We start from the raw sequence: 112,735 nt of genomic DNA, 5'->3' as shown, positions 1-112,735 counted from the left end.
GTGCAACATAGGGGATTGGTTTTCCATCGATCAGGATTTTGATTTTGCCAAAAGGTGTTAGAAGCGTTTTCGTTTTCTTTTCATCATCAGCCGTCATTAAATTCACCGTCCTCTCCTGTAAATACTTCGGTATCAGGAGACACTTATCCCCATGAGATCGATCCCCACATTGCTGGCATTCTATGGTGAGGCAGGATTCCGATTTTTCAAATCTTACTGTTAAGAAGCTACCGCACTCGGGACATTTTTAATTTTCAACATCTTGGGCAGACCCATAAAAAATCGTATTTTCCAATTCGTCCCATGGATTCAATGGAGCACCTTTTCCCTGTTCAATAGAGTAGATTTGATGATCCGTCAGACTCTTAACCTGCTGTGAAGGTCCAACATATCTTACCTTCATTTTTCTCTCCCTCTGGTTCTTTTTACCCACAGCCGAATTTATCTTCCTGCTTTATATTCATTATAGCAAATGTCCTGTCCAAAAATACCGACAGAAACAGGCCCGCAATCACTACGACTGCGGGCCTGTTTTTTTGCCCTCTGGGCGGCCGGGATGGGCTCCCCTGCGGGTAGCCCCTACCACGTTGGGGTCGGGCACTCTCGTTTGATCTGTTGGACGGTGACAATATGGGCATCGGGGGTACGATAAAAAACGAAACTCCCTGCCCTCCCTGGTTCCCCGACCCTGACGGAGATTATGATTATGTGGCGCTTATAGGGTTGATAGCCGGGATTTACCGGATGGTCTCGATGATTTCTCCGATATACATCGTGTGCGGCACACGGCCTTTGGTATAGAATCCCTCGATGACATCCGCTGGCATTTGCCCCAGCTGAAGCTCATGGCGGTAGATTTTCCGGACGACAAAAGTAATCTCTGCTTCTTCGTAGGTCACGCCATGCTCCAGATATTTTGGGGTGAGACCGCTGGCCTTTGCTTTATCCATATCCCGGCCGGATTTGCTTCCCATGATGCCGAGAGCTTTCTGATACTTCTTGTTGTCAAAGAACGAGACAGTGTAGTAGTCGCTCTTTTCCATGAAACCATACGTATAACGCGCCGGATTGACAAATACTGCGCAGACATTCTTCCCCTTGTGAGGCATACACCAGAGTGTTCCCAGCATACCCCAGCTAATCGTCATCGAATTGAAGGAGTCTTTATCGCCGGCGGTCAGGATGCCCCACTGGTCATCAAAGAGTTTGAAAATCTCTGGCTGAAAATCTTTCGTATTCATAAAAGTTTATCCTTTCACAACAAAACAGTTACTGCTGGCTGGCCAGTCTCTTTCCAAGATCAAAGGCCGCCTGCAGGTCTTTCGGGAATTGCTCGGCGTGATGCGCTTTCTTTTTCGTTTCATCCCACGATGCCATACGGTATCGGCTGTAATCCGGTACCTGCAGCGTATCGCAAGAAGCCAGTATTTCCGTTTTCCCGTTCAGGAAATGGAACGGCCAGAAGTATTCTTCCATGCGCGGTTTGTAGTGCTCATCGTAGTAGTTCTGGTCTGCATTCATCGTAAGGATAATGCCGACATCGATTTTTCCCGTAAACGTGCTCTTATAATCATCATAGGATAGTGCCGGAAAGGTCGAGCGGACCATAAAGGAACGGACCTCGCCCGTTGGTTCCCCGAAGTAAATTGGCGAGCCGATGATAATTGCATCTGCCTCATAGACTTTCTCCAGCGTTTCCGTCAAGCCGTCCTTCCAATAGCATTTCCAAGGCACGGCAATCTTTTTATTCTTACATGCCAGGCAGCTGCGACAGTCGGTAAAGTTCAGATTATATAAGTCAATAGTCTCGACGCTGGCTCCGGCAGAAACAGCACCTTCCCTGGCAGATGCCAGGAGTTTTGCAGTGTTGTTGTTCTTCCGGGGGCCACCATTCAGTATCAGTATCTTTTTCATAGGAATCTCTTCTCCTCTATGATTTTTTGTTGATATCGCCAATGTACTCATAACCGCAGGCCGCGCAAAAATAGATTATGCTTCGCCGTCACATGGATCGTCGACGTAATCGACTTCCGCATAGCCAGCGCAAAGTGTGATTTGATGTTTCTTATTGCCTGGGATGACGTATGTATCGCCCTGCTGATACGTCCTGGTTGCGCCATCCATTGTCAACAGGCATTTACCGCTGACAACAATTGTCCACTGTTCCGCATGGGCATGCTCTGGAAAATAGACTTCTTTTTCCGCACTGACGAAGTAGACCGTGCCTGTAGACGTATGGCCCACGCGAACCGTCAGCCCTTCTATACCATAGTCACGTTGTGGAACATGGCGGATGATTTCTGGAAAAACAGACATATGGATAATCCTCCTGAGTAGGTTTCTTGTTTTTTCAACCTAAACTTATGCTTTCTTGAAGACTGTCTTTGGTTGGCCGCAGAGCGGGCATACATAATCATCCGGCTCGTCGTTGATATCGCCAATGTGCTCGTAACCGCAGACCGCACAAATATAGCGGACCTTGCCTTCCACATCAATCTTCGGACCGTATTTGGAAAGGATTCTCCCAAGGATAACACCGTGATGACCTTCTTCTTTGGCAAAGGCTTCCATGTCATCAGCCGCAGCTTCGAATCCTGCGCCGCGTACCTTATCTGCCAGAGCCTGTACTGAACCTTCACCTTTTGCTTCTGCTTTGGCAAGGCCGTAGACAAGCGTCCAGAAATCCTGCGGATAGTCGCCGTTTATGGCCGCGTAAAAACCAGCATGCTTGGCTTCCTGATTGCCGGCTTCGATAAACGTATTAACGATTTCCTGATTCATGCCCTGCTCGCTGGCAATACGTGCCAGTGCATAGTACATCATGACGCCCTTGGCTTCGCCCTGCGCCATCATCTTCATCATCGGTGCCAATTTCGTGTCTTTCGTCATTCCGTAAATACTCATAGTAAATTCTCCTTTTTCCTGCACAATTTTTATACAGGTTTCTTGTTTTTTGATGGACTTATTGTAGCACGAAAGGAAGGCGGAATCCCGTTAGAAAATCGTGTGTTTCTAAACGAACTTGTCATTTTGTGCAGAATGCCAACCTGCCATTAAAGCAGACGCTTCTTTAATGGTTCTGGCATGGCGAGGACAAGTAGTTCGATAAAATTATCGAGAGGAATTTTTTGCCCACCAATAAACCAGTCCTGAATCATCTCAGAGATAGAACGCATATAGTACTTAGCCAAAAAATCGATTTCTATAGGAAGTGCATCTTCTTTACCTAAAATACGCAGGCGTTCACGCAGTAAATCGATGGCGTAGTCATTAGTCGCATAGCGGAAGGAGGTCTGCCCTGATGTGTTTTTCAACGCATTTAGAAAAAATGACTGTTTATCCGAAAGGGTAGTGCAGAATATACGCAACGCATCACGCCAGCTGATTTTATTGCCGAGTTGGCTAAAAGTCGGCTCAATTTCTTTGTTATAGATAGAAGCCAGTAGTACATATTTATCCGCAAAATGATTATAAAAGGTTGTCGTTGTCATGCCGCAGTTGGTGACAATTTCTTTGACCGAAATCTTGTCAACGGATTTCTTCCCAGCAAGTTCAATGAGGGAAGCAGCCAATAACTGCTTCGTGGTAGGCCGTTCAATCATAAAAGTCTCCCCTTCATTCATGGATGAAAATAGTAAAACGGGTTCTTCCTACTGCCAAACTTTTTGTAGGGTGAAACTTTCCCTATAATTTATAATTATAGCAGAAAAGAGGGGGATGGGCAGGTGGGAAATGGGGCATAAGTGCAGAGTGAAGAGCGCAGAGTGCAGAGCATCCCCCTGGGCGGCCGGGACGGGCTCCCCTGCGGGGAGCCCCTACGCCGTTGGGGTCAAAGAACCAACGGAAAATCAGAGCAACGGGATCGTCGAAATATTCGTTTTTAAGACGGCTGGATCAAACGTTCGATTGCAGCGCTGTAGGGGCGAGCCGCAGGCCCGCCCTTCTCCGGCCTCCCGGAGGGTTCCCTTCGGGGTAAATCTGTATGATCTTTTTCTTCTCCTCTATCTTGCTTTCTTTTCTCACTGCCGATATACTAAATTATTAATGACATTTCATATTTAACTGCAAAGGAGCCTGCCATGGAACTGAAAAAAATCCCTTATAATCTGACGGTATGCAAGGTCAGCCAGCTGTCCGATATCCGTTTGGATGCTGATTTTTATTTTATTGGAAAAACCGATGAGGAACTGTCCCTGGTTTGCCGGACGAAAGATGCTCCTCTCCAGACTCTGGAACGGGATGATGGCTGGAAAGGGTTCCGGATCCAGGGCATCCTGGATTTTTCTCTGATTGGGATCCTGTCCCAGGTGTCCGGCATCCTGGCCGAACACAAGATCAGTATTTTCGCCGTTTCCACGTTCAATACCGATTACATCCTGGTGAAAAAGGAAAACTTCGACCGATCTCTGGAAGTGCTGGCGGAAGCCGGATATACGGTTGTTTGAAAGAAGCTTCGGGCCCCCTGGGCGGCCGGGACGGGCTTCCCTGCAGGGAGCCCCTACCACGTTGGGGGCAGAGGATTTCCTTCGTTCGGTATGACTTGGTTGGCGTAGGGATGATTATCATTACGCCCGTACATTCGGTGTGTTTGCGGGCCTCCCGGCGTGAGGCCCCTACGGTGCCGATTTATGCACCAAAATACGGGCCGTGCACAAAGCCATAGGGACGGCAGGCCCGCTCATCGAAGATTCGATGAAAGCCGAAACTCCCTGCCTCCCCGTTTCTCCGACCCTGACGCTGTAGGGGCGAGCCCCGGGCCCGCCCTTCCCGGCCACCCGACGGGTATCCATTCGGGAAAAATCCCCTGGATTTTTGTCCTTTTGTTTTCCTGGATGTTACTGCAACAGGTTGAATTTATCCTATCTATGGTCTATCATTGATTCATCAAACTTTAAGGATGATTGTTCTTTCAAAAAATCAGAGTCTTTTCCTGCAAGAAAGAAGGTATCCGTTATGATCAAAGAAATCGTCCACGATATTGTTTTCCTCCAGCAAAAAGCCCTTCCTGCTTTTCCCGGAGACCGGCAGACGGCCCTGGACCTGCTGGACACGCTGGTCGCCCATCGGCAGGAATGTGTGGGCATGGCTGCCAATATGATCGGAGTCCCCAAAGCCATTATCGTAGTGAATCTGGGGATGATGGATCTGATCATGTTCAATCCGGTGATTCTCAAAAAGAAACATCCCTACGAAACCGAAGAAGGCTGCCTGTCCCTATCCGGAACCCGAAAAACCACCCGGTACAGGGAAATCCAGGTAGAATTCCAGGATATGGAATTCAAAAAGCAAAAACAGACATTCAAAGATTTTACGGCAGAAATCATCCAGCACGAGGTGGATCATTTGCAGGGAATTGTGATATAAAAGAACGGATACAATATAGTCTGTACAAAAAAAGGCCCGCAGTCGATGTGACTGCGGGCCTGATTTTTTTGCGACCTGGGGGGCCGGGATGGAAGGAAAGATGGATGGAACCCGTAACCGGTTTCCTCTGAATAAGGACGCAGCTGACGCTGCTAACCCACCACCAGCCTATCGGCCGGTCCCCCGCCCTTGTAAAGGGCGGATAGTGGGTACGCGGGCTTACGCCCTGGCACCCACATAAAGCAATGGGGCAAAGCCCCGAGCGTATATCCGCCCTTTTCAAGGGCGGGGGACCGTTGCGCTTGCGCAATGGTGGTGGGTTAGCAGCCCCTGGCTGCGTTTCCCTTCAGAAGCATCTGCCTCCGGCAGATGGTCTCCTTCTGCGTAAGACGGAAAAGCAACCCCTGCCCTGTTCCCTCAGAACCGGTCCAGCAGGGTATACCCTTTTCCCTGGAGGAAGGTTTCAGTTTCGGGTTCGTCGGTTTTCAGCACCACAATAGGGCTGGAGGTTTTCCGGTCGAAGGAGATGTACAGGTACCGGACGAACACGTTGGCGTCTTTCAGATGGGTCAGGATCTTGTCCAGGGTCCCGGGTTGGTCGCTGCCCATGTCCACAGCCAGCACATAGTCGATCCGGCACTGGTAGCCGGCTTTCTGGAGCACCTCCAGGGCCTTGTCCGGATTGTCCACGATCAGCCGGATGATGCCAAATTCGGCGCTGTCGGTGGCCAGCATGGTGTAGATGTTGATGTTCTCCCGGGCCAGGTCGTTGGTGATCTTCCCCAGAGCCCCTTTATGGTTGGCTGCAAAAAGCGAAATCTGTTTCAGCATGGTACTTCCTCCCTGTTTCTCAATAATCCACCCGGCCGGCCAGTTCCAAAATCAGATCTTTGGTTTTGGCCCAGCCCAGGCAGGGATCGGTGATGGATTTTCCGTAGACCCCTTCGCCGATTTTCTGGCTGCCGTCTTCGATGTAGCTTTCGATCATCAGGCCCTTCACCATCTTTTTCAGGTCCGGGTTCATATGGCGGCTGTAGAGCACGTCGTTGGAGATCCGGATCTGTTCCAGGTACTTTTTCCCGGAATTGGCGTGGTTGGCGTCGATGACCACCGCCGGGTTCACCAGATCCCGTTTCCCGTATTCCTCGTGGAGCCGGACCAGGTCTTCATAATGGTAGTTGGGCAGGCTCTTGCCGAACTTGTCCACATACCCCCGAAGGATGGCATGGGCCAGCGGGTTCCCTTTGGTCCGGACTTCCCAGCCCCGGAACAGGAACTGCTGCTCATGCTGGGCGGCGGCAATGGAGTTGAGCATAACGGAAATGTCCCCGGAAGTGGGGTTCTTCATCCCCACCGGGATCCCCACCCCGCTGGCCATCATCCGGTGGAGCTGGTCTTCCACGGACCGGGCCCCGATGGCCGCATAGGAAATCAGGTCGGACAGGTACCGGTGGTTTTCCGGGTAAAGGATCTCTTCAGCACAGGTGAAGCCGGTTTCCCGGATCACCCGGATGTGCATGTTCCGGCAGGCGATGATCCCGGCCAGCATGTCCTCCTTCCCTTCCGGGTCGGGCTGGTGGGCCATGCCTTTGTACCCCACCCCAATGGTCCGGGGCTTGTTGGTGTAGACCCGGGGAATGATGTACAGGGTATCCTTCACCTGTTCCTGGACTTCTGCCAACCGGTGGCAGTAGTCCACCACAGCGTCCTCATTGTCCGCAGAACAGGGACCGATGATCAGCAAAAAACGGTTGTCCTTCCCGGTGAGGATGTCCCGGATCTCCCCATCCCGGCGCCGTTTGGTCTCATAAATGGCCGGCTCCACAGGATGTTCCACCTTCAGTTCCTGGGGAGAAGGCATTTTCCGGATGAATTCCATTTCCAGTTCCATTGTATCCCTCCGTTTGGTGTAAATTGTATTCATTATACCACAAATTTGCAACAAGGACGATTGTATCTGTAAAAATTACAAAAGATACAATCGTCCTTGTTGCTGTCAATGGTCAATGGTCAATTGTCAATGGGCGAAGGAAGGGACCCGGTGCACGGGTCCCCTTGAGAAAAACGCAGCTGTCGCTGCTAACCCACCACCAGCCTTGCGGCTGGTCCCCCGCCCTTGAAAAGGGCGGATAGTGACACTAGGGCATAGCCCGCGTGTCACAAAAGCAATGGGGCGGAGCCCCGAGCGTATATCCGCCCTTGTAAAGGGCGGATATACGCTCGGGGCTAACGGCCCATTGCATAAGACAGGGGCAAGGGCGTAAGCCCGCGTACCTGTTATCCGCCCTTTTCAAGGGCGGGGGACCGTTGCGCTTGCGGAATGGTGGTGGGTTAGCAGCCCCCTGGGCTGCGTTTCCCTTCAAAACCATCTGCCCCCGGCAGATGGTCTCCTTCACCCGCTGACTGCCTTTTACGCCTTGATCACCTGTTCAAACAATCCCTTGTTTTCCTGGATCTTCCCTTCTCCCCCGACTACGCACAGGTAGCCGTCGGAGAGCACGTCCCATACCAGGGGCGCCAGGGCCCGGATGTCTTCGGCTGTGCAGTCGATAATCTGGTCCCGCTTTTTCTGGGCGATGGCTTCCGGGGTCCCCTTCATCTGGGCGGTGATGGCCTTTTCCAGGTGCATGGCCGGGGTAAGGGGCGTATCCACCAGGCTGATGGTGCCGATCACGTACTTGGTCATTTCCCGGTCGGAGGCCTGGAATTTTTCCAGGTAGTCCGGCAGATCCCGGTAGGCCTGGAGGCTTTCCGCCAGTTTGGGATCCCGGTAGCTGGACAGGTAGAAGGTGCCGCTGGGGTCAAACCGGGTACCGGCCCCGTAGGCCCCGCCCTGGACCCGGATCTTGGTCCACAGGTATCCGTACCGGAGGATGGTTTCCAGCACCTTCATGGCTCCCGTATAGTGGTAGCCGTGGTCATGGAAATTGCCCCCGGCCAGTACATACTGGACCTTCCCGGAGGTGGTGATCCCTTCGTTCTTCCCGGGAGCCGTCAGAACGGGCATGGCCTTCCCTGCATAGGGGGAATGGGGCAACTGGGCGGTAAAGGCTTCCATCCTGGCCAGGGCTTCCTGTTCCATGTCCTTGTCGCAGGACAGGGACTGGAGCTGGGCATCCTGGTGGAAGAAGGCGGGCACCAGAGCCTTCAGGTTGGCCGCCACTTCATCGGCCTTTTCGTCGAAATGGGCCCACAGATCCTGGAGGAACTGGTAATAGGTCAGCTGGTCGTGTTCCATGCTCCGGGCGGATTTGGAGAAGTAGCTCATAAGCCGCAGGGTGGCCACGGTCATCCCCCGGGCAAAAAAGTTGTTGTCCCAGTCGGTCTTCACTTCGCTGATGATTTCCTTCAGCCGCTTTTTGTCCTCCACATGGCTCCGGAGGGCGATGCTGCTGAGGATATCGAACAGCTTGTCCTCGTTCTTTTCCAGTACCTTGGCGGACACCTTGAACACGTTCCGGTAGGTGTTGGTGTCGTTGTACCGGCTGTAAGGCTTCACTTCAAAGTTCAGGCCTCCCAGGTATAGATCCGCCAGGGTGGTCAGTTCCTCATAGGAATAATCGTCGGTGTCCACCTTCCCCAGCACGTCGGTGAGAAGATAAGCATAGCACAGCTTGTCTTCCGGCAGACCGGTAAGATCGAAGCACCAGTCGAAATAGGCGATCTTGTTGGTGAACTGATGGAGCACCAGATGGGTGTGGTCCCCCGCTTCCGTTACCTGGGGATGCTCGAAATCGTTTTTCCGGGTAATGTCGGACCGCTGGAGGAGCGGGATGGAGGCCAAGGCTTCCGGGGTGTCGGGGGCTGCCTGCCGGGCATGGAGCTCGTCGGCGATGGCTTCCACTTCCTTCAGCTGGTCTGCATCCATCTGGCTCTTCTTTTCCGCCATGGCCTGGGCGAACTGTTCCGCGTCCCGGGCTTCCTTCCCCGGTTCCGGGGTCAGGGTCACCAGGCATTTGTGGGTGTTGTCCAGAAGTACGCTTTCGATGAGCTGTTCATAATATCCCTTGTCGATGGCGCTCCGGAGGAAGTCCAGGCAGTCGGTGAACCGAAGACAGGCGGTGGGGTCTCCTCCGTAGAGCCAGGTTTCCATTACGTTCAGCCCGTAGATCAGGCCTTTGGGATAGATGTTGAAATCCGCTTCCCGCATCTTGAATTCTTCGGAGTTCAGTTCCGCTTCCAGGAGCCGGCGGGGAATCCCGTTCCGGGACAGATCCTGGAGGGTCCGGTACAGCACCTTTACGAACTGGTCTTCCTTGTCCGGGTCGGAACCGCTGACTTCCACAGAAAACACCGGCTGGAGCTGGGAGCCGTTCAGGCTGCCGGACACGTCGCTGCCGATGCCTGCCCGGAGCAGGGCCAGCCGCAGGGGAGCGTTGTTCCCGTCCAGGAGCACATGGGTCAAAAGCTTCAGGGCCATAATCCGCTTCTGGTCCAGGGCGGACCCCACCACGATGTTCATGGACAGGTAGGTCTTTTTGGCCGTGTCATCCCCTTCCGGCACCGGGTAGGAGGCTTTCACTTCCCGGGTCTGGTCGAAGGGAGCCTGGAGGGGGATTTCCACCTTCAGGGTGCCGGTCTTGGGGAACCGGCTGAGATATTCCCGGTCCATGTAGTCCAGCCAGTCGGCGATGTCCACATCCCCGTACAGGTAGATGTAGGCGTTTTCCGGGCTGTAGTATTTTTTGTGGAAGGCCACGAACCCTTCCTGGGTCAGCTGGGGAATGGCGGAAGGCAGGCCGCCGGATTCGAACCGGTAAGGGGAATCCGGGAACAGGGCCTTCATCACTTCATGTTCCTCGATGGCGTCCGGGGAGGAATAGACCCCCTTCATTTCGTTGTACACCACCCCGTTGTAAAGGAGAGGTTTGTCCCCTTCTTTCCCCAGTTCGTAATGCCAGCCTTCCTGGCGGAGGGTAAAGGGGTTCTCTCCGATGAGAGGATAGAACACCGCATCCAGGTACACGTCCACCAGGTTCCGGAAGTCCTTGGCGTTCCGGCTGGCCACCGGGTACACAGTTTTGTCCGTGTAGGTCATGGCGTTCAGGAAGGTGTTCAGGGAGCCTTTCACCAGTTCCACGAAAGGTTCCTTCAGCCGGTATTTCCGGCTGCCGCAAAGGACGGAATGTTCGGTGATGTGGGCCACCCCGGTGTCGTCCTGGCTGGGAGTCCGGAAGCCGATGGTGAACACCTTGTTGTCATCTTTTGAGGCCAGGTAGAACAGTTTGGCCCCACTGGCCTCATGGATCATTTCGTAAGCCGTGGCTTCGATATCCGGCAGAGGGGTGATTTTTTGTACGGCAAAGCCGTGGAGTTTCGTTCCAACAGAAAGTTCCATGCAGAATCTTCTCCTTTGTTTTCTTTTCTATTAAGGGCAAAAGAAAGGGGAGCTGCCCCTGGCAGTCTCCCCTTCCCTGTTGAATCTTACTTGAAGTACTGCACGCCGCCCAGGAACAGAGGCTGCAGTTTGTTCCCCGGGATGTTCTTCATGAGACCATCGGTGAACCGTTCGGTGTGGCCCATTTTGCCCAGGACCCGCCCGTCCGGGCTGGTGATGCTTTCAATGGCATACAGGGAGCCGTTGGGGTTGTAGGGGCTTTCCATGGTGGGATCCCCAGCCTGGTTTACATACTGGGTTGCCACCTGGCCGTTGGCAAAGAGTTTCTTGATCTCTTCTTCGGTGGCCACGAACCGGCCTTCCCCGTGAGAAACGGCGATGGTGTGGATGTCTCCCGGTTCAGTGAGGGCCAGCCACGGAGATTTGTTGGAAACCACTTTCGTTTCCACCATCCGGGAAATGTGCCGGCCAATGGTGTTGAAGGTCAGAGTGGGAGAGGTTTCCGTCAGAGGACGGATGTCTCCATAGGGCACCAGACCCAGTTTGATCAGGGCCTGGAAGCCGTTGCAGATCCCCAGTGCCAGGCCGTCCCGGTTATACAACAGGTCCATGACCGCTTCCTTCAGGGACGGATTCCGGAACATGGTGGCAATGAATTTGCCGGAGCCTTCCGGTTCGTCGCTGGCGGAGAACCCGCCGGGGATGGCCAGGATCTGGGCTTCCTTGATCCGTTTGGCCATTTCTTCCACGCTTTCCTTGATGGCGTCCGGAGTCAGGTTCCGGATCACGAAAATATCCGCCTTGGCACCGGCTGCTTCAAAGGCCGCAGCGGTGTCGAATTCGCAGTTCAGGCCCGGGAACACAGGGATGAACACCCGGGGCTGGGCCACGTTGTAGGGAGCGGTGAGCGGCAGGTCGTTCCGGTAGTAGGGCATCCGGCAGATGTCCTTGCCGGAATCCTTCACCACAGAGGGGAATACCCCTTCCAGGGTCCGGGTATAGGCTGCCTTGATTTCGTCCAGGCTGATGGCAGTGTCGTTGACGGTGACTTTCCCATCGTCGGTGAGTTTGCCCAGCACCAGGAAGTCGCTGCCGGCGAAGACTTTCTCCGCATCGGCACCGGGAGCCAGTTCCACCAGGAATCCGCCGGGCTGGAGGGTGAACAGGCATTCTTCGTGGAGGAATGGCTTCACAAAGCCAAAGCCCAGTCCGTTGCCCAGGCACATGGAGGAGATGGCTGCGGCCACGCCCCCTTCTTTCACCACGCCGGCAGTAAGGATCCGTTTGCCCAGGATGGCCTTGTGGACGCTGTCCAGGAGGGTCCGGAGGGCAGGGTAATCCACCACTTCGTGTTCATCGCAGGGTACGGGGATGAACACCACGGTGTTGCCGGCCTGTTTGAATTCGTTGGAGATGGTGTCACGGCCGTCCATGACCCCTACTGCAAAGCAGATCAGGGAAGGCGGGACTTCCAGGTCCATGAAGGTGCCGCTCATGGAGTCTTTGCCGCCGATGGCCGGCAGTTCCAGTTCGCAGCAGGCTTTATAGGCACCCAGGAGAGCGGCGAAAGGCCGGCCCCAGGTATGTTCCGTATGGAGTTTGGGGAAGTATTCCTGCATGGAAAGACGCAGTTTCTTCGGATCGGCGCCCATGGCCGCAGCCCGGCACACGGCTTCCACCACCGCGTACATGGCCCCATGGTACGGGCTCCAGCAGCACACGTTGGGATCATAGCCGCTGGCCATGACGGAGGTGGCGTTGGTCTTGCCGTGGAGTACCGGCAGACGGGCGGCCATGCCTTCGGTGCGGGTCAGCTGGTTCCGGCCGCCGTAGGGCATCAGTACGCTGCCCCGGCCGATGGAGCCGTCGAACCGTTCACCCAGCCCTTCTTCGCTGCACACGTTCAGCCGGTCCAGGTTGGCCAGCCAGGCTTCTTTGATATCCTTCTTCCCTTCCACTTCTGCAGGGGTGCTGTTGAAGGGAGAGGTTTCTTCCACTCCGTCCACTACCACGTTGGATTTCTGGGGAATGCCGTTGGTGTCCAGGAAAGCCCGGGACAGGTCCACGATCTTTTCCCCTCTCCAGTACATCACCAGACGGGGATCTTCCGCCACTTCCGCCACCACCGTGGCTTCCAGGTTTTCCTTGGCGGCAGCGGCCATGAATTTGTCCAGATCTTTGGCAGCGATGCACACCGCCATCCGTTCCTGGGATTCACTGATGGCCAGTTCCGTGCCGTCCAGGCCTTCGTACTTCTTGGGCACCTTGTCCAGGTTGATCACCAGGCCCGGAGCCAGTTCCCCGATGGCCACGGAAACACCGCCGGCCCCGAAGTCGTTGCACCGTTTGATGAGACGGGTCACTTCCGGATCCCGGAACAGCCGCTGGATTTTCCGTTCGTTGGGGGCGTTCCCCTTCTGGACTTCCGCACCGCATTCGCTGAGGGATTTGGTGGTGTGTTCCTTGGAGGCACCGGTGGCGCCGCCCATGCCGTCACGGCCGGTACGGCCGCCCAAAAGAACGATCAGATCGCCGGCAGCCGGACGTTCCCGGACTACAGCGTCCCGGGGAGCAGCCCCGATGACGGCCCCCACTTCCATTCTCTTGGCCACGAATTTGGGATGATAGTATTCTTCCACGGAACCGGTGGCCAGACCGATCTGGTTCCCGTAGGAGCTGTACCCGGCAGCGGCACCCAGGGTGATCTTCCGCTGGGGCAGTTTGCCCTTCAGGGTCTGTTCATAGGGAGTCCGGGGATCTGCGGCCCCGGTGACCCGCATGGCCTGGTACACATAGCTCCGGCCGCTGAGGGGATCCCGGATGGCCCCGCCCAGACAGGTGGCAGCGCCCCCGAAAGGTTCGATTTCAGTGGGATGGTTGTGGGTTTCGTTCTTGAACATCACCAGCCAGTCTTCTTTTTTGCCGTCCACGTCAATGGGAGCCACGATGCTGCAGGCGTTGATTTCTTCCGAAGCATCCAAATCAGGGATCTTCCCTTCCTTCTTCAGCTTCTTGGTGGCCAGGCAGGCCATGTCCATCAGGGTAATGGGCCGCTGGGTGTCTTTCCCGTAAACGAAATCCCGGTCTTTTTTGTACAGGTCGTAGGCTTCCGCCACCGGCTGGGTGTAGACACCGTCGGTGATGGAAACGTTTTCCAGTTTGGTTTCAAAGGTGGTGTGCCGGCAGTGGTCGGACCAGTAGGTATCCAGCACCTTGATTTCCGTAATGGAAGGATCCCGGTCTTCTTTCTTGAAATATTCCTGGATGAAAGCCAGATCTTCCAGGCTCATGGCCAGTTCCTGTTTGTTCAGGAAGTCTTCCAGGCCCTTTCTGTCCAGGGCACGGAAGCCGTCCAGCACAGCCACCGGTTTGGGCACATCCCAGGTCATGTCCAGGGTGTCAGGCTTGTCGATGGCCGCTTCCTGGGCTTCCACCGGGTTGATGCAGTAGTGTTTGATCTTTTCAAAGTCGGCGTCGGACAGGTCCCCTTCCAGCAGGAACACCTTGGCAGCAGCCACAATGGGCCGCTGGCCCTGGGTGATGGCCTGGATGCACTGAGCGGCAAAATCTTCTCTCTGGTCATACTGGCCGGGGAGCAGTTCCACGGCAAAGCTCCGGAAACCGGCAGGGATCTCCAGTTCTTCGTCCCGGACCACATCCACCGGGGCTTCGCTGAGCACCAGGCTTCTGGCCTGTTGGTATTCTTCGTCAGTGAGCCCTTCCAGGTCGTACCGGTTCACGATCCGGACGCTTTTCAGGTTCTTCAGCCCCAGGGTCTGCTGGAGATCGGAACACAGACCTGCTGCTTCCACAGCATATTCTTTCTTCTTCTCCACAAATACACGTCTAATTTTGTCGCTCATGACAGCCTCCCTTAAAAATACTCGTTGATAAAATTATTCTCCCGCGGGAACAATTTGTCAAGGATTTCCCATGCATTTTCACTGTCCACATAGATCATGCCGGCTTTCTGGAGCTGTTCCGGTCCGTAGAGGCCGAAGAACAGCTGGGTGAAGGTCCCCACGTCCAGCAGCACCTCCGGGTCGTCCAGGGTGTTTAGCAGCTGGATCCCCTCCCGGGTGAAGTTCAGCTTCACCAGCATGGTGTTGAGGGCGATCTGTTCGTCCTTCAGGGCCAGCACCAGGGTCTTCCCCACCAGGCTCTCCGGTACGGAAAGAGCCTTCAGGCAGGCCGCGGCGTTGATCACCCGGCCCATCATGAAGGGGGCCTCCCGGGGCGCCAGGGCCTGGTCCGGCAATTGGGTCCAGGTCAGGTCGTCTTCCGGCGCCAGCCAGTCCAGGGTCTTGTAGGTGCCCGCCAGCCCCTTGAAGTACTGGAGCAGACGGATTTTGGCCGGGGGTTCTGCAGCAGCCATTTCCTGGACGGTCACTTTGTCTCCCTCTCTATTATACAACGCGTAAGCCTTTGGTGCACCGTCATTCCGGATGATTACCGTCTCAAAATTTTCCTGGGCGGCAGTCAGAAGGGTGTTCTCCCACACCCGGTGGTCCCGGACCACATAGCCGTGGTACCCGGCCATGGCTTTTTCATAGACGGGAGCCACCAGTTTTTCCCCGCTCCGGGTGTCCACCCGTTCCGGTTCGTACCCGTCCAGAGGGTGTCCCGCCAGATCCAGTCCGGCCAGAGGCAGGGTGTAATGCTTCCGGAGATGGGTCCAGGCAAAGCCGTAGGGCTGGTAGATCCCGGCGTAAATGGGCATGAGGATCACAAAAGGCACCTTCAGGGCCCGGAGGGTGGTGAAGGCGGTTTCCATCAGGTCCCCCATCACATGGTGTCCCCGGGCCACCGGATCCGTGGCCACCCCCACAATATAGGGCACCTTCCAGTCCCGTCCCCGGAGCCGGAGCACATAGGGGTTCAGGTGGAGCATGGTCAGCAGCTTCCCGTCCTGGAATCCACCCAGGATCCGGTTCTGCTTCAGGGCATATTCCCCGAAATACCATTCATAAAAAGGCGTCCCCTTCTTTTCAAAGCAGTAATCCCACAGGTCCGCCGCCTGGGACAGGGTATCCTGCTGGAGCAAACGAAAATCCATGGCAATCCTCCTTCAGCGGATGATGGTATTGTATTTTTTCACCATGAACACAGGCTTGTAGGATTCCTTGGCTTCCCGGAGTCCTTCCTTGCCCATGTCCTCTTCCCGGTTGATGTAGGTCACATCGGGCCATTCATGAGCGATGTATTCCTTGTTGATGGCGGTGTACAGGCCCCGGATGTCCGGATCCGCCTTTTCCACATGGATCACCGCCGTGTTCTTCCCGGCCCGTTCCCCGAAGGTGAAGGCCTTCACCTGGCCGTCCAGCCGGATCAGACCGCCCCGGAGCTGGAGGGTATCCAAGTTGTTCAGCCCTTCCTGGATGGCGTCGAATTCCGCCACAATGGAAGGATCGGTGAGTTCCCGCTGTTCCACCCACTGTTTCCCGTAGGCAATGCATTCGTCCTTGTTGGCCGGGGTAATGGGCTCGTAGACGAATTCCGGGTTGTCCTTCAGGAACTGGTTGTAGTGGTTCTTCTTTCCGTGGAGCTTCCGGCCGCTGAGACTGGCCAGGCTGGCACGCTGGTACACATAGTCCCAGTTGTCCCGGTCCGGAGTGAAGGTGTTCACCTGGGGCAGGTATTTCTGGAACCGTTCGATGGTATGCTCGTAGATCCCGTGCATTTCGAAAGGTTCCCCTTTAAAGTACTGCTTCAGGGCGCAGATCACTTTTGGCAGGTCATCGTTGACCCCGCCGAAAGGAGGCAGCACGAAAGTGGTGCCGTTGACGGTGACCTTGATGATGAGACAGCCGTGGCTGATGGCCCAGTAGCTGTCATACTGCTTCCGCCAGATAAAGATGGACCCGAAACAGCATTCCGAGGCATGGTAGTCCTCTTCGGTAAAGTAATCATCGAATATCGGCTTGTCGTCGATACTGATATGCTTGAATTCTAAAATAAGAATCGCTCCCTCATTTGTAAGATGTTTATATGTATCTATTATTATAACAGATGAGTCAAGAGGCTTACAGCATCCCCATATCGTTCAGTTTGTCCACCCGGAATCCGTAGTCGGCGGTCTGGACCACCTGGACGAAGGCCGTGTTGGCCAGGCTCATCCGCCACATGTTGTCTATGGGGAACCCCAGGATCTGACACACCAGGAGCCGGATCAGGCCCCCGTGGCTGACGCACAGGATGGTGCCTTCCGGTTCCATTTGGTCCACCAGTTCCCGGAAGGTTTCCCATCCTCTTTTTTGGGAAGCGGCCAGGTCTTCCTCCGCTTCCAGGTCCACCTGTCCCGGCTTCAGGAAAATATCCCGGAGGGTATCCGGATCCTTTTCCTGGATCTCCCGGAGATGATGGCCGTCCCATTTCCCGAAGGAAATCTCCCGGAGCCCGGGAAGGGCCTTTGCTTCCATGCCCCGGGCCGCCGCCAGAGGGGCAGCCGTTTCCCGGGTCCGGATCAGGTCCGAAGTATAGAGGGCATCCAAAGGCACCCGGGCAGCCCGGGTCACCAGGGCGGATGCCTGTTTCCGGCCGGTGTCGTCCAGGGGGTTGTTGGACCAGCCCTGGAGGATCCCCTGCCGGTTGGCCAGGGTTTCCCCATGGCGCACCAGATAGATTGTCTTCATGTTTCTTTCCTTTATTCCACCCTCCGGCCGGGTTTCAAAAACCGCCGGAATACAAAATGGGGCTGTCCTGCGACAGCCCCCATTTTCTCCCTGTTATGCTCTGGCAATATAATCCCCGGTACGGGTATCGATTTGCAGAACGTCCCCTTCGTTGATGAACAGAGGCACTTTGACCACATAACCGGTATCCATTTTGGCGTTCTTGCTGCCGCCGGTAGCGGTGTCCCCTTTGATCCCCGGTTCGGTTTCCACTACGGTCAGTTCCACCGTGTTGGGCAGTTCCACACCCAGGATCCGGTCCTTGAAGGTGATGACCTTAACGTCCATGTTTTCCTTCAGGAAGTTCACGGCCTTGCCCAGCTGATCCTTGTTCAGTTCCAGCTGATCATAGGTTTCATTGTCCATGAACACATAGGTGCCATCGGCTTCGTACAGGTACTGCATGCCTTTTCTTTCCACAATGGCGTTTTCCAGACGTTCAGCCGCGTTGAAAGTCCGTTCCACCACAGCGCCGGTGCACAGGTTGCGCATTTTGGCCCGTACGAAAGCAGCGCCTTTACCCGGTTTTACATGCTGGAATTCAACGACCTGCCAAGCATCGCCGTCAATTTCAACCGTTACGCCAGTTTTAAAATCGTTCGTAGAAATCATGAAAACAACCTCCAAAAAAATATAGTTTATATGGGTAAATCAGAGTTCCTTCAGTTCCTTGGGCACGGAAGTGAGCCGTTCGCAGCCCGTTTCCGTGACCAGTACCGTATCCTCGATCCGGACACCGCCCTGATCAGGGAGATAGACGCCCGGTTCGATGGTCACCACCGCACCAGCCGGCAGAGGCTGGTCATTGGCCCGGTTCAACACCGGTTTTTCGTGGATGTCCAGGCCCACGCCGTGGCCCAGGCCATGGCCGAAGTTGGGTCCGTAGCCTTTGCCGGTGATGAAGTCCCGGACGGCTCCGTCCACCTGGATGCCGGTAAGCCCGGCCTTCAGGGTCTTTTCTCCCAGCAGGTTGGCCCGGAGTACGATATCATAGATTTCCTTCTGCCAGGGAGCAGCCTTCCCCACCACCACCGTCCGGGTGATGTCGGAGCAGTAGCCCCCATAGGTGGCCCCGAAGTCGAACGTGATGAAATCGCCCGCTTCTACCACCTTGTCAGAAGCCACCCCGTGAGGCAGGGCGCTCCGTTTGCCGGAGGCACAGATGGTTTCGAAGGAAGGCTTGGTGGACCCCAGCTTCCGCATGTTGTATTCCAGTTCCGCCGCCAGATTGCTTTCCGTCCGGCCAGCCCGGATATGGGGCAGCAGCTGGAGGAAGGCTTCGTCGGAAATGGCCACTGCCTTCCGGATCAGGGCCATCTCTTCCGGGGTCTTCACCGCCCGCATGCCCACCAGGTTCACATTCTTCCAGGTGGCATGGGGCAGGGCCGCTGCCAGTGCCCGCTGTTCCGTATAGGAGAAATAATCCCCGTCCAGGGCCAGGTTGTCCGACTGGGGCAGTTTGGCCGCTTCCGGCCAGAACCCGTGGAGATGTTCCACCAGTTCGCAGTCCGGAGCCTGCTGGCGCACCTGGAGGGTATACCGGGAATCGGTGATGATCACCGCCCGGTGGGCATCCACATACAGCAGGCTGTCCCCGCCGGTGAAGCCGGTGAAATACCGGATGGAAGAATCTCCCTTGATGAAGATCCCATCCACTTTTTCCTGTTCCAGAAAACTCCGGAGTCTTTCCAGTGCCTTCATCCTATCGTCTCCTTGTGCTTCGTCCAACAAAATCAGTTCGACTAATCTATTGTACTCTTAAACCCCGAAAAAAAGCAAGGGTTTCTATATACTTTGTTACAAATTGTTTTGTTTTATTTCTTCAGACGGCGGACCAGGGAGAAGGGAGCCATCCGTCCATCCCCTTTGGCGGTGAACACCATCTGGGCATGGGGAGCGGCGGTAAGGGGATTTCCCTCCCCGTCCTGCATATCCTCCAGGGTCCAGGAGAAGATTTCTCCCCCGGGAGTCAGCACTTCCAGCACTTCCCCGGCCTTCACATGGTTCCGCTGTTCCAGGGTCACCCGTCCGCTGGCCGGATCGAAATCCTTCACCAGGGCCACGAAATCCGCGCTCTGTTCATAGGAACTGGTGGTGTACACCTGGTCTTCCGGGCCGGTCTTCCCAAGGGCGAACCCGGTAGTATAGGGCCGGTGGGAGACTTTTTCCAGTTCCTGTCGGAGACTTTCCGGCACGGTGAAATGTTCCGGATCCTCCCAGCACAGATCGATGGCTTTCCGGTAGGCGCTGACCACGGTGGCCACATAATGGACGCTTTTCATCCGGCCTTCGATCTTCAGGCTGGTGACCCCTGCCTCCATCAGCTGGGGCAGATAGTCAATGAGGCACAGATCCTTGGAATTCATGATGTAAGTGCCCCGTTCATCCTCTGCCATGGGGAACACTTCCCCGGGCCGGTTCTTTTCCGTCAGGCCGAATTCCCACCGGCACACCTGGGCACAGGCCCCCCGGTTGCTGTCCCGACCGGTGAAGTAGTTGCTCAGCAGGCACCGTCCGGAATAGGAAATGCACATGGCCCCGTGGACGAACACTTCCAGGTCCGCGGTGATCTTTTCCCGGATCTCCCGGATTTCCTGGAAGGACAGTTCCCGGGCCAGCACCACCCGTTCCGCTCCCAGGTCTTCCCAGGCTTTGGCGGTGGCCCAGTTGGTCACGTTGGCCTGGGTGCTTACATGGAGCCCCAGACCGGGGACCACTTTCCGGGCCGTCATCCACACTCCCAGGTCGGACACCAGCAGGGCATCCACCCCTGCGGCCTCCAGATCCCGGAGATAATCCGGCAGGGGCGGCAGGTCGCTGTTGTGAGGGAAAATGTTCACGGTCACATAAACCTTTTTCCCCAGGCTGTGGGCAAAGGCCGTGATCTCCCGGATCTCTTCCAGAGAGAAATTGGCGGCAAAGGCCCGGAGCCCGAAGGCCCGGCCTCCCAGATAAATGGCGTCGGCTCCGTACAACAGAGCCATCCGGCCTTTTTCCAGGCTCCCGGCGGGAGCCAGCAGTTCAGGTTTGTTCACTGTGCTTCTCCTATGACTTCTCCAGGGTTCAGTTTCTGGATCATGGCCACATGTTCTTCGTAGGTTTTGGTAAAGTGATGGTAGCCTTCCTTATCCGCCACAAAGTACAGATAATCGGTCATCACCGGATGGATCACTGCACGGATGGCGTCCATGCTGGGGTTCCCCACCGGTCCCGGAGGCAGGCCCTTGTTCAGGTAGGTGTTGTAGGGAGATTCCAGCTCCAGGTCGTCGTAGGTGACTTCCTTCTTCTGGGCTCCCAGGATGTACTGGATGGTGGTGTCGGACTGGATGGGCATCCCCATCTGGAGGCGTTTTTCAAACACCCCGGCAATAAGAGGCATTTCCTCCTTGTGGGTGGCTTCCCGTTCCACCATGGAAGCCAGGGTCACAATGTCCCGGAGGGGCAGGTAGCTTTTCTGGATGTCCCTGCGCAGGTCCGGGGTCAGCTTTTTGTTGAACTCCTGGACCATCATGGCCACCATATCCTTGGCGGTGGCGTTTTCCGGGATGTTGTAGGTGGCCGGGCAGATGAACCCTTCCGCCTTGTACACCACATCCGGATTGCGGCTTTCCATGTAGGTGTAGGGAGTATAGTTCCGGCAGGCATCCTTGAAGGCCTGGGCGGTGGTCAGGTGTTCCCGTTCCAGCTTCAGGGCGATTTCGTTGATGGTGGCCCCTTCCGGCACCGCAAAGCTGTTGGAATGGACCTTCCCTTTGGACAGGATGTTGATGATCTCCCCGTCGCTCATGCCGGCGGTGATTTCGTAGGTGCCGGCCTGGAGATGGTTTTCCAGACCTTTCACCCGGGCTGCCAGCCGGAAGGATTCCGGAGTCTGGATCAGCTTTTTGTCGTGGAGCAGGGTGGCAATGTCAGAGGTGGTCATGCCTTCCGTAACTGTGAACCGGACCTTCTGACCGGTGGCCAGGCTGGTGTTGGTGTTGAAGTAGTCCAGGTACCAGTAGCCTCCGAACAGAAGGGCCAGCACCAGGGCGATCCCGATGGGCAAGAATTTTTTCCGCATAATGGGCCTTCCTGGTTACTGGGCATCCATTTCGTCCATGATTTCCTCATAGGCTTTCCGGACTGCTTCGAATTCTTCATCGGTGGGATCCAGGTACACCGGGTCCCCCTTGTCATCAAAATCCACCCGGGCAATGATCACATTGTCCTCTTCCTCCGGGTCCGTGTCGTCCTCTTCCGGGATCTGGGTCAGAAGGGCGAAGTTCTTCCCATCCATGGGGATCACCATTTCTTCCAGATAATAGGATTCGTTGCCTTTTTCGTCGGTGATCACCACCACCGCTTCCTGGTCTTCCGTTGCCAGCAGCTTTTCGTCGTCGTTCTTGGCCATTGTTATTTCCTCCTCGGGCTGTCCAGGTAATTCTGCAGGATGACCACAGCGGCCATCATGTCGATGATTTTCTTCCGTTTCTTCCTCTGGAGATCCGCCTCGATCAGGACTTTTTCCGCTGCTACCGTAGAGAGCCGCTCATCCCAAAGGACAACCGGGATGGACGGGAAGCGTTCCTCCAGGATGGTTTTGAATTCTTCACTGGCCCTGGCTCTGTCGCCAATGGACCCGTTCATGTTCTTGGGGTAGCCCAATACGAACTGCCCCACTTCTTCCGCCTCCACCAGTTCCGTGAGACGGTTCAGGTCGTTTTCCAGCCCCTTCCGGCGGATGGTCTCCACCCCCCGGGCGATGAAGCCGGTTTCGTCGCTGACGGCCACCCCGATGGTCCGGGTGCCCAGATCCAAGCCCATGATCCTCATCAGCGTTCTGATTCCTCCAGGTAGGCCTGGAGCAGGGCTTCGATCAGTTCGTACCGTTCAAAATGGCGGATCTTCAGCCGGGCATCCTTGTAGCTGGTCACATAAGCCGGATCCCCGCTCAGGAGATACCCGGCCAGCTGGTCGATGGGGTTGTACCCTTTTTCCTTCAGGGCCTCTGCCACCTCCCGGATGGTTTCCGCCACACTTTTGGTTTCCGGAACCGGTTTGAACATGGTGGTTTCCTGTGTAGTACGAGACATGTTTCTCCCTCCTTTGTAAAGAAGGGGCTGTTGCACGGCAACACCCCCCGCTTTATTCAATAAAAATACTGACTGATGATCAGGGGAATGGATTCCTGGAACAGGACCAGCATCACCTCGATGGGGACTTCCATCCCTTCCAGGATCCACCGCATGGTCATTTCTTCCCCACCGTAGATCACCATTTCCGTGGCGAACTGGATGTGGGGGTTCGTCAGATCCGCTCCCGCTTTTTTCAGCATCAGGTGATAGGCATCCCGGACAAACCGCCGGTTGGTCTGGCGGATGTCTTCCACATCACAGCTGGTGTACAGGTTCTGCAGGAACTTCAGGTTGGCCTTGTACAGCAGGAACTTTTTGTACAGAGCCTCGGACCAGCAGTGGCTTTTCAGGATATCCCGGCTGTGACGGGCCAGGATATGGAGATACACCCAGTGGGCCAGATCCTTCTTGTTCTTGCAGCAGCGTTCAAAATCTTCCTTTGTCAGCCCCGCATCCCGGACGATTTCGTCCACTGTGATGTCGTGGAGGTGTTTCTTCTCCAGCAGATGGTACAGGGCTTTTCCCAGTTTTTCCTTTGGATCCATTTCCACACCTTCTTGTCAACCCAATCTTTCCTGTTGGTTGGTTTTCTCAGTTCAGCTGGCCTTCCACCAGTTCCAGCGCCTTGGCCAGTCCTGCCTGGACCTTGGAGGCATCCTTGCCCCCGGCCTGGGCCATATCCGGCCGGCCGCCGCCGTTGCCGCCCATGGCCTGGGCAACTCCCTTGGCGATCTTCCCGGCATGGATGCCTTTCTGGACTGCTTCCTTGGAAGCCATCACCAAGATGTTCACCTTGTCGGCGCTCATAGGTGCAGCCAGCACAACCACCCCGCCGGTCTTATCCCGGAGGGTGTCCCCCATTTTCCGCAGGGCATCCACATCCTGTACCTTCACTTCCTGAGCCAGGAAGGGCACACCCTTCACCTCTTTGGCATCTGCCGTTACGCTGGCAGCCTGGGCAGCCACCAGTTTCTTTTCCATTTCATCAGCCCGGTGTTTTTCCGCCCGCAGGTCTTCCTGGAGGGCATTGATCCGGGTCACCAGGTTGTTGGGACGGCCCTTTACCGCAGCGGAAGCTTCCCCGATCAGATCTTCCAGTTCCCGGGTGTAAGCCAGGGCGCCCCGGCCGGTCACCGCTTCAATCCGCCGCACCCCGGCGCCAACGCTGGATTCAGACAGGATCTTGAACAGGCCGATGTGGCTGGTGTTGGACACATGGACACCGCCGCACAGTTCCATGCTGTAACCGGGCACATTCACCACCCGGACAATCTTGCCGTATTTTTCGCCAAACAGGGCCATGGCGCCCATTTCCTTGGCTTTTTCCAGATCCTGCTGGGAGATTTCCACATCCACTGCATCCAGGATCTTTTCGTTGACAATGTCTTCCACCTGGGCCAGTTCTTCTTCCGTCAGCGGAGAGAAATGGGAGAAGTCGAACCGGAGACGGTCCGGCCCCACATAGCTGCCGGCCTGGTTCACGTGGCTGCCCAGCACCTGTTTCAGGGCTGCATGGAGCAGATGGGTGGCCGTATGGTTCCGGGCAATGTCCCCCCGGCGTTTCAGGTTCACTTCGAATTCCACTTCATCCCCTACTGCCAGGGTTCCCTGTTCCAGGGTGCCCAGCTGGATGGTGTACCCATCGGGCAGCTTTTTGGTGTCAGTAACGTTGAAAATGCCCTTGTCGGACACCAGCCGGCCGGTGTCTCCCAGCTGGCCGCCCCCTTCTGCATGGAAGGCGGTGTTGGTGAGGATCACTGCCAGTTCATCCCCGCTTTTGGCGTTCTGGATGGGCTGGGTATCGTGAGCGGGGAAGATGGCGGCCACTTTGCCGTTTTTGCTGGCTTCGTCCACCGTCAGGTTCCCCAGTTTCAGATGACGGGTTTCATAGAGCACCGGTTTGCCCTCTTTGTCATTCCGGGCGGCACGGGCTCTTTCCCGCTGGGCTTCCATGGCTTTTTCAAAGCCTTCCTTGTCCATGGTGAAGCCCTGTTCTTCCAGGATTTCTTCGGTCAGTTCCCAGGGGAAACCGAAGGTGTCATACAGTTGGAAGGCGTCTTCCCCGTTCAGCACGGTGCTGCCGGCTTTCCGCATGGCATCGATCTTCTGGTTCAGGAGATCCGTGCCCTGTTCCAGGGTCTGGAGGAAGGAGTTTTCTTCCATGGCGATGACTTTTTCAATGTAGCTTTTCTTTTCCCGCAGGTCCGTGTAATGGTCCCCGTACATGTCGATGACCAGGTCCGCAGCCCCCACCAGGAATTCCTTCCGGATGCCCAGGAGACGGCCGTGACGGATGGCCCGGCGGAGCACCCGGCGCAGGATGTAGCCCCGGCCTTCATTGGAGGGCAGGATCCCGTCCCCGATCATGAAGGTGACGGAACGGGCATGGTCGGCGATGACCTTCAGGGAAATATCATCCTTGGGGTCCGCATTGTAGGTTTTGCCGGACACTTTGCAGGCGTATTCGATAATGGGGAAAATCAGGTCCGTTTCAAAGTTGCTGGGTTTTTCCTGGAGCACGGAAGCCACCCGTTCCAGGCCCAGGCCCGTATCGATGTTCTTGTGCTGGAGAGGAGTGTAGCTGCCGTCCGCTTCCTTGTTGTACTGGGTGAACACCAGGTTCCACAGTTCCAGGAACCGGCCGCAGTCGCAGCCGGGCCCGCAGTCAGGACTGCCGCAGCCCCGTTCTTCCCCCAGGTCGATATGGATTTCGGAATCCGGGCCGCAGGGACCGCCGCTGGCGATTTCCCACCAGTTGTCTTCCAGCTTCACGATCCGTTCCGCCGGCACCCCGCACACATCGTGCCACAGGTCATAGGCTTCCTGGTCCTTGGGGTACACAGTGATCCACAGTTTGTCCGCCGGCAGTTCCAGCACCTTGGTGAGGAATTCCCAGGCCCAGGGGATCACTTCTTTCTTGAAGTAGTCCCCAAAGGAGAAGTTCCCCAGCATTTCGAAATAAGTATGGTGCCGGGCCGTACGGCCCACGTTTTCAATATCCCCGGTCCGGACACATTTCTGGCAGGTGGTGATCCGGGTGGCAGGCGGTTTCACCTTGCCGGTAAAATACGGCTTGAACGGAGCCATGCCTGCGCCAATCAGAAGCAGCGTAGGGTCATCATGAGGAATCAGGGACGCACTGGGCAGTACCAGATGGCCCCGTTCCTTAAAGAAATCAAGATACTTCTGCCGAATCTCATTACCAGTTAAATATTTCATTACCAACTCTCCCAAATTCCCTCCAGCAAAAAGGAAAAAATCCCATCAGCCAGAAAATTAATTTCTCTTTCGTATCCCATAAATTATATAAAAAGAGAAGAAGGCTGTCAAATAAATAAGGGGCTGCTGATCAGCAGCCCCTATTCCCTGTACATCCCTGCTATGGCCTCTTCCACAGTCCTGGCCTGGATGATGGTGACTTCTTTGGGTTCTTTTCCTGGTGGGAAACTTCCTTTGGGGACGATGAACCGGTGGAATCCCAGCTGGGCCGCTTCTTTGATCCGCCGGTCCGCCAGGCCCACCCGGCGCAGTTCCCCGGTAAGGCCCACTTCGCCCACCGCCAGCACCCCCATGGGCACCGGCCGGTTCCGGTAACTGGAAACCAGGGCTCCCAGAATGGCCAGGTCCGCCGCTGGTTCCTTCACCTTCATGCCCCCTACGGCGCACACATAGGCATCCTGATCCCCGAAGTTCATGCCGCAGCGCTTTTCCAGCACCGCCAGCAGCATGTTCACCCGGTTGAAGTCCACCCCCACCACCGTCCTCCGGGGCAGCCCGAAGGGGGTGTGGGACACCAGGGCCTGGATTTCCGTCAAAATGGGCCGGTTCCCTTCCATGGCGGCAGTGATCACCGACCCGGATACCGGTTCTTCCTTGGCTTCCAGGAACAGTCCGGAAGGGTTGGCCACTTCCCGGAGCCCTTCCTCTTCCATGGAAAAGATCCCGCATTCACTGGTGGAGCCGAACCGGTTCTTCAGAGCCCGGAGCACCCTGTAGGTGTAGGACCGGTCCCCTTCGAACTGGAGCACCACGTCCACCATGTGTTCCAGCAGCCGGGGGCCTGCAATGTTCCCTTCCTTGGTCACGTGGCCGATGATGATCACCGCGATCCCTGTTTCCTTGGCAAAGGTCAGCAGCTTGGCGGTGCATTCCCGCACCTGGCCCACACTGCCGGCGGCGCTTTCCAGTTCCTGGTTGTACATGGTCTGGATGGAGTCGATGACCAGGAGACGGGGCTTCACCTGTCTGGCCTGGACCAGGATGGTGCCCAGTTCCGTGGCCGTCATGATCTGCAGAGCATCCGTTGCCTGTCCCAGCCGCTCTGCCCGCATGGCCGTCTGGGCTTCGCTCTCTTCCCCGGATACATAGAGCACCCGGGCACCCCGGGCCGCCGCCTTCATGGAAACGTCCAGGGTGATAGTGCTTTTGCCGATGCCGGGGGCCCCGCCCAAAAGGACCAGGGACCCGGGGACGATGCCGCCCCCCAGCACCCGGTCGAACTCATGGATGCCGGTGGTCATCCGCTGGACCTTCACCTTTTCCACCTGTTTCAGGGTCTTGGGGGTGGGGGCTTCCGTAATGGCAAGATAAGACGGCCGCTGCCGGCTGGGAGCCGGAGCCGCCGTTTCTTCCACCAGGGTATCCCACTGGCCGCATTCCGGGCATTTGCCCAGCCATTTGGGAGTGGAATACCCGCAGTTCTGGCAGACGTAATGGGTTTGTGTCTTGGCCACTTACTCCTCCTCCTGGAGCAGCTGGTACGCATTCCGCACGATCTGTTCCTTGTTTTCTTCGCTTACATGGTCCCCCAGCACATGGAGGAAATAATCCAGCAGCCGGGCCTCCCGGCCGGTGATCAGTTTGTGGGCCGCCAGCAGCTGGACCAGCTGGCCGGAGGATTTCACGTCCTTCCCCGCAGGAAGCTGGGGCTGGACATGGGGTTCCCGGGGCAGCCGGATGATCCGGATAAAGCCCCCGTTCCCCCGTTTGGATTCCACTTCATACCCCCGTTCCGGGGTGAAGCGGGTAGTCAGGGTGTAGGTGATCTGGCTGGGAGCACAGGACAGCTTTTCCGCCAGCTGGCTCCGTTTCACATCCACCCGGTCCTGTTCGTTGGCGAACAGCTCGCTGATGATGAATTGCTCTATGGCATCTGCAATATTGCGCATGATGATTACCTCCTACGGGACAGACAGGTTCTCCCATGCTCTATTATATTTGACAATTTGACGTTTGGCAAGAGGGAATTGTTTCACCCCAACACCCTGGCCCCCACTAAAACCTGCAGTCCCAGGATCACCGGCACCCCGATGGTGAATTTCAGATGCTTCGTCTTGTGCCGGAACAGGAACATGGCCAAAAGAGCCCCCACACTGCCCCCCAGGGCCGCCAGCCCCAGCAGCCGGATTTCCGGCACCCGCCAGGCCCCCCGTTTGGCACAGAATTTGTCATAGCCGTACACGGCAAAAGTAATAACATTGATCAAAAGAAGTCCCGCTGTAAGCGGGGTAAGTTGGAAAGACATGATATTGAGCTCCTTTATGGTTCATCGTTTAAGAAAGAAAGCAGACCGGCCCTGCCGGGAGGCCGGGACGGGCTCCCCTGCGGGTAGCCCCTACGGCAGGGAACAACGGTGTTCTCCGGCAGTGCATCCACCTTTATATATCCGCCCTTTTCAAGGGCGGGGGACCGTTGCGCTTGCGCAATGGTGGTGGGTTAGCAGCCCCGCTGCGTTTCTATTCAGGATCATCTGCCCTTGGCAGATGATTTCATTCGGCTAGAGACTAGAGACTAGTGACTGTAAGCTCCCTGATCCTTACCGGCGACGCCCCGGTCTTTCCGTCCCGCTGCCTCTGGTCCACCCTGCACCCTGCCAGAAGGACCAGCAGCAGGCACAGGGCTGCCAGGGCCGTGGTTTTTCCCAGACATTTCATCGTGGCCGCCCTCCTTGTTTCTTTCTATTGTAGCATACAAAGGAAACATTGACTCTTTCTCTTCTTTTCCTACGATGAAATTACCTGCAGTATAGTGGAAGAAATGCTGTCCCATGCCCAGGACGCCCCCACAGACCGAACCCTGCCGGGAGGCCGGGACGGGCTTCCCTGCGGGCAGCCCCTACGCCGTTGCTGTCGAAGGACCGATGCAACAACGGTGTTCTCCGGTTGTTGTCCCAGGCAGACCGGCCGCTGGCCGGACCTCTTGCACGGACAACCGCAGATCCCGTCCACCCGATTGAACAATCACCATCTGACCCTAACGTGGTAGGGGCGTGCCGCAGGCCCGCCCGTCCCGGCCTGCGGTTTCATACGTTTATGGAAACCCGCCCAGCGGGTTTCCACCACAGGTCTCATTTCCCGTTTCCTCAATCAAAATGTCTCCAGCTGCCACATCGTGGACAGGGCCGGATTTCTCCTGTTGCAGCGTAAGCAATGGTATTTAGGGAAGACGGCCCACCTCCGGCCGAATGTGAAAACTGCCCATTGTTCGCTCTCGGGTGCTTGCTTTCTTCCCATGCGTCCAGGGTCCGCTGCAGCCTGCCCAGCTTGATTCCGATCGCCAGTGCATCTTTTGTTTTCATCCTGTTCCCTCCTGTTTTCGGGTATAAAAATGCCGCCCCGCTAGGGACGGCTGGTGCTTTTATTCAAATTTCTATCTGATACGAAACAAATCCTATCATAATCGACGATAATGGATATCTTCCTCAGCAAGCTGTACCGCATATAGAATAGCATCATCACTGGTTACAATATCTCCATCCTTAATGGCATCAGCCATTTCTTGACGAAGTTCATCCGTTTTCAACGTCACTCTGATTCCAAATATAAAATCATCATGGTTCCATATCTTGCTAAGAACATCCATCATCTTTCTTTCAGTTGGCGTTGGCTCTGGTAATGTATGCTCATTCATTTTATTTTTTCCTTTCTAATGAATTCATACTGATTAAATCCTATATTTTTAAAAGTATAGCAATAATTTTCCACAGCTTTCTGCAACCATTTTTTCTTTCGTTCTTCTTTCGTAAGGTTTGTGTTAAGGACACTGACTACTTCAGCATACTCTTTTGGAGATAGGCGTATTGTGGTATGTTGCCGTTTTACATGTCTATCCCTTTTTAGGTTATCATTTTTTTGCTTGTCTATCAACTTGTTTTCAATACCTGGTGATTTAGAAAATCTTCCCCTAATTTCTGGGTCTCCCCCACGTGGATGCGCTGCTTTATTAAATTTGTCCATGGTGGCTACCCGCAGCATCATGGTCTTTAGTTTCAGCAGGATTCGGCCTTTATTCTCCATCGTCACATCATCCTCTCAAATTCTTTTTCCCGTATGGTCTGAATCCTGTTCCCCATGTAAATCCTGGCCGGGAAGGTCACCTGATCCAGGTCGATAACCGGCTCCGGGTAGCACCGGCAGTTGGGGCAGCAGCCCGCATGGTAATGGCCCAGGGTGTTCCGGCGGGGCTTCCCGTCTGCGTTGGGAATCGGGAATAGATCCTCCGGCGCTGGTGGATGGTTCCAGTTCACCAGGACCCCTTCAATCTTTTCGTGGCTGTGCCGGGTCCTGGCATCTCCGACGGCCCGCCAGATATACCAATGGGCCCCCAGTCGATTGGACCGCTGCCAGGTCAGGCTGGTGCTTGTCATGGAGGTCTGGGTCCGGGCGGATCAGTTCGGCCCTGGCCGTCGTTTTCTCTGGGAACATTTTTTGGATCTCTTCCGCGATGTCGGAGGCCCATCACCATCTTCATGGCAGCGGACTGGCACAGCTTCTGATATTCTTTTGTCCGGGTGATCTGGAGCAGGATCCGCTGGATTTCGTCCGGGTCATTCGTTTCTTTCACTTTCCGCACGATGGTCCTGGCAATGGCCAGCAGCCGGCGCCGGAACGCTGCCTCAATGCGGCGTTTGGGCTCCCAGAGAGAACGGTTCTTTTTCATGGTTGCTCACTTTCAGACATGAAAAAACCGCCGACGTTTCCACGAAGGCGGTTATATTAAATTCCAGGTACGCAATCTTTGATACCCTTGGCCATTCTCATGGCCATCTGCATCAATAGGATACGGTAAATGATTCGGATGTTATCCATCAGTAAATTTGCTTCCTTTCTTTCCAAGCCTTACGGGCTTCATCCAGGGACATTTTATTGGCGCCTCCAGAAAATTCAGGATTTCCTGCCTGTACTGGGTCATCTTCCCAACCACAAATACTGCAAATATCATAGAGTTGGTTGCCTTCCACAATCCCTTTTCCACAACAAAGACACTTGTGGTAGTTATTTTTTTCCTCCATGTTCCAAATCCCCTTTCTTCATTTCTTTATAATACTCTAGCTCCTTTACCGGTCTAAAATACGTATATATTCCACGATCTGGACGTCCTTTGGCAAACTCATTTTTCTCCACATCGTGCCTTGTTAAAATATTGTTTTTGTCGACATGCCCCAAAATGCCATTTCCAGTCCCAGATTGGACAAGCTCCATCCCTCTTTTAATATACTCTTCTCTGGTAATATTGCCAAACTCTGCAATCGGGGGTAAGAGTACGCTTTGCCATAGTATTCCACTCCTTTGCCTTTGGTCCCTTTCAGTATGAGGTATAAATAGATTTTGAGCAAGAAGCTTATGCATTTACACAAAATATTTTACACTCTCGATCATTCCGTTATCCAAGGGGATCATCTCCCCTGTCTTCACAAATTTGGTTCGCATATAGAATCATATCAGAAGGAGTGGTAATCTTTCCAGATTCGATAGCTTCTATGACTTCCCTACGCTCATCGTCTGTTTTTATGACCAGTCTATTTCCAAATATGAATTCATCGTTATTCCATACTGTACGCAGCTTATCTACCATCTTCTTTTCCAGTCCCTTTGGCTGAGGCATCCTTTGGTTCCAATCAGTCATTTGATTTTAACCCTCCTGTAGCACAGGCAGTTTGGACAGCAGCCGGCATGCTAATGATCCAGCTGTTTATCCATGGGAAGCTCCTTCATTATCCAGTTGAAGAGCATAATAGATGGCGTCTTCTTCTGTCTGGACATCGCCGTCTTCAATGGCATCACGCATTTCCTGGCGCAGCTCATCTGTTTCCAGGGTTGCACAGATTCCAAACAGAAATTTTTCATCTTTGGATATGCGTTCAAGGGACTCTATCATTTTTTGTTCGATGACCGTAGGCTTCGGCAGCTTATATCCGTTCATTTCAATTTCTTCTCCCTATAAAAGCGATATCCTCCGCCAGTTCACCGTCCCTATGAGACCAGGGACTTGCCCGCCAGGCCGGAGATTCTGTAGAGTACCGTCCATACGGCCCGTTCTACCGTCCCGCACTTCACGCTGCACTCTTCACTTTTCCTTTTTCACCTGTGCCACCACGTCCCGGTCGGTGACCGCCACTACTTTGGCAGGGGCTTTTTTCCCGAGTTTGCAGACGGAAGATATTTCTCCATTAGAAGCGGTTTAAGTTTAATATATTTTATTCACGGTTCGAAAAACTTTTTCCATTCCGGGTTCTCCCGATCAAATAAAGACTTTTGCTCATGCGTCAGTTTTTGGGGGTAGTCCGTCCACAAATTAAATTCATGGACCCGATCAAAGCTGAAGATCATTTCCCCAAGAGAATCGCCGTCTTTCCACCAGACCTTATCCAGGGGGTTGTTCTTGTACCAGGGATAATTATACTTACTTTTCATAGCCCCGTTCCCCTTTCTTCTGCTCATTCTTGTCAGTATTGATATGAGCCAGAATCTCTTTAAGAGTAGATTCTTCCGTCGTTTGGATAATTATCGTACACCTTCTCGTATCCTGGACTGTTTCCAGCGCCTTTCCCATCGTTGACCACAGCAAGCACACGGATTTTTAAATCCAGTTTTTTCCCATTCGAAGAGCTAATGAATGCCTCAGGGCAATAGTCCCCTGCACTCATTGCTTCCGGTGTGTGTCCAATTCAGGTATAGGATTTCTCCGTATACACTCAGCCCATTTTTCTTCCAGGATTTTTCTTTCCTTTTCATCTGTACATTTTTTTAATTTCTCGCATATTTCATATTCTTCTTTTGACGGTTGCATCATCATTTTCTTTCCCTCCATCAAAATGTCTCCAGCTGCCACATTTCCTGCAAACCAGGGTAATGGATTTTCTGCCTTTATCCAAAACAGTTATTTCTATATCCCTGCTGCCACATCGTGGACAGGGCCGGATTTCTCCTGTTTCAGCGTAAGCGACAGCATTGTCCAGCCAGGGGATATTTTTCCTTTTCCTCATTTTTTCTTTTTCCAATCCAAAAATCTGCAAAACATATAAATAACATACAAGCCCCAGATGATATAACTCAACGTGTCAATCTTGTGAGTGGATCCCAGTACACAAATTGTCATAAGGATATCAGTGGTTTTCAGTTTCATGCAGGATTCCTCTTTTTCATTTTATACAAAGGAGGCCGGGACGGGCTCCCCTCTCCACTCTTCACTTTTCCCTCTTCACCCGTGCCACTACGCCCCGTTCGGTGACCAGAACCACCTTGGCATGGGCTTTTTTCCCGATTTTGTCGTAGATCCGTCCGGCGCTGCAGGTGTCCCCCAGCACAGTGTGGGTACTGTTGGCCACGTATCCCACTTTCCCGATCCCCGGGATCTCCGCCCGGATGGCTTCTTTATCGTATTCGTTGTCCGGTTCCTTCCGCAGCACCAGTTCCATTTTCCGATGGAACACCTCATACCCCAGATAATGATTGCAGCCGGTAATGGTAATGAAAATCTTTTTCATAGAACTCCCACCTTTCCTTTTCTTACTTCCATTATAAGAAAGTATGTGGGTAAAATGGGGGACAGAATACACGAAAAAGGACTTCCCTTTCGGGAAGTCCTCTCAAATTCTCTGGCAGGAGTACTAGGATTCGAACCCAGATCGACGGTTTTGGAGACCGTTGCTCTACCATTGAACTATACTCCTATGGAGCGGAAAACGAGATTCGAACTCGCGACCCCCACCTTGGCAAGGTGATGCTCTACCACTGAGCTACTTCCGCATTGGCGACCCAGGACGGACTCGAACCGACGATCTCCGCCGTGACAGGGCGGCATTCTAACCAACTGAACTACTGGGCCGTTGTCGCTTTGCTTTCCAGCGCCGCTGACTTGTTTAGTATACGATAGAAAGGGATTTTTGTCAACAGGTTTTTGGAAAAACCTGTCAGCAGAGGCAGCAGCCTCCTACTCTCTCAGCTCTGCTTCAAACCGTTCCTGGACTTTCTTCACCACCTGGTTGATGATGTCGTTGATTTCCTTGTCCTGGAGGGTCCGGGTAAGATCCTGGAAGGTCAGGCTGAAGGCCACGCTCTTGCAGCCGTTCTTCACCTGCTTGCCGCTGTACACGTCGAACAGCCGCACATCCTTCAGCAGCGGGCCGGCCTGGGTGCGGATTTCCGCCATCAGGTCAACGGCGCTGACGGTCTGGGGCACCACCACGGCAATATCCCGGCTGGTGCTGGGGAACTGGGGAATATGGGTGAACTGGGGAATCCGTTCCGCCCCCTCCACGAAGCTGCTCAGATCCAGTTCCAGCACGAAGGTTTCCGCGCTGAGGCCGAACCGGTCCTGCACCTGGGGATGGAGGGCCCCCATGAAGCCTACGGCCTTCCCGTCATGGAGCACGGTGCAGCTCTTGCCGGGATGGAGGAACTTCTCTTCCGGCTTGGCGTAAGTCACGCCGCTGGCCTGGAGCACTTCCAGCACCAGTTCCAGGTCCCCTTTCAGGTCGAAGAAGTCCACCGCGTCCTTGCTTTCGGTCCAGTTCAGTTCATTCCGTTTCCCGGCCAGCACCACACACAGACGGGTCTTTTCCGCAGGCTGTTCTGTCAGGGGCAGAGCCTTGGGCAGGAACACCCGGCCCACTTCGAACAGGGCCACCCGGTCGTTCTGCCGGGCCAGGTTGTAGGCGGCGGTATTCAGCAGGCTGGGCACCAGAGTGGTGCGCATGGTGCGGAAATCGTCGCTGATGGGGTTGATGATCTGGATGGCCTGCCGGCGGCTGTCGTCGGCGCCCAGTCCCAGTTTGTCAAAGTCCCCGGCGTTGATGAAGGTGTAGGTCATCACTTCGTCCAGACCCGCATCCGCCAGGCAGTTCCGTACCTTGTCCTTCACGTCCTCGATGGGAGCCTGGCCGCCCCGGGCCATATCCAGCTGGGGCAGGGTGGACGGGATCTTGTCGTAGCCGTACATCCGGGCCACTTCTTCGGACAGGTCCGCATCGCAAGTGCAGTCGTTCCGCCAGGTGGGCACGGTGACCAGCCAGCTGCCGTCGGCCTGGGGTTCCACATCGAACCGGAGCCCTTCCAGGATGGAACGCATCTCTGCATCGGTAATTTCTTCCGTGCCGATCCGCCGGCGCAGGGCTTCCGGCAGGGCCTTGATCTTCACCGGTTCCTGGGGTACCGGGTAGTCTTCCACCACACCGGCTACGGCCTTGCAGGCCCCCATTTCTTCCAGCAGGTGCACAGCCCGGTTCAGGGCATCGTGGTCCCGGATGGTATCCACCCCCCGTTCGAACCGCTGGGAAGCTTCACTGCGCAGGCCCAGGTCCTTGGAGGTGTGCCGGATGCTGGGGCCGTAGAAGGTGGCGGATTCCAGCATCACGTTCACGGTCTTGCCGGTGACTTCCGTAGCCAGGCCGCCCATGACACCGGCCAGACCAATGGCTTTTTCCGGGTCGGCGATGACGATCATGTTGGGATTCAGGTCCCGTTTCTGGCCGTCCAGGGTCACCAGGGTCTCCCCTTCCTGGGCCCGGCGGACGATCCAGGTATGGTCCGCCACCGTGTCATAGTCGTAGGCATGCATGGGCTGGCCCAGTTCCATCATCACATAGTTGGTCACGTCCACCACGTTGTTGATGGGACGGATGTTCACAGCCCGGAGCAATTTCTGCATCCATTCAGGAGATTCCGTCACCTGGATGTCCTTCACCATCCGCATGGCGAACCGGGTGCACAGGTCTTTGCACTGGATTTCCACCTTGGCACAGTCGGCTGCGCTGCCGGCCGCTTCGTCCCGGGTGGCCAGTTTGGGCAGACGCAGGCTCTGTCCCAGCACCGCGGCAGTTTCCCGGGCCAGGCCCAGCATGTTGAAGCAGTCGCTGCGGTTGGCGGTCAGGTCGATATCCAGCACCACATCATCCAGCCCCAGCAGTTCCTTCACGTCCACCCCGATGGGAGTGTTTTCCGGCAGGATGAAGATCCCGTCCCGCTGTTCCGGCAGCAGCAGTTTGGCATCGATGCCCAGTTCCCCGGCGCTGCACAGCATGCCGTTGGAATCCAGGCCCCGCATCTTGGCGGCCTTCAGGGTCATGCCGCCGGGCAGATGGGAGCCCACCACGGCCACCGGTACCATATCCCCCTGATGCACGTTCTGGGCCCCGGTGAGGATCTGGACCAGTTCCCCCTGCCCCAGGTCCATCTGGCAGATCCACAGATGGTCAGAATTGGGATGCCGTTCGATCTGGGCCACCTTCCCGGTGATGACCCCTTCCAGGCCTTCGCCCAGATGGATCACCTGTTCCACTTCCAGGCCCACCCGGGTCAGTTTGTCCGCCAGCACTTCCGGCGTTACGGGAATATCCACATATTGTTTCAACCAATTAATAGAAGCTAACATTGTCCTTTGCCTCCCACTCAGAATTGACGGATGAACCGCAGGTCATTTTCGAAGAACAGACGGAGATCGTCGATGCCGTACCGCAGCATGGCAATCCGTTCCACGCCCATCCCGAAGGCAAAGCCCTTCATTTTGTCCGGATCGTAGCCGCTCATCCGCAGCACGTTGGGATGCACCATCCCGGCCCCCAGGATTTCCAGCCAGCCGGAGTTCTTGCACACCCGGCAGCCCTTGCCCCCGCACATGACGCAGCTGATATCCACTTCGCAGGAGGGTTCCGTAAAGGGGAAGAAGCTGGGCCGCAGCCGGATCTTTACGCTGTCCCCGAACATTTCCTTGCAGAACAGTTCCAGGGTCCCTTTCAGGTCCGCCAGGGAAATGTCCTTGTCCACCACCAGCCCTTCCACCTGATGGAACATGGGGGAATGAGTGGCGTCATAGTCGTTCCGGTACACGGTGCCCGGGCAGATCATCCGGATGGGGCTGTTGGGTTCCCGGCTCTGCATGGTGCGGGCCTGTACCCCGGAAGTCTGGGTCCGGAGCAGGATATCGTCAGTGATGTAGAAGGTGTCCTGCATGTCCCGGGCCGGATGGTCCTTGGGCAGGTTCAGGGCTTCAAAGTTGAAGTAGTCCGTTTCGATTTCCGGTCCTTCCACCACTTCGAATCCCATGCGCATGAAGACTTTCTTGATGTCCCGGAGGGTCTGGGTCACCGGATGGAGATGACCCAGGGCCGGTTTCCGTCCCGGCAGGGTAAAGTCCAGGGTTTCACTGGCCAGTTTTTCTTCCATCTGATGGGCTTCCAGCAGCTTCATCTGTTCGTTGATCCGCTGTTCCACCTTGGCCCGGACTTCGTTGACCATTTTGCCGATTTTCGGCCGTTCTTCCGCTGCCACGTCTCCCAGGCTCCGGAGAATGGAGGTCAGGGCCCCCTTCTTGCCCAGGTACTGGACCCGGATGTTCTTCAGATCTTCCACACTTTTGACTTCGCTCAGATCCTTCTGGATCTTCTCCCGCAGTTCCTGCAGTTTGTCACTCATGTTCACGCCTCCTAAAAAAATAGAACCTCCGTCCCCACAAGGGGCGAAGGTTCGCGGTACCACCCTATTTTTTCACTCATCTGGCCGATAACGCTGCCGGCGCCGGGCCTACTCCGTTCAGTCCGGTTGCTCCCAGGTGAACTTCCCCATTTCTTTCCGTGCGGGGCTCCCACCTGCTCCCCACTCTCTGTGACCTCCGGAAATGCGTACTCTCCTGTTCATGGCAAGGTATGGAATTGAATGGAACCATTATAGCACAGTTGAAGGAAGGGGGCAAGGGCTGTATAATAGTAGATACATTGCCACGAATCGGAGGAAAAATCATGGAACAACTGGAATCCATTGTAAAATCCATCCGGGAGAACCTGACCGGGAACTCCCAGAAAGACATCAAATACCTGCAGGGGTGCATGGAACTGTACCGGGACCACCCTCTCCACCGGGAAATCGCCCGGTTCTGCAGCCAGCTGCTGTACAAGCTGATGCCGGAGGAAAGCCGCCAGCATTTTGCAGACATGTTCAGCCAGGCTTTCGACAAATTCCGGGCTCATCTGGAAGAAGCCCGGAAGCTGACCGCTGCCCGGGATTTTGACAAGGCCCGGGAGCTGCTGGCCCCCCATATCCAGGAAGCGGAACATTCCGCCCTGTTCCAGCCGGATTCGGAAGTGGAATTCCGGTCCTTTGCAGAGCCCATGGAAATGGTGCTGTTCCAGCAGTTTTACCAGCCGAAAAAGAACGTCCAGCAGGCCCCCTTCCCCTTCCACCTGCTGTATCTGGTCCAGGGGGAACTGGAACTGGCCCAGGGGAACCTGAAAAACGCCCGGAAGGCCCTGGAAAAAGGGCTCCGGTGGGATCCGGCCAGCGCCCCGGTGCGGGCGGCCTATCTGGCGGTGCTGAAGGATGAGGCCGACTGGGAAAGCTTCGGCCGGGTGAACCGGGAAGCGTTCCGTGAGGCCTTCCGTCCTGCTGACCTGGCCCGGTGCTACCGGAACCAGGGAGCCCTGCTGCTCCATAAGGAAGACTGGCAGGGAGCCCGGTACGCCTATCTCATGAGCCTGAACTTCCAGGATTCGGAAGAAGCCAAAAAACAGCTCCAGACCCTGGCGGAAAACCAGAAGCTGGACGGGAAACCGGCCACCCGGGAAGAACTGGCCGCCTTCGCCCAGAAGGAAGCCATCCCCCTGGGCCCCAATCCGGAAGTCCTCCGGCTGGCCGCCGGAGGAGCCCAGGCCTGTCACAAAGCCGGCCGGGAAAAAGAAGCGGAATACTACCTGGGCCTGATCCGGCCCTTCCTGACGGAAAAGGATATGGAAGAGCTGAAGAAAAAGTTGGGATATTAAAAAAAGGTGCCTCCGGGCACCTTTTTTTGTCAATGGTCACTGGATCGTCCAGAGACCAGTGACCATTGACAGCCCGTTACCCCATCCTGATGATCCTCTGCCCTTCCATCATCCGGGAGAACCGGTGGGAGATGCTGAGGACGCTGCGGCCCTGGGCGGCCCTTTCCAGGGCTTTCAGTACCTTTTCTTCCGTCTGGCTGTCCAGGTTGGCAGTGATTTCGTCCAAGAGCAGCAGCCGGGGTTCTTTGGCAACGGCCCGGGCAATGTTCAGCAGCTGGAGTTCTCCCTGGGAGAACAGCCCGTCCGCCATGGGGGTGTCCTTCCCCTGGGGCAGCCGGTCCACCGCCTCCTGCAGGCCCACCAGTTCCAGGGCCCGGTCCGTCTGGTCCGCAGTCACCGATCCATCTCCCAGGGTCACCTGGTCCCCTACGGTACCGGGCACCGGAGAAAATTCCTGTTCCACACAGCCGTACAGGCTCCGTTTCTCCTCTTCCGGCAGGCTCCCGGCCCGGTATCCCATCAGGGCCACCGTCCCCTGCTGGGGGCCGTACAGCCCCAGGAGCAGCTTGAACAGGGTGCTTTTGCCGCAGCCGCTGGGCCCCATAAGGATCACCTGTTCCCCCGGCTCCAGGCTGCAGGAAAAGTCCTTCAAAATGGGTCGGGCCGGATCATACCCGAAGGTCACATGGGAAAAAGCCACTGCCTTGTCCCGGATTCCTTCCGGCAAAGGGTCCCGGCTCACAGAAGTCCGCTCCTCTTCATCCAGGAATTCCCCGATATGCTGGATCCCGGCCATGGCGCTCTGGATGCTCTGGATTTCCATGCCGATGCTCTCCAGGGGCCCGAAGATTTTCCCCACATAAGCGATCACCGCCACGGCGGACCCTACGGAAAGGCCGAAGAGATCCGCCCAGCCAGGGCCCAGGGCCGCCCCCACCATGATCACCGCCACCACTGCCGCCTGGGTCACCAGGATAATGGGAGAATAGATCCCGTCGAACACATTGGCCCGGTTGATGGCCCGGAAGCTGTCGGTGATCAGGGTATCGTACCGGTCTTCCATATACTGTTCCTTCCCCAGGGAATGGATGGTCCGGATGTTCCGGATGGTTTCCGGCACATGGCTGTTCACCCGTCCGATGGCCCGGCGGTTTTCCCGCTGGGCGGCCAGGGTCCCTTTCTGGAAGTGCCGGGTGAGCCCAAACAGCAGAGGCAGCAGCAGGCATAGGATCCAGAACAGCCCCTGGCTCCGGCTCCACAGGATCCACAGAATCCCCAGCAGCTTGCAGGCATCCGCCAGCATCCCCACGATCCCGTCAGAATACAGGGCATCGATGGTGTCCCCGTCGTTGACAAAAATGGACGTGGTCTGGCCGCTGGGATGGCCGGTGAAGTACCGGGCCGGCAGCCGGTCCAGTTTGGCGCACAGGGTGGACCGGAGACCGTGGGTCACCTTCTGTCCGAACAGGGTAATGGCCCCGTTCTGGGCGGTTTCGCAGCAGTCCGACAGCACCGTAAGACCGATGTACAAAAGGCCCAGCTGCCAGGGAATCCCCCGTCCTTCCGTCAGGCTGTTCACCGCCCGTTCCAGCACCAGGGGCGGCAAAAGGGAGGTGAACACAGAAAGGACCACCAGCACCGCCACCAGGGCTCCGGACCGGGGATGGGCCCGGAGGGTTCCCTTGACACTTTCCCAAACAGGATTCTTCCTATTCATCCAGATCCACCCCTTCCTGATGAAGCTTTACCAGCCGGGCATAGCCGAGCTCCTGCTCCATGAGCTTTGCATGGGTCCCGAAGACCCCCCGTCCCCCTTCCAGGAACAGGACCCCGGTAAATTCCGGGAAATGGGTGAGCCGATGGGAAATCAAAAGGATCACCCGGTCCGGGAAAGCCCGGCGGATGTTCTCCAGGATCTTTGTTTCCCCTTTCCGGTCCACTGCCGCAAAAGGATCGTCCAGCACCAGCACCGACCGGGCATGGGCCAGGGTCCGGGCCAGGGCGATCCGGGCCTGCTGCCCGCCGGAAAGCCGGGTGCCTTCGCTGCCCACCGGAGTATCCACTCCCTGGGGCATGGCCGCCACCTCTTCTGCCAGATTGGTCATGGCCAGGTATTTTTCCACATCCACCGGGTCTCCCAGGGCAATGTTCTCCCCAATGGAAGTGCTGAGGAGCTCCGGATCGTGGCCCAGATAGGAAACAAGGCTCCGGCGCCGTTCCCGGTCTAGGGTATGGAAATCTTCCCCATGGCACAGCAGGGTCCCGGTCCAGGGCACTTCATCCAGGAACACCTTCCCCAGAAGGCTCTTTCCGCAGGCCACCGGTCCCGTAATGCCGATAATGTCCCCGGGATGAGCGGCAAAAGAAATCCCGGAAAGGCCTTCCTCCTGGCCCGGATAATGGCAGGCCAGGTCCCGGACTTCCAGATCCGCCGGTTCCACCGGTCCCAATGGCTGTTCTTCCCCTTCCGGAGCCGCCTGCTGGAGCAGGGGCTTGATCCGCTGCCAGGAAACCTGGGCCTTCTGGACCGCATTGAACAGTTTGGCCGCATGGCTGGTCTTTACCGCCAGTTTGGTAAAGCAGGCCAAAAAGGTGGTGAAACTGGCAATGTTCCACAGCTCCCACCCGGTGCCCTGGACATTTTTCGCCCCGAACCAGAAGATCATCCCGGTGCCTGCCATGGCAATGGCATCGTACAAAGGCCCCAGGGCCCCTTCAAAGATGTTGGCCCGGGCGCTGGCCTTTTCGTAGGCGGTCAGCTGGTTTTCGTAGGCGGCATCCCGGTTCTGTTCCTGACCGTAGATCCGGTAGGTCAGGGCATGGCTCACCCGGTCCAGGGTCAGGGTGTTCAGCCGGGCTTCCGTGGCCTTGTAGACACCGTTGGCCTGGGCCACCTGTTTTTTCAGCCGGTTGGCGATCCAGTAGGCCGCCGGGGTAAAGCTGCAGGCCAGCAGGGTCAGCCGCCAGTCGTAGGCAAGCAGCAGGCTCAGGTACACCACCATCACCACCCCGGTGTCGAACACTTCCGTGGTGAATTTCCGCATCCCTTCCGCACAGGCATCCACGTCCCCCATGGCCTTGGTCATCAGGTTCCCCAGGTTTTCCTGCTGGAGCTGCCGGGCTTCCAGGCGCACCAGGCTGTGGTACAGGGTATGGCGCATGGTCCGGCTCACCCGGTTGGAAAACAGCCGCACACTGTAACGCTTCCCGGCCCGGGACAACTGGACCAGGAAGATCACCCCCACATACAAAGCTGCCAGACGGATCATGTCCCCGGCAGTGGCTTTGCCCTGGAAAATGTCGTAGAGGCACTGGGCCAGCTGGCCTTCAAAATAGGGCCCCGCCCCCATGCCCAGGTTGTACAGGATGCCGGTGACCGTCACCACCAGCAGGACGGCCTTTTCCTGTCCAAAATAGGAAAGGATCCGATCCGGCCGCTCCACCTCCCGGATTCTGCCTTCAAACATAAAAAAACCGCCCCCCAGTGCTGTCGTTGTATCTTTATAGTATACAGCACTGGAAGGCGGGGAAAGATAAACTTTTTGAAAAGGAAGGAAAACCCTCAGGCGTTTTCAACTCTTCACTCTTTACTCTTTACTCTTCACTCTGCACTATCTCTTCCTCACCGGCATCTTCTTATAGATCTCCTGGAGCCGTTCCAGGGCTGCTTCCAGTACCTCCGGGTCAAAGTGGTAATCCGGGGGCACCAGGGGCACGTAAATGGGGGCTGTTTTCGCACCCCTTTCTACTCCGCCTGATGCACGTGGATCTCCCGGATCACGCCCTGCCTTACCTTGAAGGCCAGGGTGGTGGTTTTGTTGGCATGGTATTCATAGATGGTTTCGTCCAGCCGGTCGTGGTTCTTCTGGTTGTCCTCTTCCGGAATCTTGGGAGATTCATACTTTTTGGTCCAGACGGCGTCCGCCTGGCCGTACACATCGTTCAGCACCGTTTCCGCCATCCCTGGCCGGACCCCGTCCACTGTGGCATCTTCCCGGTTGGTGGTTTTGATGTCCATGAGCAGATAGGGCATTTCCGGGCTGAAATGCACCAAAAGCAGCGTACGGGAAGGATAGGAATATTCCATGGTCCCCCGGCCGTATTTCACCGACTGGGGCGCCCCCAGCACCTCCTCCACCTGGCTCTGGGAAATGCCGGTACGCACCCCCGCCACCCCGGCCTGGCTTGGGTAGATGGAACAGCTGATGGTAATGGCTCCCAGATTGGACATGATCTCCGGTTCCCGGGCCAGGGCCGTTCCCCCAACCGCCAGAGAAAGCAGCAAACACCCGGCCAAAAGCCCCCGGGTGATCCGTCGTTTTTTCAGCACCATGGTTAAACACCTCCTGAAATGTGGTTCATCGTTTATCGTTCATCGTTGTGGATACCAGATGCTGACGCATCTGCTTTTGAACGTAAAAACCGGCGGCCGGGATGGGCTCGCCTCCGGCAAGCTCCTACGCCGTCGCTGTCGGGCGGACGATAACAATGGGCGCCAGCCCGAGTGTATATCCGCCCTTTTCAAGGGCGGGGGACCAGCCGCAAGGCTGGTGGTGGGTTAGCAGCCCTTTAGGGCTGCGTTTCCCTTCAGAAGCATCTGCCAGAGGCAGATGGTCTCCTTTGGCGTGAGACGAAAGACGCTGAGCCTGAGACTGAAAAGCGGATTTGCCGCTTTTCATCCTACTCCCTCCCATCCAACCTCTTCAGCTGCAGAGTAACGATATTGCCGAAATCACACTGGTCGGCCACCAGGTCGCAGGCCACATGCCGCTTCCCTTCCGGATCCATTTCATCGATGAACTTCAGAGCATCCCCTTCACTCTTCCATTCCCCGTCAATGGCCACCGGCCCCAGGAGACAGGCGGTGAACACAATAGTCCCCTGGTTGTCCTCGTCCCCCTCCTGGTAAATGACCTGATCCAACGGCTGCGCCTGAGGGTCCAGCTTTTTCAGCACCCCATCGAGCCCCGCCAGGGCCTTGTCGATTTTTTCCATAAAAGGCCGTGCCGCCTCCGGACTCATCCGGAACTCATAAAAATCCGGTCCCTGGCAGAAATTCACGTACCCATAAACCGCCGTCTCCACCGTACCAAAATCCATATCCTCCGCAAGAACAAAGCTCATGATCCCTACCTCCTTTTCTTTTCCTGGTTCCAGTATACCAAAAGAGGTGGGAAATTTTGGGGACAGAATGTCGTTCATCGTTTCGGATGCCAGATGCTCACGCATCTGCCTTTGAACATTAAAACCGGCGGCCGGGACGGGCTCGCCTCTGGCAAGCCCCTACGCCGTCGCTGTCGGACGGCCGTGAACAACGGGGTTCTCCGATATCCCCGTCCAACTGACCGTACAAACAACATCCCGACCCCAACGCCGTAGGGGCGGGCCCCAGGCCCGCCCTTCCGTGGCCTGGGGGGCTTTTCGCTCTTTTCCGGATTCCTCCAGCCTTTTTAAGTATAACAAAATTATCTGATTTTTCAACATAAAAAAAAGGGGGCTGCTGCGCATGCGACAGCCCCCTTCATATTGTGTAAAACCGGCGGCCGGGATGGGCTTGCCTCCGGCGATCCCCTACGCAGTCGCTGATGAGCGGCCGTGAACAACGGGGTTCTCCGATTGTGAGGCCGCTATGGCATCGCAATGGGTCGTCCGGCCCAGCCGTCCTTCACTCTGCACTCTGCACTCCTCCCTCTGCACTGGTTCCCTGTCGCCCAAAATATGATAAAATGAATTTATGATATGGTGTCCATGATGATGATCTGCCTGGGACAGCCGGACAGCAGGCAGGAGGATATTATCCACCTGCTCAGCGTCCTTCTGTCCACAGAAATGGACCCGGATGTGAAGAAAGATATCCTGGAGCGGGAATACAATATTCCCATGACCGTTGAAATGAAAAAGGAGGCGGAGACCATGTGCGGTATCGGACACGCCATTGCTAGAAAAAACCTGGAAAAGGGAATGGAACAAGGCCTGGTGAAAGGTCTTGAGAAAGGGCGCCTGGAAGGAAAACAGGAAGGCCGTCAGGAAGAACGGGAATCCAACATTGTTGCCATGCTGAAGGAAAAGATTCCCATGGAAACCATTTCCCGGATCACCCATTACTCCCTGGATCAGATCCAGAAACTGGGAAAGTTGCATGGATTGCTGTAGGTTGGAAAACGCCTTGGGCGTTTTCCTTCCCAATGATAAGGCCGCCGGATTTTCCGGCGGCCTTTTGGTTCATCGTTGGTCGTTGATCGTTCATCGTTTCGGATACCAGATGCTGACGCATCTGCCTTTGAACGTGAAACCCGCAGGCCGGGACGGACTCCCCTGCGGGCAGCCCCTACCACGTTGAGGTCAGAGATGCAACAGAAAATCAGAGAAACGGGGTTGTCAAAAAATCCGTTCCTGTGACCGTTCTATCCAACATTCGACCCCAACGCCGTAGGGGCGGGCCGCAGGCCCGCCCTTCCCGGCCTGCGGTTTTTATACGTTCCCAGGAACCCGCCCGGCGGGTTCCCACCTTCCGCTAGAGACTAGAGACTAGTGACTGTCAGCTCATGACCATCTGCCCCCGGCAGATGGTCTCCATCGGCGTGAGACGGAAAAGCGGCGGGCCGCTTTTCCCCTGTGAAGTCAGTTGAGCCCTCTTCTTACACATCTGTTCTTAAATGTGTATTTCCTCTGGTGGGTAAAACCTTCTCTACCCTGATCTGTTCCAACAGCATCCTGGAAACATTCAGCCGATATACAATGATAAAATGGCCTCCCGGTTTCCGGTTGGTCCAGGTAGGCACTGCAAAGGTGCCATCATTCTGATAATGAAGTTTCTTGAAACCTATGAACACTTTTTTTCCTATTTGACCATTGGGCCGCAGATACCAAAGCTGCTGGAGCTGTCCGTTCCGTATGAAATATGTCTCTGCTCCAAAGCCTCCCCCTCCTGATTCTCTCTGAGTCAGGACCAAAATATCCGGCTGTCTCCTGATTCCTTTTGCTACATAAAACCCATTCCGACTGGGATCAACTGGATTCACGATGATCGGCCGGTTATGATGCAATTCCACAGGCTGCCGCAGTGCCATCTCCTTGCTTCCCAGGCGTGCCATATACAAAGAATAATTCCCTTTATAATTTTGTTCCTGCTCATTTTTAGTCCAAAAATATTTTCCCCCTAAAAACTCCTCATTTTCTCCTACTACATAAATTCGATAAGAACCTCCATCCGTCCCCTTCATCAAAAAAGTTTCCCTGGCTCTTTCTGCGGCCTGACGCTGAGACAGGTAAGAAGGTGCTGCCGCAAGAGCCGCTGGCAGGAGAAAAGAACAGGAAAGCAGAACAGCAGCAAAAGTTTTGAAAAATGCCATATCAATTCCTCCCAAAGTAAACTACTAACATAAATATCGACTCTCCTTCTAAAAAAACGGACCCTCTCTCCAGAAGGTCCGTTTTCTTTACGCCAAACGTCTCCCGCCCCACGCAATAGGGCGCTGACCATACGGCCGACCCGTTTCACCGGGGCTTCGATGAAAGCCGGACTTTTATCCCGCCTTTACTGCTCAATCAGCTTCTGCAGCTTCTCCACGTACATCGTCCTGATTGCGTTCAACAAATGTCCCCAGTACTTCAACCCGATATCCGGATGAGTCTTCCGGTATTCTTTTATATGGCTGTTTTTCTTCAAGGCGTCCTGGTTCACCTGTTTGTCGTGGGGATCTTTTCCTGCATCGTAGGTTTCCATGAAGAATTCCAGGGCTTCCGGATCCACGCACCATTCCTGGGCGAAGCTGTCGATGATGGCCTTTGCTTTGGCCCGCACCCTATCATTCATTACATCCACGAAGCTTTGGTTCACAAAGGCTGCCGGATTGTCCCGGTATTCCTGCCAGATTTCTTCCAGGATCTGGGCTCTGGCCGGATTGGTTTTCCGGAACCGTTCGATTTCTTCGGCGATTTCCTGGAAAATCTTCTGGTTTTTGGCACTGTCCGCAATCATCAGGGCCGATTCATCAGGCCGGGTGGCCTCCATCAGTTTCAGGATGTAGTCTTCATCGATCTGGTCCCGATGCCAGCAGCGCAGTTGGTAGTTGACAACGATGTTGGTCTCTTCGTCCCCATCATCATCCTGATCCTTCTTCAGTTCTTCTTTTACATTGTTGAACTTGCCGCTGTACCCTTCGATGATTTCTTCACAGATCTGATAATCCCGTTCCAGGTCCCGGTCCTGGAATTCAGAATACACCTGGATATCCCCATAGGCATCGTCAAAATCCCGGAAGGCCTTCAAAAAGGCGATTTTCTGCTTTTTCGTCAGCCCATCCACCGCTTCCGGGCTGGCAGCTGCCTGGCGGAGTTTCCCCAGAGCTTCCCGGAATTTCATTTCCGCTTCTTCCCAGGTGGGTGCCTGGACAAAGCTGCCGCCCCCGGCGGAATACAGGGTCATGGCCTCATCCACCGCCCGTTTGAAATGGGCCGGCACCTGGAAGGTGACGATCTGCCCGAACCGTTTCTGGCTGTCAAACAGCCGGTTGGTCCGGGAAAAGGCCTGGATGATCCCGTAGGACCGCATGGGCTTCCGGTCGATGAACAGGGTGGACAGACAAGGAGCATCGAACCCGGTAAGCAGCCGGTCCACCACGATCACCAGGTCCAGCTGGGCGTCCCGCACCTGGTACTGGGCCTTCTTCCGGGCCAGACGATCGTTGACATTGGCGTTGTAGGCGTTCAGCTGGTCCAGGCCGAACTGGGTACCGAACATCTCGTTGTAATCCTGCAGGGATTCCTTCATCCGGTCCTGATTCACCGTGCTGTTGTCCTCATTTTCCGTGACGGAATAGGTGATGGCCACTTTGGGGAAATCCGCCAGTTTCCGTTTGATGGAGCTGCTTACCTCCAGCCCCGGCACTTCTCCGGCCTTCACCTTCTGGAACAGCTGGTAATACCTCTGGGCCTGCTGGATGGAACTGGTGGTGAGAATGGCGGTGAAGCTGTTCCCCTTCCCCCGGTCCAGTCCCAACTTGCCGCTGGAACGGTTGATGATGAAATCCACCACCTGGCGCATGTGCCCTTCGTCCTCGTAGGCGGCATCCAGGATTTTCTCCCGGAGCAGGGCCTTTTCCAAGCTGAACCCGTCCTGGTCTTCTTCCCAGCCGGTTACATGGTTCTCCCGGGCCAGTTCTTCCATGTCGAAGGTGTTGTGGTATTCCACCTGGAACCCCAGCACAGCCCCGTCGTGGAGGGCTTCTTTGATGGTGTACCGGTGGAGGCACTTGCCGTACTGTTCCTGGGTGGTCTTGGGCAGGTTCCCGGCGCTGTTCTTGGCATCCTGTTCAAAAATCGGGGTGCCGGTGAACCCGTACCACAGGGGCCGGGTGAAATACTGGTCCAGCTGAGCCTGGGCTGCCGGGGATACCGCCCGGTGACATTCATCTACCACGAACACCAGCCGGAGCTTGTGGAGCTTTTCGTATTTGTCACACCCTTCCGGGTACCGCTTCATAACAATCTGGAGCTTCTGGATGGTGGTAACGATCACGTCCCCGCCTTTGGCCTGGAGCTTCCTGACCAGGTCCCCGGTGTTGTCCGTTTCGTTCACATCGATGGTGTCATACTGGGCATAGGCCTGGAAAGCCCCGGTGGTCTGGTTGTCCAGGTCCTTCCGGTCCACCACGAAGATCACCTTGTCCACACTGGGGATCTGGGTCAGGTAATGGGCCGTTTTGTAGGAAGTGAGGGTCTTGCCGCTCCCGGTGGTGTGCCAGATGAAACCGGACTGGGTGCCCCCATCCGTATAGGGATTCACGGCATTTTTCACCGCTTCGATGGCGTGGATCTGGTAGGGCCGGAGCAGGATGATGGCCTTCCGTTCGCTGTCCAGCACCGTATACTGGGACACCATCCGATGGGCCGCGGGAATGGATAATACCTCCCGGGCAAAGGACAGGTAGTCGGTCTGAGGCTGGTTCTTGTCATCCAGCCACAGGGACAGGAACTGGGGATTCAGGCTGCTTTCCGCAGCGGCCGCAATGTACCGGGTATCCGTCCCGTTGGATACCACGAACATCTGGAGGGTAGAAAAAAAATCCCGGAACACCCCTTCTTTCAGGTATTTCTTGATCTGGTTGAAGGCTTCCATATAGGGATGGGCCCGGTTCTTCAGCTCGATGTGGATCATGGGCAGCCCGTTGATGAGGAGGGTCACATCTCCCCGGCGGTTCCGATCCAGAGCCTCCCTCCGGGGGAACTGAATCTGGTGCACCGCTTCGTACACCGAAGAACCCCCGGCCACGTCCACCCGTTTGAACACCACCGGATGGATGGTGCCCAGGCTGGCGTCTTCCCGCTGGATGTCCACCCGGGCCACTCCGTTTTCGCCCAGCATCCATTTGGCCCCGTCGTAAAAGGTGGGGAAACGGAGCTGGTTCTGCACCTGGAGGAATTCTCCGTCGGTGAGGGGATGGGCGTCAAACAGCTCCTTGTTGTTGTTCACCAGGATCCGCCGGAAATTGTCCCACAGGTCCTGGATGGTGTGGAGGTCCTCCCGGAGGGTCCACTGGGACTGCTGTTCCGTCAGCTGCCGGAGCAGGTGCTGCTCCATGCTTTCTTCCGATTCATAGGAAGTCATACGGTTTCCCCCTTACACAAACAGATTTTGCAGCAGGAATTTTTTCACTGCCTGGAGCTGGGTGATTTTTTGTTGGTGACAAGTGAGAAGGTTGTCAAGATTATCAAAGAAATTACCAATTTTAATCATTTCTTGCTTTGACGGCTTTAAAATCGGCATTCTTTCAAAACTGTCCCGGGATATATAAAAAATTGTTGATCCCGCAGACTGAAGTCTCATATAATTTCTGGCCATATCAGAATGGAAGAAACTATACCAGTATTTAATTTCATCTTTTTCATTTGGGACAAGCCCAATAAATGTTTGATTTGTAACTAGATTTCGAGTAACTATTGCTACAACACCAAAAGTAGCACTTGTTGAAACTATCAATGAATTTTTGGGAATTATTTTTAGGTTCATTTCTTTTATAGTTTCTTCTGAAACATTTCTGCCAGATAAGGAACCATTTAAATATTTTCCCTCTATATCTTCAATTCTTGTCCATGGAATATTTCCTTTAAATGTCTTTGGTTTATCTCTCATCGGAACAATAAAATCTGAGAAACAGTCTTTTAATTTTTTTCTCTCCCATTCCCCCGTAAACCCCTTGAACCGGATTTTCGGGACCTTCTCCCCTTTGGCAGGGAACAGGTTCTGGAGGAAATAGGCTTTCAACTTTTTCAGCTGGTCCAGTTTCTGCTGGTGGAGGGTGAGAAATTTATCCAACTTCTCTAAACAACATCCAATTTTTTTCTGCTCTTCCAGAGAAGGCAACATCATTTTTACTTGCTGAAGTTTATCGTAATAGAAGTAAAGTCGCACACTCCCCTCTTGCAACTTTTCAACCCATTTTGGAAAATAATCTGATTTAATCCAATGCCATAAAAATTGGTCATCAATAGAATCCTCTGTCTGAAAGACTTCATAAAGAGAGCTGACAATTACATTTTTTGTTCCAGAATAATATCCGATTGATCCAACATTGATTCTGGCTGGGTTATATGCAAATGAATTTGGAGGAACAATATTATAAACAGTCCGGTCAACATTATTCATGTATCCAAACTCACCATGCGCTTCTTTCTGGGCTATAAAACCTTTGTCATTTGTAACTGCATAGACTTCTAAAGGTAAATCAGATTTGTTCTTTACCGCAACATTTTTTGTAAACTCGCTAAACTTCCGCTGTTCCCAATCGCCCGTAAACCCCTTGAACCGTACCGCCGGAACCTTCTTCATTTCTTTTTTCATCATCCCATCTCCTTACTGAAACAGGTGAAGCAGGTCCTGGAGGTCTTTGGCCTTTTTCGGGTCGTCGGTGGTCAGCTCTTCCATCATATCCGCCAGTTCTTTTTCTGCAGCCTGGATCTGGTGGTTGGTATCCGCCATTTCCCGGTTCACTTCTCCCAGATTGATTTCCGGTTCCGGTTCGGAGGTATCCACATACCGGGGGATGTTCAGGTTGAAGTCGTTTTCCTGGATTTCTTCAAAGGAGGCCACATGGGCGAATTTGTCCACGTCCTTCCGGTCCACATAAGCCTGGAACAGCTTCTGGATGTTGGCCTGGGTCAGGGTGTTCTTGGCTTTGCCTTTTTCAAATTCCTGGCTGCCGTCGATGAACAGCACATCCCGGCCGGGACGGGCTTTTTTCAGCACCATGATGATGGTGGGGATGCCGGTGGAATAGAAGATCCCGGCCGGGAGCCCGATTACGGCATAGATATTCCCTTTTTCCAGCAGTTTCTGCCGGATTTTCCCTTCGGCCGCTCCCCGGAACAGCACCCCGTGAGGCAGGACAATGCCCATGGTGCCGGTGGATTTCAGATGGTACAGGCCGTGGAGCAAAAAGGCATAGTCGGCCTTGGATTTGGGAGCCAGCACCCCGTAATCGGAAAACCGGGGGTCACTTTCGAACCCCTTGTCCGCACTCCAGTGCTGGGAATAGGGCGGGTTAAACATTATCTGGAGTGTATCTTTGAAAGAGGCAGCCCAGATCAGACATGATACGTTGCGTACGGGTATTTTAAGTCCGTTGCCCCTTCGGGAAATCTATAACAAATATGCTCCCAGCTATCAACAGGTCCATCAGACCAGGCTGTTGACATCTGGGAGCATATTTGTTGGAATCCAGGTAAGGGGCAACGGGAAACCATCGGACTACGTAAAGGACTTATCCTGGATGGACTCCATATATTCATCATGACCCCGTCAAAATTCGTCACTTCATCACTGGGCCAATCCCGGTCCAGGGTGTCCGCATTCCGCAGATGCTGGTTGGTGGCAGCGATCCCGTGGATGATCATGTTCATCCGGGCCAGGTTGTAGGTGGAAGTTTTGATTTCCTGGCCGTAATAGGCAATGGAATCCACATCCTGGATATAGTGCCGCACATTCAGCAGCAGGGACCCGGACCCCATGGCCGGATCGGTTGCCTTACAACATTTGATACAATTACACGATTATTCCCTTAAATTCTTGAACGATGCACCCTGGGGTGCAAAGTGAAGTGCACCCCAGAAGCCCCCTGCTATTGCTGTTAAAATTGACATGCCTGGTGTTTTGGACAAAGAAAAAACCGCTCTGCATTTCTGCAAAGCGGTTTCTATTTATGCCTTGATTTCCGTTCCGTCTTGAAAGACCACAAAAACGTTCTCCTTGTCTTTCACTACCATCTTATCGACCAGGGCACACCAGAGTGACTGGTCAAATTCGGTGAGCAGGCTTTCCCGACCTTTCAATTCCTGGATAAACCGTCCAAGCTGTTCATTCCGAGCCTGGCCCTTTTCAATCTTCTCACACAGTTGTTCGTACTCAATCTTCATTGCATCATAGCGGCTGATGATGTCATCATACTGTTTTTGGTACTCTTCCTGGTTCTGCGCCACCCGTGCATTCCGTTCCACAGCATTCTGGGCCATTTCCACCAGGATGCCGATTTCCTTCTGCATGGCATCTCGTTTGGCTAGAAGGTCTCCGTTGTCACAGATCACCTGCCTAGCATCCTCGATGGTCTGGATAATTTCATCCTTCTCTGTAATCATCTGATTCATTGCCCGGACGAAGTACATCTTGATTTCCTCTTCTGTCAGATGCGGCGTTCTGCACCCTGTATTGTTTCGGAACTTATTATTACACTGGTAGATGATCCTGCGGTACTTGTCATTGGAGTGCCAGACCTTCGCACCGTACCATCCTCCGCATTCAGCACACTGGATTTTGGTGGAAAAGATGCTAGTACCACTGAAGTACTTCCGTGCTTTATTTCTACGTTTCAGTTCCGCTTGCACCATTTCAAAGGTCTGAGGTTCAATAATGGCTTCATGGTCATGCTCTACATAGTATTGGGGGACTTCCCCTTCGTTGATTTTCGTTTTCTTTGTAAGAAAATCAACCGTATAGCTTTTTTGTAGAAGTGCATCTCCCTTGTACTTTTCGTTTTGAAGGATACTGTAAACCGTACGTGCACTCCATTTGGATTTTCCTCCTGGGGTTTTAAGTCCTCGTTTTGTTAGTTGCTTGGCAATAGTTGTTGTTCCCAAGCCTTCTAGGAATAGCTTGTAGATGAGCTTGATCGTTGTTGCTTCTTCTGGTACAACTACTAGCCCACCGTTCGGGCCTTTCTTGTATCCCAGGAAACGGCTGTAAGCGACGCTGACTTTGCCATCGGCAAACCGCTTCCGATGACCCCAGGTGACATTTTCTGAAATACTCCGGCTTTCTTCCTGGGCCAGGGAACTCATGATCGTCAGGAGCAATTCTCCCTTGCTGTCAAAAGTCCAGATGTTTTCCTTTTCAAAGTAGCACTCTATCTTGTGTTCTTTTAATTTCCGAATAGTAGAAAGGCTATCGACGGTATTTCTGGCAAAGCGGCTGACAGACTTTGTAATGATCAGGTCAATTTTTCCTTCCAGAGCATCATTGACCATTCGCTTGAATCCATCACGATGGCGGGTATTTGTACCAGAGATTCCTTCATCCGTATAGATACCTACAAATTCCCAGTCATCCCGCCCTTTGATATAGTTTGTATAATAATCGACCTGGGCTTCATAGCTGGTAATCTGATCATCGTGGTCTGTTGAAACCCGTGCGTAACCTGCTACTTTTCTTTTCTTCCGACTATTAATCGGAGATGATGTATAACGGCTGATTGTTGCCGGAATCGCTCTTACTGTTTTTGCCATCGATTATCCTCTCTCTTCCATTCTTCTTTCAGCGCAAGCATTATTTTTTTAGCCTCTGGGTCCTTGCGTTTTGCATATTGCATGATTTCATGCATATAAGCCCGATACGCTTCGCTATGACGGGTTCCCCGTTTTCTTTCTCTATATTGCCTGGTTTCCGTATGGCCATCTTTAAAATGGAATGTTATTTCTCCATTCAGGACAACTGCTTTTTCAAGGGATTCATCCATTTTTTCCTCATTGAAAGTGTCCAGTCCCAGCACAGAAGCAGTTAGCTTTTTCATAGTACTGTCTTTGATGGCTTCATTGCCACATATACCAGCACACCGCCAGTACCGTTCCTTTTTTCCATCAGAATATGTAGTTTGTTGGCTCCTGTAATTTTCCCCACATTTCCCGCATTTGATAAACCCCGTGAACTCATTGAATATCTTTCGATTGGGATTTGTGCTTTTTAGCTTATGTCTTTCTCCCCATTCCTTCCGGCGTTCACTAGTCCATGCGTCCTTCCGGGCAGTAGAAACCCATTGCCGTGTAATCTGCTCTCCATTTTTCATATAAAACACCATAACATGTGGCTCAGTGACTACAATTTTATCCACATGATTCAGAAAGATTTTTTCATCGAATTCGGAAAGCCCCAGGACTTCTGTGCATTCCTTGACTAGGACTTTCTGTGGGATAGCTCCCTTAGAACGGCAGGTTCTTCCTCTCTCTTTATGGGAAATACAGGTCCAGCAATCCTTATTTTTCCGTTTACTGCGAATATGCACAAAACTCTTCCCGCAGATTCCACACCTGATTTTGGTGGTAAAACAGCAGGTATCGATGGACCAGTTTGCCAAAGCCCCCAGTTCCCGCCGTCTTTCCCTTTCTTCCTGTACCTTTTTATAGGTTTCCATGGGGATAATGGCCTCATGTGTATTTTCCACAAAATATTGTGGGAGTTCTCCATGATTGATTTTGGTTTTTCCGGTGATGGGGTCTGCCGAATAGGCTTTCTGGAACAATAGATTACCGGTGTAAGTAATATTCTCTAAAATTCTCCGGACGGCCGAATTCCCGAAATGTTTCCCATTAAAGGATTTGATTCCCATTTCTTCCAGCTGCTTTTCCGTGGTCTCAGCGGACAGGCCTTTTAAGAAGTTGTCATAAATGAGCTTTACAACAGACGCTTCCTTGGGCTCAGGGACAAGCTGATCTCCCTGCCAACGGTATCCATAGATTCGGAATCGTCCATTGGGAACCCCTTTTGCAAACCGCTTCCGGGTTGCCCATTTGACATTTTCGCTGATGGAACAGCTCTCTTCCTGGGCAAAGGATGCCAGGATGGAAAGCATCAGTTCGCCGTCACCGGTAAGAGAGTGAATATGCTCCTTCTCGAACTGAACCTCTATTCCCAGGTTTTTCAAATGCCGCACCGTCGTTAAGAGGTCTACCGTATTCCGGGCAAAGCGCTGGATGGACTTTGTAAGGATAATGTCAATCTTTCCTGCTTCACAGTCCGCCAGCATCTGCTTGAACCCTTTTCGCTTGTCGATAGTAGTTCCACTGATGCCGTCGTCTGCATAGACACCGGCAAATTCCCATTCCGGTTTTCTCTGGATCAGGCCGTTATAGTAGCTGATCTGAGCCGATAGGGAATGGTTCATCCGTTCCGACTCCACGGAGACCCGGGCATAGGCTGCCACTTTTTTTCTCCGCGTGATGGTCGGCATGGGCCGACTGACCCGCGTGATTTTCTTCATTGTATCAACTCCTTTTGCTACTATTACTCACTCTGAACCGGATTTATAGCAAGTCGATATCTGCTAATAATGGGCCGATCACAGGAGAATATTTATTCCGGAGCTGCCGTTCGGCTTTTCCGTATTCAGCTTTTGTAATCAAACCCTTCTGGAGCATTCCCCTGATGAAATGCATGGCGGCCAGGTACATCTTCTCCTGTTTCAACTGCTTAGCGTCCATCCTGGCCACCTCCGAACCTGTCTTTTACATAGCAAGTGTGGGAGCAGTATTTGCGCTGCCCGTTCCCGTAGACAATGAATGTCTCATGACAGCAAGGGCATTCCATCTTTCGTACAATCCTATGGTTCACCTTGTCACGATGGCTATTCCACCAGGCCATCCGGCAGGCATCGGAGCAGAACTTTTTCTCCTTCCGTTTGTCGTTCTGCTCAATAGGCTGACCGCATTGCAGGCAGTGATGGGCTTGTTCCGTTTCCGGCTCCTTGAGGGATAAAGGGTGTCTGCGGCAGTAGGATTTGACGGTATTCTCCGACATGCCTGTTTCTTTGGCGATTTTCCGATACCCGACTCCCTGGAGCCGCAGTTCCCGAATCTGTGCTTTCTGTATATCGTTCATGAATAAACACCTCCTGCTTACTAGCCACGGCAGGAGGTGTTTTCTGACGGTTTCGTTCAATCTTTCTGATAAAACTCACATTCATACCCATCCGCCCGGAGGATCAGACCTTCCGCCCAGGGTGGGGTCCTTCCCATCTGCTGGCAGATGGCATCCACGCTTACGTCCTTGCGGCACTCGATGATCAGTTCATCGTGGACGTGGCCTACAATAGCACAGTGCCGCAGGGTCTGCATGGCATAGCAAAGAATATCCCTGGCCGTTCCCTGGACGATATTTTCCACGAACTTGGGCCCATAACTTTCCAGCCGCTCCCACTTCTTGGTGGCTCCGATGCCTTCATAGGTCACGGATTCCCCACCGAATTTATTCTCCCCGATCCGAGGCTTCACATAGGAAAGACGCCGTCCGCTGGGGAGTTCGATGAACAGCATGCCGCTCTTGCAAAGGAACCGGAGATTGTTGACCTGGACAGGGATCCTCTTTTTGATGGCGGTTTTCACAGCCCCATCCACCTGCCACCAGAAATCCACGATGTGGGGATTGGCAGCCCGCCAGGACTGGACCAGAGGTCCCAGTTCCTCTTCCGTGATCCCCATATCCATGGCCCCCATGGCCTTCAAAGCGCCCACGGAGCCGCCGTATCCGCAGTTATGCACTAGGCAGTCCGATACGGTAAAACGGTGATGGGGTCCGGCATTTCGTATGTCATAAAGTCGAGCCGTGCGTCGATGACATACCAGTTTTTCCGTTTCTTTGCTACTGCATCCCTGGCATCTGCTATGATCTGTTCCCTTGTCTCCCCGCCAGACAACTTTCGAATCACCGTCGAATAACAGTACGGCCAATACTCTTGCTGGAATTCCGATAACACCGTTTTTCTTCGGTTGCCCCGGTTCACTTTTAAAGGAACCATTCGGATATTTCCTGAAGCATAATCTCCATCGTTGTTGATTCTGTCGATTTCGTACTCCCGATCTGGAAGTCCATACTGCTCCAGCAGATAAAGTCCTGCCGCAAGCACACTGGGAAACTGGAACCGGATGCCCCTGGCTCCATAATTCCGATAGCCCGCATCTTTGGGATTTTCGCAGCGCTGTTTGGCTGCCATCAACCGCTTGTAAAGCCACAAAGGAATCTTTCTGGCTTGGGAACAATGCTGACACCCCTTGCTTTTTCCGCTTACAAGAGCATCCCGCAGAGTCCATTGTATGGATCCGCAGCCCTGGCACTGGGTCAAAACATAGCAATGGTTCTGTTTCTCGTTCCAGCGTTTTTCCGGGCTGATAATTTTTACCCAGCCGTATTGCTCGCCCACCATTTCCGGTTTGTAAGAGATGTGCGCCGCTGGCGGCGGCGATTCCAAGCTGTATTGGCTTCTCTTTCCCTTGCACCCAGACCATGTGGTCGGCAGTTGCTGTGAGTCCTTCATAGGTGAGCACCTCTCTTTCGCCTCTGTAGACAACCCCGTCATGGTGGACCCAGTTCTCTCCATCCCAAACCCGGTCTTCCGTGGTCACCTTTTCAATGGGGATAAGACCATGATCCGTAAGGACAAGCTGCCCTTCTGCGATACAGGCCAGTTCCGCGATTTTCCCCTTCTGGCGCAAATCCCCGTTCACCCCGTGTTTCACCACGGGCACTCCAAACATCTGGCTGGCCGTTGAGCAATAGATATCCTTCCCGGCTGCAAAGGCTGCGGCTTTCCACTTTTCCCCGGCCATCCAGGAAATGACCCTTGCCTCAATGGCCGAGAAGTCCGAGACCACAAACTTCATCCCCTCACGGGGCACAAAGGCTGTCCGGATCAGCTGAGACAGCACATCCGGGATAGAATCATAAAGAAGATCCAGTGCTTCGTAGTTTCCCTGCCGCACCAGTTCCCGGGCTTCGGAAAGGTCCGGCAGATGGTTCTGAGGGAGATTTTGAATTTGAATGTGCCGCCCCGCATACCGTCCAGTTCGGTTTGCCCCGTAAAACTGAAACATACCCCGAGCCCTGCCGTCCTGACAGGCGGTCATTTCCATGGCCTGGTACTTTTTCACAGAAGACTTGGCCAGCTTTTGCCGGAGCTGCAACACACTGCGGAGAGGCTCCTGGGCCGTTTTCAATAGTTCCTTCACCTGCTTCTTCCCCAGGGAGTCCGACTTTAGGCCACGGGCTTCGAGCCATCTCAGCATCTGGAGGACTGAATTGGGATTCTCCAGGCCGGTCTTTTCCTTCAGAGCTCCCATCAGGCTCTCCCGGCTTTTGGCATCCATGGCCACTGCCTGCCGGGCCAGCTCCAGGTCAATGGCAATCCCCCGGTCGTTGATTTCCTGGTCCTGGTGGTATTCTTCCCACACCGTGTCCGGTACCGGATATTTCTGCAGCCTCTCCTGGATGGCCATTTCCACTTCCACATCCCGCTTGTTATAGCTCTTGAAGAGGTTCCACTTGTCGGGAGCATGCTGGGGCAAGTTCCGGGTCCGTCCCCCGTTGGTCTTGGTCTCCTTGCAGGGAACGCAGAAATAACGGATCAGGTCCCGGCCTTCTTTCATCTTCTGATTGTCCAGATTCAGCACGGCCCCCACTCCTTCCAGGGAAAGGGGCAACCCCATATAGGCGGACCACACCATGGAGCACTTCCATCCGGCCGGTTTCAGGAACCGGGCACACTCTTGAGACAACGGGTGTCGATCATGGAAGGGATCCAGGCTCCTCCCCAGATCCGTCAGATACCGGGACAAGCACACCCGTTCGAAATTGGCATTGAAGGCCCATTTGATGATGGAGTCATCGGTGAGTGCCTCCAGAATCTCTTCCGGGAGGGTTTCCCCCTGGGCCAGATCGACTACTTTCACCTCTCTTCCATCCACCGCATAGCCAAAAAGGAGGATTTCAAAATCCGGGGACTCGGCATATTTATAGACCCCGCATTTGGCTAAGTTCACATCGCTGTAGGTTTCAATATCGATACTGATGGTTTTCATACGTTTCACCTCGAGAAAAGCGGCGAAGCACAAGGCCCCGCCGCCACCATTTACCACGTCTTATTTCCGAAAGGATTCCATCTGTTTGCGATGATATTCTGCTTCCCGTTCCTCCCGGTTCCGGGCCGCAATTTCATCCCGCTGGTCCTTTTTGATATCCGTGTAGATCATGGCCACAAAGAAGCCGCCAACACACAGGGCAACCAGACAGTACAGACAATCCAGAATCAATTTCAAAACATTTTCCATTATGGTACCTCCTTAGTCCAGAAAATCATCATCGTCTGCCGTAGCAAAGTCGTCTTCTGCTCTGGGTTTTCCGCCCAGAGGTTCCCCGTCACGAATCTTCTGCAGGTTGTTCAGGCCGCAGGCAATGCCCTTGTTGCCGTTGGAGTTGAAGGCGTAGAAGTTGATGGAGGCTCTTCCATAGACCCCGCTGTAGACTTCAGACCGTTCCAGAATCTGCTGGCAGGAAGAATCTACGATGCCGGGCTTTGTGGCAGAATTGGCATTAATGAAGTAGCTGTCCTTGTAGGTATCATCCCCAGGCCGTTCCAGATCTCCGTCACGGAGCGGGTTCTTGATGGTTTCCAGCTTCGGCACAATGCGGCCGTTTCCTTTGAGCTTGCCCTGTCCTTCCTCGTAGGCAGCCTGGATTGCCGCTTTCACCTTTTCCACGGTCTTCGTATCAGACTTGGGGATGATGAGACTCACGCTGTACTTGGGGGTTCCTCCGTTGATGGATTTGGGTTCCCAGACGTTGGCGTAGGACCAGCGGGTATTTGCTCCGGTAATGACTTTGCAAGGGTTTACATAATGTTTCATTGTTCGTTCCTCCTTAATTTTCACTGCTAAAATCTTCTGCCGCGGTATGCATAGCCGGGCGTTTGTCCGATTCCGGTACCAAGACCGGTTTGCCTTGGGGCTTTTCAATGAGGCCGGACAGAAGTTCATCAAACCTCCGTTTCCCCAGAAGGCGGGTCAGGGCCGTGATGCCCATGAGTTTCTTTTCGTAGGGAGAGTATCCGGCTTCTTCCACTTTGGCGGCGACCGCATCGTCATCTACATAACGGCGATTGGAGCGCCCTTCCACCAGTTTCCAGCCAGCCCATGCCTTGCCGGATAGAGCCTGCTGCAGGGCATAGTCCTTAATGTCACCCACCCAGGCTACAAGGTCATCGGCCTTTTCCAGCACTGCTTCTACTTCTGCGTCACAGAGAGTGGACGGCATGGCGAAGTCATACCTGGCAAGTTCCAGGTTATACTCTGCCCGTTTCCGGCAGGTGGCCCTGATCTTGCAGAACCGGCAGTGCTCACCGGCTTTGTACTCCCCTTCGCCTTTAGCCGCCAGAGCAGCCGTGGGTTTGAGGACTTTCTCCGCCCATTGGAGCAAGTCGCCTTTAGTCATTTCGTAAGTACTGACATTGTCCCGTCTTGGCTGGAAGATGGTCATGGAGACCCTTTGGATATCGTAAATCCCGTCGAAGAGGTCCAGTGCCCCCAGGGCATAGCACATCATCTGGGGATTCTTCTCCGCACTGACTTCCACACCAAGCCCGTGCTTGTAGTCGATGACGGTCAGGGTATCGTCCGCCACAATGACACAGTCTCCTGTACCGAACCCGTCCGGAACCCATTTCGAGAAGTCCAACCGCTGTTCTACAAGGACGATGGGATCCTTGCACTCTTTCTTTGCTTCCGCAAGCCTCTCCATAACGAATTGGGCATAGTCGTCCGTGCATTCAGCCATTTCCTCGCTGTAATAGTCGAGGGTCCCCGTAGGGTTCTGTGCCTTCCTGCCCAGGGCTTTCTTCACCTTGTATTCGCAGAGAGTATGAGCATCCGTACCCTCCCGGGCAAAGTCGCTTGTGGTGTCCGGCCGCTTAGCACACTCCAACGCGGAAGGCGGGCAGGCCAGCCAGCGGTAGCTGGACGAGGCGGAAAGAACCGCATGCTGCTTATCCGGCATGGCTGATCTCCTCCAATTCCTTCATAAAGGCTTCATAGTCTTCCGGCTTTACGCTGGAGAGTTTTTCCGCCCCATATTTTTCAATAAGGGCTTTCACTTCTGCTGTGAATCCCTGGCGGGACTTGTCAGCCGCCGCTTTCCGAACTTCTTCAAAAGAAAGGGCCTTCCGCTCTGGAATCACCTTTTCCGGTTCTGCTGTGCTATTGTTCATCTCGTTTTCCAGAGCTTCTACAATCCGCAGCAGGGTCTTTGTGCAATTGGCCATTTCGTTCGCCAGATTTTCAAGATTGTCCTTCGTCACCTTAGTTTCCTCCTTCGTTAATTTCCCTGATGGCCAGTTCTTCTACGGAGTCGCCTGGCACGATGATGGTTACTTTTTCCTTCCCGCCCAGCAGGAACCGTAGGATCCGTTCCCGCACGGACACAGACCGTACGGCAGCAATATGCCTACTACCCTTTGCCGCTGAAACGCTGATGCTTACTCTTTGCTTCATGGCTTTTCCTCCTTCCTGAGGGTTAGTATCGTTTTCCCCTCCACTCTTTAGCCTTGGGAGAGTGGATTTTCTGACGGTTTCTCCAAAAAAAATTTAAATAATTTTTCTGGCATACAAAAAGCCGGTATGAGAAGCTGCCATGGCTCCTATACCGGCTAAGGTTTTTTGATCGATCTTGAGACAAAAAAAATAAGAGGCCCGTCACTTGGACGTTCCTCTCTTGATAGCATCTACCTTTTCCTGTTTAGACCGAAAATACTTCTCTTCCCCGACTTTCCGAGCATCAATGGCATCTTCCAACTTGTCATAATACCCCAAGGGAATCTGTTTTCGGTTCACCATGATGTACGCATAATACTTCTGCATATTTTCCCGCCAACAAACTCCTGTATGCCCGGATCGGCTGTTCCGACTAACTTTCTTGTCCAGATACCGGAGCGCTAATCCCTCCTGATGAATCCGGCCCATAATTTCCTGGCCTTTTTTCTTGCCTTCCTGTTGCCCCTGGCTAAGGTTTTCTGCACGACGGCACCCACAGGAACGACTATGACCATTAACCAGGTCCATAATGATGACTCTTTTCTTTTTCCCGCAGATGCACTGAACCAGAGCCGTTCTCTTCTCATTCTTGTTTTTTCTGGATTCAGGGTCCAAAACTGTCCAGTATCCAAACTTTTGTCCTTTGTACAGTTTATTTTTGATGGGGTGAAAATTCTTTGGTGTACGCAGATATTCCTGGACAGCTTCGTCATTCACGACCCAGCCAGCAGAAGTACGGATTCCTTTGAGCCGGCCTGTCCGGAGCAAAACTCTGATATATGCTCCTGTACAGCCTAATTGTTTTCCAATCTCATCGGCTCGACTCATTAGGACCTCCTTTTTCAACACTGCGAAATACTGGGAGCAGAGTTTTAATCTTCTTAATCCAGCCTTACTGCTCTACAATTCCATTGTCCGTCCGAATGGATTTATAGATCTCAGGAATGAATAGACCAATGGTCTCCTGTTTTAAATCCTTATTCTTCAGGAGCAGCGTAAAGAAGTCCCTGTTCTGTTCGATGCCCTTTACCAGGGCTTTATCCAGATTATCATAGAAGGCAAGTTCAAAATCTTTTTCACTATTGTTCAATGCAGTTTTCTTGATAAAATCTGAATTCATCATAAGATCCCTAATCTGTAATACAGCCTTCACCGCCGCATCGTTATCATAGTCTTTCCCCATGCGGAGGTTGATTTCAGCTATAATCTGGGACAGTTTCTTCTTTTTAGTTTCCGGCAAGTCTAATTCATCACCTTTAGGAAGCCGGACAACTGGTGAGGACGACTGTTTCCCCCCTGTATGTTCGCCTGTCTTCTTCTGTATGAAATTCGAGATTCGTACCTTTCCTTTGAGGTCGAACCCTTCACCAGTGTCTCCAATTCGGAGATAGTGTGTGAGGTAATCCACGAAAACATACATCTTGTAAAGGTCGTGGTCCTCCAGATTGACGATTTGCATCAAGAATTCGTAGAAGCGCTTGAAGTGACGCAAGCGGATAGAGAAGCGTTTCTGGTCCTTTTTGTCTAGCGTATCGAACCGTTTCTTGACCCGGCCGAAGCAGTTGATGAGCTTAGCCTGTTCTTTGGTCGTGATGCCTCGAGCGCGCTTTTTGAAGATGATATCAAATGCATCGTCCACATCTTCCGGATCGATGAGGTTTGCGGCGTTGATTTCTTCCCGAAGCGTGTAGATGTGCTGCGGAGTCATATCGGAGGCCAGGAAGGTAGTCGTATAGAACGGTGCAAAAGCCTTCCGCATGTCGTCATAGGAATTAACGAAATCGAGAACGAATACTTGTTTGTCATAAGGCGGGCAAATGCGGTTCAAGCGGGATAGCGTCTGAACGGCATTGACGCCATTTAACTTCTTCATGACGTACATGGCGCAGAGCTTCGGTTGGTCGAACCCAGTCTGATACTTGTCGGCAACCAGGAGGACGTTGTAGTTATCCGAATCGAAAGCGTCCGGGAGCTGATTCTCCTTCATGTTATTCATGGCCGGTTCCGAATACTCGGTGTCGTCGTCCGGAAGTTTTACCTTGCCGGAGAAAGCAACCAGGGCATGGATGTCGGCATAGCCTTTACGGGTAACGTATTCCTCCAGTTTCTGGCGGTATGTTACGGCAGCCTGACGAGAGTTAGTAATAACCATGGCCTTGGCTCGGCCATCCAACATGTCCATGACCTTCTGGTGGAAATGCTCAATGATAATCTCAATACGCTGCTCCACGTTTGTTTCATGCAGCTCGGCGAAACGAGCGATTTGCTTCTTAGCGGCCGAGGATTTTAGCTGAGGATCGTCGGCGATCTCCTTGTCCACCTTGTACATGGTTTCATAGGTGACGTAATTCTGCAGAACATCCAAGATAAAGCCTTCCTCGATGGCCTGCCGCATGGAATAGAGGTGGAACGGTGCATAGTGACCGTGTTCATCCGGCCGGCCAAACATGCGGAGCGTCGTTGCCTTCGGAGTGGCAGTAAAGGCGAATACACTGAGGTTTTGGGGCTTTCCAGTCTTTGCTAACTGCTTCGTCACAAAGTCTTCCGCATCGTCTGCATCTGTACCACCACTGGAGAGAGAGTGCATAAGGGTGATCATATCCTTGCCGGATGTCGAGGAATGAGCTTCATCAATGATGACGGCAAAATGATGGTCTCCCAACCCCTTAACGGTATCGACAATGAACGGGAACTTCTGGATGGTCGTGGCAATGATTTTCGTGCGGTGCTGGAGTTCAAAGGCTAAGTCTTTGGATGTGCATTTGTCATCCATCACCTTGATCTGCCCAATCTTGTGGTCCATATTAAGTAGCGCCGCCTGAAGCTGCCGGTCTACGACGACTCGGTCCGTAACAACAATGACCGTATCGAAAATGATGTGGTCTTCATCATCATGGAGCGAAGTCAATCGGAAGGTCAACCAGGCAATACTGTTGGTCTTCCCGGACCCGGCACTGTGTTCGATCAGGTAGTTCTGAGATGAGTGGTTCTCTTTAACATCAGCTAAAATCTTTCGAATGAGGTCAAGCTGATGATACCGAGGAAAGATCAATGTTTCTTTCTTTTTTTCCTTGCCAGTGTCATGATCTTTGACCGTTTTCTTTTCCACATAGATAAACTTGGAAAGAAGGTCTAGAATGGTGTCTTTTGTCCAGATGTCCTTCCACATATACGAAACGGCGTAATCTCCATCAATTATTGGATTTCCAGCGCCGGCGTTAATCCCTTCACCCTTACCCTTGTTGAAGGGCATGAAGAAAGTGGAGGGCCCGCTCAATTTCGTAGCGACGTAGACTTCTTCCAGATCCATGGCGAAATTGGCAATACATCCGCTTTTCCAGAGGAACAGCCGATCCTTCGGATCCCGTTTCGTCCGATACTGTGTGATGGCGTTATGGTAGTCCTGCCCAGCCGCGTTGCACTTAAGTTCCACAGAAAACAGGGCCAGGCCATTCAGGAATAAGACAAGGTCAATCCGTTCCTCGGAAGATGCCCAGACTTCTTCCTCTACAGAAAAAATGTTGGCGTTACACTTCTTCACTAGTTCTGGGTTGAAAGACGTCGCCGGCTTGGTATACATCAGGTCCACATGCCTACCGTTGACGTAGAGGCCGTTCTTGAGAACTTCGATGAGGCTTCCGCCGGGTTTAGTAATCTCGTTGTTGATGAGGTTCAGGATTGTCGCTTCCGTCTTTTCCTTATAGACCTTACGAAGCTCAGTCATGACGTCCGGTTGAGTGTCATCCAGAAACCGAATGACGAAATCCGGGTCCATAGCCTTCGTCATGTCGAAGGTAGCACTGTTGACGTTCCCCTTCTCGGTCGAAGAGTCAGTTCGATCGAGAAACCCGTTATGCTGTACGAGATAATCACGGATATAGTGCTGGTATTCCTTTTCAGATAACACTTCATTCATGCAGACGGCACCTCCTTTTTACCTGTTACGTATTCATAAATCAAGGACTTCTTGTATTCATCAAGCGTGGAAATCTGCTTCTGTTTGTCCTCGACGATGGAATCTATCTCAGCGCATTTGGAATCAAGAAACTTCAATATTTTTACTTGAAGAGAGAGATCAGAGCAAATTGGTATTGGCATTTCAGAATATTTATCAGCTCCAATATTTTGAATTGTTGATTGTGTATATATTTGATTAATCCATTCCCAGTATGCTGAAGAATTGGTATAGTAATAAACCCATTCCGGCAAAGCTTTGTTCGCATCAACTATGGCTGAAATTAAATATCCTGCAAATGTAGCAGCTCCATATTCCTTTTTATAAAAAAATACTTTTCCAACCGTTGCCCCACTTCTGGCAAAGAGAAGGGCTTTATCTTTTAACATATAGTTTCTAGCTATGTCCTCATTTAAAGATAACTTACCATACTCTTTTAACTTTCCTTCCGGGGTAATATCAGTAATTCTTATATATCTTGGCAAAGAATTATCATAAGCAACACCCGCTTCATTAGCACCATATTTCATTGGTTCCTTCAAGATATACTTTAATCTAATGATTTTCCATTGTTTCGGGATTTCCCCAATCCATTCCACCCTGCTGTCCTTCATTTCCACATCCGGGTCCAGTCCCTTGGTGACGGCTTCGGTAATGACGGACTGCTTGTACTGCTTCAGCGCTTCGATTTCCGACTCTACATTCTTCCTGACGGAATCTATTTTGGCACACTTGGCATCAAGAAAATCGGCGATACGTTGCTGCTCCTCAATTGGTGGAACGATTACACTGGTACGAACTGCTTCGCTTGCATTAATTGCTGGATAACTTACACCTGATGACTTAGCTTCAATTTCTGATATAAAAGCGTCTTGTTGCACAGAATATTTTAGGAAATTAGGAATTATTTGTTTATTGGCACGTAAAGTTAAATAACCTGTGGAAACCACTATAGGATATACATTTTCTGGAATCTGCGCTGTAGCTTTTAAATACGTTCGGACTGTAGAAAGAATTATATCACCTGTTTTTACAAGTCTTCTGGCTCTGGAAGGCGCCTTTGAGAATTTTAAATGTTGATAATTTTCTATTCCTTTCCCATAAGTTACTGAACCTATATCAACATAATCAAACTCATATTCACCATTTGTATTTTCAGGTAATGTTTCGTTGTTATAAGAGCACAGATATTTTAAAGGGCAAATTTCCCAATTTTTCGGTATTTCTCCAATCCACGGCATCCCGCTGTCCTTCATTTCTCTCATGGCCATCACCTCACTTCTGAAAAAGTTCCTGCATCTGCTGATTTATTTCCGTTTCCAGCTTTTCGATTAGTTCAGCTACCTTTTCACTTGGCTCCGGCTGCTGGTACTTGTAGAAATACCGGGTAAAGGGAATCTCAGCTCCCGTCTTGATGACCGGCTTCTTTTTCGAAAGGTCTTCCTCGAAGAAGGCTTTCGCATCGGGCACATGAGGCAGAACTTCCCGTTCCATATAATCGTCGATACTCTCTTCGATGCAGACATCTTCCAGGTCCTTCGTATCGCTATCGTATAAGATATTTCCTTTCTTATCATGCTGGATTTCGGCTTCCTTATCCATCACCGAAAGGCCGTCCATGACACATTCTATGTCTTTCTTAGTCAGGCTCAGCGGGGCCAGAATTTCTGTAATCACCGGCTTGAAGGCGTCCGGAGACATGTATTTTTCGTTTGTTTCGTGATTTCTCAGGAAGGTAATCACAGAAGCAAACTCATTCTTGCGGTCCTTGCTTTCAAGGTTCTGGAGCCGTTCTTCCGTAATTCCATAGCTCCGCTGGAGCGGCTGCATGACGGCGTATTCCCGGTAGATGAATTCCGTGTTCCGATGGATCTGGGACAGCTCATTTTCTTTGAAGTCTGCATAGAGGCGGACGATCCGTTCCCGGTCTTCGGCCGTGAATTCGCGGCGTTTGTTGCCGACCGATTTCCGGAGCGGGTGGAAGATGTTCGTCGCGTCGATGAGCTGGATTTTCCCCTGGCGTTCCGGCCGCTTATTCTTTGAGAGGATCCAAGCGTAAGTGGCGATTCCGGTGTTGTAGAACATATCGGTCGGCATGGCGATGATGGCTTCCAGAAGGTCGTTTTCCAGGAGCCAACGTCGGATCTGGGATTCACCGGAAGAAACGCCCCCTGTGAAAAGAGGGGATCCATTTTCGATGATGGCTGCGCGGCCAACTTTGTCATCCAGCTTATTCACTGCCGACTGTATGAAAAGAAGTTGGGCATCTCCCGTACCGGGAAGCCCTGCACCCCAGCGTCCTTTAAAGCCTTTCTGGTATTCCTTAAGAACAGCTTGTTCCTGTCCAGTCTTAGCCTTTTTACCACCCCATGGCGTACCAAACGGTGGATTTTCCAGGCAGAATCGCATTTTACGATCCGGGAAACGGTCTTCCTTAAACGTATCGCAGCGAACAAAATTCTCAGCATTCTGTTCTTTAATAAGCATTTCCGCAAGTCCTACCGCATACGATACAGGCATGATTTCCTGGCCATAGAGATGGATGGTTGCTGAAGGATTCAGGGCATGTATATGTTCATAAGCTGTAGTAAGCATACCTCCTGTCCCTGCCGCTTGATCGATGACAGTGATGACCTTGTTATCCCCAAAGATATCATCACATCCTTCGGCAGTAAGGACGGAAACGAGCATACGGATGATATCGCGGCCCGTATAAAACTGCCCGGCGTCTACATTTTGAAAGAATCGCCCTATGAGGTTTTCAAAAATATAGCCCATACGGACAGAATCAAACCGTTCCGGAGAAAGGTCAAGCGTAGAAAAATCGTGGACCACACTAAAGAGACATTTTTCATTGTTCATCTTATCGATTTCATCGAAAACATGAAGACCGCCCTTCCCATTCTCAACATCCGTGCCAAAGAGGATTTCCTTGACATTAGGGGAAAATCCCTGGATGTATGATTTGAAATTTTCTGCCAGATGATCAGCATCGTTCAAAAGCTCTGCTAAATCAAACTTCGATTTGTTATAAAACGGGTACCCAGTTTTCTCGTAAAGTTCCTCGTCAGAAACATCTCCGTATTTTTCGATCAAATCAATGACTTTTTTCTTCGTAGGTGCCAGACTGCACTCAAAACGGCGGATAATAGTCATAGGAATAATTACATCACCGTATTTATCCGGCATGTATGCATTGCGAATGTTATTTGCAATGGACCAGATAAAATTGGAATCATCAACAATTTCACTGGAATTTTCCGGCGCGTTTAAATTAATATCCTGTATGCTCATTATGTCCTCCGCTAATGTTTTAAGTGTTTTCTATTATTTAAATTACTCACAATAAATTGGTTCAATCAAGTCAATGCTTTGCTTCGCCAATTTTCACTCTATCCCCATCATCCCCGCAAACCATCGGTACGTCTCGTCCATTTTCCATTCCTTTTCTCCCTGCATATACAGTTATTATAACATAGACAGTGTGCAAATTTTGGGACTGCAATAAAAAAAAAGAACCGTGGCAGAGAGCTTCCCACCACGGTTTTCTTCATTTCCGCACCAAAGCCGCCAGCAGCACTGTCCCTATCCCGTAAGCCAGGTTCCGCTGGGCTTTCAGCCTTTTCTGTGTTCTATTGTTTTCTTTCTCGTACGCGGCTAAGGATTCGTTGGCAATCCGCAAGGATTCTTCCTGCCTGATCGAGGTCCTCTCCAGTTCTTTCAACTGATTCCCGAGCAGACTGGACTGTTCCCTGGCTTTCTGTAATTCGGTCTGCGCTTCGGTCAATTGCGTTTCCAATTCCTCCATGCGTTTCTTCTGCTGACTGGATTCCTTCTGTAATCTGATGTTGATGGTCTGCAGCTCGGTGATATTCGTTTCCAACCGGGTCAGTTCCTCCTCCGTTATGGTATACGTAGAGGCCCAGGAGACCTGCGGAAAGGACAACAACAAGCACAGCAATAAGCACCAGGCGCTTTTTCTCAATGATCCCCACCCTCTTTCTTCAGATGACCAGGGTAAAGAGAAGCACCCCGGTCAGGATGCCCAACAGATAGCCCAGAAGAAATTCATCGCTGATCCGCCACATGTCCATGGTCTCTCATCCTTTCTGGGCCACATAATCCGTCACCCCGCGGGCAATGGCACGGGCAAATTCGTCCTTCCGGTTCATCAGGAGCTGTACATCTTCCTCATTGGTGATGAACGCCGTTTCCACCAGGACCGCCGGCATATCCGTCTCCCGGAGCACCGCCAGCCCCGGCCGTTCCTTTACGCCCCGGTCCACGGTCCCCAGGCTCTGGACAATCTGGTTCTGGATGCATTCCGCCAGACCACAGACTTCTGCACTGTCACTGCTGTACACCAGAGTTTCCGTCCCCTGGGCTTCTTCTGCAGCTGCCGCATTGCAGTGGATGGACAGGAACAGGTCCGCCTGCCACCCGTTGGCACTGGCACAAATGTTGGTATAGTTGGGAGATTCTCCGCAGAGATTGTCGGACTGGACCAGCAGGCAGTCATAACCCACCCGGTTCAGGTACTGCTGGACTCCTGCCCCGATTTTCTTCACGATACCGGCTTCCGTGACGCCGTATTTGTCATTGACAGCCCCGCTGTCCACACCGGGCATATGCCCTGGATTGATAAAAATCTTCATTTCTTCTCCTCCTTTTCAAAGTGGTCCGGGATGCCGTTCCCGTCAAGATCCACAAAGCAGCCTGCAATGAAGGTGACAAACCCCACCATGGCAGGCCCGACCAGTTCCCGCACCATGGCCAGAAGGTCCGGCAGCTGGATTTTCCCCGTCATCGCCAGATACAGCCAGAAGCCATAGTAGGAAAGCACAAAAAGAAAGACCGTCACAAGATACCCTATGACGATCCATTTGATGGGCTGCTGGAATTGGTTCAGGCGTGCTTTCACCGCATCCAGGCCTTTAGTCAGTATCCCTTTTACTTTTTCAAACATGGCGGATTCCCCAGATTACTGTGATCGTGGATGCGGTCCACTTCTCCCTTCAGGTCCTTGTACCGGTGCCACAGGTTGTCGATATTGGTCTCGATGCCTGCCTGGGCCACCCGCATTTCGTTGATGAGCCCCGTCAAATCTTCCAGAGCTTTGGTGTTGTTGTCGATGCTTTTGTGGAGCGCCTGGTTCTCGATTTTTTGTGGCCGCAGGATCAGCCAGCACCCGAAGACTGCCAGGGCACTGATTACCGCGTTCACAAAAGTGTAGCTAATGAAGTTCATGGTCTTCCCTCCTTTCTGTTATCGGCGATCTCCCGAAACATGGAGAGCCCGGCCTTTGTATCGTCCCTTTTCGGTGCCGCAGTACACGTCTTCCGTAGGACTCCAGGCAAAGGAGAACCAGTTCTCCCCTTGGGTCAGCTCCTGGGTCTGGCCGGCGTGGCTCACATAAACCGGCTCCTTCCAGAAGGCAGATCGTTCAAACACCAGGCTTCCCTCGATCCGACCGTAATGGATCCGGGCCTTCACATGATGCACACTCCAGCTAAAGGCCCGGTCCAGTTTGTGGAGGTCGGCCATGGCTACATGAGGAAAACGGGAGAAGTCATGAGTGCGGCTTCGGAGTTCCGGCTGGCCCTTGGGTAGGAACACCTTCATAAAGGTATCCTTCCCGGACTTGTCAATCTGCACAAAGGAGCACAGACTCAGAGTCCGCAGCAGCTCCTGGGGCCCTAGATCCATCACCTGGAGAATCTCCCGGAAGTTGAACAGGGGATACACGGACCCTGTGATGGGGTTCTTCAGGATCACCGTGGAGGACCCGCTCCGAAGGGCATCCAGGTTGATGGCCACTCGTTTGTTGCTGCAGGAGAAGCTCAGTCGCCTTTCTTCCAGATCCAGGGAAATGGTATCCGTTGTCTGCACCGCCTCCGGGAAGATAAAGAGATGGTTCATGGCCGGTTCACTTCCTTCTGGAACCAGGTGTAGAGGGCCTTGTAGAACCGGCACTCCAGAGCATGCTCCTGGCTGACGATGCAGGCCCCGCCGCACGTACCGTAAACGGAACACTGGCGGCACTCGGGGCTGAGAGCATCCAGAAGGACCTGCTGTTCCTTCAGCCAATCCGTGCCTAGCTTTTCTTTCCGGATGTACAGACAGGGATACGCCTGCCCTTGGGCATCCACCTTCCGGAGAGTCCGGTTGCTGCAGTAGGTTTCTCCGTACATGTACTGAACCTCCCTGCGCCGTTCCAGGGTCTGGTAAAGTCCTTCATACCGCAGATCTTTTATCCCGAAGCGTTTCAGCCGGGACAGGTACAGTCCCACGTACTTCTTGTACTGTTCCAGGATGGAATCGTAGTCTTCCCGGGTCAGGGCATACTTCCGATTCTCCTCGTTGGTTACATGCATGAGATGCGGGAAGAAGGACAGATTCCGTCCGATGACTTTCTCCTTCTCCCGGAACTTTGCCATAATGGCTCCCAGGTCCGTATTCCCATGGTACAGGGTGGTGGAAACCGCCAGGTCCGGGTAATCCAATAGATCGGTGAAAGGATCATACCCCCGCAGGTCCCTTTCTGCCCCATCATAGCTGATGCAGATTTGGAAGTAATGCTCCCGGAAATAATCCAGGTGCTTTTCGATGCCGATGCCGTTGGTGCTGACCGCAAACTTCGCCTGGGGCACTGCTTCCACCACTTTCCGGATTTCCTTTATGTAAAGCAGAGGTTCCCCTCCCATGAACTTGATGGCTCTAGGAGGATTCCGTTTCAATTTTGCCAGAAATTCTTCTGAAATGCCCCCTTCCCCATCCGAAGCCTCCCGGTGGCAGTAGGCACAGTGGAGATTGCACTGGCTACCTAAATAAAGGGTGATTTGAACCTGTGTCGGCAAATCCATCTTGTTTTTTTGCATATTACCCCTGCCTTCCAACAAACACCAGATAGTCGTTCCACACCTCGTACCACTTTCTCCCCAGCTTAATCTTCACCGGGCCTTCGTACCCAAAGGGATACAGGCGGAAACTGCCCGTTCCCTTTACAAGCCTTACCCGTCTGTTGTTCACAAGGCCGGCAGAAGATTCTACAAAGACTTCTTCGTCATCAATATCCCGGGTTAGCTTCTCCTTCGTAGAGAAATCTCCTATGTACTTTTGGATGGTAAAATCGATATAATCCTTATCACCTTCCGGGGTGAAGGGTTCTTCCGGATCACCATCAATCAGGTATCCTTTCCGGTTGGCCATCAGTTCCCGGTCCCCAGCGGAAAGGCTGTAGCTGTCCCAGAGTTTCATCCTGGGATGATCCCCCAGGATCAAGTCGCTGGTGTTAAAGGGCAACAGTTCATATTCCTGGTCCGTGTCAAGGGTCAGGTTTTCCTTCTGCCCGTTGAACATCCGCACCACAATATCCCGCTGGCCTTCCGCCATGATGCCCGTATCGATATCGAGGATGGTGGTATTTCCATAAAGCTGGGTCAGGACGGCAAAGTCCAGCTTGATGGATACTCCCAACCGGTTAAGGTCAAGGAACCGGTAGTCCGAGGCCATGGGACGGCGGAACAGTTTCACGGTCCCGTTTCCTTCTGTAAGAACGTAGGAACTGTAAGGATGCATGGTCTCGATCACATCCGCTCCCTTCCGGCTTTCGCTGTTGCTAGTGCATTCCGCCTTGCAGTAATCGCCCCGGAGAGTCAGGTGGATCAGGTAGTCAGCATTGGATTCCTCGTTGTAATAGATCTTCAGCATACCCCTTCCTCCTTGTCTGCTACATCGTACCCATTGACCAGGACATCCTTGCCACCCTCGATGGTCAGGCGATAGCCGGTGACTTCTTCCTTTTTGATTTTCATCACATCCTCCTGCATCTTTCTCCCTTCAAAAAGCATCTGGATTCGTCCATTCATAGCCTTCCGCACGCCTTTGAGGGAGATGGCGCTTCGCAACCCAGTAAGGGTGAAAAGAAGGCTGTTCCCCGCCAGGACCAGGTCTTGGTTCCGTTCAAAATGGAGTGTCTGATGGAGCTGGACCTGTTCTACCATCAGCAGGTTCCTTGCCCGATGGCCCCGGTCCACCACCAGCATTCCCGGTTTTAGATTCTCTACCGGCACAGGCCCTTCCGCCGTACTTACGTTTCCTTTTGCAATGATCATAAGTTGTTCCTCCTTTAGCTGTCATCCGAGCAATTGCAGTTGCAGTCGCAATTGCAGTTCTGGGTCATGTAATACTGGCATTTCTGGCACCCCTGGCAGGTTTGGCACCCTTGACAAGTCTGGCATTTTTGGCATCCCTGGCATGTCTGGCAAGACTGGCACCCCTGACAAGTCTGGCAGCAGTTGGCCTGGCAACAGTTTCCCGAAAAGGCCTCCTCTAGTTTGTTCACCGCTGTTTCCAGGGCTGCCACGTTGATTTTCTTCACCTTGTCATAGTTCATCGAGGAAAGGTCGATGGAAATCTTCGTCTTTGTGGCAAGGGTCTCCAGTCCCGACTGGATGTCCGTCAGGTCCTTCTTCCATACAATCTCGTTCTGACTTGCCATCTTATGGCCCTCCTCCCGAATCGTCCGAGCAGTTACAGTTGCTACAGTTGCAGTTGCAATCGCACTGCCCTCTCGTCTGGCAGGTACAGTTCCTCGAGCTGCACTGGCTGATGCTCTGGCAGGTTTGGCAGGAACTGGACTGACATTTCTGGCTCTGACATCCCTGGCAGGTCTGGCATTTCTGGCACGACTGGCAGAAGGTGCAGTTTCCGCAGTTGTCCACATTGGCCCCGTAGGCATTGAGCTGTTCCAGGGCCGTCTGGAGTTCCGTCACATGGATGACCTTCACCTTCAGCTCACTGGTATCTGTGAGGGCTGTCGTATCCGTGAAGGTGGTTTTATTGATGGTTCCGTTCTTTGCCATGGTTCTTCTCCAATAGCTTCTGCCCGTACTGCTGGATGGCTATCAGGACCGGAGTGAAAACGGCCCGCTTGAGCCGGCAGTAGGATCCCTTCCGGGCTTTGTCCCCCACCAGCTTGCAGCCGCCCTGACAGAAGGCGAGAGCTGTACAGGACAGGCACTCTTTTCGATACTCATGGGTGTGGTCCCCAGCAAGGATCCGCTGCAAGTAACTGAAGTACCCGTCATGGATGGTGCCGGCTTTCCGGGAGGTGTTGTGGCAGGGATACAGATTGCCCTGGAGATCCAGGTTCAGTACCGTGAGGCCGTTCCCGCAGGCCGCCGTGTACCGGTCCCACTTGCCTTTTCCCGTCAGGTAGAAATCCTTCAGGGATCCAAAAAGCTGACGGATGTAGGCTTCTTCCGTGTACCGATCCGGGGGGACCCGTTTCCCAAAGCCGTCCAGGAACTGGAGGGCCATGGCCGTCATCTCCCGCTTCACCCGGCTGTAGTCTATGTCCAGCAGATTCTTCTTCGGAAGGCCCGTATCCATGATCTCGTCCAGGTTCACGGCAATCTGGTACCCATGGATGACACTGTACTCCTCCGAAATCTTCTGGAATGCCTGAAGCACTTCCCGGGGATAGGCTTTGGCGGAAAGGACGGCAGAAAGACAGAGATGTCCCAGGGCCAGGATCCGTTCCCGGGTTTCCGGCACGGAAAACACATCGTATCCCCGGGTTTCCCTCACGTGAGGTCCGTCCCAGGACACACAGACCGTAAAATTCCGGGCATTAAAAAAACGGACCATTTCATCCGTGAGGGCCCGGCCATTGGTAATGATCCCAAAGGTCATGTTCAATTTGCGTTTCTTAACAGCAGCCACCACTTCCTGGATGGTGCCAAAGTACAACAGAGGCTCCCCGCCGTAGAACTGCAGGTGGAGGGGCCGGGAGTTTTCTTGAGAAATCTTTTCCAGGAAGTCGTAGATTTCTGGGTTGACCTCCCGGGTCAGAGGCTTATGCACCAGAGGATGCTGCAGACAGTAAGCACAGTTCATATTGCAGGAATTCCCCAGCATGAGGAATACCGTGTTAATGTTCCGTTTTAAATATTTCATCTTCCACTCCTTACGATGATCTTCACCAGCCGTACGTTTTCTGCGGTATCGTCCTTCACGATCTGTCCCACCGCCTGGGTAAGACTTTCGCCCGAAAGGGCCATCCGGCCCACTCCCGGCATTTCGGAAGGGATCACCCATCCGCCTTTCTTGGCTTTCCCATACATCCGGACAGGCACACGGCCGGCCAGGGCTACGGGGATATACGTAGGGAGGTTCACTTTCAGGATGTCGTCCCCCGGAGAAAGGGTCCGGCCGCCGATGATGGAAGCGAAATCTTCCGTATGGACTCCCACCACACACAGGCTGCCGGCAGTGGCCTTGACGTATTGTTCCTTATTGGTTGTTTCGTCCAAAGCGATAATGTCTCCCCGCTGGGTGTCTCCGCCCCGGGGAAAGAATTCGGCATAGTCGTTATAGACCGCGTTGTAGACTTTGGTGGCGGTGAGGGTGCCCGTCAGCACCACATTCCCGTTGGCATCCGTGGCTACAAACCGGCTGTCATTGGTCAGCTGGCTGGTCTTATCCGGGATCACCGGTCTGTTCAGCAGATCCGTATAGCTGCCGGTTTTGGCCACCGTCGCAAGGGTCCCGGTTTCCCCGGTCAGTTCTGCCTTGGTGGCGTAGGTCTCTGCGATGTTGTTCCCTTTCCCATCTGCCAGGGCCGCCTGGGCCGTTGCGGCAGCATCCAGCTTTTTCCCTATGGCCGTCATGATGGTGGTGGCAAAGTTCGGATCGTTCCCCAGGGCATCCGCCAGTTCCTTCAGGGTATCCAGGGAGGCATCGGAGCCATTCACCAACTCTGCAATTTTCTGCTTCACATAGGCCACGTTGGCGATTTGGGTACTTTGGGCGTTTGCTGCAGGAGTCGGAGCTGCCGGAGTCCCTGTGAGGACCGGGCTGTCCACGTTCGCCTTCACCTTCAGATCGATCTGCATCTGAGCCAGTTTCTCGGCGGCACTCTCGGCACTTTGCCTGGCCATGGTGGCCTGGGTGGCGGCCTCTTCCTGGGAGGCTTTGGCTGCCGTTGCACTGCTGGCAGAGTCTTTGGCACTGGTGTCCGCGGCCTTGGCACTGGCAGATGCTTCGGCAGCACTTTTGGAAGATGCTTCTGCCCAGGTCTTGGCGGACTTGGCTCCGGCAATCCCATCCGGGTTTCCAGTACTTTCTGCCCAGGCCCGTGCGGTCGCTGCCCATGTCTTGCTGGACCGGGCATTTGCAATCCCGTCCGGATTGGTATCACTCTCCGCCCACTGCCGGGCTGTATCTGCCCAGACTTTAGAAGATCGGGTTCCTTCCCCGGCGGGAGGGCTGTCGCTTTCCGCCCAGGCTTCCGCCATGTTCTGGCTGTTGAGGGCATTCTCTGCATATTCCCCGGCTTTGTTTTTGTATTCCCGGGCCTGGTCGGCGGCATAGGTATCCGCCACGTCTCCCAGTTCCACTTCCGTGTTATTTTGGACGGTCAGCGTCACTTCCACATTGCCAGCATCAGACATTGTGAGCCACCCCCTTGATGATGAAAGATTTGGTAAAGAAACAGGTGAGGATCCGTTCCGTCTCGCTGTTCATGATCGCCAGGTCGTAGATGTATGCTCCAGGCTCCAGGGAATCCAGAGCTCCCTTGGGCACCACCACATCCACGAAGTTGTTGTTGGGATTGTAAAAGGTATCCGTATACACTACTTCGGAAGAGTTCGTGGTCTTCTTGATGGCAAAGACCACTTTGTCCGCGTTGGTCAGCTTATAGTTGCTAAACCGGAACCGGATGGAAAAGGTATCGTATTGGGATACCTGGATGTTTTTGTTTTCGTCAATGACCAGCATCTTAGCCTCCTCCCGAATCATCGCTGCAGTCACAGTTACAATTGCAGTTGCACTGGGAATTCTCTTTCCAGTATTCTTCCGTATGAGACCGGTTCACCAGTTCCTGCAGGATGCGCCGGAGCGTGTAGGTTCCTGCCGGGATCCCCCGGTGTTTCCGGATATGGTAAGCAGACTTGATGGACAGCGGTCTCGGTACCGATGTAGGTCCTGTTTCCACATCCCAGGAATTCAAACCCATCACCCGGGCGTCCTTGTCTGCCTGAGTGCTGGACGTTACGGAAATCTCTACCTGGTCGATAAGCCGGTCGTCCGTCAGGGTCCCCATCCCGTTATAGGTCACAAGGACGGTCTTCCCCGCATCAGCTGCAGAAAATTTCAACGTCCCGGTATTCCAGCCCTCGATACCATGCTCTGTGGTGAGGTAGTCCGGCCAGTATTGCCCCTGGGCCGGTTCTTCCGCCACTTCCGTCAGGAGGGTTCCGTTCTGGGACTTCACCTGCAGGGTGGTGGGAGAAGTCTTCTGGGGCACTTCCGCCAGCCGGATGGTATAGGGGCTGTTGCTGGGGATCACGTGGGTTTCGTCGAAGATTTTCTTGATGTCAAAGGTGTTTTCAAAGGGATTGAATCGATAATCATGGATGGCCATCAGCTTCCTCCTTTCCATTGTTTCAGGGCCGAAGACTGGGACTGTTCGATATTCTTGGACCGCCGTTCGATTTCCGACAGGTACCGGTCCACGGAAAAAAGAGGCTCGCCCAGCTCCATTTCGGTCTTGATGCCCTTTTCCCCGGAGAGGGTGTATTTAATCTTCTTGATGGGATAGGTATCCGCATTCCCATCAAGACGCCTTATCTCTGCCAGCCCGTCAGTAGACATATGTCGGACGTTGAAGGTCCCGTCCGGGTAAGGGTACTCCAGCCGCACCCCGCTGATCTTGGCGGATTTCACAGGAGCCTTGTACTGGCTGATCTGGTTTTCGCCCCACCGTTTGGCATCGGCGGCATCGTAGGCTTCCGGCAGGTTCCAGACGGCCTGGTGGACCCCGTAGCTGTTCTGGCTTTTCTTATCTTCCACAACGCACAGCCACTGCTCGCCCTGGTCGTCCACGCTGCCCCCCTTGATCCGAGCCCAGTTCACCAGTTTGGACACATCCCAGGAAGGGGTGTAGGAAGTAATGTGTTTTCCTACCGTAAGACGGGCCTGTTCGTTCACTGCTGTCTCTCTGCGGCGAAAGTACAGACACCGGTATTCATCCACTCCGTACACGTAATCCACGGCAAAGTCCGCCAGGGTATTCAGGGCCTCTTTCACCGTCACCCCGTCAAAGACCAGTTTGGTGGGACGGTATCCCACGCTCTGGATCTTGCTGTCGTTGTAGACCACCTGCAAGGTCTGCCGTTCCACCTGGCGGGCAATGTCCCGGACGATATCTCCCACGTCCGTATTCTCATAGGTCTTCCAGAGCATCACATTCTCCAGCCGGTTGTAGAAACCATAGCCTTTGTACACGAACTTGGTATCCGTAGTCCCTTCAATAGGCCGGCTGATAATGTACCCGCTGTACCAGGGTTTCCGGTCTCCGTACAGGTGGATGTCGATACGCTGCATATAGTCCAGCTGGGCGTTATCCGGCTGCCGGTAAAAGGTCATCTGGCACTGGCCACAGCCGGTGCTGGTGATTTCAAAGGTCACTTCATTCAGGGCATTGGCCTCGCTGCCCCCGCCAAAAATAGCCGTCCGGGTCCCGTCCTTTTTGTAGGCATAGACCACGAACTGGCCGGGATAGTACTCATGGACCTTGCCCCGGTCGCTGTTTCCTTCACCGGCACCAGTAGGACCAGCAAAAATCCACCGGCCGAACAGCCCCCGTCCAAAGATGAAATTCGTCATACAAACCACCTGTTGGTATACGTGATTTCCACTATCCCGGCTCCCCCTGTGTAAAGGAACAAATTCGCTCCGGGCTTGGCGTGGAGGAAAGTCCCGGTAAAGGCATTGATACTGTTGTCCTTATCTCGCCAGACTGTTCCTTCTCTTCCGTTCACAATGGAGGTCTTGGGGGCTACCAGCAGGGCATCCGTCAGGTTGAACTTCTCTTTGGCCTCCTGGTGCCAGACAGTCAGATTGGTCATCCGGTCTATGGGAATAAAGCGAAAGGTAAGAGGGGTATCCACGCTCCCCAGATTATGGAGCACCATTTCCGCCTGCACTGTAGCCTGGGGAAAGGTGAATACCACCTTGGATTCCTGAGCTTCATACCGGAACGGATCTGCCAGGAGAAGGGAAACAGTGATGTTGCTCCTTCTCTGCTTGAACCCGTTCTCAAACTTGTGCTTGATTTTCGACAGGCAGGCCACATGGTAAACCCGGTCTGGCCGACCTGCCATCAAGGAATAGTCAGTCTGGCCAAAGAAGGTATAGGCTTCGTTCAGCACTTCGTCATGGTCTTCTTCCGTAGCACCTTCCATGGAAAACTCCACCTGGAGAGTCCGTCCGTCAATCTTTCCATCCCCCACTGCATCACTTCCATGGGCAAAGGCCCGGGACTGGAGCTTGCTCCGAAAAGTATAGCTGCCGCTGTCCGTAAGGCTCCAATGGACCGGCAGCTTGTATTCCACCCCGTCTTTGGTGATGGTAAAATTCTGTTCGTTTTCTTTTCTTTCCGGAAACATGCTCTTTCACCTCCTGGTTCCCACTACCGTTTTTTATCAGTTGTTGGAATCCTGATCAAAGGGAACGAAGTCCCCATGATTAATTTCATACCGGATTACCACGTCACGATCCTGTTTGGTGATGGCCACATCATTTTCCACATAGGATTCAATCAGGTGTCCATTGACCATCCGTTTCTGGTAGCAGGTGGGGTTCCGATCCGTGATTCCAGTTCCAGGATCCCCCACAATTTCGCGGATGTCAGTAGCAAAAGCCGTTCCCGCAATGCCAGCTACCAGGGCCAGAGTCATTGCCATCATTTTCATGTTCTTCATCGTGCATCTCTCCTTTTTGTGCATAAAGATAGGGCAGCCGGTTTTCCGGCGCCCTTGTAGAAAGCTATTAAATTCAGGTATAAGTAAAATTGTTCCAACGGTTGGCTTTACGCTCCTCTCAGTCCTGCCAGGACAGCATCGGTGAAGCCATCCATCAGATCATCCAGATCTGCGGCGTTGTTGATGTCTCCGTAGTTGTTGAACGTGGTGTTCATTTCCCGGTTGTCCGTAGATTCGCTGGAATTTGTGATTCCTTCGGCAATGCTGTCGAACACCGCCCTGTTCAGGGGTAAGGCCACTTCGTCACCGGCATCCCCCAGGACACCAATAAGAGGTCTTGTAAAATAGCCGCCTTTGGCATAATGAGGAGTCTTCCCCGCTCCCTGGGCCGCACCGGCAGCCGTATTGGACGCAGCTGCTGCCATGCCGATGCCCACTGCCGCGGACGTACCTCCCGTCAGAAGGCCCGTAGCGATGGGACCTGCAGACGGGTCGATGACCAGTTTCAGCCAGGCCGCAGGAGCCAGAGCCCCGGCCGCTGCCGTTCCCTGAGCCACCGTCTTGGCGGCACTGGCCGCATTGAGCTTATCCCCGAAGAGAGCCGTCACCAGCATCCCGGACAGCATCTGGGAGAAATAGCTTGCGATGGTTTTCAGCATGGCCTTTCCCAGATCCAGGAAGGCATCCTTGGCGTTCTTGGCCCCAGTCAGGATATCCGTAAAGGCTGTCTCCAGACCGCTTAAGGTGGTGGACGCCATGTCCGCGATGAGTTCCAGGGTTCCCATATGGGCATTCATATAGGCTTCCTGGTAGGTATCCATGAGAGACTTTTCCGCATCGATGTTGCTTTGCCGAAGGGCCATTTCTGCTGTGAGAGTCTCCTGCAGCAGAGCCAGGGAGTTCTGGTTATAGGCTTCATCCAGAGCCGCCTGGATGTCTTTCCCCTGGGCAAAGTAGGCATTCTTCTCGTCCAGGTAGCTTTTATAGGCTGCAGCTTTTTCCAGGTTGGCCTGTTTGTCAAAGGCGATCTCGTTGGCACTGGTCTGTTCATAGGCGATGCCCTTTTCCTTCAGGGCATTTAAAAACACAGCCTTCTCTGCACTGGTGAGACTAATGAAGTCCTGGGACAGTTTGGCGTACTTGTCGTCAATGGACGCCACCGCCTTTTCCATGTCGGACTGCATCTTCATGACTTCCTGCTCCTGCTTGGAACCATACAAGGTGAGTTTCGCCGTCACCGCATCAAAGGACAGGTCCCGTGCCTTGTTCATCAGTTCCCGGGCTTTGGCCTGTTCTTCAGAAAGGGCATCCAGACGTTTCTGGGCATAGAGTTCCGCCAGACGGGTCTTATCCCGTTCGTAGTTCTCATTGGCGGATCTGGATTTTTCCAGTTCGTCCGTTTCTTCCTTATACCACCGGTCCACCAGGGCGCTTTTGGTCTGGAAGGTCCGGAACCATTCTTCTTCGATGCTCTTGCTGGTCTGGGCAGCGGCATTGGCCAGCTGATTGACACCACCGGAGCTTCCGCCCCCTCCGCCACCGCCACCACCGGAACCACCACTGCCTCCTCCCCCAGCAGGAGCCGGAATGTCCGTACCCCCGCCCCGGAGGTTGCTGAAGTCCGGCAGCTTGAATTCCCGTTTGGCAGGAGCACTGCCGCCACCGCCGCCTCCTCCACTGCTTTCGCCGCCAATGGACCCCAGGGCATTGTTGGTTTCCAGGATCTTCTGGATCAGGCTGGAAAGCCAGCTGATGGCTTCGCTGACGAAATTGGCAATGGTGGAAAGGCCGCTGGACGCCCAGGAGGGAAGGATGCTGCCTGCCATATCCGACAGGATGCTTCCCACTTCATCGATGCAGGCCCCGATGCCTTCCACCAGATAGGTGAAGGCATTTAAAATCCAAGTGACGCATTCACTAAGGACGCTGATGAAATTCAGCACCCCATTGACCACACCGCCGATCACCTGCAGAGCCGCATAGAAGGCAGCCCCCATCACCGCCGCCACCAGGGTGAACACAGGTTCCAGAGCTTGGAGATTGGCGATGATTGCCTGGGCCGCCGCACTCATCATGGTCCGGACGGCATCCACAGCCCTTGTGACCGTTTCCATCTTGATGCCCATAGTCCCCAGCACATCTTCCACGGTCATCCCGCTTTTCCAGATGGCATAGAGGGCCGTAGCCACCGCTGCCGCAGCCGCGATAAAAGGAGCTGCAGCCGCTACTGCTGCCACAAAAGGAGCCGCTATCAGGGCCACCTTGGCCACAAAAAGTCCAATGGCCGGAATGGCAAGGCTAGTTAGGGTACTCACAATCAGTAAGATTCCCGCCTGGAACTCAGGAGGGATGGCCGTCATAAGGGCTTCAGTAAGACCGGAAGACTGGACCGTGGCCGCAAAGTTCGTCAGCATATCCCCCAGGGACTGGAAAATCCCCGTCAGATTCAGGGCTTCCGCAAGCTGGAGCCCTACCTGGGCCGCAGACTGTTCCAGCCCATCCATCAGGGTGGACCAGGTGCCACTGATGGTCTGGCTCTGCTGATCCATCATGCCCCCAAAGGACTGCTCCATGCCGCCGACTAAGGCCGTGATGCCCGTTGCCGCGTCAATGGCTCCCTTGGACACCATGCTCATGGCTTCCGGCACAGACACACCGATCTGGTCTGCCAGCATCTTCCAGGCAGGGATCCCGGTTTCGGTAAGCTGCATCATTTCACCGGCCTGGACCTTGGACTTGGCGGCCATCTGGCCCAAAGCCAGGGTGATCCGGTTGATGCCTTCCGCCCCAAGCCCAACGCCAGCTGCTGCATCCCCTACCGCTGTTAATGTGGGAATGACCTGCTCGGCAGAAAACCCGAAAGCGATGAACTTCTGAGCCGCCTGAGACACCTGACTGAATTCAAAAGGCGTCTTTGCTGCAAAGTCCTGCATCTTCCCCAGGAAGTCCTGTGCTTTTTCCGCGCTCCCCAGCATATTGGTGAAGGCAGTCTTGGTACTCTGGAGACTGGCCCCTGCTTTCACAGATGCCACTCCCAGGGCAGCCAGGCCGGCCCCGATGCCGCCTAAGACGGCCAGGGATTTCTTCGAAACGTCCAGAGCCTCGCTCCCGAAGGCGGTCTTGATCTGACGTTTGGTTGCATTGAGTTCTTTCCGGAGGTCAGAAGTATCCGCCCCGATCTTTACCAGAAGGTCAGCGATGGTTGCCATTTCCGTCACCTCCTTTCCGTCTGAATTCCTCGAAGAAGGCATCCCGTTCTGCTACGATTTCACTGCTTGTCTTTTTGGGCAGGAAGGGTTTCATCAGCTTCTCTGTCCGTACCGGTTTCCGGGTGTGGACGCTCATGAGACAGGCCACCCAATAGGCAGTCGCCCATTTCTTCCGTTGTTCATCCTTGGCCCGGCACTCGGCCATCCGGTCCAGTTCCAGGGGAGTTAACGCATAAAACTGGGCAGGCAGAAGATGCAGGAGGCCATAGGCTACTTCTTCCGCCCACCGCAGCCAGTCGTTAAAAGACGGGACTTCTTCCTGTCCCGCCGTCAGTTTTTTGGCTTCGCTTTTCCCTTGCCCTGTTCTTTACCAGGGTCTTCTTCCGGAAAGATAGCATAGTACACTTCTTTCCCCAGAATTCCGGAACCAGCAATAGCCTTCACCACAGGCTGGACGAATTCTTCCATCTCATGCCCCTGGTCAATGAGTTCCTGCATCTTGGTGGCATACCACTGGGGATTCTTGATGCCGTGCTGCCGGAGGCCGATAGAAAGAAGGGCCGTCAGGATTCCCAGGTTCAGTTCCTGGTTCCGGATAATGTCCCCGGCGCTTTTGCCGGTGATGTTTTCCACCTGGATCAGCCGACCGATATCGAAATACAGATACTGGCCGGGACCAAAGACTTCAAAGTCGATTTTCTTCATGGAATGTAATACCTCCTATCAGCCGTTCTCAATTACTGTTCCGGCCGCACTCTTCAGTTCACTGAGGGGTCCGTCCCCGGAAATGGTCCCGGAGAGGGTGGCCACGTCATCATGAGGGGTGGACAGGCTGCATTCCGTCACGGAGCCCCAGCCGGTCACATAGCTTTTGTCCGGATACTCGAATTTAATGTGGACCTGCTTTCCTGCAAGGAAAGAGGCTTCCAGGAATCTGGCTCCCTTGTCCCCGGCCAGATACACGGATTCCAGGTCCAGGGACCAATTCCGCAGGCCGGGAATGGTGGATTTCCACCCACTGGACGTTTTACTGCTGGCGTCGATTTCGTCTGCCTGCCGGGTCAGGTCACCGCTCCGCTGGCCCCCTAAGAGCAGCCAGGTGGGGTTAGTATCGGATTCTCCCGCGTTCAGATAAATAAGGTAATCCTTGCCGGCAGTGGCCGTGTTGGAGGCTTCGCTCCGGCTAGGAAACGTTGTAGTTGCCATATTATTCCTCCTTATGGATGTTCTGGATGAGGACTTCCAGGGTGATCACCCCGCTGTAGCCGGTCTCATCCTCCGGGTAGGTTTCGTAGAAATCTACCCCCTGGGCGTTTACGTAAAACTCCTCTCCCGTTAGATCCAGTTGTTCCGTCCCAAACAGGTTGATCAGCTTCTCCGCCAGGGTGTTGATTTCGTACCGTCCTTTGTAGCTGCTGTAAATGTGGATATGGGCCGAAAGGTGGGTCATATCTTCTATCTTGGTGGACTTATCCTGGACCGTCATGGTCCCCAGGGTAATAAACGGCAATACCGCTTCCTGAGGGACATAGTCGTAGACGGCCAGTCCTGTATGGTTTCTCAAAAAGGCCACCAGGGCCTTGTGTACGGCGTTATTGGGTAATCTTTTCATGGTTCCTGGATCGCTTTCTTCACATCCCGGATCAGCTGGGGTTCCACATAGTCATAGGCCGGCTTGAAGAAAGGCTTCCCAGATTGGGCCGGAATCCGGGACCGTTTCGTAAACACAGGGCCTCCCTTAAAGAACCGGAGGGCCTTTTTCTTCTTGGGCCTTACCGTATGGGCCCTACTGCCGAATTCCACCAAATGGGCATAGGGCACATTGCTGTACACCTGGCCTTCCAGCTTCACCGTGGAAAACCGGGTCTTGATGGATTTCTTCAGTTTTCCCGACCGCACCGGTACCCGCTGCCGGGCTTCCCGGGCTACCGCGTTCGTCCCGTTTTTCAGGACTGCTTCCACCCGAAGTCTTGTCTTCCCATCCCAGGCAGAAATCTGCCGGATGGCCTTACTCAGTTCCCCTTCTGGAACTTTTACCGTAAATACGGCCATGGCTACACCCCCTGTTCATACCGATGGACGATCAGCGTGGTACTGTCCCGGTAAGTATTGTCCACGGTCTCGATTTCATAGATTTCCCCCGAAAGCTTGAACCGCCAGCCTCTCCTGATGTCCTTTCGGGGCCGGATTTTGAGACGCAATTGCTCCCGATTCATGGGAGTCCCCTGGGCTTCCTGTTCGGCATAGTTTGTCTGGATCACCTGGGCCCAGATTTTTCCTTCTTCTTCATAGTCCGTATGAAAGCCCCCGTACCCGTCTTCGGAAGGAATAGGCCTAAGAAGGGTAATCCGTTTATCCATCTTCCCGATTTTCACTAGAAGGCTTCCTTCCTTTCCCCAAACAAAAGAGAGCGCAGGGTGAGAAGCAGATTGTGATAATCCGCATCCTCCCTGTGCTCATAGAGATAGGCTACCGAAAAAAGGACGGCCATTTTGAAGGCCGCCGTTTCTTCCGGTTCTTCTTTCCGCAGGGTGTCCAGACAGAGCCGCTCGGAAGAAGCGATGAGACGGGCAATCAGGTCATCCTCCTCGTTTCCGTCTATCCGGAGATAGGCTTTGGCTTCCTCAAGCGTTATGAGTCCCGTCACTGCCATGCTCATCGCCTCCCTCTAAAGCGGTCATCAACCGGCCTGGACCTGCAGGACTTTTACGGTTTCCGGCAGGATCAGGCGGCCATCCACCCGTTCGCTGGCCAGGAATCCGATCTGCCCGTTGGCTGCATAGAGTTCACTAAGCCGCTTGAACTTCCGGCCCTGACGGTCGGCAATCCAGTAGTAGGAGTAGTCCCCCAGGGCAATGACCTTGTTGCCGGCCGCCAGTTCCGGCACGAAAGAAGACGTGCGATACGGCAGGCTAAGGATCCGGTCCGGCTGGCCCACCTGGACAGAAGGCTGCCAGATGTAGTTGCCGTTGTTGTCCTTCAGTTTCCGGATGGCTTTTACCGTGGAATCGTTCAGGATCCAGGAAGCATTTCTGCGGTAGGGGGTTCTCAGGCTGTGGTACAGATCCATCATGTCATCGAAGGTGATGGCGGTCTTCCCGGCCGTCACTCCCACTTCCGCTCCCTGGAACACACCCATAGGTTTATGCTGGCCATCGCCCACCAGGAAGGCTTCTTCTTCCTTAGTGCCGATCCGTCTGGCAAATTCCTGAGTGATGTAGCTTTCCAGGTCAAAGACGCTGTCATTCATCAGTTCTTCGGAGACCCGGATGGCAGTCCCCAGCTTATGGGCTCCCAAGTTCACCTGGCTGAAGGTGTCATCGCTTTCCGGATAGACACTGCCTTCTTCCATCCAGGCCGCTTCCCCATGGCTGGCTACAACAGGGATCGTGTGGTCCCCGGAAGACGTGCGGATGGTATGGGCCAGGCTGCGGAAGAAGTTCTCTTCCTGGAGGGCTGCCACCAGAGTGTGTTCGTATTCATCCGGGACCAGGTACCCGCCTTCGGGATCAGAACCGATGGTCAGGGTGTCTTTGATTTCCTGGATGTTGCCCTTCCCCCGGAAGGCCTGCCAGAAGGCTTTGGTGTAGGCATCGCTGGCCCGTCCCACTTTGGTGTCCGGTTTCAGGTTTCCGGCACCGGGATTGACCTTGAGTGCCGTATCAATAGTCTTATTCATTTCATCATCGATGTTCCGCTGGCGTTCCAGCCGTTCGATTTCTTTTCCCAGGGCCACCACTTTTTCTTCCATCCGGTCGTAAACAGCGCTGTCTTCCGCAGAGACCATGCCGTCTTTGTCCCTATGGGATTCCAGGAAGGCTTTAGCCATTTCCCAGGTGTTGGCTCTTTCTTCTCTCAGTTTCAGGATCTGATTCATGGAAATTCCTCCTTAATGCACAAGAAGGCCCAGCCGCTTCATGAGTTTGTCCGCGGGGACCTTGTTGGGGATGGGTTCTTTCGGTTTGGATTGGACGGCCATCTTCGTCAGCAGGGAATTGGTCACCGCCGCCCGGCTAAATAGCATGGCATCCACGTTGATGTCATTTTCCGTTTTTTCTTCGGTATAAAGGATGGCATCCGCGAACCCCAGTTCCACCGCCTTCTTGGCGTTGAACCAGGACTCGGCATCCATCAGCCTGGAAATCTTGTTCCGGGACAGGCCCGTCTTAATTTCATAGGCGTTTACAATACTTTCTTTTACTTCAGAGAGCATATCAATGGCTTTCTGCATCTCCTTACTGTCCCCGATGGCCACCGTGATGGGATTGTGGATCATCATCATGGCCATAGGGGACATTTCCACCTGGCTTCCGGCCATGGCAATGACGCTGGCTGCAGAAGCCGCCAGCCCATCAATCTTCACAGTTACCCGACCGGGATAGTCCATGAGCATGTTATAGATCTGGGCTGCCGCAAACACATCTCCCCCAGGGGAATTGATCCAGAGGGTAATATCCCCACTGCCGGCCATCAGCTCGTCTTTGAAGATCTTTGGTGTTACTTCGTCTCCGAACCAGGTTTCATCGGAGATTTCTCCGGTAAGATACAGGGTACGGGTGTCTTCCCCTTCGTTTTTCACCCAATTCCAAAATTTACGTTTCATGGGATTCCTCCTTATTGCCAGAGCCTGCAAACAGGCCGGCATCCTTTAGTTTCGTCATATTTCCGTTGATGAGGTACAGGTCCCCGCCTTCTTCTTCCGGGATCCGGTTCATGTTCTCCAGTTCCCGGATATCGTTGGCGGATAGCCACCCGTTCTGGCGGCCTACGGCATAGCCATTCATCCGGCTTTCGTAGTCGCCTCGAAGAAGTCCATCCACATTGAAATGGATTTCATACCGGGTCCGTTCTTCCGGTGTCAAGAGTGCCTGGCTCATGGCCTGCTCCCACCGGGACACCCAGGGCCCAAGGGTATACTTCACAAATTCCAGGGACTGCTGCTCAATGTTGGAAAAGGTGGATTTCTCCAGATCTCCGATCATGTGAGGGGGGACCCGGAAGATTCGGGCAATCTCGTCAATCTGGAACTTCCGGGTTTCCAGGAACTGGGCCTGGTCTGGAGAGATGCCAATGGGCGAATACTTCATGCCCTCTTCCAATACGGCCACCTTCCCCGCATTGCTGCTGCCTCCAAATTGGGACTGCCAGGCTTCCCGGACCCGCTGAGGATCCTTGATGGTCCCCGGATGTTCCAGGACACCGCTGGGAGAAGCTCCATTGGCGAAAAATTTCGCGCCGAACTCCTCGCAGGCAATGGCCATGCCGATGGCGTTCTTGGCCATGGCGATGGGAGAATACCCTACAAGGCCGTCAAACCCCAGGCCGGGAATATGCATCACGTTGTCCTTTTGGAGCCGGACCGTGCCGTATTCCCGGATTTTTGGGTTCTCGTCCGTGGCTTTGGTGTATAAGTAGTATATTTCCCCATCCCCATCCCGGCACACTTCCATCCGATCCGGCATAAGGGGATACAGAGCTACCACCTGGCCCCGGCCATTTCGGATGATCTGGGCAAAGGCATTCCCCCACAGCAGAAGGTGGGTCATAAGGGTCTCCCGGAACACAAAGCTGGTCATCTCCGGATTGGGGGCATCGTGGAGAAGTCCAGCAAGGGGATGCTGGAAGTCCCTAATCTTCCCATTTCCCTCCCGGTTGTACCGGAACAGATGGAGGGGAAGCCCGGCAATGGATTCCGAAAGGACCCGGACGCAGGCATAGACTGCCGTCATCTGCATGGCGGACCGTTCATTGACGGCCTTCCCGGAAGAAGAGCCGCCAAAGAAGAACCAGTGCCCGCCGCCCAGAAGGCTGTTTTTGGGCTTGTCCCTAGATTTGAAAAGTTTGGAAAATAAATTCATAGGGGGAAGTTCCTTTCTATACAAAAAGCATACCTCGGGAGTCATAGACGCTTTCCTGGACATGATTTCCGCACCGGATAGCCCGGTCCAGGCCCATGATGGTAGCTATGGCCCCGTCGATTTTTTCTGTGGATTTTTCTTTATCTGCCTTGATGTTGCCAGCAGGGTCTCTCCGGATGTAGATGTTATCCATCATCCATCGAAGGACTGGATGCCCTCCATGAGCAATTCGCTGCTCCAGCGTGAGCTTCATAAGCTCCTTGGTGGGAGGGCTCATGTCCTTGAATCCCTGTCCGAAGGGGACCACCGTAAAGCCCATCCCCTCCAGGTTCTGGACCATCTGTACGGCGCCCCATCGGTCAAAAGCAATTTCCTGGATATTGAATCGTTCCCCCAGTTTCTCGATGAACTTTTCAATATATCCGTAGTGGATGACATTTCCTTCTGTGGTCTGGATGAACCCTTGCTGTGCCCAGGTGTCGTACATCACATGGTCCCGCTTTACCCTAAGGGGCAGGGTTTCTTCCGGCAGCCAGAAGTAGGGCAGGATGCAATACTTGTCCCGGTCATCCAAAGGAGGAAACACCAGCACAAAAGCGGTGATGTCCGTGGTACTAGAAAGGTCCAGTCCGCCGTAGCAGATCCTGCCTTCCAGGTCTTCCTCCTGAACCGGGAACGCACAAGCATCCCACTTATCCATAGGCATCCACCGAACAGACTGCTTCACCCATTGGTTCAGCCGGAGCTGACGGAACACATTCTCTTCGCTGGGTGTCTCTTTGGCCGATTCACAGGCCGCCTTCACTTTGTCGATTCCCACCGTGATCCCCAGGGAGGGGTTGGCCTTTTTCCACACCTTTGGGTCGGTCCAGTCATCCTGTTCCGCAGCCCCGTAGATGACAGGGTAAAACGTGGGGTCATGCTTCCGCCCTTCCAGGATGTCCATGGCCTTCTGATGGACTTCATAGCAGATGCTGTGGGTATCCGTCCCGGCTGTGGTAATGAGGAAATACAGTGGCTGCATCCGGGCATCCCCGGAGCCTTTGGTCATTACATCAAAAAGCTCTCGGTTGGGCTGGGTATGGAGTTCATCAAAGACCACTCCGTGGATGTTGAATCCATGCTTGGAATAGGCTTCTGCCGAAAGGACCTGGTAGAAGCTGTTGGTGGGCCGGAACACCATCCGTTTCTGGGATGCCAGGATCTTGACCCGCTTACTGAGAGCTGGGCACATCCGGACCATGTCCGCCGCCACTTCAAAGACGATGGAAGCCTGCTGCCGGTCTGCCGCACAGCCATAAACTTCCGCCCCTTCTTCCCCGTCACCGCAGCAGAGCAGGAGGGCCACCGCAGCAGCCAGCTCACTGTTATGGGTCGGTATAAAAGACCGTCCTGCAAGGTAGCAATGGCTCCGGCTGTCCACCTGGATACACTGCATGGGGACTTTTTCCTTCATCGGCTCGATGTTCTCCAGATAATGGAAAAGGGAGCGTGTCTTTTTCACACGTTCCCTCTTCCGGCTGCTTTTTCTTTTCAGTTGTGATGTCGGTTGGTCAGAAAATGAAGTGAACCGGATGACATAGAGCGTTTCCCCGGTGGGTTTGCCATACCGCAGGGAAGGCCCTTCCGTCATGGCGTTCTTGATGCCAAGACTCCAGAGCAGTTCCCGCACATCCAGGGCAAGCTGCCTGATCGTGCTGGTATAGGTGCTCTGTGCTTTTCTGTCCCCGATGCTCCCGTCAGAATCCACAAGGCCCTGGAGAAGCCGCCAGCGCTGTGCCTCAGATGCCCGAAGATATTCCGGACGGATCCTTTTATCCCGGAAGGTCGGTACGAGGATGTCCCGCAATTCATCAAAATACACTACATCGCTCCCGCCGCACTTCTGTGGGTAACGGTTATGTGTTTCATAAGGAATATGGGACAGGACTTCTTCCACATCCTCTGTCCGGATGGTGATGCAGGGTTTGTTGGCACATCCATTCCCCAGCCAGTATCCATAAAGGTACGGATCAATGGGGAGCTGCGCGGGAAGCGTTTGCAGGGGTCTGGCAACGGGGATCCGGATAAGGGATCGCCGTGCTTCGGGGGTTTCTGCAAAACGTTCTTTGTACGCCCTGACCTTTTTATAGATCTCTCCTGTGGTCCATTCCTTTTTCTTCCGTTTCCCGTGAATGTATTCCACATCCCACAAATGGCGCTCGCCGGCCACAATGGAGGAACCGTCCCGGAAGGTCAGGCGATAGGCCTGTTCCGTGTCATCCACCGCGCTTTTGGCCACGATATGGCAAGGGGTTCCCGTTTCATCAAATACCCGGTCTCCCACCGTAAGTTCTCCCATGGTCTTCCAGCCATCAGGAGTCGGGATCGGCGTATCAAGGGCCAGCTGCTTCCCTTGTTTCTTGGGAATCTCGATATAGGCTGTATTGAACTGCCGATAGCCATTGGGCTTTACCGTCCCGAACAAGTCCCGGATGATCTGTTCCTGCCAGTCAATCAGTTCGAAAGGATGGCCGGCCCAGGTTCCCTTGGTGTGGCACAGACTTTCGATGAAGGCTACGGCATAATCTGCCAGTTCCTTGTTGTAGGTGGACGTTTTGGCTTTGAATTTGGTGGGCTTGTATTTTTTGAGTTTCCGCATTGGGCTGCCTCCCTTCTTTTGAAATATGCAGTAGAAAAGGAGCCCGCAGGCTCCTTCTTTTGGGATTTCCCCGCTCCTCAAAGGCTGAAGAGGAAGGCGGGGACTTTTTCGTATTCGTTGCTCATGAATTTCCTGCCAGATCCGTAAATCTCGATCATTCCTTCGAGAGTGCATCCCAGCTGGGTGAATGCCCAGGAAACCTGGATGGCGCTGGACCAGGTGGAAGAGAAGGTGAATTCCTTCACACCAAAGTCCCTGAAAATCCTGATGATTTCTTCCGGCTTCCGGTAGGTTCCGGAAAGATCCAGCCGGCTGTTGCCCTGCTGTTTCATCTCGCTGTAAAGCCGCATCATGTCTCCGAAGGCTTCCCCTTCCACCCGAACTTCCTGGAGAAGATTCTGGTGGGAATCCTGGCAGGCGTCCATGGCCTTAGTATCTCCGGCTTTTTCTGCTGCATCAAACTTTCTTTCCAGCTCCTCGTGCCGTTGGTAGAATCTTTCCAGCATTTCCATTTTTGTCATTTTGTTTTCCTCCTTGTGATTGTGTACTTTACCTTTCGGCATGTGTATATATCACTCTAAACGCAGATAATAGCAAGCAAGTATACAAGAGAGAAACAGGGCCTTGCGGCCCCATTCCCTGCCTGTGGCTACCGCCTTCAGGCGGCATTTCTCCAGGCGGAATTCCCGGCCAGGTGTTTCAGCATGTGCAGCCGGCAGGTCTTGAATTCGTCTCCGATGAGCCCCAGCCGCAGCATCCAGCACCGGAAGGCGTATTTTTCGTTGTCCGTTTCCGTCTTTCTGGAGGAGGCTTTCTTCTGCGTGAGGGCCTGATGGGCCACCGCCAGGCAGAACTGGATGTATGCCTTGATCTCCCCGGCGTGGAGGGTGCCGTTGAAAAGCCGGAACTCTACCGTCCCTTTGGTAAAGGTGGCGTGGAGGTTGAGGCCGTGGTACCGGCTGCTGTTGTAATGGTATTCTCTGCCAAAGGGTGCCTGGAGGTACCAGATATCGGCAAATTCTGCCATGGTTCGGGGCTGCTTCTTGTTCAGTTCCCAGAGGAAGGTTTCATCTGTCTTCTGGCAGTATCTGGCTTCCCGGAGGGCGTCGATCTGGAGGGCATGGTAGATCATATCTTCCTTGCTGGCCACCAGGTTTACCAGGTTCCGCAGGGTTTTCGGGGTGAACTTCTCGGCTCCCACATGGATGTGAATCCCGCAGGAAGTGTTCACAAGGGCCCCGGCTTTTCTCAGGGTCCGTACCAGTTCCTGCAGCTTCGGGATGTCGTCGTAGGAAAGGATGGGGCTTACCACTTCCGTCCGGTAGTCCCGGGTGGCACCCTCGATCTGGCCGCCCACCTTTCTCTGAGGTCGGATGCTGGAGTCGCTCATGGCTTTCCAGGTCCGTCCTTGGTTATCCAGGGCGGTGTAAGTATCGTAGGCTCCGCCTTCATAGGTGCCCCGTCCTGTTCCGAAGAAACCGGCCATCAGGTTGGCAGCCTTTTCTCTCGTAATCCCCGTCATTTCCATTTCAATCCCGAAGTGCAGTGTTTTCATCCTTCTCGTCATCCTTTCGCTAGGTTTGTGTGTTCTTTGGCATGTGTATATATCACTCTAAACGCACAGAATAGCAAGGAATTTTGAGAATAATTATTAATTATTTCGTGTCTTTATTCAGTTTTTGCACCTCATCCACCCCATGGATCACATTAAGGTGGGATCCGTTGTCCCAAACCACCAGGAGGGACCCTATATCATCTACGCCGGTCACCGTGCCTTTCGTACCCAAAGGCGGTGCCTGGGGATCGTCCATCCGGGTAAGGCGTACCCGGGTTCCGGGAGGGTATTCCTGTTGTAGAAATTCCAGCAGCTCTTTATTGGGAAACCGCATCTTTTTTCCCTCCGTTCCGGAAGGCCGCTGACCCACTGAGCTTTTCCAGCAGGATCTTTCGGCAGTCCTTGTATTCCTTCCCGATAAAGCCTAGGCGCAGGAGGAAACACCGGAAGGCGTATTTCTCGTTGGGGACTTCATGTTCTTTGGCCGTGACCCGTTTGGCGTTCTTGGCAAACTGGCACAGGGCCTTCACCAGTCTGGAGTAGGCTTGGACCTTGGCGCCGTCCGCTTCGTGGAACCAGGGGAAGTTGATTTTCCCTTCGCTGCGGATGATGGTCAGGTCATCCGTCCCCAGGGCCTTTTTGAAAAGGCCGGCTTTAGAGGCCACCAGGTTCTGAAGTTTCTCGAAGTCTTCTTCCGTGAAATCGTCCGGAAAGGAAATGGTGAGGGTGTCGACTTTCTCAGGTGTTTCTTCCGGTTCCTGGGCTGTTTCAGGTTCCGTCCCTTCTTCCAGTTCAGCCGTTTCCTGGGAAAGTTCTGGTTCCGGGTTTGCATCCGGTTCTGCCGTTTCCTTTACGGGTTCTTGTTCCGGAGTTTCTTCAGTTGCTGCCTGTTCTGCAGCCGTTTCTTCTGGCTTGAATCCTCTGGCTTCCAGTTCTTTTACCACCTTCTGGAACAGTTCTCCGTCTTCACATTCCATGGCACCGTTTTTCCACACCATAATGCTGCCGATCCGGTAAGCCTTGGTGGGAAGAAAAAGGTACTTTGCCTTTTCTCCCGTAATGGCGCTGATGGCCTGGACCAGTTCTTTTCTCGCTGCACCTTGTCTGTTGTATTCGACCTTCATGATTGGTACCTCCTTAGGGTATTTTGGTACTGTTATTAATCACTCTAAAGGCGAATAATAGCAAGCAAAATGTAGCCCTTTTTGTTCTTTATTTTTCTCCGCCCACAACTTCCTGGTAGGTGTATGTTTTCCCATTTCGCAGGACGGTCACGCTGTCCTGCTCCCCTTCGTAGGAAGCCAGGTACCGTTTCACCGCCACATCCACGAACTTAGGTTCCAGTTCCACCCCATAGCAGATCCGGCCCAGCTGGTCGCAGGCCATGAGGGTGGAAGCAGATCCAAGGAATCCGTCCAGCACCACCCCGTTGATCTGGCTGCTCAGCTTGATCAGATAGGCCAGCATGGGCACCGGCTTACTGGAGGGGTGCCCGAAACCGTCCTCTTTGCTGTTCTTGATCCCGTCAAACTCAAAGACTGCTTTCTGTTTCTGGTCCCCGTACCAGTTGTGTTTTCCGTCTTTCCGCCACCCGAAGATAATGGGTTCCATGTTAAACTTCCAGTCGGTGCGCATAAAGGGGGCCTTGGGCTTTTTCCAGATCAGGCCAGCTCCCACTTTGAAACCGGCATCTTCGAAAGCGTCGTAAAAGACCCGGGCCTTCATGGTGGCGTAGAACACATAGATGGAGGCGTCCGCCGCCATGGCATCATGGAAGCAGGTGAAGGCCTTTTTCAGGAACTCGTACCCTTCCTGGTCGTTCAGATCATCGTTCCTGATCTTCCCGGAAGTACTCCGGAGGTTGACCAGGTACGGAGGATCCGTCAGGACCAGGTTTGGCTTTACTCCATCCATCAACTGAGCATAAGTTTCCGGCTTGGTAGAATCCCCGCACAGGACCCGGTGCTTGCCCAGCTGCCAGAGGTCCCCGGCTTTGGAAAACACCGGCTTCTGCAGTTCTTCTTCCACGTTGAAGTCGTCTTCTTTGGCTTCTGTTTCTTCATCGAAGATATGGGCGATTTCGTCATCGCTAAAGCCGGTGAGGCTCACATCAAAGTCCACTCCCTGGAGGGATTCAATTTCCACCCGCAGCATTTCTTCGTCCCATCCGGCATCCAGGGCCATCCGGTTGTCGGCCAGGATATAGGCTTTCTTCTGGGCTTCGGTAAGATAGTCCACCAGGACGCAGGGCACTTCTTTGATCCCTTCTTCCCGGGCTGCCATCACCCGACCGTGGCCGGCAATGATGTTCTTGTCCTTATCGATGATCACCGGATTGATGAACCCGAATTCCCGCAGGCTGGCCCGGATCTTGTTAATCTGTTCCGGGGAATGGGTCCGGGCGTTATTTACATAGGGAATCAGCTCATCGACGGGGAGGAGCCTCATCTCTTTGGTTGTTTTCTCCATGCCATGTTTCTCCTTATAATCGCAGCAAGCCCCCTGCGGGCACCGTTCAGGTCCCCACAAAGGGCTTGTCCTCGTAATGTTTTGATCTGTTGTTTGGTGAGGGGATATCCCCTCAGCCGGGAAATGAATTCTCTTGCTGTCATGCTATACCTTCCGCGACCGCAGCAGCCGTTCCATCACGTCATCCTGGGGCGTGTTGCCGGCAAACTCCACGGAGCAGTTTTCCTTCACCACCTGGTAGATCTGATACCAGATCTGGTTCACCTGCTTCATGTAGTTCTGGCCCATGGTCACGTATGGAGAAGCAATGGCCGCATTGGTGGTGGGGTGCTTGGCCAGAAAGCCATATTCCGAAATGGCATGTTCGCACTGGATCCACCGGGACACCGCCATGGCGTACTGGCTGATGAGCTGAGGGCTTACCAGTTTCTCGCAGTGCCGGGCTTTGAGCCACAGCCAGGTTTCCCGGTAGATTTCTTCCGCCTCCAGCTTCCCGCCGTTCCGCTGCTTTTCCTTCATGTAGGCCTTGGGTTCCGGCATATCTTCTCCGGTAAGGCCCACCCCTTCCGGCAGGTCCATCACCTTAAGCGGCCGCTTCCCCGGATTGTCCGGCAGTTTGTCCAGCAGGGCCCTGGGTTTCCGCCCCTGGCCCACCCGCAATCCCCCTCGCATGGTTCCGTCTTTTGCTATTTTTCACACCCCCTTTTTCACCGGGTCAATACCCTTTTTGAAAACGCGTTTTTTTCGCGCGTGACCCCTCGCCCGTTCTGGCTTTCCGGGCTTCCAGAGATTCATACACCCCCTGGGTATATCACTTTGTTTCAGATTTATCATTCTGATAGTCCACTTTTTCTTGTGACTTTTTGGTGCCATCGATCTCCTCTTTGGGCATGAATCCTTGCGTGACAGGCTTTGCACAGGGCAATCAGGTTGTTCCAGGCATGGGTGCCGCCTTCCGCCAGCGGTTTCTTATGGTGAACTTCTTCCGCCACCACATACCGGCCATTCTTCAGGCACAGTTCACACAGAGGATGGCTGGCAACGTAAGCATCCCGGATCTTCTTCCAAGTCCGGCCGTACCGTTTTTTACTCACAGGACTGCGTTCATACTTTTCGTATCGTTTGTCGATAATCTTCTGGTGCTTCTCGCAGTACCGCCCATCCGTCAGGTTCGGACAGCCCGGGTAAGAACAGGGGCGTTTCGGTTTTCTCGGCACAGCTGCCATCTCCTTTCGGGCAACAAAAAATCCCTGCAGATTTTCTCTGCAAGGCTACCCCACGATTGTATTTTCACAGGGTTTAACTTACAATAAAATAAGAAAGACAATGGGAAGGAGCGCACCTCATGAGTCTGGGTTACGGCGGTATCGCAAAAAAAGTAAATGAAGATAATACCTATGTGCTCTACGCATATGGTGCCTTCAACTGGAACCTCCCTGAATGTACGAACGATGATTACACACTTGATGGTTCTATCCTGATCCCAAAGAAATGTTTTGTCGGTCCAGAAATCCATCAAAAGATAAAGAAGATGCCATCTGGCAGGAAAAAGCTGGTTACTAAACCCGTCTATATTTCTTGTATTGATATAGTATGCAATGCAGTGGAAAAAGGTTTAATCGAAATAGATAACTCTCGATTCGCCTGGAAATTTTACTCAGATTCTGCCAACACAAAAACGTTTGATTTCATAGCCCTTCGGCTTCTTGATAATGCTTTTAGGGAATATCAAGAAACGGGGAAGATTCCTGAAAAAGTCTACTCCCTTGCATAAAAAAAGCCTTGTAGGATTCTTACATCCTGCAAGGCTTCACTTTATTCCCTTTTCTCGTGATTCTATCATACCACGAAGGGCCTGTTGAATTCTAGTGTTTCGCTACTGCATTTTCCTGCAATGTACTGCGCTCCTCCAAAATTTTTTCAACGGCCGCCACCCCATCACTGTGGACGGCGTAGATCCACCGGATCCCTTTGCCCATGCTCCGGGCAATGTCCTCCCAGGCATCGAAGTGGATGTACCGGTCCCGGAGGACCAGCCGCTGGGCTTCGTCTTCCACCCGGTCGATGACCTGGCCAATCTCATACTTCAGGTCCACCAGCCGGTCCACTTCCCGGTTGATTTCCTGCTCCCGCTCCCAGATCTTCTCGATGGTCCGGACGAAGGGGGCTTCCGTGGGCCGGTTGGGGTTGTGGCTTTCTTCCAGCCCGGCTGCTGAGATGCCCAGGCAAAGATGCCGGAGCTCGGCCACTTCCCGAAGATTGCTCTCTATTTTCTTATCCAGGTAGAATCCCTGTTGCAAGTACTCTTTCGCGTTCATGCTTTTCCCTCCAAATCCGCTTTGACGGCTTCAATGAGATCCGCCTGGGAACTGTCTTTCTTCTCCAGGGCCTTCAGGATCCGTTCGTCCATGGTGCCTTTCGTCACAATGTGCTGGACGATCACCGTCCGGCTGGTTTGTCCCTGCCGCCAGAGCCGGGCCACCGTCTGCTGGTAGAGTTCCAAACTCCAGGTGAGCCCGAACCAGATCAGGATGGACCCGCCCTGCTGCAGGTTGAGGCCGTGCCCGGCAGAAGCCGGATGGATCAGGGCCACCGGGATCTTCCCGGCGTTCCAGTCGGCAAAGTCCCTGCTCTCCTTCAGTTCCCTGGCTTCCATCCTCTGACAGATCCGTTCCCGGTCGTGCCGGAACCAGTAGGCCACAAGGACCGGCCGGCCATTGGCGCTTTCCACCAGGTCTTCCAGGGCATCAAGCTTTCGGTCATGGAGATGGATGGTCTTTCCGTCATCGGTGTAGATGGCTCCGTTGGCCATTTGGGTCAACTTCAGCGTAAGGGAGGCCGCATTGGCTGCCGTCACCTCGCCTCCCGGCAGTTCCAGCATGAGAGACTTTTTGAAGTCATTATACCGCTTCCGCTCCGAGTCCGAAAGATTAACCTCGGTTTTCACACGCACCAGGTCCGGCATCTGCAAATAGTCTGTGGCTTTCATGGACACGGTGATGTCCGCGATCTTTTTGTAGATGGCGTCCTCTGCTCCCGGCAAGGGCTTGTAGGAAAACACCACCATCCCGTTCCGTTTGTCCGGCTGGAAATAGGTGTTCCGGTACTGGCTGATGTATCTCCCCAGCCGCTCTCCCATGTCCAGGAGCCGGAACTCCGCCCACAGGTCCATAAGGCCGTTGCCGCTGGGAGTCCCCGTGAGGCCCACGATCCGTTTCACCTTGGGCCGCAGGGCCTTCATGGCTTTGAACCGCTGGGCCTGCTGGTTCTTGAAAGACGACAGTTCGTCCAGGACCACCATATCAAAATCCAGCCGGCAGTTCTTGCAAAGCCACACCAGGTTCTCCCGGTTCACGATGTATAGATCCGCAGGTTTCTGGAGAGCCCGCCGCCGTTCCGTCACGGACCCTACCACCACGCTGCAGGTGAGCTCCTTCAGGTGGTCCCATTTCCGGAGTTCTTCCGGCCAAGTATCTCTCGCTACTCTGAGGGGGGCCACGATCAAAACCCGGTGGACTTCAAAGGAGTCATACATCAAATCCCGAATAGCCGTCAAGGTCGTCACCGTCTTGCCGAACCTAAGCCCATATCCAGCAGGAGAGCCGTCACCGGGTGGGTCTTGATGTACTCGATGGCATAGGTCTGGTATGCATGGGGTATGAACTTCATTGGGCATCACCTCTTTCCGCGATGGTCTGCAGCAGCCCGGGGATATCTTCCAGGGCATCCAGGACGAACACCCGGAACCCCAGCTCCCGAAGCTTTTCGTGCCTTTTCACCTGCAGAACCCGTGGTTTCTTCCCCGGTGCCTTCACTTCCACAAAGGCCAGCTTCCCACCAGGAAGAAGGACCAGCCGGTCCGGCATGCCGGAAAAGGAAGGGGAAACGAACTTCACAGCCAGTCCGCCTTTCTTCCTCGTTTCCGTCACCAGCTTCAGTTCTACTTGTTTCTCATTTAAAAAGGACATCTGCTGCCTCCTTTGCCTTTGCCATCACTTCCGCATCCACCGGGGTTCTGGGTTCATGCTTCAGGTCTCCGTAAAACACATTCAGATAGTCATTGCTGACTTCCGGATGGTCATGGAACATATTGTCTTCCGCCCGGGACCGCACTTCATCAATCTTTTGCAGGACCCGCATGAATTTGTCCGTATCTGTAGACAAAAGGACCTGAGACATGTGGATGGCAAGATTTCCACCCAATGTCCGGAACAGCCGCATTTCGGCTCCCACCAGTTTGTACAGTTCAATCGTCCGTTCTTTCTTGTTGATCATCGCTTTTCCTCCTTCAGTATGGGAGTGACGGTGGTGACACTCTTCAACATACCCTCTCTATAGATCCTTTTTTAAAATCTTCTTTAGGACTTTCAGGTGAGAGTGTCACTACTGTCACTTTTCATAAGGTGCAGGTGGTGAAGGTCTCCAGCATACCTTTATATAGAACTCTTTTAAAAATTCTTCTTTAGAACTGTCAGTAGTAGACCTGCACCCACCTGCACCTTTTAGATTTTTCCATAAATCCCATGGGGTGCAGGTGGTGAAGGTCTTCAACATACCTTTATATAGAACTTCTTAAAAAATTCTTCTTTAGGACTGTCAGTAGTAGACCTGCACCCACCTGCACCTTTTAGATTTTTCCATAAATCCCATGGGGTGCAGGTGGTGAAGGTCTCTAACATACCTTTATATAGAACTCTTTTAAAAATTCTTCTTTAGGACTGTCAGTAGTAGACCTGCACCCACCTGCACCTTTTAGTCCAGAAAATCCTGTCCTTCTTTCAACCGCAGCCCGTGAACAACGATTCCTTTCTTCGTCTTGTGACGGAAGAACCCCGCCTTCTCCAGATTCCCATAGAAATCCGAAGTGCTTCTAGTGTATTCACCCGTCTGCATACAGACGATCCGGTACTGCTGGTACAAATCCCCCGACTTCTCCGTGAAGGAGGGATCCATGTCACAATGGGCGTCCAGGAATTGTCCCAGCCAATCGTTGTCCTCCCGGTATTTCTCTACCGCTTTCCGCACGGCTTCCGGTTCCTCAATCTTGAACTTCTTCCGGATGGCAGCTTCCGCGCCTTCAATGACCCACTTCAAAATGGCCGGCCCGGCTTGTTCGAACAGGTAGTCCGAATAGTTCTTGATGTCGTTTTTCCGGGTAATCCTAGCGTTGAAGGGAATGATAATCAGCCTCCGCCAGGTGCCGTCATCGTTGGCGGCCACTTTCGGCAGGTGGTTGGTGTAAAGGACCAGTGTGTGGGAGGGGACGAAATGGAAGGGAGTCTTGAACTTCTTCTCCGCTTCGATGGGGTCCACAGAACAGATCTGCTTCACCATCCCCGTATTGAGCCGCTGGCCTTCTTCCAGTTCGGAAGCGATGATCAGCCGCTTCCCTTTCAGTTCTGCAATTTCCGGTTTTACGTTTCGCCGGCAGTTCATGGTCATGGTCTCGGCGGAAATCTTGCCGGAATACAACCCCAGCACCCTGGCGATGGTGTTCCAGAAGGTGGATTTCCCGTTGGCCCCGCCGCCATAGGCGATAATCATCTGTTCGGCATAGACTCGGCCCACTGCGGCCATCCCCACGATCTGCTGCACGTACCGGATCAGCTCCTGGTCCTTGCAGAAGAACAGGTCCAGGCTTTCCTGCCACATGTTTCCTCCCTGGGTTCCGGGAGAGCAGGCGGTGACTTTGGTGATCATGTCATCCGGGTCATGGGGCCGTTTTCCATGCATCCCTTTGGAAAGGTCGTAGGTGGCTTCCGGGGTGTTCAAAAGTTCCGGATCATAGTCCAGCTCGGAAACATCCAGGGCCAGCATGGGGGTGGCGGCATTCTGGACATTGAGAATGTTCTTGTAGTTCCGGTTTTTCATGACGAATTTCTTGTAAGCATCCGCGCTGAGAAGGGCCGTCAGCAAATGGACTTTTTCCCCGGGAATCTGGTTGGCCAGGGTCTTGCTTCTGGACTTCACGTCTTCCCGGGAGATCCCGATGGCGGTCAGGTCATCTTCTGCCTGGCGGATCTTTTCTTCGGCGTCTGCCAGCTGGTCATCCATAAAGTCCTCGATGACGCCCAGAGGCTTATGTTCATCTTCATCCCAGTGATTACCCACGTAGGCGATGTACTTCGTAGCACTGGTGTACCGAAGGCGTCCCATACAGGTCCGGGCCAGGACTTTGGCTTCCCCGATATCCGAGAAGTCATCCGGCTGGAGGGACGGGTGGCCAACAGCTTTGTTGTATTCATCCGGGGGCACATACCCCTCGCTTTGCTGGATTTTGTTCCGGAAGAACTTCAGGGCACTTTTCCAGATGGTGTCCAGCTCTTTTTCCGGAAGCCGCGGTTCGCAATTCTCAGCCCGCTGCAGGTAGGCTTCGTAGGCTTTTTCCGTATCCCCATACCGCTTCAGCACCCGGCCGGCAAAGTGGGACATGGTGTTGTTCCGGTTGCCTTCCGGGATAGAACTCCCGGTATAGAAGGGAGGTTCCGTCTGGTCGGGTTCCAAAGGTCCCAGGCCGGCCAGAAAATCCGTGATGGTTTGCTTCCCTTCCTGCCATAAGATAGCTTCCGGCACCACTTCCGTGCCATACAGGAACCGGGCTGCATCCAGAGCCTGGGCGTCGAAGAAGGGAAACTCTTCCCGGATCCCCTGCTTCAGGGCCGTATAGGCTTTTTCGTCCTGCACTTCGGTGATGGGAAAATACGCATGGAACCGGGGCCGGGCTTTCCGGCCTTCCTTGGCTTTCCCGCTATTCCGGGACGGGACGATGGCCACAGCCACGTTTGGCAGCATGGCAAGGAGCTTTTCTCCCGTCACCCACTCCTTCGGATTTTCCGTATGGTCGTTGTCGCAGTCCATCACCGCCACATCGGAAGCCAGGAAGTTATCCCGGCTCCGGTAGTTGTCCTTATAGGCCGCACAAACGTGGTCGAAAGCAGCAGCCGTCCCCAGTTCCCTGCTGCTTGTGATGACTGCTTTATTAGGATATATGGCATTTCGTTCGTTGCCGGTACAGTCAGCCGTGTAAATCGTAAATCTCATTTTTCTGCCTCCTCGAGGGTTTCGTTAAAGAATCTCAGCCGATAGTTCTTCCATCTGGCCCGCCGAATCTCCGCATCCATGCCAGGAGATATGGTATCCCCGAATACCCACACTTCCCGGCAAAGGCCCATCAGGATGTTGCCGAAATGGAGCCCTGCCTCCCGTTCCTTTGGATCCCGGTCATCCAGGAACTGAGGAAAGAGGAGATGCGGAGCCAAGGGCAAGTACCCTTCTTCAAAGGCAAAGCGGCAGTACCGCCTTGCTGCCAGGATATTTTTATCCGTTGCCCCGGAATACGGGGAACAGATATATACGAGAGGCCGGTAAGCCCGGAGTGCCTTCCGCTGGGCTTCGACAGCACTGAGGGCTCTCTGCGGAGTCGGATCCGGATAGTGTTCCTGGTTATGCATGTCCATAAATGCCACACTCCTTTTCGATCAGGGGATAGTTTCCTTCCTCAGTCATCAGCCGATAGATGAACAGCCGACCTTTCTGTGTCCAATAGGTATGGACACGATTATGCAGGACGCCGTTTCCGTCCGGGATATTGAAGGTCTTTGTCGAGGTGTATCCCATGGGAGCATAAGCCTGGTAAAGCAGCCAAATATTGCCCTGTTTGTACTGGATCCCGTGTTCATGGAGCCACTGGTTCATGCGGTTTGCAGACCATCCATAGTCCTTGGCAATGGTCGATGTGCTCACCAGCTCCCTACACTGCAGGACCAGATCGAAGTACGTAGCCTTTGGCCGGAGCTCCGCAAGCTGCTGCTGTTGAGCGGCATTTATCTGTGCCAGTTCCCTTGCCCTATTCCGTTCCTCTTTAAGCTTTGTAAGAGCTGCAATCGCAAGATCCGGATTATCCAGGATGGCTTCTGTAGCATAAATGCCTGTTTTTCGGATGGCTGGAAGGACTTCATGCGTCACCCAACGCTTAAATGCCCTGGCTTCCGGTTTCCGGCTTCTGAGAATCAGCGTGTAGAGACCTGCTTCATTGACCACACGTTTTTCGGGATTCCCCGGAATACCCTCGGTTAAAACGAGGGTATTCTTCTCATCGTCATCCAGTCTCGAGAGTGCATCGCTCGGATTGCCGATATCCAGGATGCGGCATATGTCCGCAGCTACGAACCAGGATTCCCCGTTTACAACAGCCGTACGCACGTTCATTCCGTTATAAATAAAATTTTTCATATCAGTCATCTTGCTGACCTCCCTGTATGTAGTTGGGAGTTGCCTCCCACTTTGTAGCCACGGCAATCCATCAAATCTGACGGTTTCCAAAAACTTCCTGCAACTTTTTTCTTGCCCGCTTCAGCTTCTGGGTGATGTTGTTTTCATTGGCACCGATTCTGATGGAGTATCCCCGGATGGATTCTTCGTTGAGATAGACAGAGATTACCGCATCTTCCCACTCCGGCTTGTTCACCAGCACCGTATGGATTTCCTGACGGACTTTTTCTTCGCTAGCCTTGCGATCCCGTTCCGTTGCATCTCGGCTGACAGTATTCATATCTGGCATGGAGATTCCGTTCCGGCTGCACCCGCTTCCAGCAACAGTGCAGGTGTACGTATCAGGGACTGCCTCGATGGGATTCATCAAAGCCTCGTCCTTTTCATTCCGTTCCTGGTAGTCCGGGCACTCTGTTCTTCTCCGATGTTCCCTGCGCCAGTCGTTATAGAGGGGCTTGTTGAATTCTTCGTCCATGATTTCCTGGGCGCTGCGCCGGGTAACTTCTTCCCCTTCCTTTGCCGCCTGTTTTCTCAGTTCGTAATCCCTCTCGATCATGATCTGGCAGTCACCTTCAGGGACTTCCACTACCGTGACCACTGGTGCTTTCGATTCATCCCAACTGTAGTGTTTGACTCTGATTTTCATTTTTGGCATCCTTTCCGTCCGTGCCAGGGGACGAAAGGATGCCAAAAAGACCTGCGGGGAAAGTCCCCCACAGGTCCCAAAATGCCAAAATGGCGCACGGGAACAAACGGTGGGGGCATTTCCAGTCCTGTCCACCGCATCACTGCGGTGATCCAGAACTGTCTATGCATCCCATCGTCCTCATGCGCATCTCGGACTACAGAGATTTTTTTTGCTTGGGATTTTCTCCCTTGCTTGCTTAAAGTCTATCTCAGAACCCAAATTCTGTAATTGACATAAAGTGAGGTAAAATGGATATAAAATTCCTTTTTAAAAACATAAAAAAATAGGCTACCCACTGTTCGTGAGTAGCCTAAGGATGCACTGATCCATTCAGCACTTCCCAAAATATTTATTCTTGGTATCCCTCTATCAATCCATATCTACCAGTCTTACTGTCTTTGGTAAACCGGATAAGGTTTGCTTTTCCATAATCGATTGCAGGAATTTCATTTTCAATAATGATTGTCTGAGGAGGAGATTTTCTTTCCACAAAGTACCTAAACAAGCCCGACTTCATTGGATCAGGAACGAATTCATCCTTGCTCACATCCTTTTCTTTTAATGTAAGAATTGGTGAGTCAACAATAAGTAGAGCTGGATGATAATGCCCCATCTTTTCCAGACAGTTCTGTATAGCAACTGCCAAAATCGTATTTAAAAAGGCCCGGAATCCCTTTCCTTGACTTTTTTTCTTATGTCCATTAACCACAACATCGCAAGAAGCAATATCAAAATGAGAGTCTATGTAATTCTGATAGGCACACTGTACCAATAAATCTTTAAGTTCTGCATCTAAGAGCTTCTGGAACACCTCCTTAAATTTTTCTTTTGCATTCAACTGATTATTCGTAATTGTAGAACTTTCCACAGCATCCCGTTCCTCTTTGAGAAAACCGGAAAAACTCGTAATCATTTCTTGCATTTCATAAAACCGTAAAGAGCTCTGATACTCGTCAAGTTGTTCTTTCAGCCGTTTAATTTTGGGATTAAGTTCACCACTAATTTTTACACTCTGTTCTTCAGACTGTTCAAATAAATTTTCTTTTCTCTTAGTTAAAACCGAGTATTCCTCTTTTAGCGCCTTTTGAACGGACTGCAAATCTTTGACCTGTTTCTCTATTTTCTGTACTTCGTTTATGGCCGCACCGATACAATCTTCTTTATGTTCATGTGGAAGTTCCCCATTACAAAAAGGACACCTTACTGAAGGTTTAAGATCCTGAGAAATGATATTCCCTTCCGCAATAAACGTCAGTCGTTTTACGTCCGACTGATACTGTAATAAAAGTCGATCATTACGTTCTAACAATACTTCATCCTCAGCCATCTCATCAATTACCTTATTAAGTTCGTCCCCTATCACCTTACGCGAATGTAATACATCTTTGAGGATTCCCTTTGTTGCACCGATTTCATCAATTGTCTGATCAATTTTTTGTCTTAATTCATCAGGCTGCATTGAAGGTTGTATCTCATCAAAAGATGACTTTTGCATTTCTAAAAATCCCATACCACGATCTACTACACCCTTTACACTTTCATCTTTTGCTTTTTTTATTTTAGGATCAATAAAAGAATCTTTAGGGAGATAATTATTTCCCGTGCCCAGGTATAATAATGCTGTTAAAGTTGAAGTACTAACACTATTATTTGGTCCCTTCCCTTTCAAGATACTGGCTTTATTGTGAATCCGATCTTCATCTATCATATAGGTATGATAAAAAGTTCGAGCTGTGAGAGACTGAGACTTTCCTTCCTGCGAATTAATAATCCTGATATCTGTTGAAATTCCCATGAGCATCAGCCATACGCTGTTTATAGCCCCAAATTTCTTAGAAGGTTTCATTTTATATGTGCCTGAATCTATTCCTTCTACATGACTTATCACTTCAAACTCTTGGGAATTCACTTCTCTGCTTATAGAAAGCGCATTGCCATTAGCATCTATGCCAATCGCAACATTCTGTACCTTTAGGTTTGAATCAAAGCTGCTTTCTTTTGCTCCCATCATATAATCAATGCAATCAAGGACCATGCTTTTACCAGAATTGGAAGGCCCATAGATAATATTTAGCCCTGGTTCGAACATCAGTCTTGACTCACCGTCATTTGCAGTAATCTTAAGCCATTTTATATAAAACATTAATATTACTCCTTTATATTTTTAATAGAACGAGTATGGATTATATTGAGTAATTTTTCATCACTTTTATAGCCATACTTTTGGAGGGCTAGAGCTGCTGCTGTACAATATTCTTTTGCATATGTGCTGCTAAATTTGCTTGATAGCTGTATCCCATAGTTTGTTATTTTATAGAAATATCCCTTGTCAATTCGCACTTCCAGTATTTCCTGCCGAACCAATTTTTTTATTGCTTCCACTACAAGAGATTGTCTACCAGCCATTTCTGCGTACATAAAATCATTATCACCGTGTAGGTTTCTGGATAACAAATCAAAGTTTTTTGCGTAGCAGCTCATAAAATCAAGAACAACAAGTCTCGTCCTGGAAAAACACATTTCTGGTAAACAGCTTGTCAAAAGAAGAATCCTCATTGCCATTTCGAAAGAAGTATTGAAAAGCTTATGTTTGTTTGTTTCGGTTTCCTGCGGCGCAGATTTCCGTATACCAGACAAATCAAAAGTTCCAGTTTTCAGTTTAATCACCCTCCATCCAATGAAGACGATCATCGTTTACCAACATATGGCAAATACCTTTTTTCTCTCCTGGACCAACCCAGTTCAAGGTTAGTGTATTTAGATTGGCGGATAGCTGAATCAACGTAGCATGTTCCATTACCGCTGACAAGCGATCATAGCCAGAGTCATATTCTTTTTCTTCTGTTGTAACAACACCCTCATATATCTCGTCTTTCAAACAATCAAAATTTTGAGTTTCATCTGGACAAACCGTATCTCTCAAACCTCGTCTGATGGTTTCCGCAAGATAATAGTCTTTCCTTTGCCGGTTAAAGTGCTTCTTTAATCTAGGATACGGCTCAAGGTCTTCTGCTCTTTCACATTTCGCTCCTGTTTTTTCCTGATAAACTCCGAACAATTCTTTTACATACTTTAGCTCTTCATCTGCAACCGTTGATGGTGGAGATATCGGAGATGGTTTCTTGAATCTTCTGACAACTCTGTTAAACGCGTCAAGATCACTACTGATATCCAGTGTCGCCTCTGACGGGGGTTCTTCAGGCTGGTCTTTTTTTCGATTATCCTGCAAAATAGCATATAAAAAAGCCTTCCCCAAAAAATTGCCTGGCTCCCCCTCGGTATAACATCTTTCTAAATCTCTTCTCTGTTCTTCTGGCAAATCGGAATCTTTGATAAGTGCAATCAGATCATTTAGCATGTCTCCTGTTTTCACGCTACTTAAGTATCCTTCGAGAACTTTATCAGTAAAATATTTCCCAATTCTATATTGAACATCTTTATTCTCCACCGCGTCTTTCAAAGTTCGGGGAATATCGGCTTCTTGTTTATACCATGAACCAGCTAACTTACTATTCACATAATATGGTTCATGATTTCTATTAAGTACATTACCCAGGGTAATAACAGGTTCAAAAAGGATTTTTGCCACACTGGTCATACTGGGATGAGATGCACCTTTTTTAAACACTCTAGCAAATGACGCGTAGTTATATACTCGCATGAATTATCACCTCTTTCAGACGATAATGTGCATTTATATTGGTAATAATATTGTACTACATTTTATGGTTATATCCATAGTCGGGAGTAGCAAACATAAAGATCTCATAATATAAACTGCCGCAGTATGCCTAGTGAATTTTACCAGGGGCTGCTATAGGATCTAAATCATGAACGATTACCAAGCTATAGAACAATACCCCTTTAATCTACCGTTCAAACGTTGTGCATTTTGAATTTCAGAAAATGGGTTCTCGAAAATTTAAAAATGATTTTTGCCGAAAAATAAAAATGGACCTCCAAAGCGGCATGCTTCAAAAGCCCATATATCAAGCGATTTTCAAGATTTGGGGTGCGAAAAGTTCTTTTATCAATACGGGGATTTGCATTTCGTAGGCGCTGAAGCCCTTTTTGGCTTCCTGGCCCCAGGTCACAATGTGGGTCAGCAGCTGGGAAACCGATTGGGGGGTATAGAATTCTCCCGCCTTCTGGCCCATATCGGAGGCAAAAGTGCCGATCAGATATTCATAAGCATCCCCCAGCACATCCCCGCTGTGGCTGTCCAGGTTCAAGGGAGCCAGGGCCGTCATCACCTGGGCGATCATGTCATTCCGCTTTTGGGGGGTGGATCCCAGCTTGGTGGAATACAGGTCCACATCGTCGAACAGATGGCCCAACAGGTCCGGATTGGACTGTTCAATATCCCGGAAAGCCTGGTTCAGGTTTTCCAGCTGGAAGGTCTGCTTCCGGATGGCGTCCATCTGGGCGGCAAAGGTGAAATCCGGCTTGATTTTATAGTCCATATCCATGGAACTCAAGAGATCCTCATGGGCGTCTTCATCATCGTAATATTGCTTATAAACAGCCTGGCGCTGTTCTTCCGTGGCCACCTGTTCCGGGTCCACTTCACCGGCATCCACCAGCACATTCGCTGCTGCTTCCAGAGTCTTATCGGACAAATGTTTATAAAAAATAAGGCCCAGAGCATAGTTCATGTAAGAGGCTGCCCCCATGGTCTGGCGCATCACGTTGGCAGAATCCCACAGAACCTGTTCCAGGCTTTTTTCGTCAGTGCTCATCGTTGTGAATCTCCTTTAGGATAATTTGGCGTGCTTGCTTGTGATATTTTTATTGTATCACAGAATCAGAGCCTCTTTTTCGTTAAATTTATTATACCCCACCCCCTGTCCAAAAAGGCAGACAAAAAAACGTCAGACTGGCCCTTGGGGCCGCATCTGACGTCTTACAAGAGCCCTCTTCACTCTCCCCTCTTCATCTTCTCCAGTGCCTTCCGGTACCAGCCGTAAAGGGTGGACAGGGGGCACTGATGGATTTCCTGGAGCTTTTTCCAGGGTATTTGCTGGATGGCCGCTTGGCGGACCAGGAGCCGTTCCTTGGGGGTGAGCTGTCGGAAGGCTCGGAGGATTTCTTCCTTCCGGATTCCCCGAAGAAAATCTTCCTGGTAGCTGGATTCGCCTCCTTCCATCACCTGGACTTTTTCCTGGATTTTGTTCCAGCGCGCCTCTTTCCGGATGTAATGGGACAGCAGAAAGGTAAGATGAGTTTTCACAAATCCAGGGAATCTTCTGGCGTCTTCTCCCGGATATTTCACGATGGCTTCCAGGATTCCCAGCACCAGGGTACTTGCCAGATCCGGCCGCAGAGACAGGTTCTTTTCCTGGCCGGCCAGTTTCTTTACCAAAGGGCGAAAGGCTGTAACGATGGCCATTTGGGCTTTAGGATCCCCCTGTTTGGCTTGGGGCAGCAGAGCTGCCAGTTCTTCGTTTTCCATGAGGGCTCCTTTCTTCAGGCAAAAAGGCTGGTGTCCAGATCCCACTGTTCCGTTTTTTTCCGTTTTTCCGTTTCCTGGGGAATCCACCGTTCCAGGTTCCACCGCCGGTCCCTGCCTTTGGCTTCCAGGTCCAGGGTCATGCCGGCGATCCGGCTGATGAGACGGTTGATGGTCCGGCTTTCTTCTTTTCCAATCCGGCCTTTTGCGTCCAGGAGTTTGGCCTGGAGTTCCGGCAGGGAGAAATTGCTGGTAAAAATTGTCTGCCGCCTGGCGGTATACCGGGCATCGATCAAGAGGAACAGCTGCTCCAGCCCCCATTCGGTGACTTTGGCGGTGCCCAGATCGTCCAGGATCAGGCAGGGGACTTCCTGGTACCGGTCCATCCGCTGGTTCCAGTCCCCGGTAATGTTCCGCCGCAGCTGGTTCAAAAGGCCGGCGGTGGTCATGAACCGGACAGCTTTTCCCTGGAGGATCTTTTCTTTGGCGTACAGGGCCGCCAGCATGGTCTTCCCCACCCCGGAAGGCCCATGGAGATAAAAGCCCCGGTTTTCCTGGGGATCTGCGGCCATTTTCCGGATGGTTTCAACTGCTTTCCGGTTCCCCTCGTCCACCTGATATTCTGCAAAGGTGCTGGAACGGAACATTTCCGGCAGACCGGCCTGATCCAGCAGATGCTGTTTCCGCCATTCCCGCTTCTGGATGTTTTCATAGGGACAGGGATGCATGGCTTCCCGGACGGTACCGGCGTAATAGACCACCAAAGGCATGTAGCCGGGAGTGGGCTGAATACATTTTTTTCCTCTGCACTGCCGGCACAGTTCCTGGGCCTTCAGGGCACGCTGGATGTGGATTTCTGAATAGAGGTACTTGGATTCGGGCAGCCGGATTTCCGGTCCTACCAGATTCTGCACGGAGATGATTTTTCCTTCGGCGGGTTTGGCTTTGACGGGGTCTGTGTGTTTTTCCATGATAAGGCTCCTTTCTTCCATGTCCACGGACAGAGGATTGAAAGGTCAAAGTCCGGCTTTGACTTTTCTTTTTCATACTTTTTCTTGTTATTTTACTCTATTCTTCTTAGTCTTATTCGGTGGACAGCTGGTATACCAAATGGCCGCCAGCTGTTTTTTCACCCTCTCACACCTCTTCCACCCAGCTGCAATGGGGCCGGGCGAAGGATTCCTCCTCTCTTTCCCGGTCTGCCAGGGGCCAGCCTTCTGACAGGCTGCTGACAGCCGGACGTCGGGGCAACGGTCCGTCCTCCGTCCTGCCAACCGCAGGGCAAGGGGCAGCCGGAAGATTACACTCGCTGTTGAGAATATAGATTTTCTCCTTTGTCAGTGTAACCAACCTCTTTTCGGGAAGGACGCTTTCGTGGTGCCGATCAGGGCGGATGTAGTTGTGCTGGAACCAGTGTTTCACCAGTACCACCCCGGAAGCGAACCGGATCAGGTAGCCTTTTTCTTCCAGCACCTCCAGATATTCTTTCCGGGAATCCACCATCCGCACCAGGGTCAGTGGGTTGGAAATGAATCCATCGTCGTCGGCTTCCAGCATCAGCTGATAATACAGCAGCTGGATAGCGTTGTTCATGGCCAGGAATATGTCACTCATGACAATCTGGCGTTTGATCATACGGCGTTCAGCCATATTTTCCCATCTCCTTTTCTTTCGAAAAATTCTGTCTATATGAAATGCCAGGCATCCCATAGGGCCCCTGGCGGAGGACAGCCATCAGGACTGGTTCCTGCCTGTTCAATCGGTCTCCTGGTCTTCTGGCTGGAAGGTAAGGATCTCTTCGATCCGCAGATCGGTCACCTGGCTGATTACCTCCAGGGTCCTGAGGGAGGGCACATAGTTGGGGTTCCGCTCCTTCCCGATTTTTTTCATCCGGCTCAGGGTACGGATGGAAATCCCGCTGATATGGGAAAATTCTTTCATGGTCAGATCATTGTTTTCCATCCAGGTGAACAGTAAGCGGCATTGCGCCATGGGCATCATCTCCTTCTTTGATAAGTTTTTACTTATGTATACTATTATACAATGTAAATATTTTCTGTAAACACAAAGGACACAAGTGTCCTGTAAAGGAGAACCGGGCGGCACGGCTCCGCCGGCCGGGGGCCGATGGAGGCCAGATGGGACGCGTTTGCAGGTTCATCGTTTGTCGTTCATCGTGAGTCGTTATGGAAGGAACCCGTACCCGGGTTCCTTTGAATAAGGACGCAGCTGACGCTGCTAACCCACCACCAGCCTGTCGGCCGGTCCCCCGCCCTTGAAAAGGGCGGATATACGCTCGGAGCTCCGCCCCATGGCTTTACGGTGGGTGCCATGACGTAAACCCGCGTGCCCACTATCCTCCTCGTCGGGGTGGAATCATCGCCCGGGGCTCCGCCCCATTGCTTTTGTGACACGCGAGCTGTGCCCTAGTGTCACTATCCGCCCTTTTCAAGGGCGGGGGACCGTTGCGCTTGCGCAATGGTGGTGGGTTAGCAGCCCCCAGGGGCTGCGTTTCCCTTCAAAAGCATCTGCCCGCGGCAGATGGTCTCCTTCTGCGTGAGACGGAAAAGCGTCCCTGCCTCTTTTCCCAATTTCCTCCGAAAAAATCCTCCCTGCCGTCTCTTAACCAGTGTAAGGAGGCGGTGACATGGAAGCAATCAAACGGCAGGAGGTTCTGGAACTGGCCCGCAGGGCCCGTGGGCACATCCGGAAAATTTACCTGCACTGGACGGCTGGAA

116 protein-coding genes, 3 tRNA genes, 3 pseudogenes and 1 other annotated feature (1 of these 123 cut by a window edge) are annotated in these 112,735 nt (G+C 53.1%); of the genes and pseudogenes, 5 read left to right on the top strand and 117 right to left on the bottom strand.

Translation table 11 applies throughout. The features are described from left to right. The 7 genes from ACTQY5_RS00610 to ACTQY5_RS00580 all read right to left on the bottom strand — a co-directional run. Positions 1–106, bottom strand: the beginning of a protein-coding gene (locus tag ACTQY5_RS00610) for a hypothetical protein (protein ID WP_441368635.1). It extends 437 nt beyond the left edge of the window; only the first 106 of its 543 coding nucleotides appear in the window; its start codon is at positions 104–106; its stop codon lies off the left edge, out of view. A 141-nt stretch (positions 107–247) separates the two neighbouring features. Further along, on the bottom strand, positions 248–433 hold the full coding sequence (locus tag ACTQY5_RS00605; protein ID WP_288174562.1) for a hypothetical protein: 186 nt from the start codon (positions 431–433) through the stop codon (positions 248–250). Between the two features lie 304 nt (positions 434–737). Then, positions 738–1,241 (bottom strand): flavin reductase, encoded by a 504-nt coding sequence (locus ACTQY5_RS00600; protein WP_441368634.1) that lies wholly within the window; start codon positions 1,239–1,241, stop codon positions 738–740. A 28-nt stretch (positions 1,242–1,269) separates the two neighbouring features. After that, positions 1,270–1,914, bottom strand: a complete 645-nt coding sequence (locus ACTQY5_RS00595; protein ID WP_298671192.1) for a flavodoxin family protein — start codon at positions 1,912–1,914, stop codon at positions 1,270–1,272. A 75-nt stretch (positions 1,915–1,989) separates the two neighbouring features. Next, positions 1,990–2,316, bottom strand: a complete 327-nt coding sequence (locus tag ACTQY5_RS00590; RefSeq protein WP_441368633.1) for a cupin domain-containing protein — start codon at positions 2,314–2,316, stop codon at positions 1,990–1,992. A 45-nt stretch (positions 2,317–2,361) separates the two neighbouring features. After that, complete coding sequence (locus ACTQY5_RS00585; protein ID WP_302174445.1) at positions 2,362–2,904, bottom strand: rubredoxin-like domain-containing protein; 543 nt, start codon at positions 2,902–2,904, stop codon at positions 2,362–2,364. 149 nt (positions 2,905–3,053) lie between these two features. Next, entirely contained in the window at positions 3,054–3,602 is a 549-nt protein-coding gene (locus ACTQY5_RS00580; protein WP_441368632.1) for a TetR/AcrR family transcriptional regulator C-terminal domain-containing protein, read from the bottom strand. A gap of 477 nt (positions 3,603–4,079) precedes the next feature. On the opposite strand from ACTQY5_RS00580, the gene ACTQY5_RS00575 reads away from it, so the two are divergent. Together ACTQY5_RS00575 and ACTQY5_RS00570 are read left to right on the top strand one after the other, a co-directional pair. After that, on the top strand, positions 4,080–4,445 hold the full coding sequence (locus ACTQY5_RS00575) for an ACT domain-containing protein (protein ID WP_279127631.1): 366 nt from the start codon (positions 4,080–4,082) through the stop codon (positions 4,443–4,445). A 508-nt stretch (positions 4,446–4,953) separates the two neighbouring features. Beyond that, positions 4,954–5,364: a peptide deformylase gene (locus tag ACTQY5_RS00570; protein ID WP_441368631.1), complete on the top strand. Its 411-nt coding sequence runs from the start codon at positions 4,954–4,956 to the stop codon at positions 5,362–5,364. Positions 5,365–5,781: 417 nt separating this feature from the next. On the opposite strand, the gene ACTQY5_RS00565 is transcribed toward ACTQY5_RS00570, so the two are convergent. The 37 genes from ACTQY5_RS00565 to pheS form a co-directional block, all read right to left on the bottom strand. Beyond that, positions 5,782–6,195 carry an amino acid-binding ACT domain protein gene (locus ACTQY5_RS00565; RefSeq protein ID WP_022488105.1) on the bottom strand — a complete coding sequence of 138 codons (414 nt, stop codon included), beginning with the start codon at positions 6,193–6,195 and terminating at the stop codon, positions 5,782–5,784. A gap of 19 nt (positions 6,196–6,214) precedes the next feature. Further along, positions 6,215–7,255, bottom strand: a complete 1,041-nt coding sequence (locus ACTQY5_RS00560; RefSeq protein WP_022488106.1) for a 3-deoxy-7-phosphoheptulonate synthase — start codon at positions 7,253–7,255, stop codon at positions 6,215–6,217. A gap of 519 nt (positions 7,256–7,774) precedes the next feature. Next, the gene (locus tag ACTQY5_RS00555) at positions 7,775–10,702 is read right to left on the bottom strand and encodes an insulinase family protein (protein WP_441368630.1); all 2,928 of its coding nucleotides are present in this window, start codon (positions 10,700–10,702) and stop codon (positions 7,775–7,777) included. 86 nt (positions 10,703–10,788) lie between these two features. After that, on the bottom strand, positions 10,789–14,565 hold the full coding sequence (locus ACTQY5_RS00550) for a phosphoribosylformylglycinamidine synthase (protein ID WP_308664525.1): 3,777 nt from the start codon (positions 14,563–14,565) through the stop codon (positions 10,789–10,791). Positions 14,566–14,576: 11 nt separating this feature from the next. Continuing rightward, positions 14,577–15,758, bottom strand: a complete 1,182-nt coding sequence (locus tag ACTQY5_RS00545) for a GNAT family N-acetyltransferase (RefSeq protein ID WP_279127636.1) — start codon at positions 15,756–15,758, stop codon at positions 14,577–14,579. A 12-nt stretch (positions 15,759–15,770) separates the two neighbouring features. Continuing rightward, positions 15,771–16,619: a DUF2156 domain-containing protein gene (locus ACTQY5_RS00540; protein WP_441368730.1), complete on the bottom strand. Its 849-nt coding sequence runs from the start codon at positions 16,617–16,619 to the stop codon at positions 15,771–15,773. A gap of 106 nt (positions 16,620–16,725) precedes the next feature. Continuing rightward, complete coding sequence (locus ACTQY5_RS00535; RefSeq protein WP_288311032.1) at positions 16,726–17,334, bottom strand: histidine phosphatase family protein; 609 nt, start codon at positions 17,332–17,334, stop codon at positions 16,726–16,728. 93 nt (positions 17,335–17,427) lie between these two features. Then, a complete protein-coding gene (gene efp, locus ACTQY5_RS00530) occupies positions 17,428–17,985 on the bottom strand; it encodes an elongation factor P (protein ID WP_022487620.1) in 558 nt (185 codons plus the stop codon). 39 nt (positions 17,986–18,024) lie between these two features. After that, on the bottom strand, positions 18,025–19,074 hold the full coding sequence (locus tag ACTQY5_RS00525; protein ID WP_441368629.1) for a M24 family metallopeptidase: 1,050 nt from the start codon (positions 19,072–19,074) through the stop codon (positions 18,025–18,027). A 113-nt stretch (positions 19,075–19,187) separates the two neighbouring features. Beyond that, the gene (locus ACTQY5_RS00520; RefSeq protein ID WP_441368628.1) at positions 19,188–20,408 is read right to left on the bottom strand and encodes a peptidase U32 family protein; all 1,221 of its coding nucleotides are present in this window, start codon (positions 20,406–20,408) and stop codon (positions 19,188–19,190) included. Beyond that, positions 20,405–21,433, bottom strand: coding sequence for an endolytic transglycosylase MltG (gene mltG / locus ACTQY5_RS00515; RefSeq protein ID WP_288311034.1), 1,029 nt, complete (start codon positions 21,431–21,433; stop codon positions 20,405–20,407). Before mltG ends, ACTQY5_RS00520 begins: the two co-directional genes overlap by 4 nt. A 15-nt stretch (positions 21,434–21,448) precedes the next feature. Continuing rightward, positions 21,449–21,763, bottom strand: coding sequence for a DUF1292 domain-containing protein (locus tag ACTQY5_RS00510; protein ID WP_022487616.1), 315 nt, complete (start codon positions 21,761–21,763; stop codon positions 21,449–21,451). Between the two features lie 2 nt (positions 21,764–21,765). Beyond that, positions 21,766–22,185: a Holliday junction resolvase RuvX gene (gene ruvX / locus ACTQY5_RS00505; RefSeq protein ID WP_022487615.1), complete on the bottom strand. Its 420-nt coding sequence runs from the start codon at positions 22,183–22,185 to the stop codon at positions 21,766–21,768. Next, positions 22,185–22,445 (bottom strand): IreB family regulatory phosphoprotein, encoded by a 261-nt coding sequence (locus ACTQY5_RS00500; protein WP_022487614.1) that lies wholly within the window; start codon positions 22,443–22,445, stop codon positions 22,185–22,187. Before ACTQY5_RS00500 ends, ruvX begins: the two co-directional genes overlap by 1 nt. A 56-nt stretch (positions 22,446–22,501) precedes the next feature. Beyond that, a complete protein-coding gene (locus tag ACTQY5_RS00495) occupies positions 22,502–23,032 on the bottom strand; it encodes a TetR/AcrR family transcriptional regulator C-terminal domain-containing protein (protein WP_441368627.1) in 531 nt (176 codons plus the stop codon). A 46-nt stretch (positions 23,033–23,078) separates the two neighbouring features. Beyond that, positions 23,079–25,706, bottom strand: coding sequence for an alanine--tRNA ligase (gene alaS / locus ACTQY5_RS00490; RefSeq protein ID WP_308664527.1), 2,628 nt, complete (start codon positions 25,704–25,706; stop codon positions 23,079–23,081). A gap of 140 nt (positions 25,707–25,846) precedes the next feature. Then, positions 25,847–27,220, bottom strand: coding sequence for a DNA repair protein RadA (gene radA, locus ACTQY5_RS00485; RefSeq protein ID WP_441368626.1), 1,374 nt, complete (start codon positions 27,218–27,220; stop codon positions 25,847–25,849). Further along, positions 27,221–27,655 carry a CtsR family transcriptional regulator gene (locus ACTQY5_RS00480; RefSeq protein WP_022487610.1) on the bottom strand — a complete coding sequence of 145 codons (435 nt, stop codon included), beginning with the start codon at positions 27,653–27,655 and terminating at the stop codon, positions 27,221–27,223. A gap of 83 nt (positions 27,656–27,738) precedes the next feature. Then, a complete protein-coding gene (locus ACTQY5_RS00475; protein ID WP_441368625.1) occupies positions 27,739–28,011 on the bottom strand; it encodes a DUF1294 domain-containing protein in 273 nt (90 codons plus the stop codon). Positions 28,012–28,270: 259 nt separating this feature from the next. Further along, the gene (locus ACTQY5_RS00470; protein WP_441368624.1) at positions 28,271–28,420 is read right to left on the bottom strand and encodes a hypothetical protein; all 150 of its coding nucleotides are present in this window, start codon (positions 28,418–28,420) and stop codon (positions 28,271–28,273) included. A 428-nt stretch (positions 28,421–28,848) separates the two neighbouring features. Further along, positions 28,849–29,064, bottom strand: a complete 216-nt coding sequence (locus tag ACTQY5_RS00465; RefSeq protein ID WP_288174580.1) for a hypothetical protein — start codon at positions 29,062–29,064, stop codon at positions 28,849–28,851. 95 nt (positions 29,065–29,159) lie between these two features. Then, positions 29,160–29,396: a hypothetical protein gene (locus ACTQY5_RS00460; protein ID WP_288174581.1), complete on the bottom strand. Its 237-nt coding sequence runs from the start codon at positions 29,394–29,396 to the stop codon at positions 29,160–29,162. After that, positions 29,393–29,782 carry a hypothetical protein gene (locus ACTQY5_RS00455; RefSeq protein ID WP_288174582.1) on the bottom strand — a complete coding sequence of 130 codons (390 nt, stop codon included), beginning with the start codon at positions 29,780–29,782 and terminating at the stop codon, positions 29,393–29,395. Before ACTQY5_RS00455 ends, ACTQY5_RS00460 begins: the two co-directional genes overlap by 4 nt. Before the next feature lie 2 nt (positions 29,783–29,784). Next, a complete protein-coding gene (locus ACTQY5_RS00450; protein WP_022487553.1) occupies positions 29,785–30,132 on the bottom strand; it encodes a phage protein F in 348 nt (115 codons plus the stop codon). Further along, entirely contained in the window at positions 30,129–30,425 is a 297-nt protein-coding gene (locus ACTQY5_RS00445) for a hypothetical protein (protein WP_441368623.1), read from the bottom strand. Before ACTQY5_RS00445 ends, ACTQY5_RS00450 begins: the two co-directional genes overlap by 4 nt. Before the next feature lie 148 nt (positions 30,426–30,573). Further along, positions 30,574–30,777, bottom strand: coding sequence for a CPCC family cysteine-rich protein (locus tag ACTQY5_RS00440; RefSeq protein ID WP_279128333.1), 204 nt, complete (start codon positions 30,775–30,777; stop codon positions 30,574–30,576). Further along, entirely contained in the window at positions 30,761–30,967 is a 207-nt protein-coding gene (locus ACTQY5_RS00435; RefSeq protein WP_441368622.1) for a hypothetical protein, read from the bottom strand. Before ACTQY5_RS00435 ends, ACTQY5_RS00440 begins: the two co-directional genes overlap by 17 nt. A gap of 181 nt (positions 30,968–31,148) precedes the next feature. Then, a complete protein-coding gene (locus tag ACTQY5_RS00430; RefSeq protein WP_279128334.1) occupies positions 31,149–31,391 on the bottom strand; it encodes a hypothetical protein in 243 nt (80 codons plus the stop codon). A 66-nt stretch (positions 31,392–31,457) separates the two neighbouring features. Further along, positions 31,458–31,688, bottom strand: coding sequence for a hypothetical protein (locus tag ACTQY5_RS00425; protein WP_022487554.1), 231 nt, complete (start codon positions 31,686–31,688; stop codon positions 31,458–31,460). Positions 31,689–31,966: 278 nt separating this feature from the next. Then, the gene (locus tag ACTQY5_RS00420) at positions 31,967–32,179 is read right to left on the bottom strand and encodes a DUF7675 family protein (protein ID WP_022487555.1); all 213 of its coding nucleotides are present in this window, start codon (positions 32,177–32,179) and stop codon (positions 31,967–31,969) included. Positions 32,180–32,529: 350 nt separating this feature from the next. Continuing rightward, positions 32,530–32,766, bottom strand: a complete 237-nt coding sequence (locus ACTQY5_RS00415; RefSeq protein ID WP_288174585.1) for a hypothetical protein — start codon at positions 32,764–32,766, stop codon at positions 32,530–32,532. A 186-nt stretch (positions 32,767–32,952) separates the two neighbouring features. Continuing rightward, positions 32,953–33,252: an HIRAN domain-containing protein gene (locus ACTQY5_RS00410; protein ID WP_022487557.1), complete on the bottom strand. Its 300-nt coding sequence runs from the start codon at positions 33,250–33,252 to the stop codon at positions 32,953–32,955. A gap of 112 nt (positions 33,253–33,364) precedes the next feature. Then, positions 33,365–33,438 (bottom strand) — tRNA-Trp (locus tag ACTQY5_RS00405). A 1-nt stretch (position 33,439) separates the two neighbouring features. Further along, positions 33,440–33,514 (bottom strand) — tRNA-Gly (locus tag ACTQY5_RS00400). Between the two features lie 2 nt (positions 33,515–33,516). Further along, positions 33,517–33,593: transfer RNA gene (locus tag ACTQY5_RS00395), tRNA-Asp, on the bottom strand. Between the two features lie 105 nt (positions 33,594–33,698). Continuing rightward, the gene (pheT, locus tag ACTQY5_RS00390; RefSeq protein ID WP_441368621.1) at positions 33,699–36,137 is read right to left on the bottom strand and encodes a phenylalanine--tRNA ligase subunit beta; all 2,439 of its coding nucleotides are present in this window, start codon (positions 36,135–36,137) and stop codon (positions 33,699–33,701) included. 17 nt (positions 36,138–36,154) lie between these two features. Beyond that, positions 36,155–37,177, bottom strand: coding sequence for a phenylalanine--tRNA ligase subunit alpha (gene pheS / locus ACTQY5_RS00385; protein ID WP_303225959.1), 1,023 nt, complete (start codon positions 37,175–37,177; stop codon positions 36,155–36,157). Between the two features lie 36 nt (positions 37,178–37,213). Next, positions 37,214–37,408: a binding site (T-box leader), on the bottom strand. A gap of 92 nt (positions 37,409–37,500) precedes the next feature. Here pheS and ACTQY5_RS00380 point away from each other — a divergent pair. Next, the gene (locus ACTQY5_RS00380) at positions 37,501–38,517 is read left to right on the top strand and encodes a hypothetical protein (RefSeq protein WP_022487560.1); all 1,017 of its coding nucleotides are present in this window, start codon (positions 37,501–37,503) and stop codon (positions 38,515–38,517) included. 76 nt (positions 38,518–38,593) lie between these two features. Here ACTQY5_RS00380 and ACTQY5_RS00375 read toward each other — a convergent pair whose 3' ends face one another. The 4 genes from ACTQY5_RS00375 to ACTQY5_RS00360 form a co-directional block, all read right to left on the bottom strand. Then, positions 38,594–40,234 carry an ABC transporter ATP-binding protein gene (locus tag ACTQY5_RS00375; RefSeq protein ID WP_441368620.1) on the bottom strand — a complete coding sequence of 547 codons (1,641 nt, stop codon included), beginning with the start codon at positions 40,232–40,234 and terminating at the stop codon, positions 38,594–38,596. After that, the gene (locus tag ACTQY5_RS00370) at positions 40,227–41,984 is read right to left on the bottom strand and encodes an ABC transporter ATP-binding protein (protein ID WP_441368619.1); all 1,758 of its coding nucleotides are present in this window, start codon (positions 41,982–41,984) and stop codon (positions 40,227–40,229) included. Before ACTQY5_RS00370 ends, ACTQY5_RS00375 begins: the two co-directional genes overlap by 8 nt. A 278-nt stretch (positions 41,985–42,262) precedes the next feature. Continuing rightward, complete coding sequence (locus ACTQY5_RS00365; RefSeq protein WP_441368618.1) at positions 42,263–42,850, bottom strand: hypothetical protein; 588 nt, start codon at positions 42,848–42,850, stop codon at positions 42,263–42,265. Positions 42,851–43,197: 347 nt separating this feature from the next. After that, a complete protein-coding gene (locus ACTQY5_RS00360; RefSeq protein ID WP_022488013.1) occupies positions 43,198–43,641 on the bottom strand; it encodes a hypothetical protein in 444 nt (147 codons plus the stop codon). Between the two features lie 624 nt (positions 43,642–44,265). Between ACTQY5_RS00360 and ACTQY5_RS00355 the strand changes: the two genes are divergently transcribed. Beyond that, positions 44,266–44,670, top strand: a complete 405-nt coding sequence (locus ACTQY5_RS00355; protein ID WP_441368617.1) for a hypothetical protein — start codon at positions 44,266–44,268, stop codon at positions 44,668–44,670. Between the two features lie 485 nt (positions 44,671–45,155). Here ACTQY5_RS00355 and ACTQY5_RS00350 read toward each other — a convergent pair whose 3' ends face one another. From ACTQY5_RS00350 to ACTQY5_RS00090, 53 genes and pseudogenes are all read right to left on the bottom strand, one after another. Further along, positions 45,156–45,869: a hypothetical protein gene (locus ACTQY5_RS00350; protein ID WP_441368616.1), complete on the bottom strand. Its 714-nt coding sequence runs from the start codon at positions 45,867–45,869 to the stop codon at positions 45,156–45,158. A 185-nt stretch (positions 45,870–46,054) separates the two neighbouring features. Beyond that, entirely contained in the window at positions 46,055–49,126 is a 3,072-nt protein-coding gene (locus ACTQY5_RS00345) for a type I restriction endonuclease subunit R (protein ID WP_441368615.1), read from the bottom strand. Positions 49,127–49,138: 12 nt separating this feature from the next. Then, the gene (locus tag ACTQY5_RS00340) at positions 49,139–50,359 is read right to left on the bottom strand and encodes a restriction endonuclease subunit S (RefSeq protein WP_441368614.1); all 1,221 of its coding nucleotides are present in this window, start codon (positions 50,357–50,359) and stop codon (positions 49,139–49,141) included. Between the two features lie 12 nt (positions 50,360–50,371). Next, positions 50,372–51,070 (bottom strand): annotated as a pseudogene (locus ACTQY5_RS00335) (N-6 DNA methylase); the annotation flags it as partial. A gap of 233 nt (positions 51,071–51,303) precedes the next feature. Continuing rightward, positions 51,304–51,534, bottom strand: a pseudogene (locus ACTQY5_RS00330) (N-6 DNA methylase); the annotation flags it as partial. 180 nt (positions 51,535–51,714) lie between these two features. Then, positions 51,715–53,292: a recombinase family protein gene (locus ACTQY5_RS00325; RefSeq protein ID WP_441094299.1), complete on the bottom strand. Its 1,578-nt coding sequence runs from the start codon at positions 53,290–53,292 to the stop codon at positions 51,715–51,717. Next, complete coding sequence (locus tag ACTQY5_RS00320; RefSeq protein ID WP_441094300.1) at positions 53,277–55,040, bottom strand: recombinase family protein; 1,764 nt, start codon at positions 55,038–55,040, stop codon at positions 53,277–53,279. The genes ACTQY5_RS00325 and ACTQY5_RS00320 overlap by 16 nt, the downstream gene beginning before the upstream one ends. A 43-nt stretch (positions 55,041–55,083) precedes the next feature. Further along, positions 55,084–55,260, bottom strand: a complete 177-nt coding sequence (locus ACTQY5_RS00315) for an SHOCT domain-containing protein (protein WP_154488063.1) — start codon at positions 55,258–55,260, stop codon at positions 55,084–55,086. 453 nt (positions 55,261–55,713) lie between these two features. Continuing rightward, positions 55,714–58,629 (bottom strand): DNA polymerase, encoded by a 2,916-nt coding sequence (locus ACTQY5_RS00310; protein ID WP_441094301.1) that lies wholly within the window; start codon positions 58,627–58,629, stop codon positions 55,714–55,716. Positions 58,630–58,689: 60 nt separating this feature from the next. Next, a complete protein-coding gene (locus ACTQY5_RS00305) occupies positions 58,690–58,878 on the bottom strand; it encodes a hypothetical protein (protein WP_014128884.1) in 189 nt (62 codons plus the stop codon). Positions 58,879–58,890: 12 nt separating this feature from the next. Further along, complete coding sequence (locus ACTQY5_RS00300; RefSeq protein ID WP_105325846.1) at positions 58,891–59,454, bottom strand: DUF2815 family protein; 564 nt, start codon at positions 59,452–59,454, stop codon at positions 58,891–58,893. Between the two features lie 13 nt (positions 59,455–59,467). Further along, positions 59,468–60,598, bottom strand: a complete 1,131-nt coding sequence (locus tag ACTQY5_RS00295; RefSeq protein WP_441368613.1) for a DUF2800 domain-containing protein — start codon at positions 60,596–60,598, stop codon at positions 59,468–59,470. Next, on the bottom strand, positions 60,588–60,899 hold the full coding sequence (locus ACTQY5_RS00290; RefSeq protein WP_105325848.1) for an rRNA biogenesis protein rrp5: 312 nt from the start codon (positions 60,897–60,899) through the stop codon (positions 60,588–60,590). The genes ACTQY5_RS00295 and ACTQY5_RS00290 overlap by 11 nt, the downstream gene beginning before the upstream one ends. A 1-nt stretch (position 60,900) precedes the next feature. Beyond that, complete coding sequence (locus ACTQY5_RS00285) at positions 60,901–61,092, bottom strand: hypothetical protein (RefSeq protein ID WP_441094303.1); 192 nt, start codon at positions 61,090–61,092, stop codon at positions 60,901–60,903. 201 nt (positions 61,093–61,293) lie between these two features. Beyond that, positions 61,294–61,959 (bottom strand): hypothetical protein, encoded by a 666-nt coding sequence (locus ACTQY5_RS00280; RefSeq protein ID WP_441094304.1) that lies wholly within the window; start codon positions 61,957–61,959, stop codon positions 61,294–61,296. A 64-nt stretch (positions 61,960–62,023) separates the two neighbouring features. Beyond that, positions 62,024–65,047, bottom strand: coding sequence for a type I restriction endonuclease subunit R (locus ACTQY5_RS00275; RefSeq protein WP_441094305.1), 3,024 nt, complete (start codon positions 65,045–65,047; stop codon positions 62,024–62,026). Further along, complete coding sequence (locus ACTQY5_RS00270; RefSeq protein WP_441094306.1) at positions 65,044–66,351, bottom strand: restriction endonuclease subunit S; 1,308 nt, start codon at positions 66,349–66,351, stop codon at positions 65,044–65,046. The genes ACTQY5_RS00275 and ACTQY5_RS00270 overlap by 4 nt, the downstream gene beginning before the upstream one ends. Before the next feature lie 10 nt (positions 66,352–66,361). Next, positions 66,362–68,380: a type I restriction-modification system subunit M gene (locus ACTQY5_RS00265; RefSeq protein ID WP_441094307.1), complete on the bottom strand. Its 2,019-nt coding sequence runs from the start codon at positions 68,378–68,380 to the stop codon at positions 66,362–66,364. A gap of 256 nt (positions 68,381–68,636) precedes the next feature. Continuing rightward, the gene (locus ACTQY5_RS00260) at positions 68,637–68,969 is read right to left on the bottom strand and encodes a peptidase M24 (protein WP_176893529.1); all 333 of its coding nucleotides are present in this window, start codon (positions 68,967–68,969) and stop codon (positions 68,637–68,639) included. Between the two features lie 217 nt (positions 68,970–69,186). Continuing rightward, on the bottom strand, positions 69,187–69,741 hold the full coding sequence (locus ACTQY5_RS00255; protein ID WP_441368612.1) for an N-acetylmuramoyl-L-alanine amidase family protein: 555 nt from the start codon (positions 69,739–69,741) through the stop codon (positions 69,187–69,189). Further along, positions 69,738–70,052, bottom strand: a complete 315-nt coding sequence (locus ACTQY5_RS00250) for a hypothetical protein (RefSeq protein ID WP_441368611.1) — start codon at positions 70,050–70,052, stop codon at positions 69,738–69,740. Before ACTQY5_RS00250 ends, ACTQY5_RS00255 begins: the two co-directional genes overlap by 4 nt. Further along, positions 70,037–70,333, bottom strand: coding sequence for a hypothetical protein (locus tag ACTQY5_RS00245; RefSeq protein ID WP_014128898.1), 297 nt, complete (start codon positions 70,331–70,333; stop codon positions 70,037–70,039). The genes ACTQY5_RS00250 and ACTQY5_RS00245 overlap by 16 nt, the downstream gene beginning before the upstream one ends. A gap of 18 nt (positions 70,334–70,351) precedes the next feature. Next, positions 70,352–71,005, bottom strand: a complete 654-nt coding sequence (locus ACTQY5_RS00240; RefSeq protein ID WP_045172474.1) for a hypothetical protein — start codon at positions 71,003–71,005, stop codon at positions 70,352–70,354. Beyond that, positions 71,002–71,964, bottom strand: coding sequence for a radical SAM protein (locus tag ACTQY5_RS00235; RefSeq protein WP_441368610.1), 963 nt, complete (start codon positions 71,962–71,964; stop codon positions 71,002–71,004). Before ACTQY5_RS00235 ends, ACTQY5_RS00240 begins: the two co-directional genes overlap by 4 nt. A 1-nt stretch (position 71,965) precedes the next feature. Continuing rightward, complete coding sequence (locus ACTQY5_RS00230; RefSeq protein ID WP_441368609.1) at positions 71,966–72,796, bottom strand: hypothetical protein; 831 nt, start codon at positions 72,794–72,796, stop codon at positions 71,966–71,968. Continuing rightward, positions 72,790–73,200 carry a hypothetical protein gene (locus ACTQY5_RS00225; protein ID WP_441368608.1) on the bottom strand — a complete coding sequence of 137 codons (411 nt, stop codon included), beginning with the start codon at positions 73,198–73,200 and terminating at the stop codon, positions 72,790–72,792. Before ACTQY5_RS00225 ends, ACTQY5_RS00230 begins: the two co-directional genes overlap by 7 nt. Positions 73,201–73,587: 387 nt before the next feature. Then, entirely contained in the window at positions 73,588–73,950 is a 363-nt protein-coding gene (locus ACTQY5_RS00220; protein ID WP_441368607.1) for a hypothetical protein, read from the bottom strand. Then, the gene (locus ACTQY5_RS00215; RefSeq protein ID WP_045172476.1) at positions 73,925–75,046 is read right to left on the bottom strand and encodes a radical SAM/SPASM domain-containing protein; all 1,122 of its coding nucleotides are present in this window, start codon (positions 75,044–75,046) and stop codon (positions 73,925–73,927) included. Before ACTQY5_RS00215 ends, ACTQY5_RS00220 begins: the two co-directional genes overlap by 26 nt. Then, positions 75,043–76,542 (bottom strand): hypothetical protein, encoded by a 1,500-nt coding sequence (locus tag ACTQY5_RS00210; protein WP_441368606.1) that lies wholly within the window; start codon positions 76,540–76,542, stop codon positions 75,043–75,045. Before ACTQY5_RS00210 ends, ACTQY5_RS00215 begins: the two co-directional genes overlap by 4 nt. Continuing rightward, positions 76,535–76,870 carry a hypothetical protein gene (locus ACTQY5_RS00205; protein WP_279002261.1) on the bottom strand — a complete coding sequence of 112 codons (336 nt, stop codon included), beginning with the start codon at positions 76,868–76,870 and terminating at the stop codon, positions 76,535–76,537. The genes ACTQY5_RS00210 and ACTQY5_RS00205 overlap by 8 nt, the downstream gene beginning before the upstream one ends. Position 76,871: 1 nt before the next feature. After that, the gene (locus ACTQY5_RS00200; RefSeq protein ID WP_441368605.1) at positions 76,872–77,516 is read right to left on the bottom strand and encodes a hypothetical protein; all 645 of its coding nucleotides are present in this window, start codon (positions 77,514–77,516) and stop codon (positions 76,872–76,874) included. Next, a complete protein-coding gene (locus ACTQY5_RS00195; protein ID WP_441368604.1) occupies positions 77,516–78,760 on the bottom strand; it encodes an XkdQ/YqbQ family protein in 1,245 nt (414 codons plus the stop codon). The genes ACTQY5_RS00200 and ACTQY5_RS00195 overlap by 1 nt, the downstream gene beginning before the upstream one ends. Continuing rightward, positions 78,757–79,542: a phage distal tail protein gene (locus ACTQY5_RS00190; RefSeq protein ID WP_427774504.1), complete on the bottom strand. Its 786-nt coding sequence runs from the start codon at positions 79,540–79,542 to the stop codon at positions 78,757–78,759. Before ACTQY5_RS00190 ends, ACTQY5_RS00195 begins: the two co-directional genes overlap by 4 nt. Positions 79,543–79,578: 36 nt before the next feature. Next, on the bottom strand, positions 79,579–79,857 hold the full coding sequence (locus ACTQY5_RS00185; RefSeq protein WP_441368603.1) for a hypothetical protein: 279 nt from the start codon (positions 79,855–79,857) through the stop codon (positions 79,579–79,581). Between the two features lie 107 nt (positions 79,858–79,964). After that, positions 79,965–83,066, bottom strand: coding sequence for a tape measure protein (locus ACTQY5_RS00180; protein WP_441368602.1), 3,102 nt, complete (start codon positions 83,064–83,066; stop codon positions 79,965–79,967). Next, positions 83,050–83,271, bottom strand: coding sequence for a hypothetical protein (locus ACTQY5_RS00175; protein WP_441368601.1), 222 nt, complete (start codon positions 83,269–83,271; stop codon positions 83,050–83,052). The genes ACTQY5_RS00180 and ACTQY5_RS00175 overlap by 17 nt, the downstream gene beginning before the upstream one ends. Positions 83,272–83,396: 125 nt before the next feature. Then, the gene (locus tag ACTQY5_RS00170) at positions 83,397–83,771 is read right to left on the bottom strand and encodes a hypothetical protein (protein ID WP_014128915.1); all 375 of its coding nucleotides are present in this window, start codon (positions 83,769–83,771) and stop codon (positions 83,397–83,399) included. A gap of 18 nt (positions 83,772–83,789) precedes the next feature. Next, positions 83,790–84,272 (bottom strand): phage tail tube protein, encoded by a 483-nt coding sequence (locus ACTQY5_RS00165; protein WP_278815711.1) that lies wholly within the window; start codon positions 84,270–84,272, stop codon positions 83,790–83,792. Position 84,273: 1 nt separating this feature from the next. Further along, positions 84,274–84,678 carry a DUF3168 domain-containing protein gene (locus ACTQY5_RS00160; protein WP_154488041.1) on the bottom strand — a complete coding sequence of 135 codons (405 nt, stop codon included), beginning with the start codon at positions 84,676–84,678 and terminating at the stop codon, positions 84,274–84,276. Next, complete coding sequence (locus tag ACTQY5_RS00155) at positions 84,675–85,118, bottom strand: HK97-gp10 family putative phage morphogenesis protein (RefSeq protein ID WP_154488040.1); 444 nt, start codon at positions 85,116–85,118, stop codon at positions 84,675–84,677. Before ACTQY5_RS00155 ends, ACTQY5_RS00160 begins: the two co-directional genes overlap by 4 nt. Before the next feature lie 2 nt (positions 85,119–85,120). Beyond that, positions 85,121–85,441 carry a phage head closure protein gene (locus tag ACTQY5_RS00150; RefSeq protein WP_416182020.1) on the bottom strand — a complete coding sequence of 107 codons (321 nt, stop codon included), beginning with the start codon at positions 85,439–85,441 and terminating at the stop codon, positions 85,121–85,123. Next, entirely contained in the window at positions 85,441–85,725 is a 285-nt protein-coding gene (locus ACTQY5_RS00145) for a head-tail connector protein (RefSeq protein ID WP_014128920.1), read from the bottom strand. The genes ACTQY5_RS00150 and ACTQY5_RS00145 overlap by 1 nt, the downstream gene beginning before the upstream one ends. A 21-nt stretch (positions 85,726–85,746) precedes the next feature. Then, positions 85,747–86,943, bottom strand: coding sequence for a phage major capsid protein (locus ACTQY5_RS00140; protein ID WP_014128921.1), 1,197 nt, complete (start codon positions 86,941–86,943; stop codon positions 85,747–85,749). 12 nt (positions 86,944–86,955) lie between these two features. Then, on the bottom strand, positions 86,956–87,669 hold the full coding sequence (locus tag ACTQY5_RS00135) for a head maturation protease, ClpP-related (protein WP_441368600.1): 714 nt from the start codon (positions 87,667–87,669) through the stop codon (positions 86,956–86,958). After that, the gene (locus tag ACTQY5_RS00130) at positions 87,659–88,924 is read right to left on the bottom strand and encodes a phage portal protein (RefSeq protein WP_441368599.1); all 1,266 of its coding nucleotides are present in this window, start codon (positions 88,922–88,924) and stop codon (positions 87,659–87,661) included. Before ACTQY5_RS00130 ends, ACTQY5_RS00135 begins: the two co-directional genes overlap by 11 nt. Before the next feature lie 16 nt (positions 88,925–88,940). Then, positions 88,941–91,565: a terminase TerL endonuclease subunit gene (locus tag ACTQY5_RS00125; protein WP_441368598.1), complete on the bottom strand. Its 2,625-nt coding sequence runs from the start codon at positions 91,563–91,565 to the stop codon at positions 88,941–88,943. A 77-nt stretch (positions 91,566–91,642) separates the two neighbouring features. Further along, on the bottom strand, positions 91,643–92,086 hold the full coding sequence (locus ACTQY5_RS00120; RefSeq protein ID WP_441368597.1) for a DUF7698 family protein: 444 nt from the start codon (positions 92,084–92,086) through the stop codon (positions 91,643–91,645). 137 nt (positions 92,087–92,223) lie between these two features. Then, positions 92,224–93,120, bottom strand: coding sequence for an amidoligase family protein (locus ACTQY5_RS00115; RefSeq protein ID WP_441368596.1), 897 nt, complete (start codon positions 93,118–93,120; stop codon positions 92,224–92,226). Positions 93,121–93,220: 100 nt separating this feature from the next. Then, the gene (locus tag ACTQY5_RS00110; RefSeq protein ID WP_105325872.1) at positions 93,221–93,454 is read right to left on the bottom strand and encodes a DUF4314 domain-containing protein; all 234 of its coding nucleotides are present in this window, start codon (positions 93,452–93,454) and stop codon (positions 93,221–93,223) included. Beyond that, positions 93,438–94,244 carry a virulence gene (locus tag ACTQY5_RS00105; protein WP_118287224.1) on the bottom strand — a complete coding sequence of 269 codons (807 nt, stop codon included), beginning with the start codon at positions 94,242–94,244 and terminating at the stop codon, positions 93,438–93,440. Before ACTQY5_RS00105 ends, ACTQY5_RS00110 begins: the two co-directional genes overlap by 17 nt. 88 nt (positions 94,245–94,332) lie before the next feature. After that, positions 94,333–95,589, bottom strand: coding sequence for a site-specific DNA-methyltransferase (locus tag ACTQY5_RS00100; protein ID WP_441368595.1), 1,257 nt, complete (start codon positions 95,587–95,589; stop codon positions 94,333–94,335). A gap of 144 nt (positions 95,590–95,733) precedes the next feature. Continuing rightward, positions 95,734–96,261: a P27 family phage terminase small subunit gene (locus tag ACTQY5_RS00095; RefSeq protein WP_441368594.1), complete on the bottom strand. Its 528-nt coding sequence runs from the start codon at positions 96,259–96,261 to the stop codon at positions 95,734–95,736. 158 nt (positions 96,262–96,419) lie between these two features. Beyond that, the gene (locus ACTQY5_RS00090; RefSeq protein WP_256334077.1) at positions 96,420–96,683 is read right to left on the bottom strand and encodes an HNH endonuclease; all 264 of its coding nucleotides are present in this window, start codon (positions 96,681–96,683) and stop codon (positions 96,420–96,422) included. 251 nt (positions 96,684–96,934) lie between these two features. On the opposite strand from ACTQY5_RS00090, the gene ACTQY5_RS00085 reads away from it, so the two are divergent. Beyond that, on the top strand, positions 96,935–97,363 hold the full coding sequence (locus ACTQY5_RS00085; RefSeq protein WP_074707500.1) for a hypothetical protein: 429 nt from the start codon (positions 96,935–96,937) through the stop codon (positions 97,361–97,363). Between the two features lie 91 nt (positions 97,364–97,454). Here the strand turns inward: ACTQY5_RS00085 and ACTQY5_RS00080 are convergent, their stop codons facing one another. The 16 genes and pseudogenes from ACTQY5_RS00080 to ACTQY5_RS00005 all read right to left on the bottom strand — a co-directional run bounded on the left by ACTQY5_RS00080 (position 97,455) and on the right by ACTQY5_RS00005 (position 111,989). Further along, the gene (locus ACTQY5_RS00080) at positions 97,455–97,907 is read right to left on the bottom strand and encodes a hypothetical protein (RefSeq protein WP_045172485.1); all 453 of its coding nucleotides are present in this window, start codon (positions 97,905–97,907) and stop codon (positions 97,455–97,457) included. Further along, positions 97,904–99,258 (bottom strand): annotated as a pseudogene (locus ACTQY5_RS00075) (SNF2-related protein). Before ACTQY5_RS00075 ends, ACTQY5_RS00080 begins: the two are co-directional and overlap by 4 nt. Then, entirely contained in the window at positions 99,255–99,557 is a 303-nt protein-coding gene (locus tag ACTQY5_RS00070) for a VRR-NUC domain-containing protein (RefSeq protein WP_441094360.1), read from the bottom strand. Before ACTQY5_RS00070 ends, ACTQY5_RS00075 begins: the two are co-directional and overlap by 4 nt. Then, positions 99,541–99,864, bottom strand: coding sequence for a hypothetical protein (locus ACTQY5_RS00065; protein ID WP_014128939.1), 324 nt, complete (start codon positions 99,862–99,864; stop codon positions 99,541–99,543). Before ACTQY5_RS00065 ends, ACTQY5_RS00070 begins: the two co-directional genes overlap by 17 nt. A gap of 477 nt (positions 99,865–100,341) precedes the next feature. Beyond that, a complete protein-coding gene (locus tag ACTQY5_RS00060) occupies positions 100,342–102,630 on the bottom strand; it encodes a phage/plasmid primase, P4 family (RefSeq protein ID WP_441094359.1) in 2,289 nt (762 codons plus the stop codon). Then, positions 102,627–103,046: a DUF7768 domain-containing protein gene (locus ACTQY5_RS00055; RefSeq protein WP_105327463.1), complete on the bottom strand. Its 420-nt coding sequence runs from the start codon at positions 103,044–103,046 to the stop codon at positions 102,627–102,629. The genes ACTQY5_RS00060 and ACTQY5_RS00055 overlap by 4 nt, the downstream gene beginning before the upstream one ends. Next, a complete protein-coding gene (locus tag ACTQY5_RS00050; protein ID WP_441094358.1) occupies positions 103,033–103,830 on the bottom strand; it encodes a phage antirepressor in 798 nt (265 codons plus the stop codon). The genes ACTQY5_RS00055 and ACTQY5_RS00050 overlap by 14 nt, the downstream gene beginning before the upstream one ends. Positions 103,831–103,891: 61 nt before the next feature. Beyond that, positions 103,892–104,506, bottom strand: a complete 615-nt coding sequence (locus ACTQY5_RS00045) for a hypothetical protein (RefSeq protein WP_441094357.1) — start codon at positions 104,504–104,506, stop codon at positions 103,892–103,894. Between the two features lie 391 nt (positions 104,507–104,897). Further along, the gene (locus ACTQY5_RS00040; RefSeq protein ID WP_441094356.1) at positions 104,898–106,691 is read right to left on the bottom strand and encodes a hypothetical protein; all 1,794 of its coding nucleotides are present in this window, start codon (positions 106,689–106,691) and stop codon (positions 104,898–104,900) included. Positions 106,692–106,696: 5 nt separating this feature from the next. Next, the gene (locus tag ACTQY5_RS00035; RefSeq protein WP_279002270.1) at positions 106,697–107,215 is read right to left on the bottom strand and encodes an ABC-three component system middle component 2; all 519 of its coding nucleotides are present in this window, start codon (positions 107,213–107,215) and stop codon (positions 106,697–106,699) included. After that, on the bottom strand, positions 107,208–108,209 hold the full coding sequence (locus ACTQY5_RS00030; protein WP_441094355.1) for an ABC-three component system protein: 1,002 nt from the start codon (positions 108,207–108,209) through the stop codon (positions 107,208–107,210). The genes ACTQY5_RS00035 and ACTQY5_RS00030 overlap by 8 nt, the downstream gene beginning before the upstream one ends. 328 nt (positions 108,210–108,537) lie before the next feature. After that, complete coding sequence (locus ACTQY5_RS00025) at positions 108,538–109,287, bottom strand: type I restriction-modification system subunit M N-terminal domain-containing protein (RefSeq protein ID WP_441368593.1); 750 nt, start codon at positions 109,285–109,287, stop codon at positions 108,538–108,540. 179 nt (positions 109,288–109,466) lie between these two features. Continuing rightward, positions 109,467–110,000, bottom strand: coding sequence for a sigma-70 family RNA polymerase sigma factor (locus ACTQY5_RS00020; protein ID WP_441368592.1), 534 nt, complete (start codon positions 109,998–110,000; stop codon positions 109,467–109,469). Between the two features lie 14 nt (positions 110,001–110,014). Then, entirely contained in the window at positions 110,015–110,968 is a 954-nt protein-coding gene (locus ACTQY5_RS00015) for an ATP-binding protein (RefSeq protein WP_441368591.1), read from the bottom strand. Positions 110,969–111,134: 166 nt separating this feature from the next. Next, positions 111,135–111,647, bottom strand: a complete 513-nt coding sequence (locus ACTQY5_RS00010) for a hypothetical protein (protein WP_154487226.1) — start codon at positions 111,645–111,647, stop codon at positions 111,135–111,137. 105 nt (positions 111,648–111,752) lie between these two features. Beyond that, positions 111,753–111,989 (bottom strand): helix-turn-helix domain-containing protein, encoded by a 237-nt coding sequence (locus tag ACTQY5_RS00005; RefSeq protein WP_195839580.1) that lies wholly within the window; start codon positions 111,987–111,989, stop codon positions 111,753–111,755. Positions 111,990–112,735 lie beyond the last annotated feature (746 nt).

Source organism: Acidaminococcus sp. HCP3S3_H5 (assembly GCF_052122235.1).
Classification (GTDB): Bacteria; Bacillota; Negativicutes; order Acidaminococcales; family Acidaminococcaceae; genus Acidaminococcus.
The sequence above is the reverse complement of the archived record's forward strand: the minus strand, read 5'-3'. Positions and strand labels throughout refer to the sequence as shown.

Bases quoted from the DNA above. Each gene is read 5' to 3' on its own strand.
- ACTQY5_RS00005 (WP_195839580.1), bottom strand. From the start codon at position 111,989: ATGGCGCAATGCCGCTTACTGTTCACCTGGATGGAAAACAATGATCTG.
- ACTQY5_RS00105 (WP_118287224.1), bottom strand. From the start codon at position 94,244: ATGAAGGTCGAATACAACAGACAAGGTGCAGCGAGAAAAGAACTGGTC.
- ACTQY5_RS00435 (WP_441368622.1), bottom strand. From the start codon at position 30,967: ATGGAGCTTGTCCAATCTGGGACTGGAAATGGCATTTTGGGGCATGTC.
- ACTQY5_RS00300 (WP_105325846.1), bottom strand. From the start codon at position 59,454: ATGAAACATTATGTAAACCCTTGCAAAGTCATTACCGGAGCAAATACC.
- ACTQY5_RS00060 (WP_441094359.1), bottom strand. From the start codon at position 102,630: ATGAGATTTACGATTTACACGGCTGACTGTACCGGCAACGAACGAAAT.
- ACTQY5_RS00585 (WP_302174445.1), bottom strand. From the start codon at position 2,904: ATGAGTATTTACGGAATGACGAAAGACACGAAATTGGCACCGATGATG.
- ACTQY5_RS00195 (WP_441368604.1), bottom strand. From the start codon at position 78,760: ATGACGAATTTCATCTTTGGACGGGGGCTGTTCGGCCGGTGGATTTTT.
- ACTQY5_RS00510 (WP_022487616.1), bottom strand. From the start codon at position 21,763: ATGGCCAAGAACGACGACGAAAAGCTGCTGGCAACGGAAGACCAGGAA.
- ACTQY5_RS00455 (WP_288174582.1), bottom strand. From the start codon at position 29,782: ATGGAGAATAAAGGCCGAATCCTGCTGAAACTAAAGACCATGATGCTG.
- mltG (WP_288311034.1), bottom strand. From the start codon at position 21,433: ATGCGGAAAAAATTCTTGCCCATCGGGATCGCCCTGGTGCTGGCCCTT.
- ACTQY5_RS00465 (WP_288174580.1), bottom strand. From the start codon at position 29,064: ATGAAAACAAAAGATGCACTGGCGATCGGAATCAAGCTGGGCAGGCTG.
- ACTQY5_RS00420 (WP_022487555.1), bottom strand. From the start codon at position 32,179: ATGAAAAGTAAGTATAATTATCCCTGGTACAAGAACAACCCCCTGGAT.
- ACTQY5_RS00050 (WP_441094358.1), bottom strand. From the start codon at position 103,830: ATGACTGATATGAAAAATTTTATTTATAACGGAATGAACGTGCGTACG.
- ACTQY5_RS00015 (WP_441368591.1), bottom strand. From the start codon at position 110,968: ATGGAAAAACACACAGACCCCGTCAAAGCCAAACCCGCCGAAGGAAAA.
- ACTQY5_RS00350 (WP_441368616.1), bottom strand. From the start codon at position 45,869: ATGGCATTTTTCAAAACTTTTGCTGCTGTTCTGCTTTCCTGTTCTTTT.
- ACTQY5_RS00115 (WP_441368596.1), bottom strand. From the start codon at position 93,120: ATGAAAACACTGCACTTCGGGATTGAAATGGAAATGACGGGGATTACG.
- ACTQY5_RS00025 (WP_441368593.1), bottom strand. From the start codon at position 109,287: ATGAGCACTGACGAAAAAAGCCTGGAACAGGTTCTGTGGGATTCTGCC.
- ruvX (WP_022487615.1), bottom strand. From the start codon at position 22,185: ATGAGGATCATGGGCTTGGATCTGGGCACCCGGACCATCGGGGTGGCC.
- ACTQY5_RS00080 (WP_045172485.1), bottom strand. From the start codon at position 97,907: ATGAACGCGAAAGAGTACTTGCAACAGGGATTCTACCTGGATAAGAAA.
- ACTQY5_RS00220 (WP_441368607.1), bottom strand. From the start codon at position 73,950: ATGGCAAAGAACGGAACCATCAATAAAACCACCTTCACGGATACGACA.
- ACTQY5_RS00110 (WP_105325872.1), bottom strand. From the start codon at position 93,454: ATGCGGTTTCCCAATAAAGAGCTGCTGGAATTTCTACAACAGGAATAC.
- ACTQY5_RS00255 (WP_441368612.1), bottom strand. From the start codon at position 69,741: ATGAAGATTTTTATCAATCCAGGGCATATGCCCGGTGTGGACAGCGGG.
- ACTQY5_RS00130 (WP_441368599.1), bottom strand. From the start codon at position 88,924: ATGAATTTATTTTCCAAACTTTTCAAATCTAGGGACAAGCCCAAAAAC.
- ACTQY5_RS00295 (WP_441368613.1), bottom strand. From the start codon at position 60,598: ATGCCGGATAAGCAGCATGCGGTTCTTTCCGCCTCGTCCAGCTACCGC.
- ACTQY5_RS00010 (WP_154487226.1), bottom strand. From the start codon at position 111,647: ATGGCTGAACGCCGTATGATCAAACGCCAGATTGTCATGAGTGACATA.
- ACTQY5_RS00285 (WP_441094303.1), bottom strand. From the start codon at position 61,092: ATGAAGCAAAGAGTAAGCATCAGCGTTTCAGCGGCAAAGGGTAGTAGG.
- ACTQY5_RS00190 (WP_427774504.1), bottom strand. From the start codon at position 79,542: ATGTTTCCGGAAAGAAAAGAAAACGAACAGAATTTTACCATCACCAAA.
- ACTQY5_RS00410 (WP_022487557.1), bottom strand. From the start codon at position 33,252: ATGAAAAAGATTTTCATTACCATTACCGGCTGCAATCATTATCTGGGG.
- ACTQY5_RS00560 (WP_022488106.1), bottom strand. From the start codon at position 7,255: ATGGAACTGGAAATGGAATTCATCCGGAAAATGCCTTCTCCCCAGGAA.
- ACTQY5_RS00320 (WP_441094300.1), bottom strand. From the start codon at position 55,040: ATGAAGAAAATCACGCGGGTCAGTCGGCCCATGCCGACCATCACGCGG.
- ACTQY5_RS00425 (WP_022487554.1), bottom strand. From the start codon at position 31,688: ATGAACGGATATAAGCTGCCGAAGCCTACGGTCATCGAACAAAAAATG.
- ACTQY5_RS00345 (WP_441368615.1), bottom strand. From the start codon at position 49,126: ATGACTTCCTATGAATCGGAAGAAAGCATGGAGCAGCACCTGCTCCGG.
- ACTQY5_RS00445 (WP_441368623.1), bottom strand. From the start codon at position 30,425: ATGAAAAAGAACCGTTCTCTCTGGGAGCCCAAACGCCGCATTGAGGCA.
- ACTQY5_RS00180 (WP_441368602.1), bottom strand. From the start codon at position 83,066: ATGGCAACCATCGCTGACCTTCTGGTAAAGATCGGGGCGGATACTTCT.
- ACTQY5_RS00030 (WP_441094355.1), bottom strand. From the start codon at position 108,209: ATGCGAGTATATAACTACGCGTCATTTGCTAGAGTGTTTAAAAAAGGT.
- ACTQY5_RS00370 (WP_441368619.1), bottom strand. From the start codon at position 41,984: ATGTTTGAAGGCAGAATCCGGGAGGTGGAGCGGCCGGATCGGATCCTT.
- ACTQY5_RS00065 (WP_014128939.1), bottom strand. From the start codon at position 99,864: ATGATCAACAAGAAAGAACGGACGATTGAACTGTACAAACTGGTGGGA.
- ACTQY5_RS00040 (WP_441094356.1), bottom strand. From the start codon at position 106,691: ATGTTTTATATAAAATGGCTTAAGATTACTGCAAATGACGGTGAGTCA.
- ACTQY5_RS00450 (WP_022487553.1), bottom strand. From the start codon at position 30,132: ATGACAAGCACCAGCCTGACCTGGCAGCGGTCCAATCGACTGGGGGCC.
- ACTQY5_RS00230 (WP_441368609.1), bottom strand. From the start codon at position 72,796: ATGCTGAAGATCTATTACAACGAGGAATCCAATGCTGACTACCTGATC.
- ACTQY5_RS00380 (WP_022487560.1), top strand. From the start codon at position 37,501: ATGGAACAACTGGAATCCATTGTAAAATCCATCCGGGAGAACCTGACC.
- ACTQY5_RS00135 (WP_441368600.1), bottom strand. From the start codon at position 87,669: ATGAAACGTAAATTTTGGAATTGGGTGAAAAACGAAGGGGAAGACACC.
- ACTQY5_RS00210 (WP_441368606.1), bottom strand. From the start codon at position 76,542: ATGTCTGATGCTGGCAATGTGGAAGTGACGCTGACCGTCCAAAATAAC.
- ACTQY5_RS00045 (WP_441094357.1), bottom strand. From the start codon at position 104,506: ATGAAAATCAGAGTCAAACACTACAGTTGGGATGAATCGAAAGCACCA.
- ACTQY5_RS00545 (WP_279127636.1), bottom strand. From the start codon at position 15,758: ATGGATTTTCGTTTGCTCCAGCAGGATACCCTGTCCCAGGCGGCGGAC.
- ACTQY5_RS00280 (WP_441094304.1), bottom strand. From the start codon at position 61,959: ATGAGTCGAGCCGATGAGATTGGAAAACAATTAGGCTGTACAGGAGCA.
- ACTQY5_RS00470 (WP_441368624.1), bottom strand. From the start codon at position 28,420: ATGAAATGTCTGGGAAAAACCACGGCCCTGGCAGCCCTGTGCCTGCTG.
- ACTQY5_RS00555 (WP_441368630.1), bottom strand. From the start codon at position 10,702: ATGGAACTTTCTGTTGGAACGAAACTCCACGGCTTTGCCGTACAAAAA.
- ACTQY5_RS00100 (WP_441368595.1), bottom strand. From the start codon at position 95,589: ATGGAGAAAACAACCAAAGAGATGAGGCTCCTCCCCGTCGATGAGCTG.
- ACTQY5_RS00535 (WP_288311032.1), bottom strand. From the start codon at position 17,334: ATGAAGACAATCTATCTGGTGCGCCATGGGGAAACCCTGGCCAACCGG.
- ACTQY5_RS00325 (WP_441094299.1), bottom strand. From the start codon at position 53,292: ATGGCAAAAACAGTAAGAGCGATTCCGGCAACAATCAGCCGTTATACA.
- ACTQY5_RS00460 (WP_288174581.1), bottom strand. From the start codon at position 29,396: ATGAATGAGCATACATTACCAGAGCCAACGCCAACTGAAAGAAAGATG.
- ACTQY5_RS00480 (WP_022487610.1), bottom strand. From the start codon at position 27,655: ATGCGCAATATTGCAGATGCCATAGAGCAATTCATCATCAGCGAGCTG.
- ACTQY5_RS00365 (WP_441368618.1), bottom strand. From the start codon at position 42,850: ATGGTGCTGAAAAAACGACGGATCACCCGGGGGCTTTTGGCCGGGTGT.
- ACTQY5_RS00360 (WP_022488013.1), bottom strand. From the start codon at position 43,641: ATGAGCTTTGTTCTTGCGGAGGATATGGATTTTGGTACGGTGGAGACG.
- ACTQY5_RS00580 (WP_441368632.1), bottom strand. From the start codon at position 3,602: ATGATTGAACGGCCTACCACGAAGCAGTTATTGGCTGCTTCCCTCATT.
- ACTQY5_RS00235 (WP_441368610.1), bottom strand. From the start codon at position 71,964: ATGCAAAAAAACAAGATGGATTTGCCGACACAGGTTCAAATCACCCTT.
- ACTQY5_RS00440 (WP_279128333.1), bottom strand. From the start codon at position 30,777: ATGGAGGAAAAAAATAACTACCACAAGTGTCTTTGTTGTGGAAAAGGG.
- ACTQY5_RS00570 (WP_441368631.1), top strand. From the start codon at position 4,954: ATGATCAAAGAAATCGTCCACGATATTGTTTTCCTCCAGCAAAAAGCC.
- ACTQY5_RS00265 (WP_441094307.1), bottom strand. From the start codon at position 68,380: ATGAGCATACAGGATATTAATTTAAACGCGCCGGAAAATTCCAGTGAA.
- ACTQY5_RS00020 (WP_441368592.1), bottom strand. From the start codon at position 110,000: ATGGAAAACGAAGAACTGGCAGCTCTGCTGCCCCAAGCCAAACAGGGG.
- ACTQY5_RS00140 (WP_014128921.1), bottom strand. From the start codon at position 86,943: ATGAATCAGATCCTGAAACTGAGAGAAGAAAGAGCCAACACCTGGGAA.
- ACTQY5_RS00185 (WP_441368603.1), bottom strand. From the start codon at position 79,857: ATGAAGAACATGAAAATGATGGCAATGACTCTGGCCCTGGTAGCTGGC.
- alaS (WP_308664527.1), bottom strand. From the start codon at position 25,706: ATGAAATATTTAACTGGTAATGAGATTCGGCAGAAGTATCTTGATTTC.
- pheS (WP_303225959.1), bottom strand. From the start codon at position 37,177: ATGAGTGACAAACTGCAGGAACTGCGGGAGAAGATCCAGAAGGATCTG.
- ACTQY5_RS00305 (WP_014128884.1), bottom strand. From the start codon at position 58,878: ATGGAAAATGTTTTGAAATTGATTCTGGATTGTCTGTACTGTCTGGTT.
- ACTQY5_RS00375 (WP_441368620.1), bottom strand. From the start codon at position 40,234: ATGAATAGGAAGAATCCTGTTTGGGAAAGTGTCAAGGGAACCCTCCGG.
- ACTQY5_RS00250 (WP_441368611.1), bottom strand. From the start codon at position 70,052: ATGTTTGAAAAAGTAAAAGGGATACTGACTAAAGGCCTGGATGCGGTG.
- ACTQY5_RS00475 (WP_441368625.1), bottom strand. From the start codon at position 28,011: ATGTCTTTCCAACTTACCCCGCTTACAGCGGGACTTCTTTTGATCAAT.
- ACTQY5_RS00205 (WP_279002261.1), bottom strand. From the start codon at position 76,870: ATGCTGGTCATTGACGAAAACAAAAACATCCAGGTATCCCAATACGAT.
- ACTQY5_RS00525 (WP_441368629.1), bottom strand. From the start codon at position 19,074: ATGAAGGCACTGGAAAGACTCCGGAGTTTTCTGGAACAGGAAAAAGTG.
- ACTQY5_RS00225 (WP_441368608.1), bottom strand. From the start codon at position 73,200: ATGATCATTGCAAAAGGAAACGTAAGTACGGCGGAAGGGCCTGTGCCG.
- ACTQY5_RS00270 (WP_441094306.1), bottom strand. From the start codon at position 66,351: ATGAGAGAAATGAAGGACAGCGGGATGCCGTGGATTGGAGAAATACCG.
- ACTQY5_RS00600 (WP_441368634.1), bottom strand. From the start codon at position 1,241: ATGAATACGAAAGATTTTCAGCCAGAGATTTTCAAACTCTTTGATGAC.
- ACTQY5_RS00170 (WP_014128915.1), bottom strand. From the start codon at position 83,771: ATGAAGAAAATCGACTTTGAAGTCTTTGGTCCCGGCCAGTATCTGTAT.
- ACTQY5_RS00070 (WP_441094360.1), bottom strand. From the start codon at position 99,557: ATGTCCTTTTTAAATGAGAAACAAGTAGAACTGAAGCTGGTGACGGAA.
- ACTQY5_RS00245 (WP_014128898.1), bottom strand. From the start codon at position 70,333: ATGAACTTCATTAGCTACACTTTTGTGAACGCGGTAATCAGTGCCCTG.
- ACTQY5_RS00055 (WP_105327463.1), bottom strand. From the start codon at position 103,046: ATGGACATGCATAACCAGGAACACTATCCGGATCCGACTCCGCAGAGA.
- ACTQY5_RS00430 (WP_279128334.1), bottom strand. From the start codon at position 31,391: ATGACTGATTGGAACCAAAGGATGCCTCAGCCAAAGGGACTGGAAAAG.
- efp (WP_022487620.1), bottom strand. From the start codon at position 17,985: ATGATTTCTACGAACGATTTTAAAACTGGCGTAACGGTTGAAATTGAC.
- ACTQY5_RS00120 (WP_441368597.1), bottom strand. From the start codon at position 92,086: ATGACAAAAATGGAAATGCTGGAAAGATTCTACCAACGGCACGAGGAG.
- ACTQY5_RS00595 (WP_298671192.1), bottom strand. From the start codon at position 1,914: ATGAAAAAGATACTGATACTGAATGGTGGCCCCCGGAAGAACAACAAC.
- ACTQY5_RS00310 (WP_441094301.1), bottom strand. From the start codon at position 58,629: ATGAAAACCATCAGTATCGATATTGAAACCTACAGCGATGTGAACTTA.
- ACTQY5_RS00315 (WP_154488063.1), bottom strand. From the start codon at position 55,260: ATGGACGCTAAGCAGTTGAAACAGGAGAAGATGTACCTGGCCGCCATG.
- ACTQY5_RS00495 (WP_441368627.1), bottom strand. From the start codon at position 23,032: ATGGATCCAAAGGAAAAACTGGGAAAAGCCCTGTACCATCTGCTGGAG.
- ACTQY5_RS00165 (WP_278815711.1), bottom strand. From the start codon at position 84,272: ATGGCAACTACAACGTTTCCTAGCCGGAGCGAAGCCTCCAACACGGCC.
- ACTQY5_RS00085 (WP_074707500.1), top strand. From the start codon at position 96,935: ATGAGTCTGGGTTACGGCGGTATCGCAAAAAAAGTAAATGAAGATAAT.
- ACTQY5_RS00565 (WP_022488105.1), bottom strand. From the start codon at position 6,195: ATGCTGAAACAGATTTCGCTTTTTGCAGCCAACCATAAAGGGGCTCTG.
- ACTQY5_RS00160 (WP_154488041.1), bottom strand. From the start codon at position 84,678: ATGAAAAGATTACCCAATAACGCCGTACACAAGGCCCTGGTGGCCTTT.
- ACTQY5_RS00500 (WP_022487614.1), bottom strand. From the start codon at position 22,445: ATGTCTCGTACTACACAGGAAACCACCATGTTCAAACCGGTTCCGGAA.
- ACTQY5_RS00200 (WP_441368605.1), bottom strand. From the start codon at position 77,516: ATGGCCATCCATGATTATCGATTCAATCCCTTTGAAAACACCTTTGAC.
- ACTQY5_RS00355 (WP_441368617.1), top strand. From the start codon at position 44,266: ATGATGATGATCTGCCTGGGACAGCCGGACAGCAGGCAGGAGGATATT.
- ACTQY5_RS00125 (WP_441368598.1), bottom strand. From the start codon at position 91,565: ATGCGGAAACTCAAAAAATACAAGCCCACCAAATTCAAAGCCAAAACG.
- ACTQY5_RS00590 (WP_441368633.1), bottom strand. From the start codon at position 2,316: ATGTCTGTTTTTCCAGAAATCATCCGCCATGTTCCACAACGTGACTAT.
- pheT (WP_441368621.1), bottom strand. From the start codon at position 36,137: ATGTTAGCTTCTATTAATTGGTTGAAACAATATGTGGATATTCCCGTA.
- ACTQY5_RS00240 (WP_045172474.1), bottom strand. From the start codon at position 71,005: ATGAACCATCTCTTTATCTTCCCGGAGGCGGTGCAGACAACGGATACC.
- ACTQY5_RS00175 (WP_441368601.1), bottom strand. From the start codon at position 83,271: ATGGCCGAGTGCCGGGCCAAGGATGAACAACGGAAGAAATGGGCGACT.
- ACTQY5_RS00215 (WP_045172476.1), bottom strand. From the start codon at position 75,046: ATGAAATATTTAAAACGGAACATTAACACGGTATTCCTCATGCTGGGG.
- ACTQY5_RS00550 (WP_308664525.1), bottom strand. From the start codon at position 14,565: ATGAGCGACAAAATTAGACGTGTATTTGTGGAGAAGAAGAAAGAATAT.
- ACTQY5_RS00340 (WP_441368614.1), bottom strand. From the start codon at position 50,359: ATGAAAAAAGAAATGAAGAAGGTTCCGGCGGTACGGTTCAAGGGGTTT.
- ACTQY5_RS00095 (WP_441368594.1), bottom strand. From the start codon at position 96,261: ATGCGAGGGGGATTGCGGGTGGGCCAGGGGCGGAAACCCAGGGCCCTG.
- ACTQY5_RS00145 (WP_014128920.1), bottom strand. From the start codon at position 85,725: ATGAGCATGGCAGTGACGGGACTCATAACGCTTGAGGAAGCCAAAGCC.
- ACTQY5_RS00275 (WP_441094305.1), bottom strand. From the start codon at position 65,047: ATGAATGAAGTGTTATCTGAAAAGGAATACCAGCACTATATCCGTGAT.
- ACTQY5_RS00575 (WP_279127631.1), top strand. From the start codon at position 4,080: ATGGAACTGAAAAAAATCCCTTATAATCTGACGGTATGCAAGGTCAGC.
- ACTQY5_RS00155 (WP_154488040.1), bottom strand. From the start codon at position 85,118: ATGGCCGTATTTACGGTAAAAGTTCCAGAAGGGGAACTGAGTAAGGCC.